We start from the raw sequence: 113986 nt of genomic DNA, 5'->3' as shown, positions 1-113986 counted from the left end.
ACAGCCCGTTTCGTCCTTCTGCTGGCTTGCCTCTCTTTTATTTCCGCATGCTCAGCTTCTGAAAATGGTCGATCGGTCAAAGACGAGACTACGCCATCAACGCCTGTAGAAGTGGATGTCGTGGGCGGCATGTTCGTGATCGAACATCGATCCGACAGCATGGATCGGGGGAATCATGAGTATGATTCCGCGATCGTAGGAGGCCTGGTGGTAGATCCGAAGGATGAGGCCGACGGATCTCTGTCCCGCGGGGATGTCGTTTACTTCAAGACGCCTGAGTTCAATCATGACTTCAATCCAAACTTGAAGCCGGCCGAATTCAACCTGGCTCGAGTCGTCGGCCTTCCCGAAGAAAAAGATTGAAAAGGGCCGGATCTACATTGACGGCAAAAAGCTGGATGCTTTTTACGGCCAAGAGCAATCCAGAGGGCAGGAGCTCGAGACGGCGAACCTGGACGAGATCGAGGTCCCGCCCGATCACGTTTTCGTATTGGGCGATACATGGTGGAGAAGCATCGACAGCCAGCTGTTCGGACCGCTTCCCATTTCGGCCGTGCGAGGAAAAGTAATCGGATATGAAGAATAGACAAGGCGCGCTCTTCCCTTCTCGGGAGGAAGCGCGTTTTTTTGAGCAAAGTCCTCGTCGGAAGCGCTTCGTTTGAAACCCGGAGACGGCCGACTGACTTGCGCATGCATGGAAAATGGATCGGCGCTACGCCGGTTTAGGGTCGGTTCCTAATCCTGAATCTCTCCTTTTGGCAACGAACGCCAATGACCGCTCTCTCTTCATGTTATATAATGTGACATAACCTAGAAAAGCAAGAGAGGACAAGGTGATTTTCGATGACGATCCAAGCGAAACCTTACGCTTACCCTTACGACGGCGACCTGCGGGCGGACAATACGGCGCTGCTGGTCATCGACATGCAGACCGACTTCTGCGGACCGGGAGGCTACGTGGACCGGATGGGCTACGACCTGTCGCTCACCCGCCGCGCGATCGGTCCGATCCGCGCCCTGCTGGATGCGGCGCGCGCGCTGCCCGGCTTCACGGTCATCCATACGCGGGAGGGGCATCGCCCCGATCTGTCGGACCTGCCGGCGAACAAGCGCTGGCGCAGCGCGGCGATCGGAGCCGAGATCGGCTCCGAGGGACCGGCGGGACGCATCCTCATCCGCGGCGAGAAGGGCTGGGACATCATCGACGAGCTGCGTCCGGAGCCGGGCGAGATCGTGATCGACAAGCCGGGCAAGGGCAGCTTTTATGCGACGGACCTCGACCTGCTGCTGCGCGTCCGCGGCATCCGCAACCTGATCCTGACCGGCATCACGACTGACGTCTGCGTGCATACGACGATGCGCGAGGCGAACGACCGCGGCTACGAATGCCTGATTCTCGAGGATGCGACGGGAGCGACCGACAGCGGCAACCACGAGGCGGCGCTGCGGATGGTGCAGATGCAGGGAGGCGTGTTCGGCGCCGTATCGGACTCGGCGGCAGTCGTCGCGGAGCTGCGGCGTCTGGCGGAGACGGCGCGATGAGCCGGGCGTGGACGATCGCGTCGCTGCGCGAGGCGTATCGGAGCGGGAGGACGACGCCGGAGGAAGTGATGCGCGAGCTGTGCGAAAAAGCGGCGGCCGAGGCATCCTGGAACATCTGGATCACGCCGCCGACGATGGAGAGGCTGCGCCCTTGCTTGCGCAGGCTGGAGGAGCTCGATCCGGACGCATGCCCGCTGTGGGGCATTCCGTTCGCGGTCAAGGACAACATTGATGTCGCGGGCATGCTCACGACGGCGGCTTGTCCGGACTACGCCTACGCGCCGGTGGAGCATGCGGCCGTCGTCCGGCGGCTCGTGGAGGCGGGAGCGGTGCCGATCGGCAAGACGAATCTGGATCAGTTCGCGACGGGCCTCGTCGGCACGCGCAGCCCGTATGGCGAGACGGCCAACGCGCTGCGCCCGGAGCTGATCAGCGGCGGCTCGAGCTCCGGATCCGCGGTCGCGGTCGCCCGCGGGCATGCCGTTTTCGCGCTGGGCACCGACACGGCGGGATCGGGGCGCGTGCCGGCTGCCCTCAACGGCATCGCCGGCTACAAGGCGGCTCCGGGCGCATGGCCGACGCGCGGCGTCGTGCCGGCCTGCGCGAGCCTGGACTGCGTCAGCGTGTTCGCCGCCGACTGGACCGAGACGGCGGAGATCGACCGCATCGCGCGCGGCCTCGAGCCCGGCGATCCGTGGAGCGCCGCGCGACCTGCGCCGGAGCCGGCGCTGCCCAGCGAGCTGCTGCTGCCGGACGATCCGCTGGCGTTTTTCGGTCCTTTTGCAGCCGAGTACGAGGAGGCCTGGAAGGTCGCGGAGCGCAGGCTGGGGAGCCTCGGGCTGCCCGTGCGCCGCATCCGCCTGCAGCCGCTGGAGGAAGCGGCGGCGCTGCTGTACGAAGGGCCGTACGTGGAGGAGCGGCGAGCGTCGCTCGGCGGCTTCCTCGACCGTCATCCCGGCAGCGCGCTGCCGGTGACCGAATCGGTGCTGCGCTCCGGCGAGGAGCGCGGCTACGACGCGGCGGCGCTGTTCCGGGCGCTGCACCGGCTGCAGGAGCTGCGCCTGGAATCGTCGCAGCTCCTGCGCGGGGCGGTGCTGGCGCTGCCGACCGCAGGCGGCACCTGGACGCGCGAGCAGGTCGGAGCGGATCCGCTCGGCGCCAATTCGGCGATGGGACGCTGGACGAACCACTGCAATCTGCTCGGGCTCGGAGCGCTGGCGCTGCCGGCCGGGGCGGCGGCGAGGGAGCTGCCGTTCGGCATCACGCTGTTCGCCGCGGCGGACGAGGAGGGGCTGCTGTTCGGCGCAGCCGCGGCATTCGACGAACGCGAGTCAACGGCGACAGTCCCCGACGCTGCCGGCTCGCAGAAGCTGGCGCAGGCCGCGGCATTCGCCGGCATCTCGCCGCCAGCGAGCCCCGACGCTGCCGGCTCGTTCCAGCCGGCCGCTCCGTCCGCGGAGGAACCGGCATCCGCTCCCGAAGCGGTCATCGCCGTCTGCGGCCTGCATATGCGCGGGATGCCGCTGGAGCCGCAGATGCTCGGCCATGGAGCGCGCTTCCTGCGCGAGGCGCGGACGGCTCCATGCTACCGGCTGCTGCGGCTGCCGGGCGAGCCGGCCAAGCCCGGGCTCGTGCGCGTCGAAGCGGGCGGATCGCCGATCGCCCTGGAGCTGTGGAGCATGCCTCTGTCCCGGCTTGGCGCCTTCGTCGAGGCGATCCCGCAGCCGCTCGGCTTCGGAAAGGTGAGGCTGGAGGACGGCTCGCTTGTTTCCGGCTTCCTTTGCGAAGGCGTCCTGCTGGAGCGGGCGGAGGACATCTCGGCGAGCGGAGGCTGGAGGACGGCGCTGGAGCAGGCCGCCCGCTGAGGCGGCCGCCGCGCCCCACCGACCCGCACGGGCGCGATCGATCTGTCGAGGCGAGAGCCCCGGCAGCCGCCTCGGCTCAGCCCTAAGATGTCATATTTATGATAGATATAGAGCCTTCTGACAAATCAACGACCTTTCTTTTGGAAGGTTCTGATAAAGATTTTTTCGGGAACGTGCGCTATAATCAAACCAATTCGATTTATGTTAGATAACCTCACTTAACGAACAAGGGGGGAAGGCCGGATGGAGAGAGAGAACCTGCTGACAGAACCGCTGCTGAGCGTGCGCGGCTTGACCAAGCGCTTCGGCTCGCTGACCGCCAACCGTTCCATCGACCTTGACGTCCGGAAAGGGAGCATCCACGCCATCCTCGGCGAGAACGGGGCCGGCAAGAGCACGCTGATGAAGATGCTGTACGGCGTCTACAAGCCCGACGAGGGAAGCGTCGAGATCGACGGCCGGCCGGCCGAGCTTCATCCGCCTGCGAAGGCAAGGGCGCAGGGAGTCGGGATGGTGTTCCAGGACTTCCGCGTCGTGCCGGCGCTGACGGTGCTCGACAACATCGCGCTCGCGGTGGAGAAGGGATGGGGGCTGCGGCGCAGGCAGCTGCGGCGCCGCATCGTCGACGTATCCGCCAAATACGGACTGGCCGTCGATCCCGACGCGTCCGTCTGGGAGCTCGACCTCGGGCAGCGGCAGCGGCTCGAGATCGTCAAGGTGCTGCTCATGCCGGGCACGCGGATCATCATCTTCGACGAGCCGACGAGCGTGCTCGTGCCGCAGGAGGTCGGGGCGTTCCTGGACATGCTGCGGCGGCTGCGGGAGGACGGCTACGGCATCCTGCTCATCACGCACAAGATCAACGAGGTGCTCGCCGTCGCCGACGAGGCGACGGTGCTGCGGTCGGGCGAGATCGTCTTCCGCGCCGGACAGGGCGAGGAGCTGGCCGGCGAGCGGCTGATCGCCGCGATGATGGGGGACAAGACGCTGAAGGCGGTGTCCCGGACCGCCGGCGGTCCGGACGAAGCGCCTGCCGCGATGGCCGTGCGCGGCGCCTCGATCCGCGGCGACCACGGCGAGCTGGCGCTGGAAGCGTTCGACCTCGACTTGCCTGCGGGCCGCATCACCGGCGTCGCCGGCATCTCGGGCAGCGGCCAGCGGGAGCTGGCGGAAGCGCTGTTCGGCCTGCGGCCGCTCGCCTCGGGCACGCTCGAGATCGGCGGCAAGCCGATGAAGCCCGGCGTGCGGAGCTTCATCGAGGCGGGAGTGACGCTCGTCTCCGAGGATCCGGTCAAGGAGTCGGTCGTGCCCGGCTTCACGATCCTCGAGCATATGGCGCTGGACGGCTATCCCCTCTATCCAAAAGGGCTCGGCGTCGACTGGAGCCGCCTGCGCGCCGAGCTGACGGCTAGTCCCGAGGCGGCCGCGCTGTCGGTCGCCGCGCCGGACCGCCGCGCCGAGACGCTGTCCGGCGGCAACATCCAGCGGATGGTGCTGGCGCGGGCGCTCATCCGCCGTCCCGGCATCCTCATCGTCAGCTATCCGAGCCGCGGGCTCGACATCGGCACCGCCTACACCGTCCAGCGCCAGCTGCTCGAAGCAGCCGCGCAGGGGGCGGCGGTGCTGCTCCTCTCGGAGGATCTCGACGAGCTGTTCAAGCTGTCCGACCGGCTCGTCGTGCTCGCCGGCAAGCGGCTGCTCGGGCCGTACCGGCCGGAGGAGATCGATCAGGCCGGCATCGGCCGCCTGATGCTGAAAGGAGAATCCGCATGAGCCTGAACCCTTCCCCGAGCGTCGCCGCTCCTGCGGGCGCCAGATCCGCCGCGGCAAAACGCCTCCTCTCCTGGCTGCGCCAGCTGCTCGTGCTGGCCATTCCCTTCGCTTTGTTCGGCCTGTTCCTGCTGGCATACGGCGTCGATCCGCTGGAGCTGTACGGCTCGATGCTCGTGTCGACGTTCGGCGACTTGTACGGCTTCGGCGAGGTGCTGCTGAAGGCGACGCCGTTCGTGCTCACCGGCCTCGCCGCCGCGCTGCCGGCCAAGGCCGGCCTCGTCAACGTCGGCGGCGAGGGCCAGCTGGCGGTCGGCGCGTTGTTCGCCGCCTGGTTCGGCGTCTTTTACCTCGGCGGCCTGCCCGCCTGGATCGGCATTCCGGCGATGCTGCTGGCCGGCGCGCTCGGCGGCGCGCTGTGGGGGCTGGCGATCGCGCTGCTCAAGGTCAAGGGCCGGCTCAACGAGACGATCACGAGCGTGCTGCTAAACTATGTGGCGGTGTTCCTCGTCGGCTTTTTCGTCCACGGTCCGCTCAAGGATCCCGAATCGTTCAACTGGCCGTTCTCCCCGGAGATCGCGCCGACGCTGCGCCTGCCGATCTTCGACGGCACGCGGCTGCATGTCGGCTTCGTCATCGCCGCCGCCATCGCGGCGATCGTCTGGTTCGTCCTGGCCCGCACGCGGCTCGGCTACCGCATCCGCGTGCTCGGCAGCAACCGGCTGGCGGCGGAGAGGGCCGGGATGCGCATCGGCCGCATGTACTTCTGGGTGCTGATCGCAGCCGGCGCGATCGCCGGCATCGCCGGCATGATCGAGATCGCCGGCATCGAGGGCCGGCTGCGCGCGACGACCGGCGCGAACTTCGGCTACCTCGGCTTTCTCGCGGCGATGATGGCGTGGAACCATCCGCTGCGGCTGCTGCTGACGGCGTTCGTGCTCGGCATGATCAGCGTCGCCGGCAATACGCTGGAGATCGGCTCGGGCCTTCCGGCCTCGGCCGTGACGATTCTGATGGGACTCGTGCTGTTCTTCATTCTCGGCGGCAAAAGGAGGAGAGGCTGACATGATCGCGGACATTCTCACCGGGGCGGTCCGCTCCGGAACCTCCGTCATGCTCGCCAGCCAGGGCGAGCTCATCTCCGAACGGGCCGGCGTCATCAATCTCGGCACCGAGGGCTCGATGCTCGCCGGAGCGCTCGGCGGCTTCGCCGTCACCGTCTGGACCGGCAATCCGTGGCTCGGCGCGCTCGCAGGCGGCGGCTGCGGACTGCTGCTCTCGCTCCTGCACGCCGTGCTCGTCGTCGGCTTCGGCGCCAACCAGCTGGCGACCGGCCTGGCGATCATGTTCTTCGGCATCGGACTGACCTCGTTTTTCGGCCGGGACTTCGTCAGCTCGCAGATCGTCGGCTTCAACCCGGTGCCGATCCCGCTGCTGTCCGACATCCCGTTCGTCGGAGGCATCCTGTTCAACCACGATCCGCTCACCTACCTCTCGGTGCTGCTCGTGCCGGCGATCTGGTACCTGCTGTTCCGCACGCGGCTCGGCATCATGGTGCGGACGGCGGGCGAGCGCGAGGACGTGCTGTTCGCCAGCGGCCTGAACCCGCGCCTCATCCGGGCCTGCGCCGTGCTGGCGGGCGGATTCCTCGCCGGACTCGGCGGCGCGCAGCTGTCGATCGCCTATACGCACAGCTGGGTCGAGAACATGACGGCCGGGCGCGGCGTCGTCGCGGTGGCGCTCGTCATCTTCGCCTCCTGGAAGCCGCAGCGGGCGATGCTCGGCGCGTACCTGTTCGGCGCGGCGCAGGCGCTGCAGCTGACGGTGCAGCAGCAGGGCTGGGCGATCTCTCCGTTCTTCCTGTTCATGTTCCCGTATCTGCTCACGCTGGCGGCGCTGCTGCTCGTGGAGCGACGCAAGCTGAGCCGCACGCCGGAGGCGCTCGGCAGAGTGCTGGCCGGCGATCCCGGCGGCTGACATCCGGTTCCGGCCGTTCCGACCAGGGTCCGGCGGCGGCGGCAAGTCGGCAAGTCCCCTTTACAGAGAAAAAATCAGGATAAGCGGAGGGAAATTCCATGAAACTGTCATCCAGCAAGTCAAGCCTCACCGGCATCATCGCCGCCCTGCTGGCAGTCATCGTATTCGTCGCCGGCTGCAGCCAGCCCGGGTCGGGCGGCAGCTCCGGCGGCGCGAACAGCGGCACGGCGGAAGCGGGCGCGGAGGGCTCGGCAGCTCCCGGCAGCGGCGGCAGCGCGGTCGGCTTCATCTTTGTCGGCACGAAGGACGATTACGGCTACAACCAGGCCGCCTATCTCGGCAGCCAGGCGGTGGAGAAGGCCTTCCCTGACCTCAAGGTGCTGCGCTCGGAGAACGTGCCGGAGACGGCGGAAGCCGAGCGCGTCATGGAGCAGATGATCAAGGACGGGGCGAAGATCATCTTCCCGACCTCGTACGGCCATCTGGAGCCGGCGCTGAACGTCGCCAAGCGCCATCCGGACGTCGCCTTCTACCATCAGGGCGGGCTCAAGACCGCCGCCAACCTCGGCACCTACTTCGGCACGATCTGGGAGCCGGTCTACCTCGCCGGCGTGACGGCGGGCAAGATGAGCAAGACTGGCAAGCTCGGCTACATCGTCTCCGTGCCGATCCCGCAGGTGCTGCTCAACGTCAACGCGTTCGAGCTCGGCGCGAAGTCGGTCAATCCCGACGCGACGACGAGCGTCGTGTTCACCGGCAGCTGGTGCGATCCCGGCCAGCAGGCCAATGCGGTCAACTCGCTGCTTGACGGCGGCGCGGACGTCATCAGCCAGCATCAGGACTGCAGCAAGACGATCGTCGAAGCGGCGGAGCGCCGCGGCGCGATGACGGTCGGCTATCATGCGGACTCCTCGGCGCTCGCGCCGAAGGGCTGGCTGACGGGCTCCGAGTGGAACTGGCCGGACCTGTTCGTCGACATGGTGCGGACGGCGGCGGACGGCGGCTTCAAGGGCAGCGTTTATGACGGCAAATACCGCGGCATGTTGAAGGACGACGTCGTGCGGCTGAGCACGTTCGGCTCGGCAGTGCCGGACGAGGTGAAAGCATTCGTGGAGGAAAGGAAGCAGGAGATCGTGGACGGCACGCTGCATCCGTTCGCCGGTCCGGTCAAGGACCAGAGCGGCCAGGAGCGGATCGCCGCCGGACAGGCGCCGACGACCGACGAGCTCGAGGCGATGGACTATCTGGTCGAAGGCGTCGTCGGCAGCATTCCGCAATGAGGAGGGAACGACTATGAACGGACTGGGCGGCTTGAACAAATCGCCGGACGGCGTCGTCATCGGCCTCGCGCAGCTGCAGCTGCCGGCCGTCGAGACGCCGGAGCAGCTGGCGGCGCAGGCGAGGCGCATCGCGGAGATGACGGCCAAGGCGCGGAAGGGCTCGCGCTCGATGGATCTGATCGTATTTCCCGAATATTCGCTGCATGGCCTATCGATGAATACCGATCCGGCGCTCATGTGCCGGGTCGACGGGCCGGAGGTCGAGCTGTGGCGGGAGGCCTGCCGCGAGCATCGCATCTGGGGCTGCTTCAGCATCATGGAGCTCAATCCGGACGGCAATCCGTACAACACGGGGCTCATCATCGACGACGAAGGCGGAATCCGGCTGAAGTACCGCAAGCTGCATCCGTGGGTGCCGGTGGAGCCGTGGGAGCCGGGCGATCTCGGCATCCCGATGTGCGACGGGCCGAACGGCAGCCGGTTGGCGCTCGTCATCTGCCATGACGGCATGTTCCCGGAAATGGCGCGCGAATGCGCCTATCTCGGTGCGGACATCATGCTGCGCACGGCCGGCTATACGGCTCCGATCCGCCATGCATGGCAGGTGACGAACCAGGCGAACGCCTTTTGCAACCTGATGTACACCGCCTCGGTCTGCCTGAGTGGCAGCGACGGCGTCTTCGACTCGATGGGCGAGGCGATGATCGTCGGCTTCGACGGCATGACGCTCGTCCACGGCGGCGGACGGCCCGACGAGATCGTGGCCGGCGAGGTGCGGCCGTCGCTCGTCCGCGAGGCGCGCCGCATCTGGGGCGTGGAGAACAACCTGTACCAGCTCGGCCATCGCGGCTACGTCGCGGTGCAGGGCGGCGCAGGCGACTGTCCGTACACCTACATGCATGATCTCGCCGCCGGCCGCTACCGGCTGCCTTGGGAGGATGAGGTGCTCATCAAGGACGGCACGAGCGAGGGGTTCCCGCCGCCGGAGCGGCGATATGGCGGAGCGAAGGGAGGCGCGGCGCGATGACGGAGCCGACGAGGAGAGCCATGCAGGCGGAGGAGTCCGGGGCGGGCACGGCCGCGGCCGCGGGAGGAAAAGCTGCAGAAGCGGCTGTGCCGGCGGGCACGGTCGTGCTGCGCGAGTCCGGCATGGAGTGGGACCGGATGCCGCATCATCCCGAGCTGTACCACCGGGAGATCTGCTCGGCGGCGGACGCCGACCGGCTCGGCATCCGGGCCAGCTCCGTGCTCTGGGAGAAGATCGGCGTCGGCGGCGCGGTGCTGCCTCATCATCACGATGTCGCGGAGCTGATCCACATCACCAAGGGCCAGGTGAAGCTGCTCTGCAACGGCCAGTGGACCGAATGCCGGGCGGGCGATACGTTCCAGGTGCCCGCGGGCGTCGTGCACTCGGTGTTCAATGCCGGGCACGAGCCTTCCGAGCAGATCAGCGTGTTCCTGCCGGTCGAGCCGTCCCCGCCGCCGAACCGCTTTTTCGGCACGACGCTCGTCGACGTCCCCGGACCTCCGGGGGCGGAGGCAGCGCCGCCTCGGCGCGGAGAGGACGGAGCATGAGCCGCGAGCTGGCCGGAGCGCTTCCGTACCCGTTCCGCTTCGAGCCGGAGCGGACGGCGCTGCTCGTCATCGACATGCAGAACGACTTCTGCGCGCCGGGCGGCTTCGGCGAGCGGCTCGGCAACGACATCGCCCCGGCGAGGGCGATCATCCCGGCGATCGCCCGCCTGCTCGCCGCCGCCAGAGGCACGGGCATGCCGGTCGTCCATACGCGGGAGGGCCATCTGCCGGATCTGAGCGACTGTCCGCCCTCCAAGCTGCAGCGCAGCCGCCGCCAGGGCGCGGGCATCGGCGACGAGGGGCCGATGGGGCGCATCCTGATCCGCGGCGAGCTCGGGCACGGCATCGTGCCCGAGCTCGCTCCGCTGCCGGTTGAGATCGTGATCGACAAGCCCGGCAAAGGCGCGTTTTATGCGACCTCGCTGGAGGCGGAGCTGCGGCGGCTCGGCGTCCGCAGCTTGATCGTCTGCGGCGTCACGACGCATGTATGCGTCCATACGACGGTGCGGGAGGCCAACGACCGCGGGTACGAATGCGTCGTCGTCGCGGATGCGAGCGCCGCGTTCGATCCGGAGGATCACCGCTCCGCGCTGCGCATGCTCGTGCAGCAGGGGGCGATCTTCGGCTGGACGGCAGAGACGGACGAGGTGGAGCGGGTGCTGCGCGCGGGAGGCTGAGCGGACCGGGAGCCCGGTCCGCCGCAGCCCCGTATCGGCTTTCGGGCAAGATGCTGGAAGGAGGGAAGCGCATGGACGGATTGAGGCTGGAGCCGTTCAAGGTCAAGGACGTGTTCGACATTCCGAATCTGCAAGGAGCCGCGCTGCTTGGCGGAGCGGCGGGGCTGGAGCGGGAAGTGACGCGGGTCAACGTGATGGAGGTGCCGGACGTCATCGACTGGGTGCGCCCGGGCGAGCTGCTCATGACGACCGGCTATCCGTTCAAGGATCAGCCCGAGGTGCTGGCCGAGCTGGTCGCGCAGCTGGCGCGCAAGGGCGTGGCCGCGCTCGGGATCAAGACGAAGCGCTTCGTCGACGAGGTGCCGGCCTCGGCGGTCGAGGCGGCGGAGCGGCACGGCATGCCGCTGATCGAGCTGCCGCCGGCGACGACGTTCTCCGATGTCGTGCGCGAGGTGATGGAGCGCGTGCTCGTCTCGGAGTCCAAGGATCTGACGATTTTGCAAGGACGCGTCCAGCGCCTGTCCCAAGTGCTTCTGCACGGGGACGGGCTTCCTGCCTTCTTGCGCCATCTGGAGGCGATGGTGCGGCATCCGGCCGTGCTGGCGGAAGGCTCTTCGCAGCCGGCGCTGCTGTCGCCGGGCGCGGACCGGCTGGGAGGACCGTTCGAGCCCCGCCTCTGGCTGGAGCTGGCGGCAGGCCGGCCGCCGAGCGAGGCGGCGGCTTGGAGCGGGACCGTGCCGCGCGTGCATGCGGTGCCGATCGAGGGTGCGGGAGGAGGGCGCGCCTGGCTGCTCGTGCTGGAGCAGGACGGAGAGCTCGGCGTCGTCGATTCGCTGACGATCAGCTGGGCGGCGAGGCTGCTCGGCTTCGAGCTGGCCAATCGGAGGGCGCGGGAGAGCATCGAGAGCAAGTACCTCGACCAGTTCCTGCAGGACTGGATCGCCGGACGCATCCTGTCCGAGAGCGACCTGCGCCTGCGCGCCGAAGCTTGCGGCTGGAAGCTGCTTGAGCCGGATGCCTACCGTGTCGGGATCGCCGTGCCGCGGGAAACGGGACCGGCCGCGGCCGCCGGCGGCGAAGCGCAGCTGACGGAGCTGGCGCGAGAGCTGAACCGCAGCGCGGGCGGCGGCTCCGGCGCGCTGCGCTGGACTGTGCTGGAAGGAGCGCTCGCCGTGCTGGACGCCTTTGAAGGCGGATTGCCGTCGCCACAGCAGGAGGAGGCTTCGGCGAGCGAGGCGCTCCGCCGGCTGGAGGCGGCCGCGCCCGGCCGCTTCGCGCTATGCTTCGGGCGTCCGGCGAGCAGCCGCTCGGAGGTCGCCCGCAGCTATCGCGAAGCGGGACGGACCGCTCAGGTCCGCCGCGCCTGCGGGCTGGAGTCCGCCGCCGTGTCCTACGGCGAGCTCGGCGTCTACCTCCTGCTGTTCCGCCTGCAGGGGAGCGAGGAGCTGGAGGAATTTTGCCGGCTGTACCTGGAGCCGCTGCTGGCGCTGGACGGCAGGCAGCAGGGCGCGCTGCTGAAGACGCTTCGCGTTTATTTCGCCTGCAACTGCAACGCCAAGGAGACGGCCGACCGCATGTTCGTCCACTACAACACGATCGTCTACCGGCTGGACAAGCTCAAGGCCGAGCTTGGCCTGCGGCTCGACGATCCGGAGACGAAGCTGCTGCTGCAGATGGCGCTGAAGGCTGGCGATCTGCGGGAGGGCGGCGTTTGACGGGCGGCACGGGAGGGGCGTAGGAAGGGCGCGGGAGCTGCAAGGGAGCTGCAAGGAAGCGGCACGAGGACGGGGGTCCGAAATCGCCTTTGCCGAAAAAGCGTCTTGACTTGCCCGCCTCCGAGCGGGTAAGATAGGCTCCAATCTCATTCTTCAGTGAGCCATGACCAGAGACAGGATCCCCTTCGCGGGCCGCCCAGAGAGAGAAGCGCACGCTGCGAGCTTCTTCGGTGCCGGATGCCGGGATTACCCCTCTGATAGCTGCAGCGCTGAACCTGCCGGCAAGTGCCGCGCGGCCGTAAGCCTGCCGGCTCGTCCCCGCTATCGGACGCCAATGAAGGACTTTCCGTGCCGCTCGTGCCGGAGGTCGAATCAGGGTGGAACCACGGGTCCTTAGCGCGCTCGTCCCTTCTCGGGATGAAGCGCGTTTTTTGTTGTTCCCAGACGAAGAAAGGAGGAGAAGCGCATGGAAATCAGAGAGCAGAAAAACGAAGGCGGCCCCGGAATCGATCCAGCCGTCGAGCTGCCCCGCAGCGAGTCCGCCGGCGAATCCGGCGGCAGCGAGATCCGCATCGCTCTGCCGAGCGGCCAGGTCAGGAGGTACCCGGCCGGCACGACCGCCGCGGCCGTGGCGGACACGATCCGGCCGGGGCTGCGCGCCAAGGCGGCGGCCGCGCGGCTGGACGGGCGGCTGGTCGACCTCGACCGGCCGCTCGAGAGCGGCGGCGCGCTGGAGCTGCTCCTGCCGGACGATCCGGCCGCGCTCGAGCTGCTGCGCCGGAGCGCGGCCCATGTGCTGGCGCATGCGCTGAAGCGGCTGTACGGCGATGCCGCTGTGACGATCGGGAGCTGCTTCGCCGGCCAGGACGGCTTCGGCTGCGACGCGCGGCTGGCCGCGCCGGTCGGCGCGGGAGAGCTCGTCCGCATCGAGAAGGAGATGGAGCGCATCGTCGCCGAGGATCTGCCGTTCACGCGCATGTCGCGGAGCCGCTCGGAGGCGGAGGAGCGGCTGGCGGAGGGAGGCGAGGCGCTGCAGCTGGAGCTGCTGCGGGAGCGCCCGGACGACGGCCCCTACGCGTTTTACGGGCACGGCGGCTTCGAGGCGCTCGAGGAGGGTCCGCTGCTGCCGTCGACGGGCCGGCTCAAGGCATTCCGGCTGATGAGCGTCGCAGGCGCCTACTGGCGGGGCGACTCCGGGAGGCCGATGCTGCAGCGGATCCACGGCGCGGCTTTTTGGAAAAAGGCGCAGCTGGGCGAGCATCTGGAGCGGCTGGAGGAAGCGCGCAGGCGCGATCACCGCAAGCTCGGCAAGGAGCTGCAGCTGTTTCTGTTCTTGGAGGAAGCGCCGGGCATGCCGTTCTATCTGCCGCGCGGCATGGCGGTGCGGACGGCGCTCGAGGACTTCGCCCGCAGGCTGCAGCTGCGCCGCGGCTACGAGGAGGTGCGCACGCCGCTGCTGATGAACCGCAGGCTGTGGGAGGAGTCGGGCCACTGGGACCATTACAAGGACCAGATGTACTTCTGCGACGTCGACGGCAGTCCGTACGCGCTCAAGCCGATGAACTGCCCGGGCCATATGCTCATCTTCGGCAGCCGGCTCCGCTCGTACCGCGAGCTGCCGCTGCGGCTGGCGGAGTTCGGCCAGGTCCACCGCCACGAGTTCTCGGGGGCGCTGAGCGGCATGATGCGCGTCCGCTCGTTCTGCCAGGACGATGCCCATCTGTTCGTCCGGCCGGATCAGATCGGCGAGGAGATCGGCCGCGTCATGGATCTGATCGACGAGGTGTACGGCCGGCTCGGCTTCTCGTACCGGATGGAGCTGTCGACGAGGCCGGCGGACAGCATGGGGGCGGCGGAGCTCTGGGAGCAGGCGGAGGGAGCGCTGCGGGACGTGCTGGAGCGGCGCGGGGCGGACTACCGGCTGAACGAAGGCGACGGAGCCTTTTACGGGCCGAAGATCGACTACCATGTGCTCGACGCGCTCGGGCGCAGCTGGCAATGCGGCACGATCCAGCTCGACTTCCAGATACCGGAGAAATTCGATCTCGGCTATGTCGGCGAAGACGGCGCGCGCCATCGGCCGGTCGTCATCCATCGGGCCGTCTACGGCTCGATCGACCGCTTCCTCGGCATCCTGACGGAGCATTTCGCGGGCGCGTTCCCGCTGTGGCTCGCGCCAGTCCAGGCGCGCGTGCTGCCGGTATCGGAGGCGCAGCGCGAAGCCGCCGAGCGGATGCGGGAGCGGCTCGCCGAGGCGGGCCTGCGCGCCGATGCGGACAGCCGCGCCGAGAAGCTCGGCAGCCGCATCCGGGATGCGCAGCTCGCCAAGATTCCCTATATGCTCGTCGTCGGAGAGGCCGAAGCGGATGCGGGCCGGGCGGCGGTGCGCAGCCGGGGCGGAGGCGATCTAGGGACGATGGAGCTGGAGGCGTTCATCCGTCTCGCGGAGAAGGAAATTCAGTCAAAAATAGGATGATAATATATGGAAAAACATCCTGCGCCTGCCGATATATGAAGCAGGAGGGGATAGCCCATGGACCTGAACGTGTCCCGGATATTGGAAGCGGTCGAACAGAAGCGTTCCGAAATGATCAAAGCCGCCGAGCAGTGCGGGTTCCGATCCGAATTGGTGCTGTTCCTGTCTCAAGAGCTTGATGCTCTGCTCAACGATTATGAACGGAGCCGCAAGAGGCGAGGCATAGGCCTGGTCTCATAGCGAGCCCCACTGAAAAATGAAGCCCCCGCAGGAGCGTGCTCCGGCGGGGGCTTCGTTCGTGTCCAGACGAATTCGGCGCTCGGGTCCGGAAGCTGAGCCTGATACAGGCGATCTGCCGCCCCGGCGGTCATTCCGGCAGATTGACGGTCGCAGCGCCGATTTCGAACGGAGAATCGATCCCTTCATTCGCCTTCGGCCATCTCTTTCCTTGACCTGAAACAAAGAATAAGCTAAAATCTGATTAATCGATCAGAATTTAGGTTGATCAATCAGATTGTCTATCCGACCATTGAAAAGGAGGAAGGCATGCATGCAGACTCGACGATCTGGAGCGCAGCGAGGCGCGGGCAGCATCACGGTCGTACACCTGTCGGCGGCTGACCGCTGGATCCTGCTGACCGTTCCGCCCGCTCTAGGCATCGCGCTCGGCTATTTCGTCCCCGCCATCGCCGGCTGGGCCGCTGCTCTTCCCTGGTTTCCTTTGCAGGGGCCGCTGGAGCTCATCGCTTCTATCGAGCAGGAATGGATCGTGCTTCTGACCGCTGCCCTTGGCCTGATCGCAGGCTGCTGGCTCGCGTCCGAAGCGATGAAAGACAGCTTGGCGATCTCGGTTTCCGACGAGGAGGCGACCTTGAAGATCCGCCATTCGGCTCAGAGCTTCCCTCGATCGGAGGTCGCTGCGGCTTTCATCGAAGGCAAGCAGCTCGTGCTGGTCGGCCGCACAGGCGTCGAGCTCGCTCGCGAGCCCTATGATGCGGATCCCGCTCGTGCGGAGCAAGCCTTCATCCGGCATGGATATGCCTGGTCTGCCGCAGGAGACCCGTTCGAAGGGCATTACCGGCTCTGGGTGAGGAATGCGCCCGACTTGACGCCGGCATTGAACGCGCTGCTGGAAGCCCGCGAGCTGGCCTTGCGCGGCAAGGAAGCCGATGCTGCGAGGGAAATGAAGCGGGAAGCCGCGAGGCTCGGCTTGTCGGTCAAGGACAAAGGAACCATGCAGTACTGGAGAAAAGCCTAGTTCGAGCGAAAAGGAGAAGCGGATGAAAGGAAGAGACGCGGAGGAGAAGCAGACGTTCATCGCGGACGCGAGGCGCGCCCAGATTTTCGAGGCGACGATCCGGACGCTGGATGAGATCGGCTATATCCGAGCCAGCATGGCTCAGATCGCCAAGCGGGCGGGCATCAGCGCCGCCCTGATTTCCTATCACTATCGAGACAAGAACGATCTGATGGACTATGCCCTGATGAAGCTGGCGACAGACCTGTCCTCCTCTGTGCTGGAACGGACGGCGGCGGCCTCGGGTCCCCGAGAAAAGCTGCAGGCGTACATCGAGGCCAGCATCGCCTATCAGGCGGAGAATCCCGCTCGCAGCACGGCGCTGATCGAGATCGTCTTTCATGCCCGGACGGCGGACGGCATGCCTTACTACAAGCTGCAGGATGACGAGGACGACCCTCTGGAAAACGAGCTTCGCCGAATCCTGCGGCTCGGGCAAGAGCAAGGGGAGTTCGGCGCTTTCGACCTCGATGCGATGGCGAGCGCGATCCGCGGCGCCCTCGACGAGTACGGCTTCAACGTCAAGCTCAAGGCCAGGATCGACCCGATTCGCTTCAGCCAGGAGCTCGTGGATCTGTTCAGCCGAGCCATCGGCCATAGATGATTCGACCCGCATCCCCGCGTCCGGAAGCCGAGCTTCCAGGCGCGGGGATGTTTGGCTTGCCGCGAGGTCGGTTTTTTATAAAAACGCGACAATTCATTGCAAAGACCCGCTACGCGTCTGTGCTCTACGATAGATCCAGCACGTTCAGCCATCTATCGAAAAGGGGACATGGACATGAAAAAGGCGATCTCTCTGCTCGTCGCATCGATGCTCATCCTGCTGCTGGCCGCTTGCGGCAACGCCGGCGGCAACGGCGGCGCGGACGCCGGCAACGGCGGAAGCTCCGGCGGCGGAGAAAAAGGAATGGTCGGCGTCTCGATGCCGACAAAATCGTCCGAGCGCTGGGTCGCGGACGGAGACAACATGAAGAAGCAGTTCGAGGAGAAAGGGTACAGCGTCGACCTCCAGTACGCGGAGGACGTCATCGAGAACCAGGTGTCCCAGATCGAGAACATGATGACGAAGGGCGTCAAAGTGCTCGTCATCGCCGCGATCGACGGCGAGTCGCTGACGGACGTGCTGCAGAAGGCGGCCGACCAGAGCATCCAGGTCATCGCTTACGACCGCCTGATCAAGAACTCGGAGCATGTGTCCTATTACGCCACGTTCGACAACTTCAAGGTCGGCGTCCTGCAAGCGTCCTACATCGAGCAGAAGCTCGGGCTGAAGGACGGCAAAGGTCCGTTCAACATCGAGCTGTTCGCCGGATCGCCGGACGACAACAACGCCTACTTCTTCTTCGACGGCGCGATGTCGGTGCTGCAGCCGCATATCGACAGCGGCAAGCTCGTCGTCCGCAGCAAGCAGACGAGCATGGAGCAGGTCGCCACGCTCCGCTGGGACGGCGCGACGGCCCAGTCCCGGATGGACAATCTGCTGAGCGCGAGCTATGCCGACGAGACGGTGGACGCGGTGCTCTCGCCGTATGACGGCATCAGCATCGGCATCATCTCCTCCCTCAAGGGGGTCGGCTACGGCACGGCCGACAAGCCGATGCCGGTCATCAGCGGCCAGGATGCCGAGCTGGCCTCGATCAAGTCGATCCTCGCCGGGGAGCAGACGTCGACCGTGTTCAAGGATACGAGGGAGCTGGCCAAGGTGGCGGTGACGATGGCGGAGTCGGTCATCGAGGGCAAGGAAGCCGAAGTGAACGACACCGAGACGTATGACAACGGCGTCAAGGTCGTTCCATCCTATCTGCTGGAGCCGGTCTCGGTCGACAAGGACAACTACAAGCAGGTGCTGGTCGATTCGGGCTACTACACGGAGGATGAGCTGAAGTAAGCCATCCGGGCATGGCGGGCGGAGTGCTGCGGGACTCCGTCCGTCCAATCCTTCGAAAGGCATGGTGAGGGAACGATGGAGGCATTGCTGGAAATGCGCGGGATCACCAAGGCTTTTCCCGGCGTCAAGGCTCTTGAGAATGTCAACCTGAAAGTAGAAGAAGGCGAGATCCACGCCCTGATGGGAGAGAACGGCGCCGGCAAGTCGACGCTGATGAAAGTGCTCTCCGGGGTGTATCCGCATGGCTCGTACGAGGGAGATATTTTGTTTAATGGAAAGGCCTGCGAATTCCGGTCGATCCGCGGCAGCGAGCAGCAGGGCATCGTCATCATCCATCAGGAGCTGGCGCTCATCCCGCAGCTGTCCATTGCAGAAAATATCTTCCTGGGCAACGAGCGGTCGGCCCGGGGCATCATCGACTGGAACGAGACGACGATCCGCACGAAGGAGCTGCTGCAGACGGTCGGCCTCGGCGACTCGCCGCAGACGGAGGCGGGATCGCTCGGCGTCGGCAAGCAGCAGCTCGTGGAGATCGCCAAGGCGCTGTCCAAGGACGTGAAGCTGCTCATCCTCGACGAGCCGACAGCGGCGCTCAACGAGGAGGACAGCGAGAACCTGCTGCGGCTGCTGCTGGAATTCAAGAAAAAGGGCATGACGTCGATCATCATCTCCCACAAGCTGAATGAGATCATGAAGGTGGCCGACTCGATCACGATCCTGCGGGACGGCCGGACGATCGAGACGCTGGACGTCCGCGCCGACGAGATCACCGAGGATCGGATCATCAAGGGGATGGTCGGCCGCGACCTGACGCACCGCTATCCGGAGCGGGAGCCGAGCATCGGCGAGCTGCTGTTCGAGGCGCGAGGCTGGACGGTCAGCCATCCGCTGCAGCCGGACCGCATGGTCGTCGACGGCGTCAGCTTCGAGGTGCGGCGTGGCGAGATCGTCGGCATCGCCGGGCTGATGGGCGCGGGGCGCACGGAGCTGGCGATGAGCATCTTCGGCCAGTCGTACGGCAAGCGGATCAGCGGGCAGCTGTTCAAGGAGGGCAAGGAGCTGAAGCTCCGCGACATCCCCCAGGCGATCGACGCCGGCATCGCCTACGTGACGGAGGACCGCAAGGAGTACGGCTTGATCCTGGACGAGGACATCAAGCGCAATACGACGCTCGCCAGCTTGAAGAGCATCTCGAAATGGTTCGTCGTGGACGACAGCCGGGAGATCGTCGAGGCGGAAGGATTCCGCAAGCGGATGAACATCAAGACGCCGAGCATCCACCAGAAGACGGGCAACCTGAGCGGCGGCAACCAGCAGAAGGTCGTCCTCAGCAAATGGATCTTCACCGGGCCCGACCTGCTCATCCTCGACGAGCCGACGCGGGGAATCGACGTCGGCGCCAAGTATGAAATCTACACCATCATCCACCAGCTGGCGGAGCAGGGCAAAGGCATCCTGATGATCTCCTCCGAGCTGCCCGAGCTGCTCGGCATGTGCGACCGGATCTACGTCATGAACGAGGGACGGTTCACCGGCGTCGTGCCGAGAGCGGAAGCCAGCCAGGAAAGGCTGATGAAATACATGACCGGCAAGGGGGACACTCCATGACAACCGCGCTTCGCGCCCTGCGGGGCAACTTCAGGCAGTACGGCATGTTCATCGCGCTGCTGTTCATCATGCTGCTGTTCCAGCTCCTCTCCGGCGGCATCCTGCTCAAGCCGCTCAACATCACGAACCTGATCCTGCAGAACAGCTACATCCTGATCCTGGCGATCGGCATGCTGCTCGTCATCATCACCGGCCATATCGACCTGTCCGTCGGCTCGATCGCCGCCTTCGTCGGCGCCATATCGGCGATCCTGATGGTGCAGCACCAGATGCCGTATCCGGCCGCGATCGTCATCTCCCTCCTGATCGGAGCGGCGGTCGGAGCCTGGCAAGGATTCTGGGTCGCGTACATGCGCATCCCGTCTTTCATCGTCACCTTGGCGGGCATGCTGCTGTTCCGCGGTCTGACCATGCTCGTGCTGAACGGCAAGTCCGTCGCGCCGTTCCCGAACGAGTTCCGTTCGATCAGCACCGGCTTCGTGCCGGATCTGCCGTTCGGCTGGGAGCTGCACGGAGCGACGATTCTCGCCGGCATCATCGTCTCGATCCTTTACCTGTTCATGGAATGGCGAGCCCGGCTCGTCCAGAAGCGCTACTCGTTCGAGCAGCTGTCCTTGCCGCTGGCAGCGGCCAGAGCGGCCGGCGTCATCCTCATCCTCAACCTGTTCACCTACGTGCTCGCCTCCTACAAAGGACTGCCGAACATCCTCATCCTGCTCATGGTGCTCGTCGTCATCTATACGTTCGTCATGCGCAAGACCGTCATGGGCCGCCATATCTACGCCCTCGGCGGCAACGAGAAGGCCGCGAGGCTGTCGGGCGTGAAGACGAAAAAGGTGACGTTCTGGGTGTTCGTCAACATGGGCGCGATGGCGGCTCTCGCCGGACTCGTGTTCGCGGCGCGCCTCAATGCCGCCACGCCGAAGGCGGGCGTCAACTTCGAGCTGGACGCCATCGCGGCGGCCTTCATCGGCGGCGCTTCGGCCAGCGGCGGCGTCGGCACGGTCGTCGGCGCGATCGTCGGCGGCCTCGTCATGGGCGTCATGAACAACGGCATGTCGCTGATCGGCCTCGGCATCGACTATCAGCAGGGCATCAAGGGGCTCGTGCTGCTGCTTGCGGTCGCTTTCGACCTGTACAACAAGAACAAGGCTTCCTGAGCATGCGCTCGGATGCCGGTCGCGGCTGAAGCCGCACGCGCTGCGTGCCTGCCAGCCGCGTTTTTTTTCCGTCATGCAAGCGTACGCGCTCTTCCGAGCCGATGCTATAATGAGTGGCGGCAGCTTGCCGGATCGGAGGGAATGCCTGATGAAAAAGCTGGTGCTTGTCTATCTCGTCCTGATCGCAGCGTTCGCGGTATTTCTGTACGCGGCGTTCAGCAAGGACGATTCCGACGCCCTCGGCGGCGTCACCGGCCTGCACGGGGAGCGCGGGGAGACGTACGTGATGGTCAACTTCCTCACCGGCATCGATTATTGGAAAAACGCGCTCAAGGGCTTCGAGGACGCGGCGGAAGCGCTCGGCGTCTCCGTCGAATACCGCGGCTCGACCCAATACGACGTGCACGAGGAAGTGAAGGTGCTGGAGCAGGCGATCGCGCGCAAGCCGGCGGGCATCGCGATCAGCGCAATCAACTCCGACGCGTTGCGGGCCGCGATCGACAAGGCCGTCGACGCCGGAATCCCGGTCGTCATGTTCGATTCCGACGCGCCGAGCAGCAAGGCCTATTCGTTCCTCGGGACGGACAACTACGAGGCCGGCGTCACGGCTGCGCGCCAGATGGCCGAGCGGGTAGGGGCGACAGGCAAGGTCGGCATCATCACCCATCCGAACCAGCTCAACCATCAGGAGCGCACGCGAGGCTTCGAGGAGACGCTGCGCAAGGAGTTCCCCGGCCTCGTGCCGGCGAGCGTCGCCGACGGCAAGGGCGACCAGCTCGAGTCGGAGCGGGCGGCGGCGGCGATGATGAAGCGCGATCCCGATCTCGTCGGCATCTTCGTCACCGAAGCGAACGGCGGCGTCGGCGCGGGCAACGCGGTGCTCAAGCAGGGCAAGCTCGGCGAGGTGCGGATCATCAGCTTCGACACGAACAAGGCGACGCTCGACATGGTGAAGAGCGGCACGATCGCCGCGACGCTGGCGCAGGGCACATGGAACATGGGATACTGGTCGCTCATGCAGCTGTTCCATGCCCGCCAGGAGCGGATCGATCCGCTGCCGGACTGGCAGTCGGCGGGCGTATCGCCGCTGCCCGCCTACGTCGACACGGGAATCACGGTCGTCACCCGGGACAATGTCGACCTTTATTACGCCAAGTAGGCTTCTGCGGCGACAAGGAGGAGGGACGCGGACATGCCGCTTCACTGGCTGCGGCTCAACAACTGGCCGATCCGCAACAAGCTGATCGTTCATTTTCTCATCGTCAGCACGCTGCCTGCGCTCGGGATCGGCATCCTCGTCGCGCTCGCCACGAACGGCGCGATCGAGCGCCAGGTCAACAGCCATACGGAGCAGCTGATCGGCAACGTGAACAAGTCGCTCGACCATTACGCGGCCAACGTGCAGAGCATCACCTACTTCATCGCGATGAATCCGGAGATCCAGTCGTTCCTGGAGGGCGGCTCGGCCGCTCTCCAGGACGAGGAGACGGAGTACCGCGCGAGCAAGTTCCTCGAGGGCTTCACGACGCTGTACAGCGAGGTCGCAGGCATCATGGTCGTCAACGCTCGCGGCGAGTACTTGAGCAACGACATGTACGCCCGCAACGATCGGCTGCTGACGGAGGAGGACTGGTACCGGCAGGCGGTGGAGTCGCAAGGGATCTTCCAGATGATCGGCCATCCCGTCAACCGGAACGTCATTACCCACGCCAATTACAAGGACAGCGAGATCGTGTCCGGCGTGCGGGCGATCCTGCAGCCCGAATCGCAGCAGGCCGAGGGCGTCGTGCTGATCGACCTCAAGCTGCGCGTCGTCGCCGAGACGCTGCGCGGCGTGACGCTCGGCAAGTCGGGCTATCTGATGGTGCTCGACGACAGCGGCGACACGGTCTATGCGCCGCGCGAGTCGGTCGCCGGCCGGCTGGACGGCGGACGCTTCGAGTCCGCATCGGGCACGTTCTCGGAGGCGATCGGCGGCAGCCGCTTCCAGTTCATCTACCAGAAGTCGCCGTTCACCGGCTGGACGACGGTCGGCGTCTTTCCGGTCGCCGAGACGCTCAAGGAGAACCAGGAGCTCAACCTGTACCTGGCCTCGTTCGTCTTTCTCGTCTGCCTGCTCGGCATCGCCGCCTCGTACTTTTTGTCGCACTCGATCTCGCGGCCGATCTCCCAGCTGTCGTCCTTCATGCGCAAGGTGGAGGAGGGCAACATGCAGATCCGGATCGCCGGCGCGCGGCAGGACGAGGTCGGCCTGCTCGGCCAGAGCTTCAACAAGATGCTCGTCCGCATCAACCTCCTGATCGTCCAGGTCGGGGAGGAGCAGCGGCAGAAGCGCGAGGCGGAGCTGAGGAGCCTGCAAGCCCATATCCAGCCGCATTTCCTGTACAACACGCTCGACACGATCCAGTGGCTCGCCCGCAAGGACGGCGCCCGGCAGGCGGCCGAGGTCGTGGAGTCGCTCTCCAAGCTGTTCCGCATCGGCCTCAGCAAGGGACGCGAGATGATCCCGCTCGCCCAGGAGCTGGAGCATATCCGCAGCTACCTGAACATCCAGCAGACGCGCTACAAGGAGAAGCTCGATTACCGGATCGAGGTGGACGAGCGGGCGCTCGGCCATCTGCCCGTGCTGAAGGTGTTCCTGCAGCCGATAATCGAGAACGCCATCTACCACGGCATCAAGGAGCGGCGCGGGCCGGGCCTGATCGCGATCCGGGCGGAGCAGGCGGGCGGCGCGATCCGCTTCGCCGTCGAGGACAACGGGGCGGGCATGAGCGAGGAGCGCTGCGCGGAGCTGCGCCGGATGCTGGCCGGCGACATGCCGGCGGACGCCCTGCGCGCGGAGGGACGGAGGCGGCTCGAACAGGCTGCGGGCGGCTACGGGCTGAGGAACGTGCAGGAGCGGTTCCAGCTGTCGTTCGGCGAGGGCTGGGGGCTGTCTGTCGAGAGCCGCCCGCAGCAAGGCACGACCGTGTATATCCTGCATCCTATTCTGCCGCTGAGAGAGGAGGAGCGCCGCCATGGCCTGGAAAGTAATGATCGCGGACGATGAGTCCATCATCCGCGACGGAATCCGCAGCTCGGTGCCGTGGGCGGAGCTCGGGCTGGACGTCGCCTGCGAGGCGGAGGACGGCGAGCAGGCGCTCGAGCTCGCGCTGCTCCATCGCGTCCACATCCTGCTCGTCGACATCCGCATGCCGATCATGGACGGGCTGGAGCTCGTCTCCCGCCTCCGGGAGGAGCTGCCGGAGTGCCGGATCATCATCATCACCGGACATGACGAGTTCGGCTACGCCCATGAAGCGATCAACCTGAACGTGGACGGCTATATCCTGAAGCCGGTCAATCCGGACGCGCTCGGCGACATGCTGGGGCGGGTCGCCGCCAAGCTGGAGGCCGCGACCGACCAGGACGAGCGGCTGCAGATGGCTTCGCGGCAGATCGAGAAGAACGTGCATCTGCTGCGCGAGCGATTCGGCCTGGAGTGGATCGGCGGCGAGCTGGAGCGGGGGGAGATCGAGGAGCAGCTGGCGTTCCTGCGGCTGCCCGTCGAAGCGCCGTCCGCCGTCGGCGCGCTGCGCTGGCCGGACCATTCCAAGGGCAGGTGGTTCTACTCGGAAAGGGACCGCCAGCTGCTGCTGTTCGCCATGGAGAACATCGTCGACGAATGCCTGCAGGACCTGGCCCTGCTGCGCTGCCGGGACCGCTCGGGCTGCATCGTGCTGTTCGTCTGGGGACGGCCGGCGCCGGGGCAGCTCGACTCGATCGCCGCGAGCATCGCCCGCTATCTGGGAATCGAGGTGCAGGCCGGCTTCCGCGAGACGGGCGGCGATGCCGCCCGCGTGCCGGAGCTCTATCTCGAGGCCAAGGCAGCGGTCAGCCGCGGGACGAGCCTGTCCGAGCTCGTCCGCAAGACCAAGGAGCGGATCGAGGCCGGCTACCCGGAGCCGCAGCTGTCGCTGGAGCGCACCGCCTCGGAGCTGAACGTGTCCGCCGCCTACTTGAGCCGCATCTTCAAGCAGGAGACGGGAACGTCCTTCGTCGCCCTGCTCGCGCAGACGCGGATCAAGCAGGCGCTGCGGCTGCTCATCGAGACCGATCTGGCGATGCACGAGATCGCCGAGCAGGTCGGCTACGAGACGCAGCATTATTTCAGCACCGCCTTCAAAAAGGCGGTCGGAATTCCGCCGATCCGCTACCGCAAGGGCGAGCGGGGCCGGTAGGAGCGGGCGATGGCAGCTTTTTAGCTCCTGTCCGAACTTGGACAGAATGCCCCTTGTTCCGATACACTTTAACCGGAGGGGAAGCCTCTTTTTGCCGTTAAGGAAGCGCGAACCGCCGTGCGTTGCGCGTCCTAACGGCATTTTTGCCGTTAGGGAGCGCGGTTCGCCGTGCGTTGCGCGTCCTAACGGCATTTTTGCCGTTAGGGAGCGCGGTTCGCCGTGCGTTGCGCGTCCTAACGGCATTTTTGCCGTTAAGGGAGCGCGAACCGCCGTGCGTTGCGCCCTTAGCACCATGTTCATACAAAATCGTGAGACAGCACGGTTTGGAGCAGATCGGGAGCCTGACTTGATCGGCGTCGATAATGGAAATAAAAGGTTGAAATTTCCCTTTCCTCCCTGTATCCTTATCCCTAGTATATCTATCCCTAGATAATCTAGATATTGGAGGATTGCAGATGAAAATCGGCAAGGAGCTGATGAAGGGGAGCACGGTCATCCTCGTGCTGTCGCTGCTCGACCGCAAGGAAATGTACGGCTACGAGCTGGCCAAGGAGCTGGAGCGCCGCTCGGAGGGGCTGTTCCAGCTGCAGGAGGGGACGCTGTATCCGATCCTGCACGCGCTCGAGGCGGACAAGAGGGTCGAGTCGTACTGGAGCGAGGAGGGCGGGCGGCGGCGCAAGCATTACCGGATCACCGATCTCGGCCGCAGGCAGCTCGGCGAGCGCAAGCAGGAGTGGGCGCTGTTCAGCCGGACGGTCAACCGGGTGCTCGGGGAGGGCGGCGCATGACGGGAATCGGGCAAGACCCGCGGGTGCGGGCGTACCTCGACGCCGTCTGCTCCAAGGTAAGGGCGAAGGATCGGCATGCCGAGATTCGCGAGGAGCTGCTCGGCCATCTGGAGGAGCTGGCGGAGGAGCTGAGGGCGGAGGGCATGGAGGAGCAGGAAGCCGCTCGCGAGGCGCTGCGCCGCATGGGCGATGCGGAGCGGGTGGGCGCCGGACTGCATCTGGCGCATCGGCCGAAGCCGGATCTGTGGCTGGCGGCCATGGCCGGGCTGATGCTGCTGGCGGGGCTCGCGTACGTGTACGGGCTGCAGCAGCTTTACGAGTTGCCAAGCGTGGTGGAGAGTTCGCTTGGCTTGGGTGCGCTAGGACTCTTGCCGCTGGCCGCTTGTTACTATGTTCCGTTGCCGTTGCTGCGTCGCTGGTGCTGGCTCTTTTTCGGAACGGGAGCGTTGCTTTTGGCCGCAACCATCGTGCACGGAGTGCGTGTGAATGGTCAAATGCAGCTTTCCATCGGCGCAGGAATTCTGGATTCGGCTCCGATTGCCATGCTCCTGCTGTTTGCAGGGGCAGCCGGCATAGTGGCTCGTCCACGACCGGCTGCCGCCGACCGGAAAAGCCTCTGGCTGCAAGCGATCGGGGAAGCGGCATTGCTGGGGCTGATTCCTGCCGTTCTGTTTCTAAGCAGCTCTCAGTTGGCCAGGTTGCCCTTGTACGGTGCAGGTCTGATTGTCCTTGTAGCATTGAACCGGCGCTGGAGGCTTGCCCTGTCCGGGGTGGCGATGCTGCCCGTTTTCGCTCTCTTCCTGATCCGAAGGGATTCCTTCTACGCCTGGGAGCGGATAGCAAATTGGAGCAGCGCCGAGGACAGAAGCCGTTTTTTGTATGGCAGGGCCCTCGACGCGATGCAAAGCGCCGGCTGGTTTGGCCAAGGCTTGCCGAACGGACCAGATCCCAAGGCCCCGATCGGCAGCGAATTTCTGTTTCCCTTCCTCGTCTATTCGCTCGGCTGGGCGTTCGGCCTGCTGCTCGGCGCGCTGCTGCTGCTGTTCATCGGCCGCTGCTTCGTGCAGGCGCTGCGCGTGCAGGATCCGCAAGCCCGCGCCTTGGCTGCCGCGCTGGCGGCGGTGTTCGGCGTACAGACCATGTGGAGCCTGCTGCTCAGCTTCGGGCTGCTGCCGGTTGTCGGCTTCTCGTTGCCATTCCTCAGCTGGGGCAGTCCGCTGCTCGGCGAGATGGCGATGCTTGGGATGCTGCTCGGCCTGATCCGGCAGCGGGATCGAAGGCCGGAAGCTTTTTCGTCCGCAGCGGGTTGACAGGCGAGGAGAAGTGCTATACCTTATTATTCAAAGCAAATAACTAGGAATATTGTCCACCCGATCACGGGAGGCCTTTTGTTCCGGCTCGCGAGCGTCCGCTCGTCCTGCCGGGACCAAAGGCCTTTTTTCATTCTATCCGACGAGGAGAGGTAGCGATGAGCGCTGGACCGTGGCCGCACGCCGGCCAAGCCGGGCTGCGGCTGGAAGAGGCGGAGGGCGAGCCGCCGCTGCGGCAGGCCAAGGAGCTTGACGGATTGCGGCAGGAAAGAAGGAAGCTCGCCGACTGGCTGCGCAAGGGCGAGGACCCGTGGGAGCGGTTCCCCGCCGCGCCGCGCTCGCGCGGCGAGCTGGCGGCGCTGAGAGGCGGCTGGCGCGAGGCGGCGGACGGCGGCAGCCTGCTGCAGGGCGGATTCGCGGATTACGCGCTCGCGCTGCTGTCGGCCTGGGACGCCTTCGGCGAGGCGCTGGATATCGGCGGGGACTTCTCCCGCCGTGCCCGGGCGATCGTGCGAGCGCTGCGGGAGGAGCGCCGCCTGCCGGTGTACGCGCCATTTCCGCTGCAGCCCGAAAGAACGGCATCCGGCGACCGCGCGCCGCTGCTTCAGCCGTCGGCGGACGGCCTGCTGCTGACGGGAGTCCAGCCGGTCCCTGCGGAGGCGCTGCTCGCAGCCGAGCTGCTGCTCGCCGTGCCGGAGCAGCCGGACGGTCCGCCGTCGGCGCTGCTGCTCGTGCCGATCGCGAGTCCCGGCGCCGAGCTCGGCCCATGGCAGGAAGGCGACGCCGCGCTGGAGCTGCGGCTGCGGCGGGTGCTCGTGCCGCAGGAGCGGGTGCTGGTCCAAGGCGATGCGGACCGGGTGCGGCTGCTGCTGAGCGAGCCGCCGTTCGCGGGGCTGGCGGACTTCCAGCGCGCGGCGCGGGAGCTGGAGCGGCTCGAGGAGCTAGTCGGGCTCGCGTTCGCGCTGGCCGAGCGCGGCGGCCGGACGCCGGAGCTGGAGCTCGGCAGCCGGCTCGGGCTGCTCGTGCAGCGGCTGGAGACGCAGCGGGCGCTGCTGCTGGCGGCGGAGCGGGAGGCGGCCGCCGCGCCGGGCGGCGTCTGGCTGCCCGCGGAGGTTCCGCTCTACGCCGCGCTCGCCGAGAGCGGCGCGGCGCTTCGCGAGGCGGCGGCGCTGCTGCCGGAAGCGGCGGGCTGGCGAATCGCCGTCCCGGTGCGGAGCGCCGGCCGTTCCGGCGCTGCGGCTTCCGCCGATGCGGCCGCATCCGGGGAAGCGGCGCTGGCGGAGCGGGCGCGCTGCTGGAGCAGCGGCCGGCGCGCGCGGGAGCTGCAGCTCGGGCTGCTCGCCTGGGGCAGCGACGAGCAGCGGGCCGCTGCCAGCTGGAGCCGCTATCCGGCGGAGCGGCTGCGGGGGCTGTACCGGAGCTTTTGGCAAAGCTGGGAAGCGGGGCGGACGGTCGGCTCGGCGCAGCGACGAAAGGGGGAGGACGAATGACGGTCAAAATCGAGGCGCGGGGCATCCGCATGGCCTACGCGTCGGGGAGAGGAGCCGCCCGCGCTTCGCTGGAGGTGCTCCAGGACTTCGGCCTGCAGATCCGCGAGGGCGAGTTCATGAGCGTGCTCGGCCCGAGCGGCTGCGGCAAGTCGACGTTCCTCGGCATGCTGGCGGGCCTGGCCAAGCCGACGGAAGGCGTGATCACGGTGGACGGCCAGCCGCTGACGGGAGTGAGCCGCCGCAACGGCGTCGTGTTCCAGGGCTACGCGCTGTTTCCGTGGCGGACGGTGCTGCACAACGTGGAGACGGGGCTGCAGATCCGCGGCGTGCGCGCCAAGGAGCGGAGGGAGAAGGCTCGGCATTACATCCGGCTCGTCGGGCTGGAGGCGTTCGAGGACCGCTATCCGCATGAGCTGTCCGGCGGCATGAAGCAGCGCGTGGCGATCGCCCGGGCGCTCGCCTACGATCCCGACGTGCTGCTCATGGACGAGCCGTTCGGAGCGCTGGACGCGCAGACGCGGGAAACGATGCAGGCCGAGCTGCTCCGCATCTGGGAGGCGAGCCGCAAGACGATCGTTTTCATCACGCACAGCCTGGACGAAGCGGTCTACCTGTCGGATCGGGTGGCGGTCATGACCGCCCGTCCCGGCCGGGTGAAGGCGATCCTCGACATCCCGCTGGAGCGGCCGCGTCCGGCCTCGATCCGGGGCGAGGAAGCGTTCGTGGCGCTGCGCAGGCAGGCCGCCGCGATCCTGCAGGACGAGGTCGAGCAGACGGACCGGCTGCTGCGCGAGGAGGCGCTGTCCGGAGCCGGGGAGGCGGCGAGAGGGCATGAGGCGGAGGCGGGCGGAAGAGGGAAGGCTGCTCTGGAAGAGAGGGTAGCGGTGCAAGCAGGGGCGGGGGCGGTTGAACCGGACCGGGTCAAGCTCGAGCCCGTACAGGCGCAGCTTTCGGCCAGTACGGAGCCTATCGGGGCGAGTGAAGCGGCTCCGGCCAAGGCCGGACATGGCGAGGCTCCCGCTCTTGTCAGCGCGGCCGCTGCAGGAGAGTCGCGATGAGCGCCGGCAGCCGATATCTCGAGCGGCTGAACGACGGCCGCAACGTCTGGATCGGCGGCAAGCCCGCCGGCGACATCCGCGAGCATGAGGCGCTGCGCGGCACGGCGCGCTCGGTCGCGGCCGTCATGGACCTGCAGGACGATCCGGAGCTCGGGCCGAGGCTGACGTACCGGACCGAGGATACGGGCGCGCGGGCGAACCGCGCGTTCCAGAATCCGCGCAGCCCGCAGGAGCTGGCCGGCCGCCGCGAGGCGTTCTACCTGTGGTCGGCGGCGACGTTCGGCGTCATGAGCCGGATCGGCGGCTTTTACCGCGCGCAGCTGGCGGCATGGCACGAGCGGCGAAGCCTCATCGCGGCCGAGCAGCCGCAGTTTCCGGACAAGCTCGACGCGTATTTCCGCTATGTGCGGGACAACGACCTGCTGCTGACGGCGGCCGGCCACGATCCGCAGGTCGACCGCTCCAAGCTCACCTCCGAGCTGGGAGACGCCTATGCGGCGCTGCGCATCGTGCGCGAGACGGAGGACGGCCTGATCGTGCGCGGCTCCAAGATGATCGCCACCGGCGCGCCGTACATGGACGAGATCATGGTGTCGCCGCACAGCCCCAAGCAGCAGGCGGAGCATCGCTACGCCGTCATGTTCGCGGTGCCGGTGTCCTATCCGGGCCTGCACCTCGTCTGCCGCGAGCCGTTCCATGCCGAGGATACGGAGGACCATCCGCTGTCCGGCCGCTACGACGAGCTGGACGCCGTGCTCGTGTTCGACGATGCGCTCATTCCTTGGGAAAGGGTGTTCATCCACGACGATCCGGCCGCCATCTGGAAAATCCGCTCGGATCGGCTCGCCGCCTCGCTCAGCATCCATGAGAACATCGCGCGGCTGCTGGCCAAGCTGGAATTCACCGCCGCCGTCGGGCAGGAGCTGGCCGAGAGCATCGGCATTGCGCGCTTCGGCCATGTGCAGGCCAAGCTGTCCGAGCTGCAGCGCCAGGCCGAGTCGGTGCGCGCGCTGCTATTGGCGGCGGAGGATGGAGCCGAGCGCCATGAGTCGGGCGTCCGGGAGCCTCGCCTCGCTCCGCTGACGACGGCCAAAAATCTCGGCAACCGCTACTACCCGCGCGCCATCGAGATTCTGCAGCAGCTGTCCGGCGCAGGCATGCTGCAGACACCGGCGACGGCGCGCGAGCTGGACACGCTGGCGGGCGGCGCGCTGGCGCCGCTGCTGCACAGCGCCTACGGCGGAGCGGACCGCGGCGCTCCCGAGCGCGTGCGGCTGCTCAAGCTCGCCTGGGATCTCGTCGGCAGCCCGCTCGGCGCGCGGCATGAGTTGTACGAGCGCTTTTACGCCGGCGATCCCGCGCGCACCTATGCGGCCCAGTACGCCGAATACGACAAGAGCGCGCTGATCGCCCGCACGCTTTCCCGCCTCGGCAGCTGAAGCGGGGCCCGGGTCCGCGCGCGAACAAGGGAAGAAGTTCCCTTGTTTCGGGGCAAAGCCCGGGTCCGCGCGCGAACAAGGGAAGAAGTTCCCTTGTTTCGGGGCAAAGCCCGGGTCCGCGCGCGAACAAGGGAAGAAGTTCCCTTGTATCGGGGCAAAGCCCGGGTCCGCGCGCGAACAAGGGAAGAAGTTCCCTTGTTTCGGGGCAAAGCCCGGGTCCAAGCGCGAACAAGGGAAGAAGTTCCCTTGTTTCGGGGCAAAGCCCGGGTCCGCGCGCGAACAAGGGAAGAAGTTCCCTTGTTTCGGGGCAAAGCCCGGGTCCGCGCGCGAACAAGGGAAGAAGTTCCCTTGTATCGGGGCAAAGCCCGGGTCCGCGCGCGAACAAGGGAAGAAGTTCCCTTGTTTCGGGGCAAAGCCCGGGTCCGCGCGCGAACAAGGGAAGAAGTTCCCTTGTTTCGGGGCAAAGCCCGGGTCCAAGCGCGAACAAGGGAAGAAGTTCCCTTGTTTCGGGGCAAAGCCCGGGCCGACGCATCGCTCAACCGCCCCTCTTTTCCGACAGCCCCTTATCCATAGATTCGAAAGGAGCCTATCTATCAATGAAAGCCATCCGCATCCACGCCATGCGCCGAACGAGCCTGACGGCGCTCGCCGTCATCGCCGCCGCGGCGCTGCTCGCCTCCTGCGGCAAGAACGAGCCGGCCGAGCCGGCGGAAGCCGCGGCCGGAGCCGGCGGCAAAGAAATCGTCGAGTTCAAGTACCCCGACAACCCCGGCTTCGACCTCGTCTATCTGGCGGACGAGCTCGGCTACTTCGACGGCACGTCCACCCGGCCGAAATATGTCGGCAAGATCGCCGCGCCGCAGATCATCCCGCTCGTCGGCACCGGAGACATCGACTTCGGCTCGCGGATGGTGCCTCTCGTCATCTCGGCGATCGCCAGCGGCGCCGACATCAAGGTCGTCTCCGCCGGCGGCAAGACGCTGGAGGACGCTCCGCACATGAAGTATTTCGCCCGGGCGGACTCCGGCATCAAGAAGGCCAAGGACCTCGAGGGCAAGACGATCGGCATCAACAGCTTCGGCGCCTGCGCCGAGTTCGTGTCCAAGAAATACTTCAAGGAGCAGGGCGTCGACGTGAGCAAGATCAAGTTCCTCGTCGTGCCGGACGACAAGCAGGAGCAGACGCTGGAGCAGGGCGGCATCGACCTGGCGATCATCCACGCGCCGTTCTCCGGCCGCGCCGGCAAGAACGAGAAGTTCACGCAGCTGTGGAGCGACTACGACCTCGACGGCGGCCTCGGCGGCATGGCGCCGTACAGCGCCAACGGCGAGTTCGCCCGCAAGCATCCGGAGGCGGTCCGCGACTTCGTCGCGACGATCGCCAAGACGGCCAACTGGGTGAACGACCATCCGGAGGAGGCGAAGGCGATCATCGCGAAGCGGCTGAACATGAACGTGGAGTACATCGACCGCTTCGCCTACGTCGAGGACCTGGTCGTCACCGAGCCGCCGATCCAGTACTATATCGATATTCTCGAAGAGAACGGCAAGATCGACAAGGGCAAGGTGAAGGTGAAGGACGTCTATACGAACGAATTCAACCCGAACGCGTCCGGCTCGGCCTAGCGGCATAACGTCAGAACGGACTAGCATCGCACCGCCATAACGCCATAACGCCATAACGCCATAACGCCATAACGCCATAACGCCATAACGCCATAACGACATAATGCATTGCGGCCAAGCGGTCTGCGCGAAAAGGAGAAGATGCTCATGGCTCGACCCTCGTCCGCCTTCTCGGCGGGACGAATCGTAGAACGGAGCGCGGCGATCGTCGCGTTCCTCGTCCTTTGGGAGCTGCTGCCCCGGCTCGGCGTCATCAGCGAGGCTTATCTCAGCCCGTTTTCCGTCGTGGCGGCCACCGTCTGGGAGCTGCTGAGCAGCGGAGCGGCATGGGAGCATGGGTCGGCCAGCCTGAGCCGCTCGCTGTCGGGCCTGCTGCTGGCGGCCGCGGGCGGCATCGCGCTCGGCCTGCTGATCGGCTGGTTCCGCCGCGTCGAGGCGCTGCTCGATCCGCTGCTGCAGCTGTTCCGGCAAATATCGGCGTTCGCCCTGCTGCCCGTATTCATCCTCTTCCTCGGCATCGGGGAAGCGTCCAAGACGGCGATCATCCTCTGGGCGTCGTTCTGGCCGATCCTGCTGAACACGGTGGGCGGGGTGCGCTCCGCCGACAAGCTGCTGATCGACTCGGCCCGCTCGATGGGCGCGTCGCAGGCGTACTTGTTTTTCCGGGTCATCCTGCCGTCGGCGGCTCCGAGCATCTTCACCGGCATCCGGCTCGGCGGAGCGAACTGCATCACGGCGCTCGTCGCCGCCGAGATGATCGGGGCTTCGGCGGGACTCGGCTTCTACACGCTCAACTCGCAGGAGATCTTCCAGATCCCCGACATGTATGCCGGCATCCTGCTGCTCGCGGCGATGGGCCTGCTGCTCAATTACGTCCTGGCTTGGGTGGAAAGGCGGTTCACGCGCTGGCGGAGAGGTCTGGCCGCTCATGGCTGAGGAAGGCCGGCCCGACCGGCAGCGCTGGAGCGATCCGCTGGCATCGGCTTCGCTGCCGGCCGGACTTCCGTCGTGGCCGGACGGATGCGGCGCCTCGGACCGCGCAGCCGCGGAGGCTGCCGGCGGCGCTTCGCAGCTTGCGGCGGCGGAGGAGAGCGGCGGACGCCGGCGCGGCGCTCGGCTGCGGTCCGGCAAGCGGCCCGGCGGCCGGACTGGACCGGCATCGCCTTGGCGGCTGGCCGCGCTGGTCGCCGCGAGCATCGCGCTGCTGGCGCTCGCAGGCTTCGGCAGACTGCCCGGCCTCGCCGGCGGAAGCGCGGGCGGCGGCCTCGGCAGCAGCTCCGGCAGCGGAGAATCCGCATGGGCGGATCGCAGCCTCGACCCGAAGCGGCTGACGATCGGCTACGTCAAAGACAGCCCGCGCGTGCTGCTGCGCGAGGACGAGGCGCTGCGGCAGGCTGCCGCGGCTGCGGGCGTCAAGCTCGCCTGGCGCGAGTACGTGGACAGCGCCGCTCTCGTGCGGGCCGTGCAGAGCGGCGAGGCCGACTTCGGCGAGGCGGACGATGCGGCGCTGGCGAGCCTGCATGAAGCCGGCGACGGGCTGCGGGCGCTGGCGGCGGAGCCGTCCAACCCGCAGGCCTATGCGATCGTCGCCCGCGAGGGAAGCGAGCCGGGGGACGTCGCCGGGCTGCGCGGGCGGACGATCGGCTACGTGCCGCGCAGCAACAGCCACGCGCTGCTGCTGCAGGCGCTGCGCCAAGCCGGCTTGTCCGAGGCGGAGGTCGAGCTGCGGCCGCTGTCGCCGGTGGAGCTGATCCGCTCTTTTCGCAAAGGAAGCCTCGACGCATGGGCGGCGCAGGAGCCGGAGCTGACGCGGCTGGAGTCGCTGGACGCCCGCGTGCTCGCGGACGGACAGGCGATCGCGGGCGCCGTCGGCCTGCGCGAGCTGCTGCTGACGACGGCCGAGAACGAGGCGAGCCGCGGCGAGCTGCTGGAGGCGGTCGTCTGGGCGTACGGCATGCAGGACGAGTACCTGCTGCGCGACTATCATGACGCGGCGGAGCGGCTCAGCGAGCAGACGGACGTCACGCATCTGCAGTGGCTGCGCCTGTTCGAGCGCAAAAGCTTCGGCACCGCTCCGCTGCTGCCCGGCATCCAGGCGGAGGAGCAGCGGCTCGCCGACGCGCTGGCCGAGCTCGGCCTCCGCGCGAGCCCGATCGACATGACGGAGCTGCTGCGAGCTCCGGAATAAGATTCCCCATGCTTAATATCGAAAGAAGCGTTCCAATCGGCTCGAAAGTGCCGGGCGGAACGCTTCTTTATTTCATGAGCTTCACTCTCGCAGCGCCGGCATCATGTCGAGGCATGCAAGCCTGACAGCGGGATTGCATAGACGCTCTAGCGATACGGAGAAGCCTTATTTTGTCGAATCGGAGGTTTTTGGCAATCTAATGATACTGGCGAGCGCTATTCAGTCGTTTCGGCATGGCAAAAGCTCTTTTTTGGAGCAATAAGCTCGCTGAGTATCGTTACGTTTTTAACGAGCCTCTTTTGAAGGAAATAACGTCTGTGAGTATCGTTGGAGATGCGGGTGGAGGGGGCCGACGGGAGGGCGCTGCTGGGGCGGGCTGCTCTAGAAATCGGGCTGCTTTAGAGATCGGACTATGGTCGATTCCGCGCGATGCAGGCATGCCGCCTTGATCTGGCGTGCCGCGAGGATGCAGGCGTCCGCCTTAATCGGGCGTGCGTCGCGATGCTGGCGTGTCGCCTTGATCTGGCATGCCGCCTTGATGCAGGCATGCCGCTCGACGCTGGCGTCCCGCCTGGGCGCAGGGCGTCGCGTCCCGGTTAGGCTCAGCCTGCTTTCTTATGGTAAAGTAATAAGATACTGCCTCATAAGGCTGTTCATTCGCTGAAGGAGCTTGATGGAATCATGGAGATTTTTCTGCTGACGATGGCGCTGCTGGTCATGATCGGAGCCTCGAACGTCATCCAGCGCCTCATCCCGTTCGTTCCGGTGCCGATCATCCAGATCGGGCTCGGCATCGCGGCGGCGTACATGCCGTTCGTGCATCATGTGCCGTTCGAGCCGGAGCTGTTTTTCGTGCTGTTCATCGCGCCGCTGCTGTTCAATGACGGCAAGATCACCCCGCGCGAGGAGCTGTGGCGGCTGCGCTCGCCGATCCTGCTGCTGGCGCTGGGCCTCGTCTTCGCGACCGTGCTGCTCGTCGGGCCGTTCATCCACTGGCTGATCCCGGCCATTCCGCTGTCGGCCGCGTTCGCGCTCGCCGCGATCCTGTCGCCGACCGACGCGGTCGCGGTCGGCTCGATCTCCGGCCGGGCCAAGCTGCCCGGCGGCATCCTGCGCCTGCTCGAGGGCGAGGCGCTCATGAACGACGCCTCCGGCCTCGTCGCGTTCAACTTTGCGATCGCGGCGACGGTGACGGGGTATTTCTCGATCACGCATGCGGCCGGCAGCTTCATCGTCATCGCGCTCGGCGGACTCGCCGTCGGCGCGGCGCTCGGCTTCGCCGCCGTCTGGCTGCGGGTGTGGCTGCGGCGCTGGGGGATGGAGGACATCACCGTCCACATGCTGATCCTCATCCTGACGCCGTTCCTCATCTTCCTTGCCGCCGAGCATCTGCATGTGTCGGGCATCCTCGCCGTCGTCGCGGCGGGCGTCGTGCATGCCGTCGAGCGCGACCGGATGGGACCGTCGACGATCCGCCTCAACGTCGTGTCCGACAGCACCTGGTCGGTCATCCTGTTCTGCCTGAACGGCCTCGTGTTCATGCTGCTCGGCTTCGAGATTCCGGCCGTCATCACGAAAATATGGGAGGATCCGAATTACCACAACGGCCAGGTCATCGGCTATATCTTCGCGATTACGGCGCTGCTGCTGGCGCTGCGCTTCGTCTGGGTATGGGCGAGCGACCGCCGCTGGAAGCCGGCGCTGCTGACGGCGCTGTCCGGCGTGCGGGGAGCCGTGACGCTGGCGGGCGCGTTCTCGATCCCGCTGCTGCTCGGCGACGGCTCGCCGTTCCCGGAGCGCAGCCTCATCCTGTTCATCTGCGCCGGCGTCATCCTGCTGACGCTCGTCATCGCGAGCGTCTTCCTGCCGCTGCTCACCCGCGAGCCGGGGGCGGCGCCGAAGGTCGGCGCGGAGGCCGCCGCCAAGGAAGCGGAGCGGCGGGCGCGCATCAAGGTGCTGGAAGCCGGCCTGAGCACGGTGCAGGCCGAGATGCGAGAGGACAACCAGGCGGCGGCGCTTGCGATCAAGGCCGATTACGCCCAGCGGCTGCAGGAGCTGCGCATCGGCCTGGCGGCCGACACGGAGTCCCGCTCGGCGGTCGTGCCGCTGCGGCTGGAAGCGCTGGAGGCCGAGCGCCGGCTCGCCCGCGAATGGCTGGCCGACGGGCGCATCACGCCGCAGCTGGAGGAGGCGTTCCAGTCGTCGCTGAACCGCGTCGAGCTGGCGCTGACGAACCGCTTCAAGCTGCTGGCGGCGCTGCTGTACGGCTTGTTCATCCGGCTGTTCACCAAGCGCGGCCGCCTGCGCAAGGCGCGTCTGAAGGCCGAGCGGGTGAAGGAAGAGTACAAGGATCTCAAGCAGGCGGCCATCGGCGCCTCGATCGAGCGCCTGCGCGAGCTTGAGGGCGAGTACAGCCCGGACCTCATCCAGGCGATGCTGGGCCATTATCGCGAGATGGCGCTGCGCCTGCGCGGAGACCGGTTCGGGCGGGGCGAGACGGGCACTGCCGCCGAGCGCCGCGAGCTGGAGCAGAAGGCGGTGCAGGCCGAGCGCAACGAGATCCAGCGGCTGTTCGAGGAAGGCGGCATCGACCGCAAGCTCGCGGCCAAGCTGCGCGTGTACGTCAATTATCGCGAGGCGAGCCTGCACGAGAACGAGCAGCTCGGCACGCACGCGGCCCACTGACGGCCGCCGCCGCATCCGTTCCTTGCAGTCCCGTTCTCGGCCAAGGCCGAGGACGGGACTGCTTTTTGCTTGGACATCCGCAGGGAAGCGGCTCTCGCGGAGAGCATGCTATAATGGCGCCAGGATCTTGAAAAGGAGCATCGTCATGAGACTGGAATTCAGCGAGAACGGATATGCCGTGTCGACGGAAGGGGTGTCGATCGAGCTCCTGCCGAAGGAATATGCCCTGCTTCGATTCCTTAGCCGCAACCAGGGGCAGGCCTTCAGCCGCGAGCAGCTGCTCGACCGCGTATGGCCGCGCGAGTATCCGGTCGAAAGGACGGTCGACGACCATATCTACCGGCTGCGCAAAAAGCTGGCCCCGCTCGACGGAGTCGAAATCCGCACCGTGCGGGGCTTCGGCTATGTCCTGACCATCGGCGGCGGCGGCGGCGATCCGGGCAAGCCCTCCGCGCAGGACGGAGAGCTGCAGGAGCAGATGCGGGAGATTTTCGTCAAATACCATCGCTACGGCCAGGGCAAGTCGATGCTGGCGCTGGCCCGCCAGCAGGATGTGCTCGGGTTCGAGCTGGACCCGTTCTATGCCGTCTACACCCGCTTCGTGCAAGGCGACGTGCAATGGCTGCTGGACGGCGGCGGCCTGAGGCCGCCGGAGCGGCTGTACTGGCTGCTGCTGTTCTTCCTGTTCGCCGGCAAGCCCGAGGAAAGCCTCGCCTACTGCGAGCGGGCGCTCGCCTCCGGACGGCTGCCGGAGAGCCAGCATCGCGAGGTGGAGCTGCTCAACATCCTGGATCTGTATGCGGCGTCGGGCCGGCCGGAGGCCGCGCTGGAGCGGCTCCGGCACACCCGGGAGCGGATCGCCCGCGATCCCGGCTTCAAGAGCTTCGAGACGCCCGCGGCCGTCTCCGAGCTGTACGCCCGGCTCTACATGGAGACGGACGATGAGCGGCTTCAGGCTCTGGAAGCCCGCATCGAAAGGCTGCTGGCCGAACAGCCCTTCCTGAGGGAGATCGGCAGCTTCCAGATCGTCAGCGGGCTGAGGCGCCTGCGCGCCGGCGACCGCAAGGCGGGGGAGGCGAGGATCGACGAGGGGCTCGGCGTCCTGGACATCTCCGGCTTCGTGCCGATCAAGCTGCTCGGACTGTTCCGCATCGTGCAGCTCTGCCGGCAGATGCCGGTCCCCGGCGCGGCGGCCGCCGTCCGCCGGTACGAGGGGCAGTTCGCGGAGGAGTCCGCCCGCTGCGGCCTGCCCGGCCTGCTGAGCCGGATCGGACGGGAGCTCGAGGCCGGACTGCAGGGCTGATTTCAGCGGCGCGCCCCGGACGGATTTTTTGGCGCTCCTCTGATCATCCTCTGACATTCCGCCGCTAAAGTGGATCTCAACCAACGGCTTCCCGCCGGACAGGAGAGATCCGCCATGACCCATCCATCCGCAGCAGGCCGCGGCCTGCTGGCCAACAAGGCGTACAGGCGCGTCTTGGGCGCCTATACGTTCGCCGTCTTCGGCGACTGGTTCGACATGATCGCCATCCAGGTGCTCGTCGCCTACCGCTGGGGAGCGAGCCCGCTCATGCTGGCTCTCATCCCCGTCAGCCTCGCTCTGCCCGGCATCGCGTTCGGCTCCTTTGCCGGCGTCATCGCCGACCGGGTCGACAAGCTCAAGCTGATGCGCCTTTGCGATCTGGCTACGGCGCTGCTGACGGCCTCTTTGCTGCTCGCGCCGAACCTATACGCGCTCTTGCCGCTGCTCGCCCTGCGGTCGGCCGTCTCCTCGCTGAATGTGCCGGCCCAGCAGGCGCTGACCCGCAGCCTCGTCCGCGAGGATCAGCTGCTGCAGGCCTCCTCGCTGAACGGCCTCGTGAACCAAAGCTCCAAGATCGCCGGACCTCTGCTCGGCGGACTGACGCTGAGCGTCCTTTCGCCGGGCTGGTGCATCGCCCTCAATGCCGTCCTGCGGCTGCTCTCCTGCCTGCTGCTGCTCTTCGTCAGGCCGGAGGCCGCGGCGTCCGGCTCCGCCCGCGGCGCTGGGGCGCCGGCGGGCGCCGGCGATGGCGGCCCTCCGCCGATTCCGGCCCGGCAGATGTGGCGGGAGGGCTGGAGCTTCATCCTCCGCTCGCGCCTGCTGCGCAATACGATGCTGTTCGGCCTGGCGGGCACGCTGCTCATCCAGATCGTCGACTTCCAGTTCGCCAGCCTGTTCCTCGCGATCGCCCCTGAGCGGGACGAGCTGCTGGGCTGGCTCATCGCCGCGGCGGGCGCCGGAGCGGTGGGCATGATCGCCCTGATGAACCGCGCCGGAGCGAAGCTCAGCCACGGCGTCCGGCTCGGCGGAGGCTACGCGATGATCGGCGCTGCCATCGCCGGGCTCGGCCTGCTGCAGCCCGGCGTCGACGCGCTGCCGGTCCTGCTGCTCGGCCTGCTGCTCGGCGCCGGCAACGGCATGTTCATGGTCGCCTTCAGCTATTGCCTGCAGAAGGAGACGCCTCCCGCCATGACGGGAAGGGTGTTCGGCATCCAGAGCATGGTGCTGGGCACGGTCATGATCGTGGCGCCGCTGCTCGGCGGGCTGCTCGTCGGCCTGGCCGGACCGCGCCTCATCTTTGCCGGTCTCGGAGCCCTGATCGCGGTCGTCGGCGTCGGAGGCCTGCTGCTCGCAGGCCGGCTGTGGCCGGCCGCGGCGCCCGTCCAGAGCCCGCCTCCCGTCCGCGCGGCCCAAGGCTGAGCGCCGCTGACGGACGCGCGCCGCCGCTCCTGCGTCGTCGACGCCATGCGAAAAAAGACGCCTCATCGAATCGTCATCGGCTCGGCCCCCTGGGGGGCGCCGATGTCCATTCGGCGGGGCGTCTTTCCTTTTCCGCGGCGGTCAGCTCATGTTTTTTCCGTAGAAGATCTCATCCATCTCGGCCTTGAGCTTCTCCGTGATCTCGTCCTGCTCGGCGCGGCTCAGCTTGTCCCGGGTGTAGCCGAACAAGTAGTTGTCGAGGTCGAACTGCTTGAGCTTGCACTTCGTGTGGAAGATGTTCTCCTGATAGACGTTGACGTCGATCATATGGAACAGATCCTGCGCCTCGTCGGGAATGTAGTTCTGGATGGAGCTGATGTCATGGTCGATGAACAGCTTGTGCCCGGTAATGTCGCGCGTGAAGCCGCGCACCCGGTAGTCGATCGTCATGATGTCGGTATCGAACGAGGAGATCAGGTACGTCAGCGCCTTCAGCGGGCTGATCTCGCCGCAGGTGGAGACGTCGATGTCCGCGCGGAACGTGCTGATGCCCTCGTCCGGATGGAACTCGGGATACGTGTGCACGGTGATATGGCTCTTGTCGAGCTGCAGCACGACGTTGGCCGGCATCGGGCCCGGCGACTCGTCGAACGCTTCCTTGGGCACCTGGACGACCGGTCCCTCGGAGACGAGCAGCGTCACGCTCGCGCCCTGGGGCTCGTAGTCCTGCTTGGCCGTATTCAGCACATGCGCGCCGATGATGTCGGCGACATGGCGGAGGATGCCGTCGAGCCGATCCGAGTTGTACTGCTCGTCGATGTAGGCGAGATACGCCTCGCGCTCTTCCTTCGTGCGCGTGTAGCAGATGTCGTACATGTTGAAGCTGAGCGACTTCGTCAGGTTGTTGAAGCCATGCAGCTGAATCACTTGCTCGTGCGTCAGTTTCATCCGGCAGTCCTCTCCTTCGCTGCGATAAGTCCGTCTTCCTTATTACCCGGCCGCGGCAAAATGACCCAAAGGCCCCGAGCGCCGGCGCTCAGCCCTGCGCCTTCGGCACCGGCGGCACGGCCGCATCGGCGCCGTCCTTGCCGGACGCGCCGCCGCCGGCGCGCGGCCGCCGCAAGCGGGCGGCGGCCGGATCGAGCCGGCGCTGGAGCGCTCCGAGGCCGATGTCGGCTACGATCGCGAGCAGCGCGGCCGGCAGCGCGCCGGAGTAGATGCGCAGCGAGTTCTGGCCGTTGATGCCGGCGTACACCTCGCGGCCGAGGCCGTCGCCGCCGACGAGCGGCGCGATCGTGGCGACGCCGATGGCGATGACGGCCGCGACGCGCAGGCCGGTCATCATGTACGGCAGCGCGAGCGGCACGCGCACGCGCCACAGCTGCTGCCAGCGGCTCATGCCGACGCCGCGCGCGGCGTCGATCAGGCTGCCGCTCACCTGCTGCAGCCCGACGTAGGTGTTGCGCACGATCGGGTTGAGCGAGTAGAGGAACAGCCCGGCCATCACGGTCGCGTTGCCGAGTCCCATCCACAGCATGAGCAGCACGAGCATGGCGAGCGAGGGCACGACCTGCAGGATGCCGGTCACGGCGAGGACGAGGCGCGCCGTCCAGCGGCCGCGCATGCACAGGATGCCGAGCGGCACGCCGGCCAGCAGGGCGAGCCCGACGCCGGCGGCGACCATCTGCACATGCTGGAGGAAGTATTCGCCCATGAGCCCGCGGTTGCGCCAGAAATAGTCCGCGAAGTCGGCGAACGTCATGTCCGGTTCCGTCACTTCGGAATCAGCCCTTTCTGCTTCAGGTAGGCGAGGGCGACCTCGCGCTCGCTCTTTTTCTCGATGTCGACCTGGTAGTTGAGCCCGATCATCGTCTCCGCGTCGATCGCGCCGATCAGCGGCCGCAGCGCCTCCTTGACGCCGGGATGGAGCGCCTCCATCTCCTTGCGCATGACCGGCGAGGCGTCATAGGGCGGGAAGAAATGGCGGTCGTCCTGCAGCGTCTGGAGATCGAACGCCTTGAGCCGGGCGTCGGTGGAGTAGGCGAGCACGATGTCGACCTGCTCGTTCTTGACCGCCGTATAGACGAGGCTCAGCTCCATCGGATACGCCTTGGCGAACGAGATGCCGTACTCCTGCCGGAAAGCCGGATAGCCGTCGCTAGCCCGCTCCAGCCAGGACGTGTCGACGCCGAAGCGCATCGAGGCCGCGTCGGGCTTGATGTCGGAGATGCTGCGATAGCCGCTGGCCTCCGCGACCTGGCGGCGCACGGTGAAGGCGTATGTGTTCTCGAAGCCGAGCGGATCCATCCAGTCGAAGCCGTAGTAGCGGTCGAAGCCCTCCTGCGCCTGCCGCAGCACCTCGGCGCGGTCCTTGGTCAGGCTCTCCAGCGGGAAGTGGTTGTTGAAAATCTCGCCCGAATACAGCGTCGCCAGGTCGATGTCGCCGCGGTCGAGCGCGCTGAAGACGAGCGGGCTGGCCGCCAGGTCGGGAATGACCTTGACGTCGAGGCCGGTCTTCTGCTCGATGAGCGCCTTGTACATCTCGGCGAGGATCTTCGTCTCGGTGAACGTCTGCGCCCCGATCCGCAGGTCGGGCCGGGCGCCGCAGCCGGCTCCCGCCAGCGTCAGCAGCAGGACGAGGCAGGCGCTCGCCGCCGTCCTCGCTGCCCGAGGCTTGCCGGCCAGAGCCTTTAGAGCCGTCGCTGCCTTTGGCCAGCGCCAGCCGCAGCGTCCCTTGTCCGTGCCGCGCTCGCCGCATCGCCGTGCCAGGCTCATGCCGCCGCACCTCCCCGCAAGCCGAAGCGGCGTCCGAGCGCGGATTCGAGCCAGCCGAGCAGCAGGTCGGCGGCGAGCGCCAGCACGATCGCGCCGAGCGCGCCGGCGACGATCAGATACGGCTGGTTGACGCCCATGCCGGAGACGATGAGCTGGCCGAGGCCGCCCGCGCCGACGAGCGTGGCGAGCGTCGCCCAGCTGATGACGTACACCGTCGTCAGCCGGATGCCCGACATGATGTACGGCACGGCGAGCGGCAGCTGCACCCGCAGCAGCCGCTGGGCGGTCGAGTAGCCGAGGCCGCGCGCCGCCTCCAGCACATGCGGATCGACGGAGCGGAAGCCCTCGTACGTGTTGCGCAGCACCGGCATGATCGAGTAGAGCAGCAGCGCGAGCACCGCCGGGCGCGCCCCGATGCCCATGAGCGGGATGAGGATGGCGAGCAGCGCCAGGCTCGGGATCGTCTGCAGCAGGTTCGCAAGGAAAAAGACGGCGCTGTTCAGCCAGCCGATCCGGCTGTAGACGAGCAGCACGCCGAGCGGGAGCGAGATCGCCGAGCCGATGAGCACGGCGATCAGCGACAGCGTCAGATGCTCGCGCAGCGCGAGCAGCAGGTCCGGCAGCCGCTCGCCGAGAAACTCAAAAAAAGAGAGGCCGGCGCTCATGAGTGCTCCTCCCGATTGCCGCCTTGCGGGCCGAGACCGGTAGAGGAGCTGGCGGGGGGCTCCTCCCTGGTGCCGCCATGCGGGCCGAGGCCGGTAGAGGAGCCGGTCTCCTCCCCGTTGTCGCCATGCGGCAGCTTCTCCGCCAGATGCCGCACGACGCTGCCGCGCGTGATGAGGCCGATGAAGCGGCTGCCCTCGTCGATGACGGCGACGTTGTGCAGCCGGTGGCTCGCCAGCAGCTCGACCGCCTGCGTCAGCGGCGTGCCGGACTGCACGGAGTAGCGCACCGGCATCATGACGTCGGCGACCGTCTTGTCCTCGTCGCCGTAGCTGTCCATCACGTTGTAGATGGATACGCTGCCGAGCAGCTTGCGCTGGCGGTCGACGACGTAGAGCGAGTCGACCTTGCGCCGCTCCATCGTCGTGATCGCCTCGGCCAGGCCGCGTCCCGGATAGGTGACGGCCGGCTGCGTCACCATGACGTCGTTCACCGTCGGCCCGTCGGCCATCACGAAGCCGCCGAGATCCGGTCCGGCCTCGCGCTCGGCGACGTCCGCCGCTCCGCCGGCCTCGAGCCGCTTCTGCCCGATGAACGTGCGCACGAAGTCGTTCGCCGGACGCCGCAGCATGCGGTCCGGCGTGTCGCTCTGCACGACCTCGCCGTCCTTCATGAGCACGATCCGGTCGGCGATCTTGAGCGCCTCGTCCATGTCGTGGGTGACGAACACGATCGTCTTGTGCAGCTCCTGCTGGAGCCGCGCCACGTCCTCCTGCAGCTGCTCGCGGCTGAGCGGATCGAGCGCGCTGAACGGCTCGTCCATCAGGATGATGTCGGGATCGGCCGCCAGCGCGCGCACGACGCCGACCCGCTGCTGCTGTCCGCCGCTCAGCTCCGACGGATAGCGGTCGCGGTACAGGTCGGGCTTCAGCCCGACCATGTCGAGCAGCTCGTCGACGCGCCGGGCCGTCTTGTCCGCGTCCCAGCGCTTCAGCCTCGGCACGACGGCGACGTTGCGCCCGATCGTCATATGCGGGAACAGGCCGACGCTCTGGATGACGTAGCCGATGCTGCGCCGCAGCTCGACCGGATCGATCGAGCGGATGTCGCGGCCGCCGATCTCGACCGTGCCGCTCGTCGGCGAGACGAGCCGGTTCACGAGCCGCATCGTCGTCGACTTGCCGCAGCCGCTCGGGCCGATCAGCACGGTCATTTCGCCTTGGCGGAATTCGAGATTGATGTTCTTGAGGGCATGAAAGCCGTCGTCATAGCGTTTGTTCACGTCGCGGATCTGGATCATCGTCATCCTCGCTTCACCTCCGGATGCGGCTTCATGCCGCGCATGCGATGGGTAAAGTATGTTCCTGATGCTGGAGCTTCATCCGTCCGCTCCCTGCCTCGCCTCGCCGGCCGCCGAATTGGCGCCGCGGAATCGGAACATGCTACAATTTAGCAATCGGGGAAAGGGGGGACGGAGCATGGAGCAGCAGCTTCCGCCAAAGATGACGGTGTACCATGTCGCGGGCGTCGCGACGTATCCGTCCACCTTTTACGAATGCCGGCGCCGCCTCGAGCGGCTGCTCGGCTTGATCGGCACGGAGGCCGAATTCGAGACGCTGTTCCCCTACGGCGACTATTCGCGGAGCCTCTGGCGGCAAGTGTGGGAGGTCCGCTCCGACCTGGCGCGCCGCGTGCTGCCCTCGCGGATCGGCGGGCGCTCGATGGTCAAGGAGATCGAGCGCACCTACGGCGGGGCTGGCCCGATTCTGTTCATCGGGCATAGCGGAGGAGGGCTGGCCGCCTATCAGGCCGCCCGCCTGCTCCATCAGCGCGGCATGGACGCCGAGCTGCTGCGCGTCGCCCAGGTCGGCTCGCCCAAGACGCCGATCGACGACGCGTTGCAGGCGTCGGTCGCGTATTTCTACGCGGTCGACGCCGCCGGCAAGCCGGACGATCCGATCACGCGCATCGGCGGCTGGGGCGGCTGGCGGTCCGTTCCCGGACGGATGCCGCAGTGGAGCCGCGTCCGCCATGCGCCCGGCCATGTGGAGGGGCTGCCGGTCATCGGCGGGCATACGAACTATTTCCGGCATCAGCTTCCCTATGTGGACGCCAGCTCGCGCAGCAATCTGGAAAAGACCGTCGACGCGATCTATTCCTGGTTGAAAGCCGGCTATTCGTCCGCTACACTTATAAAAGGTTAGCTGATTCAATAAAGAAAGGGGAATCTTCCATGCAGGCCATTATCCGCAACGAGGACCGGTACCACCGCGAGAGCGACTGGCTGAAAAGCAGCTTCAGCTTCAGCTTTGGGGAGTTTTACGACGAGGCGAATCGCAGCTTCGGGCCGCTATGCGTATTCAACGAGGACATCATCGCCGGGGGCAAAGGCTTCGGCGCGCATCCGCACCGCGAGATGGAGATCGTCTCCGTCGTCCTGAGCGGCCGGCTGAAGCATGAGGACAGCGCGGGCAACAGCGCCGTCACGACCTATGGGGGAGTGCAGCGGATGACGGCCGGCACCGGCATCGTGCACTCCGAGGTCAATCCGGATCCGGAGGAGCCGGTCCATCTGCTGCAAATCTGGCTCGCCCCGCAGACGCGGCGGCTCGAGCCGTCCTATGAGACGAGCGTCTTCGATCCCGAGTCGGCGCGCGGCCAGCTGCTGCCGATCGTCTCCCGCGATGCGGCCGGACCGGGAGCGGCCGCCATCCATCAGGACGTGACGTTTTATCTGACCGTGCTGGACGAGGGAATGACGGTCGAGCATTCCACGCGCGAGGAGCGGCTGCTGTATCTGTTCGCCATCGACGGCCAAGCGGAGATCGAGGGCATCGGCGAGCTGTTCAAGGGCGATACGCTGCGGGCGGCCGGCCTGTCGCGGCTCTCCCTCAAGGGCGGCGCGGGCGGCGGCCGGCTGCTGCTGCTCGACATGGGCGCGGGCGCGCCGGCCGGGGGAGGAGAGGGCGCATGAGCGAAAAGCGCAGCGAGAAGCTGCTCATCAAGCTCGTCATCGGCCGCACGCTCATCGACACGGCCGAGCACAAGCTCTCCGCGCATGTCGAGGAAGGCGGCCGCGGCTGGATCATCACCGTCAGCGCGCTGACGCCGCGCGAGGCCGACTATATCGGAGCGAACGTCGGCCAGCTGAACTTTTTCCACTTCATTACGGAGGCGGACGGCGGCGAGGAGCGCATCCGCAAGTTCTGGCTGTACGATCTGGACGAGCCTGCCTATCAGTACGACCCGGCGACGGGCGAGGCGATCTTCGAGGTGAACGCCAGAGTGGCGTATTCCAACGAGCGGGTGTAGACTTTAAGGACGAGCCGCTCGTCTAACGAGCGATGCCGGAACCGCCCAGGCCCAAACGCCATAGGATGGAGCAAGACCGGAAAGGAGGGCCCCATGGCCAACACGCATACGTACACCCGCCGCGAGGAGGTCGCGAACGCGATCACCCACGGCATCGGCACGGCGCTCAGCATCGCGGCGCTCGTCGTGCTCATCGTTTTCGCCGCCTGGAAGGGGACGGCGATGCATGTCGTCACCTTCACGATCTACGGCACGGCGATGCTGCTGCTGTACACGGCTTCGACGCTCGTGCACAGCTTCCGCGACGGACGGATGAAGGACATTCTCGAGGTGCTGGACCATTCGTTCATTTATGTGTTCATCGCCGGCACGTACACGCCGCTCGTGCTGCACACGATCGGCGGATCGCTCGGCTGGACGCTGTTCGGCGTCGTCTGGGGGATCGCCGTCGCCGGCGTCGTGTTCAAGGCGTACTTCACCAAGCGCTTCCTGTTCACGTCGACGCTGCTGTACATCCTGATGGGCTGGATCGTTGTTTTCGCCTGGGGTCCTCTTACCGCGAGCCTCGCTCCGGCGGGCCTGACGCTGCTGATCGCCGGCGGACTGCTGTATACGGTCGGCACGGTGTTCTACGTCTGGCGCAGCTTCCCGTACCATCACGCCGTCTGGCATCTGTTCGTGCTGGCGGGGTCGATCGCGCATTTCTTCACGATCCTGCTGTACGTGCTTCCCCGCTGATCGGGGAGGCTCCCTATCTTAAAAGAGCCCGCCGCTCCAGCTTCCGATCCTCATAGGTCGGAAAGCCGAGCGGCGGGCTGTTTTGGCTGCTGCCGGTCGAAAGCTGTTCAGATCATGTCGAAGTCGATGATCCGCCAGTGATGCTTGATCGCCTGCTCGAGCCGGAGCTTGTCGCGCTCGCGGAACAGCTGCGCGATCAGCCGATGCTCGGCGTTGACCTGGCGGAGCAGCGACGCGAGCCGGCCCTTGTCGTCGCTGGCGTAGCTCTGGCGCATGAAGCCGTTCTTGAGCGAGTGGAGGCTGTCGACGAGCGGCGAGTTGCCGCAGCGGTTCTGGTAAAAGTCGTGGAATTCCGCCTGGCGGGCATAATAGCCGCCGAAATCATGGGCATCGAGATCGTCCTCGATCGCCTCGACGATCCGGTCGAGCTGCTTCCAGTCGCGTTCCTCCAGCCGTTCGCAGGCGAGCGAGGCGGCGAGCGCGTCGAGCGTGCCGAGCAGGAGGGAGTAATCCTCCTTCTTCTTGCGGTCGAACGCCTTCACCGTGAAGCCCCGGCGCGGCAAGTAGTCGAGCAGATTGTCCGAAGACAGCTGGAAAAGCGCCTCCCGCGTCGGCGTGCGGCTGATGTCGAGCCGCTTGCAGATTTCCGCCTCGTTGATCTTGGAGCCGGGCTGCAGGCTGCCGTCCTGAATGCGCTGCGCGATATATTCGTAGACATGGTCCTTCAACGATTGATACTTGAGCTGCATGCCGAAGACTCCTTTGCGGCGTAATGGCGATCATCCTGCTATGTATGGTTATGCAATATAATGTATACAAATGATCTACCGCCATCATATCACTGCCTCCTTGCCTCATCAAGCTTCTTTCCGTCTGAAATGGAAATAATAGGCGGGCTTGGGGGGCCGCCATCGGAAACGTCTGAAAATTCCGTTGATGGTTTTCGAATCCTATGTTATGATCTCTTCCATAACTCTCTCTTTTTTTTGATTCAGACTGAATATTGTATACATAGGGGTGAGCCGGCGGCGACCCGGACGCTGGGACAACCGCCCCATTCGGGCGCAGCAGGAATCGGACAAGCGCTGTCCGAATAGGATAGAGCAGCCCATTCTTTGCTCGAATTCGAGCAGCGGGGATTTTCGCTGGAAGACGCTTTTCCGCCTGGATGCCGAGGGCATGCAGGTTTTTTACCGGCATGATTTGTATACAAAATACAATATGCATATTGATGCAGACGGGAGAGGATTTATGAACTCGGCTCGCACGATTGAACTCTCGGAACGGTATGCGGCGCACAATTACCATCCGCTGCCGGTCGTCATCGAAGAAGCCCAGGGCGTCTGGGTGAAGAGCCCGGAGGGCAAGTCGTACATGGACTTCCTGAGCGCCTACTCCGCGCTCAACCACGGCCATCGCCATCCGAAGCTCGTCGCCGCGCTCAAGGAGCAGGCCGACAAGGTGACGCTGACCTCGCGCGCGTTCCACAGCACCGCCGCCGGCGAATTTTACGAGAAGCTGGCCCGCTATACGGGCAAAAGCCGCCTCATCGCCATGAATACGGGAGCGGAGGCGGTCGAGACGGCGCTGAAGGCGGTCCGCCGCTGGGCGTACCGCGTCAAGGGGGTGCCGGACGGCCAGGCGGACATCATCGTCTGCAGCGGCAATTTCCACGGGCGCACGCTCGCCATCACCTCGTTCTCGTCGCATGAGGAGTACAAGAGCGGCTTCGGCCCGTTCCTGCCGGGCTTTACGATCGTTCCGTACGGCGATCTGGCGGCGATGGAGGCGGAGATCACGCCGCATACGGCGGCGATCCTCGTCGAGCCGATCCAGGGCGAGGCCGGCATCGTGCTCCCGCCGGACGGCTACCTGCGCGGCATCCGCGAGCTGTGCGACCGCCACCGCGTGCTGATGGCCGCGGACGAGATCCAGACCGGCTTCGGCCGCACCGGCTATCCGTTCGCCTGCGACCGCGAGGGGGTCGTGCCGGATCTGTACATCATGGGCAAAGCGCTCGGCGGCGGCATCCTGCCGATCTCGGCCGTCGCTTCCAGCGATGAGGTGCTCGGGCTGTTCGAGCCCGGCTCGCACGGCTCGACGTTCGGCGGCAATCCGCTCGCCTGCGCCGTCTCGGCAGCCGCGCTGGACGTGCTGGAGGAGGAGGATCTCGCCGGCCGCTCGCTCCGTCTGGGCGGCCTCGTTATGGAGCGGCTGCGCGCCATGGGCAGCCCCGCGGTCAAGGAAATCCGCGGCAGCGGCCTGTTCATCGGCATCGAGCTGCAAGGTCCGGCGCGTCCGTACTGCGAGCAGCTCATGCAGCTGGGGCTGCTTTGCAAGGAGACGCATGAGAATACGATCCGGCTGGCGCCGCCGCTGACGATATCGGAGGAGGAGCTGGAGTGGGCGCTGGAGCGCCTGCGGCTCGTGCTCGTCGGCGACGGCCACGGACTGGATTGAAGCGGTTGACGTGAATGAACTGAATCTGACCTCGAGCTGAATTCGATTTCCATTCCATCGATAAAGGGGCAATCCGATATGTTCAGCTATGCCGAATCGTTCCACAGCCGCCCGGAAGCGGCGAAAAAAATCCAGCTGATCCATGCGCCGTTCTGGCTGGGAGGCGGAAGGGCGGGCGCCGAGCTCGGCCCGGAGAGCATCGTCGAGGCGGGCATGAAGCGCCAGCTGAAGCATATGGGCCTCGAGCTGGCGGAGGAGATCGTCGTCGATGTGCCGCGTCTCGCCGCCGAGCCCGCGACCGCCGGGACCAAGATGAAATACTTGGCCGAGGTGAAGGAGATGGCGGGACTGCTCGGCGAGCAGGTGCACCGGGCGGCCGCGGGCGGACGCTTCCCGCTCGTCCTGGGAGGAGACCACAGCATCGCGATCGGCACGCTGGCCGGACTGACGGGGCATCGGGGCAATCTCGGGCTGATCTGGTTCGACGCGCACGGCGACTTGAACACGGAGGAGACGACGCCGTCGGGCAACATCCATGGCATGGCGCTGGCCGCCGCGATCGGGCGGGGCGGCTTCACGCTCGCCGACATCCCGGGCGCGGGTCCGTTCATCCGCAAGGAGAACGTCGTCATCATCGGCGCCCGCGACCTCGATCCGGGCGAAAGGGAATTCATCCGCGCGGAAGGCATCCGCTGCTTCACGATGCATGAGATCGACCGCATGGGCATCCATGCCGTCATGGAGCAGGCGATCGCCATCGCCGGCGACGGCACGGACGGCGTGCATGTCAGCTTCGACCTCGACGTGCTCGATCCGCTCGAAGCATGCGGCGTCGGCACGCCGGTGCCGGGCGGGCTGAACTACCGCGAAGCGCATTATGCGATGGAGCTGCTGGCCGAAAGCGGACTCGCCACGTCGCTGGAGCTGGTCGAGGTGAATCCGCTGCTCGACCCGAGCCGCCGCACGTCGCGGCTGGCCGTCGAGCTGGCCGCCTCGCTGCTCGGCAAGCGGATTCTGTAAGGCGGCGCGCCCGCAGCAGCGGCTGCGGGCGCCGCAGGCCAGCGCGCCAGGCGCCTGAGTGACGCGGGGCACGGCAAAGCGCCAACTAGTTTGCCTCTCGATTGGAGTGCGGGACATCGGCGGATGGAGTGAGGTCCGTTTTTACCCGTTGATTGGTTTACGGAACGCTAGCTGAGCGGATAGCGGCAACTCGCTGCTGGCTCATACGACGCGTGAAGGAAGTTTGAGCTCGCTACGCACAGTATTTCCGCGCGTAGCGGGCCAGACCGAGGGAGCTGAGCTCGCTATGCACAGTATTTCCGCCCGTAGCGAGCCAGGCCGAGGGAGCTGAGTTCGCTACGCACAGTATTTCCGCGCGTAGCGGGCCAGACCGATCGAGCCGAGCTCGCTACGCACGGTTTTTCCGCGCGTAGCGGGCCAGGCCGAGGGAGCCGAGCTCGCTACGCACAGTATTTCCGCGCGTAGCGGGCCAGGCCGAGGGAGCTGAGCTCGCTACGCACGGTTTTTCCGCGCGTAGCGCCCTCGATCTAGCGAGGCAATTCCTCCCGTGGCAGCTAAACCCGTCCATCTCCATCGCCGCCGCCATAGACGCGGCAGTTGCGTTCCGCATCCAACGGCATGCGTTCGGATAAGTTTGGTCTCGGAATCTATGAATAAAGATGCAGATTGATCTCGATTCGCGCCCGATCGCGATTTTTCGCTATTTTCTCGAAAAAGGGCTGGGCAGAAGGCGGGCGGGGTGTTATAATTTCTCCCATACAATATACAATGTTATGAATATTGTATACATAGCATTCAGCGAGCAAGGGGAAGAAGAGAGATTTCATTCGGGGAGGAATGAACGTTGGTCGAACAGAAGCGCAGCAAAAAGGCGAGAAAGCCGTTCCTGGCGGCAGTCGTCGCGCTGTCCGTCGCAGGCACGCTCGTATCTCCGGCTGGTTGGGCGGTCACAGCCTATGCCCAAGAAGCCGCAGTCGTCACGGAGCCGACAGCATTGCCTTACAACGTACTGGCGAGCGCGTCGCTGCAGCCGGGACAAGCCGGCTACGACGCGTATGTGTATCTGAACCATCTGGCAGGCGCGATCGGCACTCGTCCGGCGGGCTCGGCAGAGGAGCAAGCGGCCCGGGATTACATCAAGCTGCAGTTCGAGGACATGGGCTACAGCCCTACGGTCACGGAGTTCACGTATACGACGAAAACGACTCAAGGCAAATCGAGCAACGTCGCCGCCGTCAAGCACGGCAAGTCGCCGCGCACGATCATCGTCGGCGCCCACTACGACAGCGTGAAGGCGCCGAGCAAGGGTGCCGACGACAACGCCTCTGGCGTCGCCGTCATGCTTGAATCCGCTAAAGCGGTATCGCAGCAGCAGGATCTGCCTTATACGATCAAGTTCGTCGCTTTCGGCTCGGAGGAAAACGGCCTGCAGGGCTCCAAAGCCTACGTCGCGGCCATGACCGAGGAAGAGAAGGCGAATACCGTCGCGATGATCAATCTCGACAGCCTCGCCGCCGGCGACAACATGTACGTCTACGGCAACGAAGGCGAGGCCGGCTTCGTCCGCGAGCAGGCGCTCGCCATCGCGCAGCGGCTGAACCTGGACCTGCAGACGCAGCTGGGCGAAAACGCCGAGTATCCGGCCGGAACGACAGGCGACTGGAGCGACCATGCGCCGTTCGAGGACGCGGGCATTCCGTACGGTTATCTGGAAGCGACCAACTGGAGCCTGGGCGACAAGAACGGCTACACCCAGACGGAGAAGGACGGCGAGATCTGGCATACGGGCAAGGATACGCTGGACTATTTGAACACGAACTATCCGGGCCGCATCGAGGAGCGCCTGAGCACGTTCGCGTCCGTGCTGACGCAGCTGCTTCGGGAAATCAAGGAGCCGGGCGCGAAGCTGGAGCTGAGCAGCGACAAGGCATCGCTGACGAAGAAAAGCGAGATCGAAGTCGAATTCACGGTGCCGAGAGGCTTTACCGTATCGGATGACACCTACTTGAACTGGAGCTTCGGCGGCAAGCCGCTGTCCGACTGGAAGCAGCGCGACGCCAGCGCCAAGCCGACGAGCAATGCCTTCATTTATTTGAAGGACAAGCCGGTCGTCGCAAACGGCAAGGTGACGGCGACGGTTGTGTTCGACCAGGCGTACAAGGTCAACAATCAGCCGTACGAGCAGCTGAACGTCTCGCCGTCGACGCTGCGCCGCGACTATCCGAGCCTGCTCGGCACGCATGAGCTGATGGTGACGGACAAGCAGGGCGAACGCATCGGCTCCGCGCCGATCAAGCTGAACGTGTACGACTCGTACCGCACGTACGACGAGATCCGTCCGGAGATCGACCGCATCACGGCCGAGGCCGAGTCCAAGCCGGGCCGCTATATTAAAACGGAGGTGCTCGGCAAGTCCGTGCAAGGCCGCGACATCAACTTCACCGTGCTGGCCAAGGACAAGGCGTCCGTCGACCAGTACGTGAACGAGACGCTGCCGCTCATGATGGACGATCCGGCCGCGCTGCAGGCGAAAATCCGCAGCGGCCAGCTGACCGGCTACAAGGTGCCGATCTGGATCAACAACATCCATCCGGACGAGGCGCCGGGCGTCGACGCGATCCTGAACTTCTTCGAGGAAATGACGAAGAAGGACGAGATTTCCTACGAGACGACCGATGCCAGCGGGCAGAAGCAGCAGGTGACGATCGACATCGACGAGGCGCTCGACAACGTCATCTTCCTGATGAACTTCACGCAGAACCCGGACGGGCGCTTCCTGAACACCCGCGCCAACGCCAACGGGTTCGACCTGAACCGCGACAACTCGTACCAGACGCAGCCGGAGACGCAAATCGTCGCCAGCGAGATCGCGAAATGGTCGCCGCTGTCGTTCCTGGACCTGCACGGCTTCGTGGGCGAGTTCCTGATCGAGCCTTGCACGCCGCCGCATGATCCGAACATCGACTACGACCTGCTCATCGACAGCATGGTCGAGCAGGCGGATGCGATGGGCCGCGCGGCGATCGCCAACACGTACTACGACAAGTACCATATCCCTTACCTTGAGGCGAAGAAGCTGGCCGAAGGCAAGGATGGCGAAGTGATCGCGAACGCGACCGGATGGGATGACGCATCTCCGGCCTACACGGCGGTGTACGCGATGCATCACGGAGCGCTCGGCCATACGATCGAGATTCCGGAGCTCAACGAGGAGTCGACGACGGCGCTGCTGTACACGCTGTTCGCCTCGACGGACTATGTGATCCACAACAAGGAAAAGCTGTTCCTGAACCAGCTTGAGGTATACAAGCGCGGCGTGGACAACGTTGACAGCCCGAACGTCGACAAGTATCTCGTGAACGCCGAGTACAAGCCGATCGGACGTCCGCGTCCGGAAGGCAAGAGCTTCTTCCCGGACTATTATGTGCTTCCTGTAGACGCATCGCTGCAAAAGAACGCGCTCGAAGCGGCCAACATGGCGAACTACCTCATCCGGGGCGGCGTGAAGGTCGAGCGCACGACCCGTCCGGTCCTCGCCGGCGGCGAGCTGTATCCGGCCGGCACGTACATCGTGCCGATGAACCAGGCGAAGCGCAGCTTCGCGAACCTGGTGCTGTACGACGGCATCGACGTCTCCGACTTCGGCGAGATGTACGCGGACATCGTGCAAAGCTTCTCTTATATGAGAGGATTCGACCGCTATGCCGTCTATGACAAAGGCGCATTCGCCGGCGCCACGGAGCGCGCGGCCAAGGCGGCCAAGCCGGCCAGCTCCCTCTCCGGCAGCGGCGACGCCTATGTCATCCGCAGCACGAACAACGACGCGGTCCGCGCGGTGAACGAGCTGACGGCGGCCGGCAAGACGGTCACGCTGCTGACGGCCGGCGGCGCGGGCTACGAGAAGGGCGACTACCTCGTCTCGTACGAGAGCCTGAAGCCGTTGCTCGCGAAGTATACGCTGCAAGCCGTCCGCTACCCGGGCGGAACGATCTACGGCAAGCCGCTGCCTGCGGTGAAGGTCGCCGCCTCCGGCGTGCCGGCGTTCGCCCTCAAGGATCTCGGCTTCAACGTGACGACGGACGCCGCTGCGAGCGACGTGCTCGTCAATACGTGGAACAAGCCGCTCGTCGAAGCGGGCAAGCCGTACATCGGCTACGGCCGCGCGGCGATGAGCACGCTGAAGACCTCCGGCCTGCTGCCGGGCTTCGACTTCAAGACGACGGGCAGCACGCATGAGGGCCTGTTCAAGGCGACGATCAGCCAAGACAGCCTCATCGGCGCTCCTTATGAAGCGGACGACTATCTGTATACGCAATCCGGAACGTTCGTGACGAGCGTGCCGAGCGGCTCGACCGTCGTCGCCAAGGCGAGCGACGCCCCGGACTTCTTCATCGCCGGCTGGTGGCCGGGACATGATGCGGTCAAGGGCCAGACGATCGGCTTCACGTACCACAAGGATCTGACGTATGTGACGGCCTTCTCCAACGAGCTGACGAACAAGGCGCATCCGCAGGCACAATACCGCCTGCTGGCGAACGCCATCTACAACGCGGCGACCAAAGCCGAGTTCGCGGATGCGGGCAGCATCGTCGCGCCGACGCCGACGCCGGATTCGGGCGGCCCGATCTATGTGCCGACGCCGACTCCTACGCCTAGCCCGACGCCGACTCCGTCGGCAGAGCCGACGGCTACGCCTAGCCCGACGCCGACACCGGTCGTCGTGCCGAACTTCAAGGATCTCGGACCTGTCCTGAGCTGGGCGGGAACGGCCATTCAGGAGCTTGCGGCCAAAGGCATCCTGAAGGGACTGACCGAGGACGCCTTCGGTCCGAAAAAGACGCTCACCCGCGCTGAATTCCTGACGATGCTGGCGCGCGCTTACGGGCTGCCTGCCGCCAGCGGCGGGACGAGCTTCAGCGACGTGCCGGCGGGAGCCTGGTACAGCGAGGCGATCGCCAGCGCTGTAGCGGCCGGCATCGTGCAGGGCACCGGCACCGGCAAGTTCGAGCCGAATCGCGCCGTAACCCGCGAGGAGATGGCGATCATGGCCGCGAACGTCTGGAAGCTGAAGGCTCAGCCTGCCGCTCCGGACACCGCTTCGACGCTTGCCGGCTTCGCCGACCAAGCCAAAATCGGCGGCTACGCCAAGGACGCCGTCGCGCTGCTCGCCAGCGCCGGCATCATCCTCGGCACCGGCGACGGCAACTTCACGCCGAAGGGCGACGCGAACCGCGCCCAGGCGGCGGTCATCGTCAGCCGCCTGCTGGCGGTATCCTAGATGCCGAGCGGAACCTAGCATGCGAAGAAAGGACTGCCTGCGGGCAGTTCTTTCTTGCTGCTAAGACAAGCAACGGATGAAGCGATGATGCGGTAATCCGATAAAGCTTATTATTTTGCTTACAGCATCGACATGCAGGGAATAAATGCTAGTATTTTGGGTAATATTGTTAAGTCGACTGCCTAATTATGCCCGGCAGTTGTGCGAGAAGTCCGGCAATGTTATACTGGCTTCCGGTAATTAATTATTACTTTTCATGCATATTTCATCACAACTCATAGAGGCAGGGGAGATGCAGCCAATGAAAAAGGTTTGGACGGTTACGATTGCGGCAGCGCTGCTGCTGACGGCATGCGGACAAAAGACGACGAACGAGGGCGGAGCGGGAGCGACGGCCTCGCCGGCGCCGACGGCGGAGGCATCGGCAGCCCCGGGCGGACTGCAGATGGACAAGCTCGTGCTCGGCACGAGCGCGGACTACGCGCCTTACGAATTCCACAAGAAGATCGACGGCAAGGACCAGATCGTCGGCTTCGACATCGAGATCGCCAAGGAGATCGCCAAGGATCTCGGCGCCGAGCTGGAGATCAGCGACTCGGACTTCGACGGGCTGCTGCTGGCGCTGAACGGCGGCAAGGTCGACCTGGTCATCTCCGGGATGACGCCGACGGAGGAACGCAAGCAGAACGTCGACTTCTCCAAGATCTACTATAAAGCGGAGCAGGGCGTCATCGTGAAGAAGGGCGAGGAAGGCAGCTACGGCTCCCTGGACGATCTGAAAGGCAAGAAGATCGGCGTGCAGAAGGGCTCGATCCAGGAAGGCATCGCCAAGGAAGTCGAAGGCGCGAAGCTGACGTCGCTGGCGAAAATTCCGGAGCTGATCCTGGAGCTGACGAGCGGCCGCGTGGACGCGCTGATCGTGGAGAAGCCGGTTGCGGACCAATACGTCAAGACGCAGGACAGCATCGCGCTGGCGGACGTGAAGATCGAGCAGTCGGAAGAGGAAGCCGGCTCGGCGATCGCGATCAAGAAGGGCAATCAGGAGCTGCTGGACGCCGTGAACAAGACGATCGACCGCTTGCAGGCGAGCGGCGACATCGACCGCTTCGTCGTGGAAGCGAACGAGCTCGTCGGCGAATAAACGACGGACGGAGCGTTCTATAGATGAACTTGAACTTTTCCTTTCTGGATGAGTACGGCTCGTACTTCATCAGCGGCGCGTGGGTGACGCTGCAGCTGTCGTTCTTCGGCGTGCTGCTCGGAACACTGTTCGGCATCGGCTTCGCCCTCATGCGGCTGTCGCGGATCTGGATCGTCAAATTCCTGGCGACCGCCTACATCGAGATCATCCGCGGCACGCCGATGCTCGTGCAGATTCTCATCATCCACTACGGCCTGACGAACTTCGGCGTCAACCTGCCTGCCTTCGCGTCCGGCGTCGTCGCGCTGACGATCAACAGCGCCGCCTACATGGCGGAGGTGTTCCGCGCCGGCATCCAGGCGATCGACAAGGGCCAGATGGAAGCGGCCCGCTCGCTCGGGATGTCGCGCTGGCAGGCGATGCGCCTGATCGTGCTGCCGCAGGCGTTCCGCAACATGCTGCCGGCGATCGGCAACGAGCTGATCGTCATCATCAAGGACTCGTCGCTCGTCTCGACGATCGGCATCGCGGAGCTGCTGTACAACGCCCGCACCGTGCAGGGCAATACGTTCATTCCGCTGGAGCCGCTTATCGTAGCGGCCGGCGTCTACTTCATCATGACCTTCACGCTCTCGCAGCTGCTGGGCGTGCTGGAGAGGAGGCTGGGCAAGCGATGATCGAGATCCAGGGATTGCGCAAGTCGTTCGGCAGCAATGAGGTGCTCAAAGGCATCGACGCCAGCATCCAGAAAGGCGAGGTCGTCGCCGTCATCGGACCGAGCGGCTCGGGCAAGAGCACGTTCCTGCGCTGCCTGAACCGGCTCGAGGAGCCGACTGGCGGCACGATCCGGTTCAAGGACCGCGACGTGACCGCGGCTCAAAAGGAGCTCAACGAGATCCGCCAGAAGATGGGCATGGTGTTCCAGCATTTCAACCTGTTCCCGCATATGTCCGTGCTGGACAACCTGACGATCACTCCGTGCAAGGTCAAAGGCTTGAAAAAGGAGGAGGCCGAGCGGATCGCGCTGGAGCTGCTGCGCTCCGTCGGCCTCGAGGACAAGCGGGACGCGCGTCCCGACAGCCTCTCCGGCGGCCAGAAGCAGCGCATCGCGATCGCGCGGGCGCTGGCGATGCAGCCGGAGGTCATGCTGTTCGACGAGCCGACGTCCGCGCTCGACCCCGAGATGGTCGGCGAGGTGCTCGACGTCATGAAGCGGCTGGCGCAGAACGGCATGACGATGATCATCGTCACGCATGAGATGGGCTTCGCCCGCGAGGTCGCCGACCGGCTGATCTTCATGGATGGCGGCTACATCGTCGAGCAGGGCGACCCGCGCGAGGTCATGGCCGCTCCGCAGCATGCCCGGACCAAGGAGTTCCTGTCCAAGGTGCTGTAAGCAGCCGAGGCTGAGCCGCTTGCAGCAGCCGGTTCTCCGCGGCGGCCGGAGTCGTGATTGACGTTCCCAGGCACAGATGTGCCTGGGATTTTTTGTTTTCTGGATGCCCCCGGCCTCCGCTACAGCACGGTCAGGATGTGCGGACCGTCCTCCGTGATCGCGACGGAATGCTCGTACTGGACGCAGATCGAGCGGTCGGCGGTGCGGGCGGTCCAGCCATCGCTGTCGACGAAGGCGCGCCAGTCGCCGAGCGTGAACATCGGCTCGATCGCCAGCACGAGGCCGTTCTGGAGCAGCGGGCCTTTGCCCGGCAAGCCGTAGTGGGGCACGGACGGCTCCTCCCACAGCTCGCGCCCGAGCCCGTGTCCGCTGAAGTCGCGGACGTTGCCGTAGCCGCGGGCCCGGGCGAGCTGGTCGACGGCTGCGCCGATGTCGCCGACATGCCGTCCCGCGACCGCCTGCGCGATGCCGAGGAAGAGCGCTTCATGGCAGTCGTGCATGAGCCGCCGGATCGGCTGGGAGACGTCGCCGACCGCGTAGGTCCAGGCCGAGTCGCCATGGAAGCCCTGATAAAAGGCGCCGATGTCGATCGAGATGACGTCGCCCTCGGCCAGCGGCCGGTCATCGGGAAAGCCGTGGCAGATGACGTCGTTCGGCGCGGAGCAGATCGAGTAGGCGAAGCCGTGATGCCCTTTGAAGCTTGGAACGGCGCCGCGCTTGCGGATCATTTCTTCGACGAGACGGTCCAGCTCCAGCGTCGTGACGCCGGGCTTCACCCGTTCCTTCAGCAGCTCATGGCACTCCGCCACGATTTGGCCGGCCTTGCGCATGAGGGCCAGCTCTTCCTTCGTTTTCAAGTTCATGGAATCCCTCCTGTTGGAAAAGTTGCGGCGCCAAATGTCTCTGTCATGCAGGCCCTTGCCGGCGTCGGCTGCAGCCGCCAAGGCAGCCGCATCAGAATCCGCGCAATCGCAGCGCGGATCGATAGGCTTCGAGGCTGGCGAGCAGAAACTCGCGCTCGTCGGCGCGGAGGCCCGAGAGCGCGAGCGGTTCGTCGCCCGACCGAGGAAGCGACGGAGGGACGGCAGCCTCGGCCGAGAGGCCGAGCAGGTGGTCGGACGACACCCCGAACAGGCGGCACAGCCGAACCAGCATGTCATAGTCCGGCGCATTGACGCTGTTCTCGTATTGGGAGACGGTCGACTTGGCGACGGACAGCTCGTCTGCCAGCTGCTGCTGCGTCCAGCCGAGCCGCTGCCGCTGCGCGCGCAGACGGCCGCCGAGGCCGATGCGGCCGGGGGCGTTCGAAGTCGTCATGGGTCAAGGCCTCCTTTGGCCGGACAGCCGGCATGGAATCGCCTCATTATAGCGCAGCGCGAGCGCGCGCAAAAGGCGTCCTTCTCCGAGCCGGCGGGAAAGGACGTCTTTGGTCAGGACTAGCTGCCCTCGCCGGGCAGCTTTTGCGCGTTCGGACACCAGCCGATCGGACTGCGGCACATCGCGGCGGCGAACTCGGGCTCCCGTGCCGCCAGCGCGTTGAAGTAGCCGAGCAGCACATGATTGCCGGAGAAGCTGCCGCCGCTGAAGTCGAGCTCGGCCAGCTCGCTCACATGGGCGTAGTAGTAGATCAGCTTCGTTCGCGGATCTTGATAGACGAGCGGCGGCAAATAGGTGACGATGTCGTTGCTGTTCGCCAGCCGGAAGCTGCGCGGGACAGCTTTGGCGTATGCCTCGGCAAAGTCGGAATCGCCGACGCGCGGCGCGGCGAACGTGTAGACGATCGGCTTGCGGACGGGGTCGTTCTTCGCCAGATCGAGAGCGGCCAGCGTCGCGAGCGCGCCGCCGAGGCTGTGTCCGGTCAGGAACAAGGGCTTGCGCGCTCCAGTCCGTCCGAGCAGCTCCCGCAGCTGCGGGCGCAGGCTCTCGTAGAGGGAGGTGAAGCCGCGATGGGTTTTGCCGCCGTCCTTGACGATGGCGTAGTCGACCTGCTCGGCCATGAAGTCGGTCAGCCACTCCGACGTCGAGCTCGTGCCGCGGAACGCGGCGACGACCGCATGCGGCGATTCGGCGACGAAGCCGAACGGCTGGGCTGGGGCTCCGGCATGCCCCCCGGCCTGAAAGACGCCGACCACCTCGTAATCGTCGGGCAGCCGCACCTCTCCCGTTCCTTTCAGCAGCAGATAGGTTTGTCCGCACACGGCCGCAAGAAACAAAGCCGTTCGCTGATCCATGACAGGGGTGGCGCTGCTGAGTTTCACTTTTCTGCTCACGCTGCCCAGCTCCTTTGGCGCTAGAGTGCTTGTAGAGCAGTATATGCAGCAGCGCATCCGGTTGCGCCTAAGCCCAGAGCCGATGCCGGGTTATCCTTCGCTATAAAATAGAAACATCCCGATGCCCTCGTCAAAAGGGATCGGGATGTCTCGTCTGAATTCGCTGCCGCCTGCCTAGCGTCAAGGGGTCGTTCGACGTCCGGTAATGAGGGAGATGACGAACAGCACCAGGAAGACGAAGAACAGGATTTTCGCGATGCCGGCTGCGGCTCCTACGATGCCGCCAAAGCCGAAGATTGCGGCGACGATGGCGATGATCAGAAAAATAATGGCCCATCTCAACATGGGATTCACCATACCTTTCAAAGTGGAGTTGGTTGGCGCGGATCCGGATGATTCGGCTCGCCTCTGCTGGAGGCTTCCGAAGCTTTCGGATTCGCCGGACGGTTGCTTGCCGTCCGCTGATGTAGCTGTATTAACCCTGGCCTTTGAGCCCTAAACAATCGTTCCCTGAATTTGTCCGGCCCTACATCTTATCCGTTTTTTTCGCGCCTCCCGCGTCCCTGCCGACCTGCGGCTATCGGCCGCAAAAGCTTTCCAGCGGCCGATCGGTTGATTGGATCGATGAAGCCCGGGGTATTAACGCTTAAGTCAAAATCGGTCGATAAGAGCCGTCTTAGGAGGATATAGAACATGGACTATTTGATTGGGATCAGCGTGCTGATCATCGCCATTTCGATCGCGGTGCTCGTCGTTTATTTGGCTCAGACGCTCAAGAAAGTGCAGTCGTCGCTCGACGCGGCGAGCGGGGCGATCCGCGAGGTTCAAGGTGCGGTGCAGGAATGGAAGGGCGATGTCGACGAGCTGGTCGTAAGCGTGAAGGATCTGACCAAACAGGTCAATCACCAGATCGATGCCGTCGATCCGCTGATGGCTTCGGTCCGCGAGGTCGGCACGACCGTGCATGAAGTCGCCGCTGCCGCCCGCGAGTTCTCCACCGGCTGGACGAACCGCCTGCGCCGCAAGGCGCATGAATCGGCGGTGACGGCCGAGCTGGAGGAAAAGGGCCTGAAGGCGAGCCTGCCCGCAGCGGAAACGGACGCTCGCAGCGGCAGCGCCGCCGCTTATGCCGGCACGGCCGTGCCGCTGCGCTCCGGCGGCTCCGCTGCCGGCCAGCCGCCGAAGAAAGTTCCGGTGCTGGCCGAGGACGCTTCCGGCTCGCCCGCATGGGTCGGCTGGCTGGACGTCGGCATCCAGGCGGCGCGCCTGATCCGTTCGAGCCGCTCCAAAGCCTGATTCGTACGAGCCGCGCCGCGCGGCGGCGGCTGGACTTTGCCGGCAAGTTGCTTTAGGATAGAACCAAACGTTTGGCTATAAAGGCAGGCAGGGGGGCCGCTTCGGCTGCCTTGCTTTTGCCGCGATTTCGGGGAGAAGGAATCATCATGCGGATAGTAGTTGTCGACGATAACGCGATGAATATAACGGTCGTTCAGGAGATGCTCAAGCGGGCAGGCTACTGGGACGTGAGGGCCGCTGCCTCCGGCATGGAGCTGTTCGCCATGCTCGGTCTGGAGGAGAACGGCGCCGAGCCGGCGGAAGGCATTCCGACGCCGGACGTGGACCTCATCCTGCTGGACATGATGATGCCCCGCATCGACGGCATTGCGGCCTGCCAAGCCATTCAGGCGTCGGAGCGGCTCCGGGACATCCCGGTCATCATGGTCACGGCGATCGGGGATTCCAAAAAGCTGGCCGAGGCGCTCGATGCCGGCGCGATCGACTACGTGACCAAGCCGATCAACCGCATCGAGCTGCTCGCCCGCATCCGCGTAGCGCTGCGGCTCAAGCAGGAGAAGGATTGGCATCGCGAGCGCGATCGGCGCATCCGCGAGGAGCTGCAGCTGGCCAAAGAGGTGCAGTCGGCGGCCTTGCCGCCGAAGCTGGAGGAGAGCGGCATCGTCATCGATGCGATCTACCAGCCTTCCGAGGAGCTGTCCGGCGATCTGTACGCCTGGAACCGGATCGACGAGCATCGCTACGGCATCGCCGTCATCGACGCGATGGGCCACGGCATCTCGTCGTCCCTCGTCTGCATGTTCATCGCTTCGGTGCTGAGGGACGCGATGGTGACCAAGGTCGAGCCGGTGCTCGTCATGGAGGAGCTCAACCGCCGCGCGCTGCAGCTGCAGTTCGCGGATCAGCTCATCCAGTATTATTTCACGGCGCTCTATATGGTCGTAGACCTGCAGCGGGGCACGGTGGAGTACGTCAATGCGGGCCATCCGCCGGGACTGCTCGTGCGCGCGGGCGGACAGGGGACGGAGGAGCCGCTTTCCGGCGGAGGCATGGCGGTCGGATTGTTCGAGGGCGTCACCTTCCAAAAGCAGGTCGTGGAGGTGCAGCCCGGCGACCAGCTGCTGCTGTTCACGGACGGCCTGCTGGAGCTGGTGAGCGGACCGGAGGAGGGCCGGCTCGAGATGCTGATGGAGCGCATGGCCGGAGCCGTGCGGACGAGCGGCTCGCTGCATGAGCTGCTCCTGTCCGAGGACGGGCCTCGGCCGGACGACTGCTGCCTCGTGCAGATCGGCATCCGCTGAGCGGCTGCCCGCCTTGCCATCCGATGGAATTGAAAAAGGCCTCAAGCTCTGAAAAGCAGAGCTTGAGGCCTTTTTTTGCGAGGAGCTGCCGGCTCCTGCGCCAACACGCTCAGGACCGTAAGAACGGCATGAGGTCTCATCGGTTCGTCGAGGCTGGCATTGCCGGGGAGTCGAAAGTACCCTGGCTGGTGGAAATGAGGCGCAACGGCTCCACGAGGGAGTCGAAAGTGCCCTGGCTCGATGAGGCGTGGCAAATCGACTCGATGAGGGAGTCGAGAGTACCCTGGCTGGTGGAAACGCGGCGTATCGGCTCCACGAGGGAGTCGAAAGTGCCTTGGCTGGTGGAAATGAGGCGTATCGGCTCCATGAGGGAGTCGAAAGTGCCTAGGCTGGTGGAAATGAGGCGCATCGGCTTCGTGAGGGAGTCAAAAGTACCCTGGCTGGTGGAAATCCGGCGCATCGGCTCCACGAGGGAGTCGAAAATGCCTGGGCTGGTGGAAACGCGGCGTATCGGCTCCACGAGGGAGTCGAAAGTACCCTGGCTGGTGGAAACGCGGCGTATCGGCTCCACGAGGGAGTCGAAAGTACCCTGGCTGGTGGAAATGAGGCGCAACGGCTCCACGAGGGAGTCGAAAGTGCCTAGGCTGGTGGAAATGAGGCGTATCGGCTCCACGAGGGAGTCGAAAGTGCCCTGGCTCGATGAGGCGTGGCAAATCGACTTGATGAGGGAGTCGAGAGTACCCTGGCTAGTGGAAATGAGGCGCAACGGCTCCATGAGGGAGTCGAAAGTGCCCTGGCTGGTGGAAATGAGGCGTATCGGCTCCACGAGGGAGTCGAAAGTGCCCTGGCTCGATGAGGCGTGGCAAATCGACTCGATGAGGGAGTCGAGAGTACCCTGGACGGTGGAAATGAGGCGCAACGGCTCCATGAGGGAGTCGAAAGTGCCTAGGCTGGTGGAAATGAGGTGCATCGGCTTCGCGAGGGAGTCGAAAGTACCCTGGACGGTGGAAATGAGGCGCATCGGCTCCACGAGGGAGTCGAAAGTGCCCTGGCTGGTGGAAATGAGGCGCATCGGCTCCATGAGGGAGTCGAAAGTGCCTTGGCTCGATGAGCGTGGCAAATCGACTCGATGAGGGAGTCGAAAGTGCCCTGGCTGGTGGAAATGAGGCAAATCGGCTCAATGAGGGAGTCGAAAGTGCCTTGGCTCGATGAGCGTGGCAAATCGACTCGATGAGGGAGTCGAGAGTACCCTGGCTGGTGGAAATGAGGCGCATCGGCTCCACGAGGGAGTCCAAAGTGCCCTGGCTCGATGAGGCGTGGCAAATCGACTTGATGAGGGAGTCGAGAGTACCCTGGCTGGTGGAAATGAGGCGAATCGGCTCCATGAGGGAGTCGAAAGCGCCTGGGCAGAATGGAGCTGGTCATTCGTTCAGGCTCGTTTGTCGCGGCTGCGGCCCCAGGCATGCCAGAGCCAGTAGACGAGCAGCGGCGTCGGCACCTGGATCAGCCCCCATAGTCCCCAGAACCAGCGGTTGCGGCCATGCCGGGTCGCGTGGACGAACAGCCAGGTGCTTTGGGCGAACAAGGCGGCGAATATCAACACCCACCCATACAGCGGAAATGCGGACAATGCCTCCCAATCCGTTCGGTTCATACGCTTCCCCCTCCGTTCCCGGCTGCTTTTTCGTTGCGCCTGCTCTCGAGCGGCCGCCGCAGCAGGCCGGCCAGCGCGACGAGAGCCAGCACAGCGGCTGTCAGCGCGAGCTGCGCCCCGACGTAGTAGGCCGGAGCCGCTCCGGCCGCCCAGATGCCGGCGGCGAGCAGCACGGCTGCCGCCAGCCAGAAGCGCGCCAGGTCGCGCAGCAGCCGGCGGCGCTGAGCGGCCTGGACCTCGCGCACGAGAGCGAGCATCTGCTGCGGATCGGCCTCCTTTTCCGGCAGCGCTTCATCCATCCGCTTCAGCTCGAGAGAGAGGCGGCGCTCGAACGCTTCCTGCGCCCGTTCCTCGGAGCGATGCTCCTCCCGCCGCGCGGCGTCCGATCCCGCCTGCTCCACGCCCGGCGCTTCATCCTGACCATCCGCGGGCCGCGCGGCGTCCGATCCCGACCGCTCCACGCCCGACACTTCATCCTCTCCTTCCTCCGGCCGCGCGGCGTCCGATCCCGCTCGCTCCATGCGAGGCGCTTCATCCTGACCATCCTCCCGCCGCGCGGCGTCCGATCCGTCTCCTCGCCGCCGCTCCTCCCGCCGCGGCGCCTCGTCCCGGGCCGCTTTTGGACGTTCCTTGTCCTTCATTCCTCCGTCAGCTCCTTCCGCAGCTTGGCGAGTCCGTGATGGACCCGCGACTTGGCCGTGCCGGCGGCAACGCCGGACAGCTTTCCGATCTCCTCATACGAATAGCCGTAATAGTGCTTCAGCAGCACGGCGGCCCGCTGCTCGTCCGGCAAGGCGGCGAGCGCCTCCAGCAGCTCGAGCCGCAGCTCCGGATGGCTGTGCGCCAGCTTCATCCGCTCCGCTTCCGCGTAAGCGGACTGCCGCCGATCCCGCCGCGCTTCCCGCCGCTTCTCATCGAGATAGACGCGGGTCGCGATCGCCAGCAGCCATGTCGAGAACGCGGACTCGCCCCGGAACCGCCCGATGCTCTCCACGGCGCGGATCATCGTCTCTTGTGCGAGATCCTCCGCCAGCGGCCCGCTCAGGCATAGCTTGAGCAGGTACTTGCGCAAAAAGCCGTACTGTTCCCGCAGCAGCTCCGCAATCGCCCCGGCATCGCCCCGCACGGCGCGGCGGAGGCGGGGATCCTCCGTCTGACGTTTGCTCCAAGCTCCGATCTTGACCTTCTCCGCCTCCTTCCGCAGCTCCGGCGGTCAGCCGAGCTTTTCGAGAAATTGATGCCGCTGCGCCAATCGCCGCGCCGAGCGCAGCAGCAGCCAGGCGATCAGCGCGAGAGCGGCAGCCATCAGCAGCATCGCGCCGCTGCCGAGCAGCAGCAGTCCCGTCGCCTGTCCGCCGGCGAGCGCGAGCACCGGCAGCACGACGACGCCTCCGAGCTGGTACGCCTCTTGGAATCCTTTGACCTTGGCCGAGATGAGCATCGTCGCCAGCACGATGACGGCCGTCAGCGCAGGCACGACGAGCAGCATCAGCGGGAGCCAGTTCCACGTCGGGAAGATCAGGCCGCCGAACACCGGGTACGCCAGCGAGTTGACGACGATGCCGTAAAGGAGAAAGCTGCCGAACGTCAGCCCGAGCGCGGGCAGGAGGGCTGACAGCGCCTTGCCGAGCAGCAGCTGGTTCATCGAGATCGGTGCATACAGCAGCCCCTCCAGCGTCTTGCGCTCCTTTTCCCCGGCGAAGCTGTTGGCGGTGATGATGCTGGCGGCCATCGCAGGGATGAGCAGGAACATCGGTGCGAGCAGGTAGGTCAGGGCGAAATACAGCACCCGCTCGATGTCGCCCGGCAGCGGCGCGAGCTGCGCCTGCAGCGCAGGCGGGGCGGACGTGGTCACGAGCTCGAGCAGGAAATCCAAGTTGCCCATGCGGCTCACTCCTTCGGCTCCGGCCGGCAGCGCGGAGAAGCGGACGACGGAGATGAGGATCGCCGGCAGCACGCCTCCGAAGACCAGCGGCACGATCAGCATCGGCAGCCATAGCTGCACGCTTGCCTTGAGCGCGCGCATGTCCTTGAGGGCGATCGCCCAGACGGGACCGAAGCGGCTTTGACCCACGAGTTTTTCATGCCGGCTCATCAAGACTCCTCCTTCCGGATCTGGAAATAGACCGACTCGAGATCGTCGTTCAGGATGCGCGCCTCATACAGGCGGCTTTCCGCGGCCGCCCGGGCGATGAGCGCCGGCAGCTCGCCGTACGACGGCGCCTCGACGACGAAGCGGCCGCTTCGTCCCTCCCAGCCGTCCGCGCGCAGCTCGACCCGCAGGCTGCGAATGTAGCGGGAGCGCAGCTCGTCCAGCGTGCCCTCGGTCTTTTTGACGCCCTGCTCGAGAAAGATATACCGGCTGCAGACGGTTTCCAGCTGGGCGAGCACATGCGAGCAGATGAGCACCGTGACGCCTTCGCGCTCGTTCAGACGGCGCAGATAGCCGAGCACGTCCCGCGTGCCGTCGGGATCGAGCCCGTTCGTCGGCTCGTCGAGCAGCAGCACTGACGGACGGTGCAGCATCGCGCGCGCCAGGCCGAGCCTCTTTTTCATGCCGGTGCTGTACGTCCCGGTCGCCCGATCGAGAAAAGCGTGCAGAGACAGCACGTCGGCCAGCTCCTCGATGCGCTCCTCGGCCGGAATGCCGTACAGGTCCGCATAGAAGCGCAGATTGGCCCGCCCCGTCATGTCCTCGTAAAGGCCCGGCTGCTCCGTAAGCGTCCCGCAGCGACGCCGCACCTCGTCTCCATTCTGCAGCGGACTGAGCCCGTCAACGGAGATCGTGCCTTCTTCCGGCCGCAGCAGGCCGTTCAGTAGCCGGATGAGCGTCGTTTTGCCGGCGCCGTTCGGCCCGATCAGGCCGGTGATCGCTCCGGGCTCGATCTGCGCGCTGAAGTCTTTCAGCGCTGTCTTGTCTCCGAATCGTTTCGTCACCTTGTCGAACCGGATCATAGTCTATCGCCCCCTGTCTTTATTCTGCCTATAAGTCGTCTGCGGGAGCCGATTCGTTCAAGGGGAGGGAGGTTTTTTTTAGAGGGGCTGCCGGTAGAGAAGCCGACTTGGATCCGATTGGAGAAGGGGGAGCGATGGGAGCGGGAACGAGCTTGCAGCCGGCCTGCGAAGTTGGTGGGAAGGCAGGCGGACCTATCGGCAGGGCGAGCGGCGCCGAATCAGACTTTGAGGGGAGCTTCTTGGCCAGCGCGTGCGTCGGATTATCAGCGTCGATTTTACTTGCGATGTAGGCGTTCATGCAAGAGGGAAGACGGAGGGAGTGCAGGAGGAGACGGACGGAGTGCAGAAATGGGGGGGCCGGGAGCTGGCGGCAGCGATTGCGGCCAGCCGGAAGGGGAAGGCGACGGGGCGCTGAGCTTGGCGCGACCCGTTCGTGACGGTCCCGGCTTTGGGGACGCGCCTGGACCTGGGAGAAGCGCCGATATTCGGGGAATCGCCGCTGCCATGAACCAGTCCGCCGCCGCACCGCGGCCCGAACCGGGCGAATCGAAGGCACAATTGTGCCTTGGTGCCCGCTCCGCAGCCCGAACCGGGCGAATCCAAGGCAGAAAAGTGCCTTGGATCCCGCTGCGCGGCTCGAACCGGGCGAGTCCAAGGCACAAATGTGCCTTGGTGCCCGCTGCGCGGCCCGAACCGGGCGAATCCAAGGCAGAAATGTGCCTTGGTGCCCGCTGCGCGGCCCGAACCGGGCGAATCCAAGGCACAAAAGTGCCTTGGTGCCCGCTGCGCGGCCCGAACCGGGCGAATCCAAGGAACAAAAGTGCCTTGGTGCCCGCTCCGCAGCCCGAACCGGGCGAATCCAAGGCATAAATATGCCTTGGTGCCCGCTGCGCGGCCCGAACCGGGCAAATCCAAGGCACAAAAGTGCCTTGGAGCCCGCTCCGCAGCCCGAGCCCGGCGTCTAGTCCCGCTTCTCCCCGTCATCGCCGGGGTACGGGCGCCGGCTGCGGCTGCCGCCGGAAGCGGCGGCTTGCGGGCGCTTGGCCTTGGCCGGCCGCGAGCGCTTCGGCATCGGCGCGGCTGCGGACGGCTCCGCGGCGGCCTGCTCCTTGCCCCGCCGGGCGCGCCTGCGCGATTCGGCGCGGTCGGTGAGCAGGTCGCCCGTCCAGCCTTTGAACCAGAGCCAGGCGTACAGGCCGGCGGCGAACAGCACGATCGAGGCGCACAGGATCGGGAAGCCCCAGCGGCTGTCGATTCCCGGCAAGTAGCGAAAGTTCACGCCCCACAGCGTGCCGGCGATCGTCGGCGGCACGAACAGCGCGGTGAAGATCGTCAGCGTCTTCATAATGTCGTTGCCGCGGAAGCTGGCGATCGCATCGTCCATCGCGATGAGCGTGTCGATCTCCGACGTGTAGCGGGTGAGCAGCGAGTCGATGCGTTCAAGCTTGTAGCCGAGGCGCTGGAATTCCGGCGTATCCAGAATGGCGTCCACATACGCTTCCTTGACGGAATCCTGCACCTCGCGGATCGGCAGGAACAGATGCGTCCAGTGCAGCAGCTCGTGGCGGCGCTCGAAAATGACGGGCAGCAGGGCGGTGCGGTTGCGGCTGTGCACGGCACGCTCCAGCTCCGTCAGCTTCCGCTCGTAATCGTCGAGGCCGCCGTGGAACGCCTCCAGCAGCGCTCCGAGCAGCACGAGGAACGCCTCGCGCGCGCCTGGGCAGCCTTCCATCCATTCGGCCCAGGACCCCGCCTGCAGCTTGAGCGGCAGGCGCGGGTCCTCGTGCCAGGTGACGAGGCGGGAGCCGCACAGCCAGTAGTGCAGCGGCTGCGGCTCGCTCTCGGCGGCGTCCGGCTGCACCATGAGGGTGCCGGAGAGCAGCGGCTGCTGCCGCTCGTCGAGGCTGAAATGGACCTCGTTGCGGCGGCGGCCCTCCGTCTCGCGGAGCCATGAAGAGCAGAAGGGCAGCTCCGACGCGAGCGCGCGGAGCTGCTCGGCCCGCTGCGCGGCGATCTGCTCAGCCAGGCGTCCGGCCTGCTCCATGGCCGGATCGGCGGGCCGGCGCCGGCCCGCCGAGCGCGACCGGACAAGCGGAGCTTGCCCGTCCGGGAGGAAGGAGCGGGCATGGCGATCGTCCTGGATGACATGCCATTCCCATCCGGCCTTATAGTTGAGCTGGCGATGAATCATGGGCTCCGTCCCCCTCCCGCGCTTGGCGTCGATCTTTCCATCATACCCCGAAGCCGCCGCGCTTAACAACCGGCTCCGTTCCTGCGCAGGCCGCGCCAAAAGGCCGCATCCGACGTTCGGATGCGGCCTTTTGGCGCGGCATGAGGTCGCTACGCCTCGTCGTACGGCTGGCCGTCCTCGGAGAGCAGCCGCTTGAGCTTCTCGATGGCGCGGCGCTGGATGCGCGAGATGCTCATCTGCGAGACGCCGAGCCGATCGGCGATCAGCCTCTGCGGGATGCCTTCCTCGAAGGCGAGCTGCAGCACTTGCTGCTCCTCGGGCTTGAGCTGCTCGAGGGCGGCCTTCAGATCCATCTTTTTGTCCACGGTATCGAAGTCGTCCGCCTGGGAGCCGATCAGCTCCCCGAGCGTCGTCGTGCTCTCGTCCTCCGAAATCGGAGTATCGAGCGAGATATAATGATATAAGTCCCGGCCGCCGAGAATTTCCAGCGTCTCCTCGACGGATAGATCCATGCGCAGGGCGATCTCCTCGATGCGGGGCGAGCGCTCCAGCTGGACGGTCAGCTCGTCGATCGCCTGCTGCACGGCGATGCCTTTTTCCTTGATGCGCCGCGGAACCTGGATATACCAGGATTTGTCCCGCAGGTAGTTTTTCATATGGCCAATGATGCTCTTCATCGCGTACGGCTCGAACTGCACGCCCATCGAGGCGTCGAACTGGGCGAACAGCCGCAGCAGCGCCATCTGGCCGACCTGGTACAGATCCTCGTACAGATCGGGGCGGTTGCGCGCGATCTTGCCGGCCGCCATCTTCACCATCGGCTCGTAATGCGTGATGAGCTGCGTCGCCAGATCGTTGTTCGGGTTGTTCTGATATTCCAGAATAAGGGCTGTTCCTGCCTGGGGAGAAGGGCTGGCCGGTTGCATGCTCATGCCATCTCCCCACTTTTTACCAGACGTTTGGTAAGTACGACCTCCGTCCCTTTTTCGCTCCGCACTTCGACTTCGTCCATGAGAGCTTGCATCAGATAAAGGCCGAGGCCTCCTGCCTGGATGTCGTGAATGGACTTGCCATGGAGCGGCTCGGCTCTCTGGGCGACGGAGGCGGCGTCGAAGCTGTCCCCCTCGTCCCGTACGACGATCGACAGCGCTTCGCCGGCCCGGAGGAAGCTGACTTCCATCTCGCCGGCCGGCTCGCTGTCGGCGCGTCCGGCATAAGCGTACAGGACGGCGTTGTTGCAGGCTTCCGACACGGCGACTTTCATATCCTCGATCTCCTCGTAGGTAAAGCCGACCTTGGTGGCCACTCCGTACAGAGTCAGCCGGATCAGGTCCAGATAGTCGGATTTGGCCGGCAGGCGCAGCGTGATTTTTTCTTCAGCAGTCATGGTTGATTCGGTCCTTTCTGGGCGCCGTAGGCTTCAGGATTTGGTGAGGAAGGAAGTGATTCCGGTCATGTCGAACAGCTTGCGGATGCCGGGCGGAATCGCCTCGACTTCGAACGGGGCGTTTTTGGCGTGCCGGGCTTTCAGGACGGAAACGAAAATGCCGATTCCCGTGCTGTCGATGTATTTAAGGTCGCGCAGGTTGAGGATCAGCTCGCGGTCCGTCAGCTCCATGAGGGGCGCCATCGCGGCGCGCAGCTGGGACGCGGAGTCGAGGTCGAGCTCTCCGCTCAGGTAGACGATGCAGCGGCCTTCCTGAGTTTCGGTGCGTAGTTGGAACTTCTCATTCTGGTTCATAGATCCCTCTCCTGGTTCTGATTGATGATACTTCGGCTTCATTAATAGCTCATAGCAAGATAATAACCCTTCCGAGACGGAATGAAACGGGCGCGGCCTGGGAAAACCGTCCTTTTTTTTGCGTGGAAAGCGGTTTTTCTCCGGCGGCCCCGGGTTAATAGTGCAATAAGCAGGGCGAAACCAAAAGGAGGTCCTATCCATGGACAATCGGAACGTGCAAGTCGAGGAAAGGCATGTGGAGCACAAATCGGACTCGAGCATGGTCGCATCGACGTTCATCAAGTACGCCGCTTATCTCATCATCTTTTTCGGCGTCCTGTACTTCCTGATCCAATACATCATCCCCATGTTCTAGCGCCGGCATCCGGGAGGCCGCCTGACCGCCAGCAGCGGATGGAGGAGCGGCGCCCGGGGAAGCCTATCTTTCACAAGGAGGAGAACGATATGAGCAGAACGATCGGAATTTTCGACAACCAGGAGCAGGCCGTCAAGGCCGTGCAGGCGCTGCGCGACGGAGGCTACGCCGCAGACGAGATCAAGGTCGTCGGGCGGGACCGCGACGCGGTACGCTTCGTCGAAGCGGATACGGACGTGCATGCCGACGAGCTGCAGGAAATTCGGGACGCGCGTGGCGGCGACGGCACCGGCATGCCCGGGACGTTCGTCGTAGGCGCGGCTCCGCTTGGCGGAGGGACGATGTCCGGCACCGGCGTCGCGCCTTATCTCGGCGGAGCCTATCCGGCCGTTGCCGGCGGCTTGATCGACAGCGGCGACACGCCGTTCGAGAACATCTTCAAAGACTTCGGCCTCGGCGAAAGCGATGCGGAAGCTTGCCGCGACGCCGTATCGGAGGGCCGAATCGTCATCATCGCGGACCGCGATGACGGCTCGGACGGCGGTTATGAGGCCGACGGACCGACGGAGGCCGCCCTCGGCGAGGCCGAGACGCTGCTCCGGGCGAACGGAGCGGTCAAGATCCTTTAAGGCACGAGCAGCACGGCATGGCGAAGAGCCTGCGCAGAAGCCATTCTGCCGCGGGCTTTTTGGACTTAGCGGAAACATCCATTGACTGTCCAATCCCTTTAGAAGTAAGATATACATCTGTCAAGAACATCAGAAGGAAAGAGGGGATAGTCCTTGAGCAAGTCCATGCCGGCTGCCGGCGTGCCAGACGCCGCCGCGGCCTCCATCCGCAAAGGACCGATCGTCGCTGCGCTCATCATCGGAGCGTTTGTCTCGCTCCTCAATCAGACGCTCATCAACGTCGCGCTGCCGACGATTTCGGCCGATCTCTCGATCGAGCCGAGCACTGCCCAATGGCTGACGACAGGCTTCATGCTCGTCAACGGCATCCTCGTGCCGCTCAGCGCCTATCTGGTCGGCCGCTTCACGACGCGCCTGCTGTTCCTCGTGTCGATGATCCTGTTCTCCATCGGCACCGTCATCTGCGCGCTCTCCGGACAGTTCCCCGTCCTCATGGCCGGCCGGATCGTCCAGGCTGCGGGAGCGGGCGTGCTCATGCCGCTGATGAACGTCATCTTCCTCTCGATCTTCCCGGTCGAGAAGCGCGGCCAGGCGATGGGGCTCATGGGCATCGCGATGATCTTCGCGCCGGCGGTCGGTCCGACGCTGTCCGGCTGGGTCGTCCAGCATTACGACTGGCAGGTGCTGTTCTATATCGTGCTGCCGATCGCGATCGCGTCGCTGCTGCTCGGAGCCTTTACGATGAAAAACGTGCTGCCGCGCCGCGAGGTGAAGCTCGATTATCTCGGCGTCGTGCTGTCCACGCTCGGCTTCGGCGGCCTGCTGTACGGCTTCAGCGAAGCCGGCACGAAGGGCTGGGACAGCTCGCTCGTGCTGGCGATGCTGGCGATCGGCGCCGTCAGCCTGGTCCTGCTCGTCTTGCGCCAGCTGTCCATCAAAACGCCGATCCTGGAGTTCCGCGTCTTCAAGTTCAACATGTACGCCCTGACGACGGTCATCAACATCCTCGTCACGATGTCGATGTTCGGCGCGATGATCCTGCTGCCGCTCTACCTGCAGAACATTCTCGGCTTCACGCCGATCAAGGCGGGGCTGCTGCTGCTGCCCGGCGCGATCCTGATGGGCATCATGAGTCCGATCACGGGCATGATCTTCGACCGTGTCGGCGCCCGCTGGCTCGCCGTCACCGGCCTTGTCATCACCGTCGTCACGACATTCGAATTCAGCCAGCTGACGGACTCGACGTCCTATCAAGTGCTGATCCTGCTGTATACGGCGCGCATGTTCGGCATGTCGCTGCTCATGATGCCGATCATGACGGCGGGACTCAACCAGCTGCCGCGCGAGCTGCTCGCCCACGGCACGGCGATGTCCAACACGCTGCGCACCGTCGGCGGCGCGCTCGGCACGGCGCTGCTCGTCTCGATCATGAGCAGCCAGGCCAAGCAGCAGGGAGCGGACATGATCCGCCAGGCGGGCATCGATCCGAGCGACGCCGCGAACAAGGCGGCGGTCGCTCATATTACCCAGGAAGCCTATATCCACGGCATCAATTCGGCTTTCCTGCTGGCCACGTGGATTTCGGCCGCGGCGCTCGTGCTGGCGTTTTTCATCCGCAAGACTTCGCCGCAGGAAGCGGTCGTGCAGTCGGTGCCGGCCGCCGCGGTTGCCGGCCACGCTCCGACGGAAGGCAAGCTGGAGGGATAAGGTCCATGCTGGGAAAAGGAAAGGCTCGCGCGATGCGCGGGCCTTTTTGATGGGTAAAAATGGATGAACAGGCCGCTGCGCCAGCTCGAGCCGAATGGGACGAATAGGCCGCTGCGCGATCCGAGCCGAATGGGACGAACAGGCCGCTGCGCGATCCGAGCCGAATGGGACGAACAGGCCGCTGCGCGTGCCGAGCCGAATGGGACGAACAGGCCGCTACGCGAGCCGAGCCTTTCTCCGATTCCACTGGAAGCCGGATGCCCTGATTTCCTGACCTCCTAGGCGGAGGCCATCCGTCTTCCAAGAGGACCGCTGCCGCTTCTCCGAAAGGCATCGTCTCGCTCCGCTTCCTTCGTCCCGGCGCCCGCCTTCACCCCCTTTTTATAGGGGGTGGACCACGTCTCCCGCAGACCCGGGAGACGGCAGTCTCCATTGCGCCCAACGCTTACTAGCCAAGCGAGTTGGCGTGCTCTTACCAATCACCTGCTCGTGCCTGCATAGCTGCCACTCGCTTGTTGCCAACTCACCTTTGGTCTCGGAGGCGCGAAATCGAGCCCGTAAGTCGAAAAAATCGAGTTAGCCGGCGCTTGGGGCGCGAAGTCGAGTCAGTAAGTCGAAAAAATCGAGTTAGCAGGCTCTTGGGGCGTGAAGTCGAGTCAGTAAGTCGAAAAAATCGAGTTAGTTGGAATGCGGGTCGGAGGAAGGGAGCGCAGTTACGCGGAAAAACCGAGCAACTCGGGTAGGAGAAGGCCCAAGCGGTCGGAGTTACACGGAAAAACCGAGCAACTCGGGTGAGAGGAGGCCCAAGCGGTCGGAGTTACGCGGAAAAACCGAGCAACTCGGGTGGGAGGAGGCCCAAACGGACGCAGTTACGCGGAAAAACCGAGCAACTCGGGTAGGAGGAGGCCCAAACGGTCGCAGTTACGCGGAAAAACCGAGCAACTCGGTCGTGCAGACGGACAGGGGCGGTAGCAATTAGTCAGCGGAGCGGGTTGGATGAGCTTTTGCTTGCAAGGGCGGAGGCCTCCTCGCGAAGAAGCAACGTAGGCTCAAGGACCAGCAGTGAAGCGAACGGGGAGCTCGTGGAGAAGCGGCAGCGGTTCCCTTGGAGGCCGGATTCCACCCCAGCTGGGGAATGGGATCAAAGGAATCTGGGCTCCAGGGAGATCGGAACGAGCCCCCGTCCCGCGAAGCGAATACGGTCCTGGCCTGCGTTCGCGAAGCGATTACGGTCCTGGCCTGCCCCCGCGAAGCGAATACGGTCCTGGCCTGCCTTCGCGAAGCGAATACGGTCCTGGCCTGCCTCCGCGAAGCGAATACGGTCCTGGCTCCGCCCCCGCGAAGGGATCGCGGTCCTGGCTCCGCCCCCGCGAAGGGATCCCGGTCCTCCCCCGCCTCCGCGAAGGGATCGCGGTCCTGCCTCCGTCCCGCGAAGGGATCGCGGCCTGCCCCCGTCCCGATCCGCCGATCCGTGAAAGCGGGCCGGGCCTTCCGCCGATTTTGCTCTTTTCGTCTTGCAGCCCCCGTCCCGCTCGGTTGCACCGCTGAGCAGCTACTGAAGGGAGGGGCGGGAAAGCCCGACAATGGCCTCCATCGGATGCGACTCGCCCCGGATCAGATCGCGAAGCAGATGCGCCGCCATCATGCTGTAGACGGTGCCGTTGCCGCCGTAGCCGAGGCAGTAATAGACGCCGTCGCGCTCCGGATCGCGGCCGATGAACGGCAGGTTGTCCCGCGACTCGCCGAAGGCCGCGCTCCACTCGTAGTCGAGCGTGCTGTCGAGCATGGGGAACAGCTCCGCCAGCTGCCGAGACAGCTTGGCGATCCGCTTCTGGCGGGCCGCCTCGCCCTGCACCGGGTCGGGACGCTCCTCGTCGAGGCCGCCGATGACGATCCGGCCGTCGACGGTCGTGCGCAGGTACAGGTACGGCCGCGCCGTTTCCCACAGCATCATCCCTTGATGCCAGGGCTCCAGCGACTGCTGGACCGGCGTCACGCCGGCAAAGGAGCGGTTGATCGCGGCCTTGATCAGCTGCCCGCGCAGCTCCTCCGGCTCGTAGCCGACCGCATAGATGACATGCTTCGCCTCGATGCTCGCGCCGTCGGCCGTCTCGAGCACCTGCTTGCCGCCGTTCAAGCGGTGGAGCGCGATCTCCGTCCGCTCGCAGATGAGCAGTCCCGCATTCACCGCGGCGTTCGCCATCGCTTGCACGAACTGGAACGGATTCACCTCCGCGTCGCCGGCTGTGACGATCGCGCCCGGCTTGGAGAACGGGAAGCGGGAAGCGATGTCCTGCGGCTCCCAAAAATGGACCGGGAAGCCGTGTTCCCGCAGCGCCTCGTATTCCTTGCGCAGCTTGGGCAGATCCTGCTCGCTGCTGGCATAGTAAAGGCTGCTCCGGCGGCGGAAGCCGATGTCTCCCGGCAGCGTGGAGGCGGTCAGAGCCAGCTGCTCGACGGCATGCAGGCATTCCCGGTAGAAGCGCACGGCGTCGGTGCGGCCGATCTGCTCGATCAGCTCCGTCAGCATGACGTCATTGGAAAATTGCAGCAGCCCCGTATTCGCCGACGTGCTCGCTCCAGCTACGGCATCCCGCTCCAGCACGCAGGCGGAAATGCCGCTGCGCGCGAGCACGAGGCCGCAGCAGATGCCGGACATCCCGCCGCCGATGATGGCGACTTCGACTTGCTGCTTGCCCGCCAGAGGCGGATAGGACTCGACATGGGTCATCGTCAGCGGCCAAAACAGCTTGCCGGCATGGTGGTCGTTCATGGACAGATCATCTCCTGGTCATAATATAGCCCATCCGGCGAATCGGCTATGCGCGGTTATCGCGAGCGCCCGCTCCCGACATCGGGACCGGGCAAGCGGCAAAAGCCCCGCCCTCATCCATGAATAGATGGATGAGGGCGGGGCTTCGCAGAGCGCGGCTTTACTCCTGGACGGGATCGGGCACGAGTCCATCCTGCTCGAGCTCGGCATTGGTGCGCACGCGCTCCATGTCGTTGCCGAGCCGCTTCATGTCATCCACGTCCTGTACCATCGACCCGTTCTCGGCCTCGTCGACGTCCCGGTGGGGAGCGCCGGCCTGTCCGTCGCGGATCGGACCATTGTCCTTGGATTCAGGGCTGCTCATCGGAATCGCTCCTTTAGTTGGAGAAGCCGGCTCCGCTGCTGTCGTTCTTGAACACGTTGGCGGAAGCCTGCGCGTCCTTCTTGTTCGCCTCGGCCTCTTCCTTGATGTTGTCGACGTGGCGGCTCGCTTCGGAAGACACCTGCTGGGCATGATCCTTCACGTCCGCGATCGCTTCCTTCGTCTCGGAGACTGCCGTCGCCGCCGTCTCCTTGATGGCGTCCTGATGGACGAGAGCCGCTTCCTTCGCCTTGGCGGCGAGCTCCTGCACCTTGGTGCCGATAGCGGAAGCCTTTTCGCCGGCTACGGCGGCCGTCGACTTGGCCTGCTCGGCGAGCAGCGCGCCTTGCTTCTTGGCGTAATCCGCCGCGTCCGAGGACTTGCGGGCCAGATCCGTACGGAGCTCCTTGCCCGATTTAGGGGCGAACAGGAGGGCTGCCGCCGCGCCGATCGCGCCTCCGATCAGAATGCCTTTCGTTACGCCTCCGCCTTTAACGGTTTCGTTTGCCATGACCGTTCATCTCCTTTAATTCGTCGTTGAAGATAGATAACCGCTATTCGTTTCGTTGAAACGAGTACGGTGGTGCTTGGACGAATCGGACTGGTATAATGGATTGCCGGCTGCTCGGACGTCACCCGTCCGAGGAATCGGGAATACATCGGTAGAAGATCATCGGCACGATCAAAGAAAGGAAGCCTGACGCAGATGGACTACACGCAACAGCATCATCCCGGCGTGCCTCTCTCCGGCACGACGCGAGGACAATGGGCTGAAAACATCCATACCGGCCGCATCGCGGTCGTCGACGCCTCGGGCCGCCTGCTGGCAGCCGCAGGCGATCCCTACGCCGAGGCGTTCATGCGCTCGACCGCCAAGCCGGTGCAGGCGGCTCCGTCCATCGCGGCCGGCCTCATGGAGCGCTTCGGGCTCCCGGAGGAGGCGATCGCCCTCATGTCGGCCTCGCATCGCGGAGCGCCGGAGCATATCGCGCTGCTGGAGCGCATGCTGGAGCTGACGGGAGTGCGGGAGGAGCAGCTCGCCTTCCACGACGACCTGCCGCTCGGACGGCATGAGCGCGACGAGGCGATGCGGGCCGGAGCCGCGCCGCGCAAGCTGTATCATACCTGCTCGGGCAAGCATGTCGGCCTGCTCGCTTACTGCCGGATGATGGACTGGCCGCTCGAAGGCTACACGAACCCGGAGCATCCGCTGCAGCAGCGGATGCTGGAGGCCGTCGCAGCGTTTGCGGATCTGGAGCCGGAAGAGATCGGCCGCGCGGTCGACGGCTGCGGCTTGCCGGTATTCCGGCTGCCGCTCGAGGCGATTGCGCTGACGTACGCGCGGCTCGCGCTGCCGGAAGCCGCGATGGCGGACGACGAGGCGCTGCCCGCCGCCAGGCGCGTCGCGGAGGCGATGCTGGCGCATCCCGCCCTCGTCGAGGGCGAGGGCAGGCTCGCGAGCGTGCTGCTGGAGCATGGCATTCTCGCAAAAAGCGGCGCCCAGGGGATGTTCGCGCTGGCGATTCCGCAAGCCGGAATCGGCGCGGCGATTCAAGTCGACGACGGCGGAGAATCCGCCTGGCCGGTCATCGCGGCGGAGCTGCTCGACCAGCTGCGCGGCAGCCTGGACCTCGCCGGGGTGCTCCCGGAGGATCGGATCGACTTGGAGCGGCTGCTGTCCGCTGCGGCCGAAGGCGTGCGGGCCCAGTTCCCGGAAGTGATGGTCAGCTCGACGGGCGTCGAGACCGGCCGGCTGCGGCCGGCCTTCGAGCTCGAATGGAGCAGCGGCTTGTAAAGGAAGAAGCTGTCCCGGGCGGGACAGCTTCTTTTTGCGGACTGCAATCCAAAGCGGGATGGAGGTCAGGAGCCCCATACCGACTGCCTGTACTCGCTCGGCGATTCGCCGTAGAAGCGGCGGAACTGCCGCGAGAAATAAAGCGCGTCCTGCAGGCCGACGGAGGAGGCGATCTGCTCGACCGTCAGATCCTTGCGCTCGCGCAGCATGAGCCGGCCTTTGTCGATGCGCAGCCGCAGCAGGTACGAGACCGGCGTCGCGCCGGTATGGCGCTTGAACACGCGGGACAGGTACGCGCGGCTGTAGCCGAGCGACTCGGCGATGCCTTCCATCGTAACGGGCTCGGCATACTGCGTCGACAGCAGCCGCAGCAGCGCGCGCACGAGCGCGTTGTCCTCCTCCGCGCCGCCCGGCGCATCGCCGGGCTCGTCGCGGCGCGCGCAGGCGCGGGCGATCTCGCCGAGCGCCAGCTGCAGGCCGCCCGCCGCGGCGAGCTGCGCTCCCGCCGGCTGGCGCAGGGCGTCCATCGCCAGCCGCAGGGCGGCGGCCGGCCGGCGGCTGCGCCCCGTATCGGCGACCGTCCGGCCCGCGCCGAAGGCGGCGGCCGCCTCGGCCGCCCAAGGCCCGCGAAAGGCGATCCAGCGGTACGCCCACGGATCGGCGCGGTCGGCCTCGTAGGAGACGAGCTGCTCCGGCTCGATCAGGAACGACTGGCCGGCGCCGAGCTCATGCTCGGCGCCGCCGCCCGTGAAGCGGCCGCGGCCGGACAGCACATGATGGAGCAGGTAAAAGTCGTACACCTTCGGGCCGATCCGATGGCCGGGCCGCGTCTGGCCCTCGCCGGCAAACAGGATCTCCAGCGGCTGTCCGGCGCCCGTCTCCGCGCTGGACGCGACGCGATAGTAGAATTCCTTCACTCGCAAGCGCCTCCTTTATAAGCTAGATTGTATCCGCGACGGGCCTGATTGAACAGAAGAAGTCACATATATCCATATTCAGTTCACATGCTGCCATTCCGTGCGAGCTTTGCCGGACGTATACTGAGACTGTAACGAGCGCGGCGGCAAGCGTGGAAGCGACGGCTCAGACCCTTTGATGAGAGGCTGACCGGGCCCGATTTGTCTATAATGACCAATTCCGAGAAAAGGATGATTGAACATGGCGGATTTGAAACAGCTGACGGATTCGTTCCTGACTTTGTTTGGCGGAGAGGCGGAGAACATCCGCTTCTACCAGGCTCCGGGCCGGGTCAATCTGATCGGCGAGCATACCGACTACAACGGCGGCTACGTGTTCCCGGCCGCGCTCACGTTCGGCACGACGCTGCTGCTGCGGCCGCGGGAGGACCGCCTGCTGCGGTTCGCCTCGACGAATTTCCCGGACAAGCGGTTCGACGTGGCGCTGGACGGAATCGCGCATCGCGAGGAGGACGGCTGGAGCAACTATCCGAAGGGCATCGTCCATGAGCTGCAAAAAAGCGGACGGGGACCGGAGAAAGGCTTCGACCTGCTCTACCATGGCGAGATTCCGAACGGCTCGGGCTTGTCCTCCTCCGCTTCGATCGAGGTCGTCACCGGCTACGCGCTGCTGACCGAAGGCGGGCATCCGGTCGACCTCGCCGAGCTGGCGCTGCTGGCGCAGCGGTCCGAGAACGAGTTCAACGGCGTGCAGTGCGGCATCATGGACCAGTTCGCCGTCGCGAACGGCCGCGAAGGCCAGGCGATGCTGCTGATGTGCGACACGCTCGAGTTCCGCCACGTTCCGTTCGAGTCGGGCGACCATGTGCTCGTCATCGGCAACACCAACAAACGGCGGGGACTCGTCGACTCCAAGTACAACGAGCGGCGCGCCGAATGCGAGCAGGCCGTGCAGGAGCTGCGCTCCGCCTATCCGGAGCTGACGCTGCTCGGCCAGCTGACGCCGGAGCAGCTGCGCGCCGAGGAGAGCCGCATCGCCAGCGAGACGGTGCGGCGCCGCGCGCGGCATGTCGTCGAAGAGATCGACCGCGTGCTGCAGTCGGTCGACGTGCTGGAGCAGGGCGATCTGGCGGCTTTCGGCCGGCTGATGAACGCCTCGCATGACTCGCTGCGCGATCTGTACGAGGTGACGGGCCGCGAGCTCGACGCGATGGTCGACGCCGCGCGCAAGGTGCCGGGCGTGCTCGGCTCGCGCATGACGGGCGCCGGCTTCGGCGGCTGCACCGTCTCGCTCGTCCATAAGGACAGCGTGGACCGCTTCCGCGAGCAGGTCGGAGCCGAGTACGCCGCGGCGACGGGGCTGCAGGCGGACTTCTACGTCTGCTCGATCGGCGACGGCGTGTCCCGGATCGACGTCTAGCCTTCGCGGACCATATGCCGGAGGCGGGGTTTGTCGTATGATCGTAGAGGCGGCAAGCCTGGCAGAGACCGCATGAGCTTGGGAGAGGAGAGATCAGCATGGCAGTTCTGGTAACGGGAGGCGCGGGCTATATCGGCTCGCATGCCGTAGCCGCGCTTTTGGAAAAGGGAGAAGAGGTCGTCGTCGTCGACAACCTCCAGCAGGGCCACCGCGAGGCCGTCACAGGAGGACGCCTGTACGAGGGGGATCTTCGCGACGAGGAGCTGCTGGACCGCATCTTCCGCGAGAATGAGATCGACGCGGTCATCCACTTCGCGGCGAACTCGCTCGTCGGCGAGAGCATGAAGCTGCCCGGCAAGTACTACCACAACAACGTATACGGCACGCTCTGCCTGCTGGAGGCGATGAACCGCGCCGGCGTGAAGCGCATCGTGTTCTCCAGCACGGCCGCGACGTACGGAGAGCCGGAGAGCGTCCCGATCCGCGAGAGTGACCGGACCGAGCCGACCAACGCCTACGGCGAGACGAAGCTCGCGATGGAGAAGATGATCCGCTGGTTCGAGACGGCCCATGAGTTCCGCTACGTCTCGCTGCGGTACTTCAATGCGGCCGGCGCGCACGAGAGCGGCAAGATCGGCGAGGACCACGATCCGGAGACGCATCTCATTCCGATCGTGCTGCAGACGGCGCTTGGCCAGCGGCCGCATATCTCGGTATTCGGCGAAGACTATCCGACCGAGGACGGCAGCTGCGTGCGCGACTACATCCATGTCAGCGACCTGGCGGACGCGCATATCCTTGCGGTCGAGCGGCTGCGCAGAGGCGAGGCGAGCGCCGTCTACAACCTCGGCAACGGGCACGGCTTCTCGGTCAAGCAAGTGATCGACATCGCCCGCCGCGTGACCGGACGCGAGATTCCGGCCGTCATCGAGCCGCGCCGCTCCGGCGACCCGGCGGTGCTGATCGCCTCCTCGGAAAAGGCTCGCGCCGAGCTGGGCTGGAATCCGCATCGCAGCGATCTGGAGGCGATCATCGCCTCCGCCTGGGCCTGGCACCAGTCCCGTCCGCAAGGGTACCGCGGCTAAGGCGTGCAGGCAAGCACGCCCTAGTCCGGCCCGTTCCATCTAGAAAGGAGCTGCATCCCATGACAACGCATCAACCCGCTTCGTCCGCCGAGCAGGCGCTGCAGGCGGTCGAGGCACTGATCGCCGGCGCGCTGAGGCGCGGCCTGCTCGAGCCGCTCGACGCCGGCGCGGCCCGCAACGCCGTGCTCGACCTGCTCGGCTTCGACGCGCCGCTGCCCGGCGAGGAAGAACGGCCGGCCTGGAGCCAAGGCCTGCTCGAGCCGCCCGCCTGGGCGTCCGGCACAGCCGACGCCTCCCCGTCCGCCGACGGCCCGGGCATGCCGGTGCTGCTCGCTCCGCTGCTCGATTATGCGGCGGAAGCCGGCATCGTGCCGGACCGGACCGTGACGCAGCGGGATCTGCTCGATGCGCGCATCATGGGGCTGCTCCTGCCGAGGCCGTCGGAGACGCAGGCGCGCTTCGCCCTGACCGCGGCGAGCCAGGGCGTGGCGGCGGCGACCGACTGGTTCTACCGGCTCAACGTCGACAGCAACTACATCCGCATGGACCGCGTCGAGCTGAACCGGAGCTGGACGCATCCGACGGAGTACGGCGAGCTGGAGATTACGGTGAACCTGTCCAAGCCCGAAAAGGACCCCGCCGAGATCGCCCTGCTCAAGACGCTGCCTCCGTCGAGCTACCCGAAATGCCTGCTCTGCAAGGAGAACATGGGCTACGCGGGACGCGCGGACCATCCGGCCCGCCAAAACCACCGCATCCTGCCGCTCCAGCTGAGCGGCGAGGCATGGTTCCTGCAGTATTCGCCTTATGTGTACTACAAGGAGCACTGCATCGTGTTCCGCGCCGAGCATGTGCCGATGGCGATCAGCGAGGAGAGCTTCGGACGGCTGCTCGACTTCGTCCGGCAGCTGCCGCATTATTTCGTCGGCTCCAACGCCGACCTGCCGATCGTCGGCGGCTCGATTCTGAGCCATGACCATTTCCAGGGAGGCCATCATGCGTTCCCGATGCAGACGGCGCCGATCGAGGCGAGCTTCCGCCATCCCGGCTACGAGGATCTCCGCTTCGGCATCGTCCGTTGGCCGATGAGCGTGCTGCGCGTCAGCGGCAGCGATCCGGACCGGCTGCGGCGGGCCGCGGGCGAACTGCTCGCGGCCTGGCGAGGGTACAGCGATCCCGAGGCGGAGGTGCTGGCGTCCAGCGTCCAGAACGGCGAGCGGGTGCCGCACAACACGATCACCCCGGTCGCCCGCAGAGGAGCGGACGGCTCCTACGAGCTCGACCTCGTGCTGCGCAACAATCGCACGAGCGAGCGGCATCCGGAGGGCATTTTCCATCCTCATCGCGAGCTGCATCATCTCAAAAAGGAGAACATCGGCCTGATCGAGGTGATGGGACTGGCCGTGCTGCCCGGCCGGCTGAAGCAGGAGATGGAGCTGCTCGCCTCCTGCCTGGACGGCTCGGCCTCGTGGGAGCAGGCGCTGGCGGAAGGACCGCCGACGATGGAGCAGCATCGGCTCTGGCTGGAGGAGCTGCAGGCTTCGGCCGGCGGCGCGGCGCTGGAGCGCGGAGAGGCGCTGCGGCTCGTGGAGGCTTCGGCTGGCGACAAGTTCCTGCAGGTGCTGCGGGATGCGGGAGTGTACAAGCAGACCGGAGAAGGACGGGAAGCGTTCGGACGCTTCCTGGCCTCGGCCGGCCTCGTGCCGGCTGGTTGACCGAAGCGGCGGCGCAGGGTCGGAGCCGGAGCAAAAGCATCAGGACGAAGCCCGGGGGCGGGAGAGCCTCCGGGCTTCGTCTTTTTTGCATTCCGATCGAGGCGCATTCTGTCGAATCTGCATGAATGTGAACAAAATTTCTGGTCGAAATTTACCGATGTTCATAGATTGATCAAAAATGGCGTCATCAAGAGGTCAATTGTAAAAATAAATTAAAAAATCAATTGTAGAACGTTCGTTTCTATGGTATTTTTTTATATATAAACGTTAATAAATTGACTATTATCACGTTCGACATGTTAATGTGGAGGGGAAACGAAAACGATGCAAATTATGCCGCTTGAGGATTTTCTGAAATTGGACTCGGACGAACAGGTCGAGAAGCTGAAGCGCTGGAAGGCGGACTACACGCTCAAGGATATCCGCGAAGCCTGGAACTTCAAGCATTCCGCCCAGTACTACATGCTGCTCAAGAAGCTGCGCATCTACGAGCGCGTCGTCAACAAATCGGACAAGTTCTACCCGGACCAGCTGAACGGCAGCCAGGCTCCGGCGGGAGAGCGGACGAGCTTCTCCTACCCGGCCCGCGAGCAGAAGCTGCCGGCCGATCAGTTCGGCTACCAGCTGAACGTGACGCTGACGGGACCGGAGCTCGCCGACAAGCTGGAGCGCCTCGCGGCCTTCCTGCGCGGCGAGCAGAAGAGCGTATCCGTACGCCTCTCCGTGGAAGCGGCTGCCGAGGAGGCCGGCGCCTCCGAAGAGGGCCAGGAAGAAGAGCAGACGGCCGTCTAAGCCGGATCGCATCGCGCCATCAAACGCCAAACAAGGTACCCGCTGCTGCGCGCGGGTACCTTGTTTTGATGTCGGGCCTTTCCGGCGCGGGGCCGGATGAAGGGCGGGGACGGCGCTGCCGGCGCCGGCCGTCAGCCGACTCTGCGGAGCTTGCCGAGCTCGGAGACGAGCGCCTCCACCTCGGAGATGCTGAACGACGGCTTGGAGGCGACGACCTCGTACAGGTCGCGGATGTCCTCGTAGCGGTCGATGGAGAAGGAAGAGGCCTGCATCGCGGCGGCCGTCGCCATGCGGAGCTTCTCCTTGATCGCCTCGATCATGAATTCGACGTTTTGCTGGGTAGGCTCGTTGAGATCTGGCATAGGTTCCTCCTGTGGACTTGCTCTGCTTTCGGTCCATTGTATCATGAATGCCGGCCGCTCGCCGAGAGCTCGTTGAATCTGCTCCCGCACATCCGTTACAATGAAGCGAGACGGGCGGGTCAGGGAGCGGACGGCGGCATCAGGCGGCGCTCACCCCGCGTTAATGAGGGTGCGGATAATGAATCGTGAACCAAAAACGAACCGGATGGAAGATTCGGCCAAATGGGCTCGCGTGGACAAGGCCGGGCTGCAGACGTTTTTCGAGGCGGTGGCGGCCAAGTTCCCGGCTCGGGAGGACGTCGTTTTCCTCTGCATCGGCAGCGACCGCTCCACGGGAGATTCGCTCGGGCCGCTGGCCGGCTCGCTGCTGGCGGAGCTCGGCTTTCCGCGCGTGCTGGGCACGCTGGAGCATCCTTGCGACTCGGAGCAGGTCGGGCCGATCCTCGCGACGCTGCAGGAGGCGAGCTGCGTCGTAGCGATCGACGCCTGCCTCGGGAGGGCCGAGTCGACCGGACTGTATCTGGTGCGCAGCGGGCCGCTGCAGCCGGGCCAGGCGATCGGCCAGCATCTGCCGCCGGTCGGCGATTACAGCGTGGCGGCGGTCGTCAACACGCAGGGACATAAGCCGTATTGGATCATTCAGACGACGAGCCTGTACCGGGTGCTCGGCATGGCCCGCACGATCGCGGATGCGGCGGCGGCGGCCTGGCCGGGGGAGGACCGCGCGCCGGCAGGTTTGATGCCCGGCTCGCCGCGGCAATAAGGACGACTACATGCACGACGAAAGGATGAGGATGTCGATGTCGAACCGAACGCTCGCCAACCGCAGGCTTACGCTTCAAGGAGGCGCCGATCTGGCCTACCGCGACAACGGAAGAGGCGGCGAGGCCGGAACCGCGCTTGTGCTGCTGCACGGATTTTGCGGCAGCTCCGCCTATTGGGAGCCGCTGCTGCCGCTGCTCGAGCCGCATGGAAGGGTCATCGCGCTCGATCTGCGCGGGCATGGCCAGTCATCCGCCGCCGGCGAGGACATCATCGGCATGGAGACGCTCGCCGACGATGTCGCGGAGCTGCTCGAGTCGCTCGAGGTTGGCCCGGCGGTCGTGCTCGGCCATTCGATGGGGGGCTACGCCGCGCTCGCGCTGGCCGAGCGGCATCCGCAGCTGCTCGCAGGACTCGGCCTGATCCACTCGACGCCGCTGCCGGACAGCCCCGAAGCCCGCGAGGGCCGGGACAAGGCCGCGGCCGCGCTGGCTGCGGACGGCATCGTGCCGTTCGTGGACGGGCTCGTGCCGAAGCTGTTCGCGCCCGGAGCGGACGGCAGCCTGCTGGACAAGGCCAAGGAGATCGGCTACGGCACGGCCGCGTCCGCAGCCGCCGCGGCGGCGCGCGGCATGAAGGCTCGCCCTGACCGCAGCTCCGTGCTGCAGTCGCTGGAAGCGCCGCTGCTGCTCGTCGCGGGCAGCGAGGACGGCGTCGTGCCGCCGGCCAAGGCATTCGCCGCCGAGGCGCCCCGGACGCGCAAGGAAACGCTGGACGGAGCGGGACATATGAGCATGATGGAGCAGCCGGAGCGGCTGGCCGGACTTATCCGGGACTGGCTCGGCTTCTTGCCGGGGCAGAGCCGCTAGCGGGCGGTCCGGCCGGCAGTCGTCGCGAGGCATCATCGGAGGAGGGATCGCATGTTCCAGAGGGATTACATCATGCGGATGATCGAGGGCATGGCGCAAGTATCGGCGACGATCCTCGGCCTGCGCAAGGCCGGCAAGCAGGAGGAGGCGCTGCAGGTCGTCGAGGAGCTGCTCGACCGGCAGTTCGGCATGAACGGCAGGCTGCTCAAAAGCTTGTCCGAGGACGATCTCGTCCGCATGCTGTCCCGTTCCGGCGATCCGGACCCGTCCCTGCTGCTCGGACTCGGGCTGCTGCTGCGGGAAGAAGCGTCCGTACAGGACGACCTCGGCCGCGAAAGCGCCGCGTTCCATACGCGGCTGAGGGCGCTGCATCTGCTGCTGCGAGCCTCTTCGTACGGCGCGGAGCCGAGCCCGGACGGCGACGCCGAGCGGCTGCTCGGGGAGCTGTCCGCCTATGAGCTGCCCCCGGACAGCAAGCGCCGGATCGCCGCTTGGCGCGAGGAGCAGGGGCGGTACGATCGCGCCGAGGATTTGTGGTACGAGCTGCACGAGGACGGCCGGCTGGAGCCGGGCGAGCTCGGTCGTTTTTACGGCCGGCTGCAGCATCTGACGGATGAGAGCCTGGAGCGGGGCGGACTGAGCCGCCAGGAGCTGCTGGAGGCGGCGAAGCCTTGGCTCGCCGAGACCGGCAAGGAATAGAATGCGACCGAGCGCCGGCAAGCGGCGCGGACGGCGGAAGCGGCCCCAGCCGGCAGATGCGGCTCGGGGCCTTGCTTTTCGCTGCGGGAACGAAAGGAGCCGAATGCAGGGATGATGAGAGAAGAGTGGGAACAGGCGCTGGAGAAGGCGGTCGGACAGGAGGCGCTGCTGCAGGCGACGTTCAGCGGAGCGAAGGGCTCGGCCGAGGAAGAAGGCGGCCTGCCTCCTCGCACGGTCGTGCGGCCGGTGCGGCTGAAGTCGGGACTGCGCTACCAGTTCGAAAAGCACTACCCGACGAAGGTGCTGCATGAGAACGTCGAGCCCGGCGACGCCGCCGGCCGCATGGCCGGACTGCTGCGCGCCGGCTACCGGCAGGCGCTCGTCAAGACCAAGGAGGCCGATCTGCAGGTCTTGATCTCCAAAAAAGGAAAAGCCGCGCTGCTGCGCAAGCCGCCGACCGGCAAGGCGGCGGCCGACGCTCCGTCGCATGACCGGATGAAGAAGCGGGTGCTGACGGAGGGCGAGGCGCCGGCGTTCCTGCAGGAGCTGGGCATCCTGACCCGCGAGGGCAAGGTGAAGGCGGACAAGCAGGACAAGTACCGCCAGATCAACCGTTTCCTCGAGATGGTGCAGGACGTGGCGGCAGAGCTGCCGACGGGGCGCGAGCTGACGATCGTCGACTTCGGCTGCGGCAAATCGTATCTCACGTTCGCCCTCTACCATCTGCTGGCCGTCGAGCAGAAGCGGCCGCTGCGCGTCATCGGGCTCGATCTGAAGGAGGATGTCATCTCGTTCTGCTCGGCGCTGGCGGAGCGGCTCGGCTACGACAGGCTGTCGTTCCAGGTCGGCGACATCGGCCAGTTCGGAGGGCTCGAGCAAGCCGACATGGTCGTCACGCTGCATGCCTGCGATACGGCGACCGACGCCGCCTTGGCCAAAGCGGTCGGCTGGGACGCCTCGGTCATCCTCTCGGTGCCCTGCTGCCAGCATGAGGCGTTCCGCCAGATCCGGAGCGAGCCGCTCGCGCCGCTGCTCGACCACGGCCTGCTCAAGGAGCGCTTCGCCGCGCTCGCCACCGACGCGGCTCGCGCCTCGCTGCTGGAGGCGGCCGGCTACCGGACCCAGGTGCTCGAGTTCATCGATCCGGAGCATACGCCCAAAAACCTGCTCATCCGCGCCGTCCGCCGCCGGGAGTCGGGCGCTGCCGCCGAGCATCGCCTCCGGAAGTGGGAGGAGTACCGTCGCTACCGCGACTCGCTGAGCCTCGATCCCGCTCTCGAGAGGATGCTCCGCAGCGCCGGAAGGCTCCCGGAATAAACGGCCGGACGTTGCCCGGCACCTGGAATCGGCCCTTCTCCCAAGCGTCAATCCGTGCTGGAATTGCCTCGATCCTGTGCTATAATGGAAGACAATGGAACGATGCAGGGATGGGTGAAGGGCTTGGAATCATGGATTTGGATTGATTTCAGTGTGTCTGTCTTCATGCTCGGCCTGTTTTTTTATATTTTTATTCATAATCCAATAACACGCCTGCATAAGGCGTATTTGGTTTTTCACTTTTTCATGCTCCTCTGGCCTCTCTCCCAGTTTCTCCTCCAAACGACGACGATCGTCCAATACCAATTGCTTTTCCGTTCGATCTCTTACGCGGGGCTGTCGCTGCAAGGGCTCGGCTGGCTCGTCTTCGTCTGCTTCCTGACGGGACGCTCCTATCTCCTGACCCGGCTGACGCTTGCGCTGCTGGCCGGTCCGACCGCGCTGCTCGCAGCGCTCGTGCTGGCCGAGCCTCGGCAGTTCTTCCTCCTCTCCGGGGACGGCGCGGGCGCGGTGCAGCGGTTCGGTCCGCTGTCCTGGGCGCTGCTGGCCCAGCTCATGCTGATGGCGGGACTGTCGATTGCCTGCATCCTCTCGGCGCTGCGCGCAGGAACGACGCTTCGCCATCGCAAGCAGGTCGGGATGGCTCTCAAGGGGCTGCTGCTGTTCCTGCTTTTCGGCTGGCTGGACCTGCTCGTCAACGTCGTCTACGACAGCCGCTTTCCCGATATCTCCGGCATCTCCTCGGTCGGGCTCGCGCTGACCGCCCTCTATTTCTGCGTCTCCATCGACCGCTACCGCGTGTTCGACATCGTGCGCATCGCCCAGCAGGACATCGCCGATTCGATGTCGGCCGGCCTGCTCGTGCTCGACGCGGAAGGCACGGTGCTGGAGGCCAACCGCTCGCTGCAGCGTTATCTGTCCGTGCAGAGCGGGGACCGCTTCGATCTGGGCGCTTTTTTGCGCTCGCAAAAAAGGTCTTCCGGAGAAACGGCCGCGGAGCTCGGCCGAGCCGGCGAGGCGGTGGCGGAGCCGATCCTGCAGGAGCTGGTGCTGAGCGCCTCCGACCTGCCCGGCGCGCCTTTGCTCCACGTCCAGGTGCACGCTTCTCCGATTGTGTCGGGGGAGCGCGAGCTGCTGGGGCGGGTCGTCACGTTCCAGGACGTCTCGGAGATCCGCCAGCTCGTCGAGGAGAAGCATCGGCAGAACGAGATGCTGCAGCTCCGCAACCGCGAGCTGGTCCAGATCCAGGAGGAGCTGTTCCGGGCCAATCTCAAGCTGGAGGAGATGGCGACGACGGACAGCCTGACCGGCTGCTACAACCGCCGCTTTCTCATGCAGCGGCTGGAGCAGGAGGTGGTGGCGAACGTCCGGTACCGGATTCCGTTCGCGATCATCCTGTTCGACATCGACCATTTCAAAGGCATCAACGACCGTCACGGGCATCTCGTCGGGGACGAGGTGCTGCTGGAGACGGCGACGGCCGTCAAGGGCATGCTGCGTCGCTCCGACGTGCTCGCCCGTTATGGCGGAGAGGAATTCGCGGTTTATCTCCCCCACACGACCCGCCTGCAGGCCGAGCGCCTCGCCGAACGGCTCAAGATCGGGGTAGAGGCGAACCGGGTCGCTACGGGACGGCCGGGACTGACGCTGTCGATTACGATCAGCCTCGGCGTCTTGTCGGTCGAAAACGAGAGTCCGCTCGGAATCAAGGACCCGAAGGCCTATTTGCGGGAATTGTTCGAGGAAGCGGACGCCGCGCTATACGAGGCGAAGGGCAACGGGCGCAACTGCATGGTCGGAAGGAGAAGGGCCTAGGTATACTTCGGGACGTTCGACCCCCTCAAAGGAATGACAACTCTTCGAACCATTTGGTAGAATAGAAGGAAAATCCCGTATGTCAGCTCAATTCCGGCTGGACCAAAAGAAAGTGGAGCCCAAGCATGAGAAAAGTACAACTCGACCGCATCCAGCCCGGCGCGACGCTGGCCAAGCCGATCTTCCGCGAGGACGGCAACGTGCTGCTGGGGGCGGGCATGCCGCTGAGCGAGCGGTTCATCCAGCGGCTGCGCGATCTTGGCGTCGACATCGTCTATATCGAGGACGAGCTTACCGCAGGCATCGAGCCGAACGAGACGCTGCGCGAGGAGACCCGCCGCAAGGCGGCCGCGGCGATGCACAAGCTGGTCGCCGACCAGATGAGCCAGTCCGCCGTCAAGGGGCGGGCGGCGCGGCCGGAGCTAGGCCGCGTCTTCCGGTCGGTATTCAGCGAGATCCTGAACGATGTCATGCGCCGAGAGGACGTGTTCGCCGGGCTGAGCGAGATCAACACCCACGACTCCTATCTATTCCAGCATTCGATCAACGTGGCGGTGCTGGCCGGCATCATCGGCATCGCCAAGGGCTACAACCGCAATCAGCTGGAGGAGCTCGGCATCGGCGCGCTGCTGTTCGACATCGGCATGACCAAGGTTCCCCGCGCCATCCTGGACAAAAAGGGACCGCTCACGGCCGAGGAGCGCAAGGTCATGGAGCGCCATGCGGTCGACGGCTACGATCTGCTCCGGAAGGAGCATGATCTGTCCCTGCTGTCGGCTCATTGCGCCCTGCAGCATCACGAGCGCTACGACGGCAGCGGCTATCCCCGCGGCCTGCGCGGCGGCGAGATCCACGAATACGCGCAGATCGTCGCCATCGCCGACGTGTTCGACGCGCTCACCTCGTCGCGGTCGTACCGCAAGCGCTATACCCCGTCGGAGGCGATCGAGTTCCTGTTCGCGGCCGGCAACACGTATTTCGACCTGGAGCTGGTGCGGCTGTTCTGCAGCCATATTTCCATGTACCCGGTGTCGACGACCGTGCTGCTCAGCACAGGCCAGATCGGAGTCGTCGCGCGCAATTTCCAGGTGGCTGTCCATCGTCCGGTCATCCGGATCATCCGCGAGGCTGGAGGCAGAGTGCCGGCCGAGCCTTACGAGATCGATCTGCGGGACCAGCTTCATGTGACGATCGTTCGCGAGATTTAGCTTGGCCACTAAGGATTGGGGAGGATCAAGATGATGCAGCCTGATTCAACGGCTCCCGCTCAAGCAGCAGAAGAGCCGGCAGCCGTACTTGCCGGAGACAGCCTGGAGACGACGCTCATACCCGCGCTGCTCCTCGGCAGCCGTACTTGCCGGAGACAGCCTGGAGACGACGCTCATACCCGCGCTGCTCCTCGGCAGCCGCACGCTCGTCGAGCAGCGGCAGCTGTCGGCGGTCGGCACGCTTACTCTGCTCGAAGGGGACTTGATCGAGATCGAGGCGGAAGGGCCCGAGCGGTTCCGTCTCGGCGAATCCGTCTGGCTGACGGTGGAGTCGCCGTCCGGCAGCTACCGCATGGCTACGCGCGTGATCGGCCGGCGCGCCAAGTCGCTCGCGCTGCTGTTCCCCTACGAGCGCTATCGGATCATGGACGAGAAGCGCATCCATCCGCGGGTCGAGGTGAACTGTCCCGGCCGCCTGCTCCTGGACGACGAGCGGCTGAAGCGCGAGCCGACGAGAGCGGATCTGCTCCGCTACAGATGGTCCGACGAGCTGCGGCATGAAGGTCTCGACGAGGCGCTGCTGGAGAAGCTCGTGCGCCTCATGGACGAGGAGGATCTGCATCTGCTCGAGGAGGAGGAGCGGTGCCGGCGGGAAAAGGCCGCGCGCGCCGAGATCGTCGTCTCCAACATCAGCCTGGAGGGCGTCGGCTTCCGCGCTGCGGGAGGCATGGAGCTGGAATGCCACGGCACCGTAGGCGCCGTGCTGGATCTCGGCTTCGAGCTGAGCTGCACGCTCGAGATTCTGTGGCGGCAGGACGCCGCAGGCGTGCTCAGCTACGGCGCGCGGATGAGCGGCTTCACCGCCGAGGGAGCGCGCCAGCTGAGGGCGTTCGTGCTTCACGAGCAGATGAAGCAGTATTATCAGGTGCGCCGAGGACTGGCGGCGGACGATGGCGCAGCCGCCGGCCTCGAAGCCGCGCCGGGCGAGGACGCGGAGCACTGATCCGGTTCGGCCGAGCGAATGGCGCGGCGGAGAGCGGCAGGCCAGGCGGGAAGCGCGGGCTTGCCCTGATGAGCGTGTTGGTTTTAATGCCGAAATAGCGAAGCCGGAGAGCGTGCTCTCCGGCTTCGCTATTTCGCAATGGGACTGCTCCGCGCGCCGAAGCAAGGGAAGAAGTTCCCTTGCTCGCTCGTCGGCGGGATGATTCCTTTCATGTGCGAGCCATCCTTCATCGCTTGTTCGGCCGTCCCCTTGGCCAAGTGCGGCCGTCTAAGCCGCGCTCCGGCAGGCTAGAATGCTACCAAAGGCCGCGGCGATCGCCTGTTGGTTCAATTAGGCGGCATGGGCCGACTGAGCGGCGGAGGAGGGGCGGCAATTGGCGGATGGCATGAAGGCAGGAGAAGCGAATTCGAAGAGGGCGGGGGCGACGCTTCTCTTGGCTAGAGGCCCCCTTGCTCGTGCGAGGAATATAGGTCGTAGAGCGGGAGCCAGAATGTTAGCAGGGAGAGCGGATACGGGACTTCGGCTCGCGCGCGCGGCGGGACTGGCGCTGCTGCTGAGCGCGGCTTTTCGCCGCTCCGGCTGGTTTTTCGATCGCGACGGGCATGGCTTCGTGGCGCTGCTGGCGGCATTCGGGCTTGCCGCTTTTTTACGAGGAGACCCGGGAGGATGGCGCTTGGCGCAAGGGAGCAGGGGCGGCAGGCTGCCGCTCGCCGCGGCTTGCTGCATCGGACTCGCGCTGCTCTATGCGGCGCGTAGCCTCGGATCGCCGGTCTCCGTCCAAGGCAGCGTGGAAGAAGCGCTGCGCTGGCTTTCTTTCGGCTCGTTGGCCCTCGTGCTGGCAGCATGGCAACGGAAAGAGCGTCGGCCCGAATCGGCCGTATCCGCCGCGGCCTGGGCGCTGCAAGGCTTTTCCGCCTTCGCGGCGGCAAGCTCGCTGGCCGCCTGGTGCGGCTGGATCGTCGGCCCTGACTTCATGCTGCGCACCGCCGACGGACGCTTGAGCGCCACGGGCGCCAGGCTCGCCGGCTACCTGCAGTACAGCAATGCGCTCGGCGCCTTCGCCGCCGCGCTGCTGGCGTGGCAATGGCTCGTTCTCGCGCGGAGCGGCTCGCCCCGGCTTCGCCGCAGCGCCGCTTGGCTGGCTCCGCCCTGCCTCGCCGTGCTGCTGCTGAGCGAGTCGAGAGGAGCGCTGCTGGCGCTGCTGGCGGCGGCGGTTCCGGGCTTGCTGCTGGCGCGCCGCTTGTCCAGCCGTGCGGAGCCGGGACCCGGCCGTCCCGCGCTCCGCGCGGAGCGGCTGCGCTGGCTTCTCGCGGCCTGGAGCAGCTTGCCGGGAGCAGTTGCGCTGGTCGCGATCGCCCGCTTCCGCGAGCGGGCGACGGAGGCGGCGCTCGCCCAGGACGCGGCCGTCTGGCTCGCCCTGCTGGCGGCTTCGGCAGCGGGCGCCGTTTGGATCGAGCATACGATGGCGCCCTCAAGCGAGCGCTTGTCCCAGCCCGCTACGGCTTCGGCAGCTGGGCCCGCGGCTGTCCTGCACGCCGGCATCCGTTCCGCCGCCGTCCTGCTGCTCGGCGCCGCCGCGGCGCTCAGCCTGAGCCGCGGCGGCGGCTGGGACCGGTTCGATCCCGCCGAACCGACCTCGGCGGCGACCGGAGCGTCGCGTCTGCTGCTCTATCGCGACGGCTGGGCCGCCGCCCGCGAATCCTGGCTGTTCGGCTACGGCGCCCGGGCGTGGGAGCTGCTGCGGGGCTCGTTCCAGTCGGCGCCGTATGCGGCCGGGGAAGTGCATAGCGGCTACCTCGACATGCTGCTGACCGCCGGGGCTCCCGGCCTCGCGCTGCTGCTGGCGCTCGGCGCTGCGCTGCTCGCGGCCGCAGGCGCGAAAGGCGCGCTTGGCGCCGTGCCGGCGGCCTCGCTGCTGCTGCATGCGGCGATCGACGTGGACATGTGCTACGGCGCCTACTGGCTGCTGCTGCTTGTCCTGTCGGCCGCAGGCGCGTCCCTCGCTCCGCCCGCGTCCGCTGCCCGGACAGAAGGCGGAGACGGCTAGGAGGCGCCGGCGTGGACGGGAGCGGGCCGCCGCGCAGGGCGGCGGCGCTCAGCCGCCGAAAGCATCCCGGAACGCCAAGCGCAGCCGCTCCGGCTCGACCTCCCACAGCTCGGCGATGTCGCCGCAGACGTTCTCGTCCCACCAATCGCACAGCTTTTTGCGGTTGTCGTGATTTTCGTGGACGAAGATCAGGTTGAGGCCCACTTTTTTCGTGTACAGCTTCTCCGCCTGCTCCATCTTCTCCTTGGGGATGAACGTCTTGAGCCGCTTGGCGGTCCGGTACAGCTCGTTGCTGCAGGCGCGCCGGATCTTGCGGGCCGTCGGCAGCTCGGCCGCGTGCTTCGTCTTGTGGCTGTTCATGGAGCCCACTCCTTTCGTTCTCCATCTATATGCCGGGACGGCTGCCCCGGTGCGGGGAAGGACGGGAGGCGCGCGCGCCTTCAAGCCGCAAGGAAAAGAGCCTTTCTTCTCGCTTCGGGAGAAGGAAGGCTCTTTCGTTTTTTTTCGCTTACTGGACGTGAATGTAGCCGACCATCGGGCCGCTGTGCTTGAGATCGGTGTGGATCTGGCATTCGATCGGGTACACGCCGGCCTTGGAGGCGACGAAGCTCACCTCGGTCGTCTCGCCTTTCTTGACCTCTCCGCTGACGCCGAGCCCCTTGATGGTGAAAGGATGGGAGGCTCCGTTCACGCCGCTGATGCGCAGCGTGACCTTCTCGCCCTTGGGCACGATGATCGTGGCCGGGCTCCATTGGTACACCTCGAGCTCCTCGCCGCCGCGCGTCGTCGTCTTGAATTCTCCCGTCACCATCTCATAGACATGTCCCGTATCCGGCTGCTGCGCGGCGGCCGAGGCGGGGAGCGGATCCCCCTGCTTCGGGTAGAGCTGCCAGCAGGCGAGCGCCAGGACGGCGATGGCGAGCGCGAGACCGGCCGTCCTTAGTTGGCGTTTCGTAATGATGATCGCTTTCATGCTTCGTCTCCCTTCTTGTCCGGTGCTGTCCTATTTTTATGCGGGGGACGGTCTGTCCATGCCAGCGGAAACGGGCCGATCCATCTATGGCATCTCTTGACAGCCCTATGATAGAATACCGATGACAGAAGCGGCTCGGACGAAAGCCGCGAGAGATGGAAATGAAGGAGTGGAGCGCATGCATCTGCTGCATGATCTGGTGGACAAGCTGCTCGGCATCGTCGAGCAGCTCGGTTATTTCGGCATCATCCTCGGCCTGGCGATGGAGGTCATCCCGAGCGAGATCGTGCTCGGCTACGCCGGCTACATGGTCTCGACCGGCAGCATGACGTTTTGGCTGGCGGTGCTGTGCGGCACGGTCGGCGCGGTCGTCCAGCAGTGGATCCTCTATGCGATCGGCCTGTACGGAGGACGGCCCTTCCTCGACAAGTACGGCAAGTACATCAAGATCAAGCCGAAGCATATCGACGCGGCGGAGCGCTGGTTCGACCGCTACGGTCCGGGCATGGTGTTCACCGCCCGTTTCGTGCCCGTCATGCGCCAGGTGATCTCGATTCCGGCCGGCATGGCCCGGATGTCGCTGACCCGGTTCACCGTGCTGACGGCGATCGCCTCGCTGCCGTGGGCGATCCTGTTCGTGACGATCGGGCGCAGCCTCGGCAGCAACTGGGGCCAGATCAAGGAAAAGGCGGCCCCGTACACGATTCCGGCGATCCTCGTCGCGCTCGCGGTCATGATCGTTTATGCGCTTTTCAAGTACCAGCGCTCGCGCGGACGGACCGTCTGATTGAGCAGGCGAGCCGCCATTTGATACAATGAATGCAATCGATCCATAACCCAAGGAGTGATTCCGATGGCACGCAGCGTAGCCAGCAAGCTGAACCAAGGCATCAGCCCCCGGCAGTTCCGGGACGGCATGACGAAAAACAAGGATGCTTTCGACGACTGGTACGACAAGTTCGAATGGCCGAGCGAGGACGATCGGGAATTTTTCGAGCAGCTGAACAACCGCGACGACCTGCGCGTGCTCATCCTGATGGCCGAATGGTGCGGCGACGTCGTGCGCAACATCCCGGTCGTGTTCCGCGCGCTCGAGAATAGCGGCGTTCCGGTGGAGGTGCTCGTCATGGAGGAGCATCTGGACACGATGGACGAGTTCCTGACGATGGGCGGACGCTCCGTGCCGGTCGTCATCGTGGCGGATACCGGCGGCCATGTGCTCGGCACGTGGGGACCGCGTCCGGAGCATGTGCAGGAGGCGATGAGGGCGTTCAAGCGGGACAATCCGGACCGCGAGGCGCCCGACTACCAGGAGAAGCTGTCGCTGACGCGGCAGGAGATGGGACGCCGGTACGGAGAAGGAACCGGCTATCAGGCGGTCATCGTCCGGGAGCTGCGCGAGCTCCTCTCCTCGTTCTGATGGCGGCGATGAAGATCGTCCCGTTCGTGCTCGGACCGATCCAGACGAACGGCTATCTGCTCGTCAACGAGGAAACGAACCGGGCCGTCGTCATCGACCCCGGCATGAACCCGAAGCCGCTCTTGAACCGCATCGCGCAGGATTCCATCCAGCTCGATGCGATCCTGCTCACCCATGCCCATCTCGACCATATGGGCGGGGTGGACGAGGTGCGCAAGGCTTGCGGCTGTCCGGTCTACATCCATGACCTGGAGGCGGACTGGCTGACCGATCCGGCGCTCAACGGCTCCTTGCGCTGGAGCCATATGACGCCGCCGCTGACGACCGATCCGGCCGAATATGCGCTCGAAGAAGGCATGCGGCTGAAGCTCGCGGGCTTCGAGTTCCGCGTGCTGCACACGCCGGGCCACAGCCCGGGCAGCGTCAGCTTCCTGCACGGCAAGAACCTGTTCTCGGGCGACGTGCTGTTCCGCGAGTCGGTCGGCCGCACCGATCTGCCCGGCGGACGCGAGGCGGATCTGTTCAACTCGATCCGGGGCAAGCTGTACCGGCTCGACCCGGACGTGACCGTCTACAACGGCCACGGGCCGAAGACGACGATCGGCCACGAGATGGCCCATAATCCGTACGTACGGCTGGGATGACCGGCCATCCGCTCCCGTCCTGCGGCGCCCGCCGCCGGCGGGAGCGGTTCATTTTTGGACAGGAGGAATCGGCATGGCGGAGCAACAAGCAGGCGTGAAGGAAGCCGAGGGCGAGCGGACGGCGGCGCAGGCGGCGGAGGAGCAGGAGCGGATCGTGCGCGGCATCGCCCAGGAGCTGGGCTTGCCGCTCGGCAAGGTCAAGTCGGCGGTGTCGCTGCTGGACGAGGGCAATACGATTCCGTTCATCGCGCGCTACCGCAAGGAAATGACCGGCGAGCTCGACGAGAACGAGCTGCGCGGCATCGAGGAGAAGCTGGCCTACCGGCGCAATCTGGAGGACCGCAAGCGCGAGGTGCTGCGGCTGATCGGCGAGCAGGACAAGCTGACGCCGGAGCTGGCGCAGGCGATCTCCGCCGCGTCCAAGCTGCAGGAGGTCGAGGATCTGTACCGGCCGTACCGGCAAAAGCGCAAGACGCGCGCTTCCGTCGCGCGGGAGCGGGGGCTGCAGCCGCTGGCCGACTGGCTGCTCTCGCAGCCGCGCCAGGGCGAGCCGCTCGCCGAGGCGCGCAAGTACGTCACGGGCGAGGCCGGCGCGCAGACGCCGGAGGAAGCGCTCCAAGGCGCGATGGACATCGTCGCCGAGAGCATCGCCGACGACGCCCGCATCCGCGCCTGGGCGCGCAAGTTCACCGCGGAGCAGGGCGTCATCCGCTCCGAGGTCCGGCAAGCGGGAGCGGAATCGGTGTACGAGATGTACTACGACTATCAGGAGCCGCTGCGCAAGCTGCCGCCTCACCGCACGCTCGCGATCAACCGCGGCGAGCGCGAGGAGGTGCTGCGCGTCTGGCTGGACGTTCCGGCAGCGCGCATCCATGACCATATCCTCCGCCATACGCTCCGCCAGGGCGTCGCGCCGGCGATTCGGGACGTGCTGGCCGCCGTCGTCGAGGACGCGTACAAGCGGCTCATCGCGCCGTCGATCGAGCGCGAGGTGCGCGCGGAGCTGACGGAGCGGGCGGAGGAGCACGCGATCGGCATCTTCTCCGCCAATCTGCGCAGCCTGCTGCTGCAGCCGCCGGTGCGCGGCCATGTCGTGCTCGGCGTCGATCCGGCGTACCGCACCGGCTGCAAGCTGGCGGTCGTCGACGCCACCGGCAAGCTGCTGGAGGTGGCGGTCGCCTATCCGACGCCGCCGAACAACAAGGTCGCCGAGGCGGAGCGGCTCATCGGCTCGCTGATCGACCGCCACGGCGTCACGCTCCTCGTCATCGGCAACGGCACCGCCTCGCGCGAGACGGAGAGCTTCATCGCCGCGCTCATCCGCGGCCGCGTCGCTGCCGGCAAGCCGGGCGCCGAGGCGCTCCGCTACATCATCGTCAACGAGGCCGGAGCGAGCGTCTACTCCGCCTCCAAGCTCGCCGCCGAGGAATTCCCCAAGCTCGATGTCGCGGAGCGCAGCGCGGTATCGATCGCACGCCGGCTCCAGGATCCGCTGGCGGAGCTCGTCAAGATCGAGCCCAAGGCGATCGGCGTCGGCCAGTATCAGCACGACGTCAGCCAGAAGCGGCTCGGCGAGACGCTCGGCGGCGTCGTCGAATCGGCGGTCAACCACGTCGGCGTCGACGTCAACACCGCCTCGGCGTCGCTGCTCTCCTATGTGGCGGGCATCAATGCGACGACGGCCAAAAACATCGTCAAGCATCGGGAAGAGACCGGGGTCTTCTCCTCCCGCAAGGAGCTGCAGAAGGTGCCGCGGCTCGGCGCGAAGACGTACGAGCAGTGCATCGGCTTCATCCGCATCCCCGAGGCGGAAAACCCGCTTGACCGCACGCCGATCCATCCGGAGTCGTACGGCGTCGTCGACCGGCTGTTCAAGCAGCTCGGCCTGTCGCTCGGCGAGGTCGGCGGCGAGACGGCCCGGCAGCGGCTGGCGGCTGCCGACATCCCGGCGCTCGCGTCGGCGATCGGCGTCGGCGAGCCGACGCTGCGCGACATTGTAGACAGCCTCATGCGGCCGGGGCGCGATCCGCGCGAGGAGCTCGCGGCGCCGGTGTTCCATCAGGACGTGCTGGCGATCGAGGACCTGCAGCCCGGCATGGAGCTGCAGGGCACGGTGCGCAACGTGATCGACTTCGGCGCTTTTGTCGACATCGGCATCAAGAACGACGGCCTCGTGCACATCTCTCAGCTGAGCCGCAAGTTCGTCAAGCATCCGATGGACGTCGTGTCGGTCGGCGACGTCGTCACCGTCTGGGTGCTGAACGTCGATCTCAAAAAAGGCCGCGTCGGCCTGACGATGCGCGGTCCGAACCCTTCCTGAAAAGCCGAAAGGCCTCTCCTCCGACTCGGGCAGTCGGGGGAGAGGCCTTTGGCTTGCTTGCAGGCGGTGAACCGCGTCCGGGCCGGCGCGTCAGCCGTCCTGGCGGACCGCTTCCTCGTCCGGCTTGGCGGCCTGCTTCGTCCGATAATAGAACCAGCAATCGTTCAGCAGGCGCACCTGCCGGAGATCCTTCTTCTGGAAGGCGCGCATCAGTTGGCTGCTCAGCCATTGCGGCATCCGCATCGTCCTCCTTCTGCCGTTCGTGATCTACACAGCATATGGAGGAAAAGGCGAACAGGTGCAGGTCCAATCAGTCTTCGTACTCTTCCTCGTACCATTGCTCCAGCTGCGCGAGCAGCGCGCGGATCTCGGTCAGCAGCGAGATGAGCGGGTAGGACTTCTCCGGAATTTCCTTGAAGGAGCGCTCGAGCTGCTCCAGATGCTCGAGCCCGCTCTGCGTCGGCAAGCCGCGCTCATGCAGCTCGGATGGGGAGAACTCGGCGATGCAGCGTGCGAGCGGCGGCACCTCGGCTGCCGTCAGCTTGTCGAGCTCCTTGTGCAGCCGCAGATTGAGCGCGGACAGCTGATAGGCGTGCGTATCGGGCATTTCCACCAGGGAGAGCTGGCCTCCAAGCTGGAACAGAACATACTTCATCGTAGGCATGGCGAAACATCGGGCTCCTCTCGCGGTCGATCATTCGTCTACTTGACAGTGTAGCCCAGGATCCCTTTACAATTCAAGGGGAAGGAGGGGACGGGCATGGACGATCGGGAGCTGCAGGCATGGGTGGAGCGCGTCTCGCTGGAGACGTTCGGACTTCCGTTCCGCCACCGGGCCGCCTTCAACCGGAGGCTGTCCTCTACCGGGGGACGCTACTTCATGAAGTCGCATCATATCGAGATCAGCGCGAGGCAGCTCGAGGCTTACGGGGCGGAGGAGACGGAGAAGATCATCAAGCATGAGCTGTGCCACTATCATCTGCATCTGCTCGGACGCGGCTATCGTCATCGCGATCCCGAGTTCAAGGCCTGGCTGGAGCGCTCCGGCGGGTCCCGCTACTGCAAGCCGCTGCCGGACAAAGCCCGCAAGGCGCTGCCCTATCGGTACAAGCTCGTCTGCGGAGCCTGCCGCATGGAATATCTCCGCAAGCGCAAGGTCGACCCGGCCCGCTATGTCTGCGGACGATGCCGAGGCCGGCTATCCCTTTACGCGCTTGACACAGCCGGAAGGCCATGATAAATTATGGTCAGGCTTGTTATGTAAACGTTCCCTGATAGCTCAGTTGGTAGAGCACTCGACTGTTAATCGAGTTGTCACAGGTTCGAGTCCTGTTCGGGGAGCCATTCATGGAGAGATACCCAAGTGGCTCAAGGGGACCCTCTGCTAAGGGGTTAGACTGCGTAAGTGGTGCGAGGGTTCGAATCCCTCTCTCTCCGCCATCTGTTTCATCCAGGAAGGACCGGCAGCGGTCTTTTTTCTTTGTTGTTTTTCGGCAGTGGAGCGCTAAAATGGTTTTATAAAAAAAGCTTGCGTTATCCTGCGGCTTGTGATAAGATCATTCATGTTGCTTCGAGGAACTGGGTTCCGGACAAGCCATCGCGGCCCGTTGGTCAAGGGGTTAAGACACCTCCCTTTCACGGAGGTAACAGGGGTTCGAATCCCCTACGGGTCACCATCTTTTTTAGAGCCATTAGCTCAGTTGGTAGAGCACCTGACTTTTAATCAGGGTGTCGAAGGTTCGAGTCCTTCATGGCTCACCAGTTTTGTTTTCCCTCGTTTTACCTAACGTGCGGTAGTGGTGGAATGGCAGACACGCTATCTTGAGGGGGTAGTGGGCGTACGCCCGTGGAGGTTCGAGTCCTCTCTACCGCACCATACTTCGTCAATCCAACCCTTACTTCGTAAGGGTTTTTTGTTTTCCCGCGATCCGCGGCAAAGAGGCCCCCGTCTCCTAAAGGAAACGAGGGCCTCTTCGGCTTGTCTGGGCGCGCAGCGCGGAGCGGCTTCAGCTCGTGATCGTCGAATTGACGATGAGCGAAGGCACCGACGTGCTGGTGGAGGTCGTGCCGTCGTAGGAATGGAATTCCAGAATGACCGGAGTGCCGGGGACGATGTCGGCGGATGCGATCACGACCGTCGTCGGCGACGTCGTCGTGAGCGCTCCTTGCTGCAGCATGCCGTTGACATACACATTGACATAACCGCCGGCAGAGACGACGGGAAGGCTGCCCGTCGGCACGGCATCGCCAGCATCGTCGAAGAAGCTTTCGGCCGGGATCGTCACCGTGCCGGCTCCGGCGTCGATCATCGCTGAGGTCACCGTCGCGCTGAAGCGGGTCACCGCATCGTCGACGGCCGTGACGGTCGTCGTATCGACGGTGCCGCTCACCGTGCTCGTCACGACCAGAAAATGCTTGATCAGGGAGGGAGGCATGAGAGGATCCTCTCCTTTCCGAGTTGATTCTATAAGATATGAATCCTGCCAGGGGAAAGTGATAGATTCGGGCCCGTTGCGAGCGGATCGGGAAGCTCTGCGGCGCGCTGCGGCCAGCGAGAGCCGGCAGCTTTCCAGCTGGATCGGCGTTCCGGGCGACGGCAGGTCGCGGACGAGCAGCGTGAGGCGGCCCGGCTCGACCGAATAGGCGCGCGGCGGCTGCGGCATGCCGTTGATGTACAGCTGCTGCCAGGTGACCGCGCTCGGAGCGGGGATGTCGCCGATGCCGCCCGCTCCTGGCCCGTATCGCCGGCTGACGCCGTCCGAGCGGGCCAGGAACCCGAAGCGCTCGGCTACGATCGTACGCCGTGCGGCCGCCCGGGACCGGCTCGGCTTGCGCCTGACGGCTCGCGGCTCGCTCCGCCTTTTCCCGGCCTCTCGGCAGCGGCAGGCTCTGCGTCCGGGCTGATCCGTTCGAAGGGGCCGGCCTCTAGTTTTGCGCAGCGCCTCGCTTCCGCCTCTGCGGCGCTTCTTCAGCCTGCTGCACGGCGCCGATCGCGTGGCTCGCAGCAAGGGCTCGCTTTTCCTCGTTTCGTCATATCTGCTCTCCGCCTTTGCCAAAAGTATATGAGGCGCGGAGCCGGATCGAAACGGCGCTGCCTCCGCTTTGGGCGTTTTCGAAGTAGACTCCGGTGGAATGGAAGATCGGCATGTGAGGTATTTTAACCTTTTGGCCAGCTTCTCGAAAGGCGATGTCAGGTGTAAGCGAAATCAAAATGGTTGGATAACGCATACATTTTTTGTAAGGGTTCACAAATTGCGATCATCCCGATCAAATATGTGATGGAAACTAACATTTCTTTGATTTCTATCATTTTTCGTTGAATGGGCCAGTAGAAGCGCTGTCACGCCCATCCTACAATTAGAAGCGGGGGGAGGAACAATCAACATGGCTCAACTACAAACGGAATTGAACCCGGCGCAACGGCCGAAAAAGAAAACGGTCCTGACCCGCTTCTTCGGACAATGGGACCTGCAGCTGATGGTCATTCCCGCGCTGCTGCTCATTTTCGTCTTCAGCTACATCCCGATGTACGGCGTTATCACGGCCTTTCAGGACTACAACATCTTCAAGGGCATCACAGGCAGCCCGTTCGTCGGTTGGAAGCATTTCGAGCGCTTCTTCAACGATCCGAACTTCACGCGCGTCATGCGCAACACGCTTGTCATCAGCGGGCTTAAGCTCGCCGTCGGCTTCCCGGCCCCGATCCTGCTCGCGCTGCTCCTCAACGAGGTGCGCAACCGCTTCTTCAAGCGTATCGTGCAGACGGTCAGCTACTTGCCGCATTTCCTTTCCTGGGTCATCGTATCCGGCCTCGCCATCTCCATCCTGTCCACGGAGAACGGCAGCCTCAATATGCTCCTGCAATCGCTCAACCTGATTGACGAGCCGCTCAGCTGGCTGAGCATGCCGGAATACTTCTGGACAATCCTCGTCACGACGGGCGTCTGGAAAGAAATCGGCTTCGGCTCCATCGTCTACCTGGCCGCCATCGCCGGTGTCGATCCAAGCCTGTACGAAGCCGCCTCGATGGACGGGGCCAGCCGCTTCAAGCAGATTTTCCTGGTCACGCTCCCGTCGATCATGCCGGTTGTCGTCATCTTCTTCATCCTGGCGGTCGGCAACCTGCTCAGCGCAGGCTTCGAGGATATCCTCCTGCTCGGCAAGGACCCGATTCTGCGGAATGTGTCCGATGTTCTGGATACGTACGTGTACCGGATGGGCATCGAGTCCCAGCGGTTCTCCTATGCGACTGCCGTCGGCCTGTTCAAGGCGATCATCAGCGTAGGGCTGCTGACGCTGGCCAATCTGTTCGCGAGGCGTTCCGGCAACAGCCTCTGGTAATCGACACCAAGAATCAGGCCCTTTTAAGGAGGAAGCTGCGTTGAAAATCAGGATGAGCAGCGGCGACCGCGTGTTGACCGCCTTCGTCTATCTCTTTCTGGCCTTGCTGGCCCTATCGACCTTCTATCCGTTCTGGAACGCGCTCGTCGTCTCCTTGAACAAAGGCATGGATACCGCGCTCGGCGGAATCACCGTCTGGCCGCGTTCCTTCACCTTGGAAAACTACGAAATCGTCTTCCAGGACAAGCGCATCATCCACGCCTTCGGCGTCTCCGTGCTGCGTACGATCATCGGCACCGCTTCCGCGATTTTGTGCACGGCGATCTTCGCCTACGGCATGACCCGAAGCGAGCTGATGGGCCGCAAGTTCTACATGGTCGCCTGCCTGATCACCATGTACTTCAGCGGCGGACTGATCCCGTCCTTCCTGCTGATCCGCGAGCTCGGCCTGTTCGACTCCTTCTGGGTGTTCATCATCCCGTCGCTCATCAGCGTCTGGAACATGATTGTCTTCCGCACCTTCTTCCTCGGTCTCCCGGCCGGTCTGGACGAGTCGGCGAAGATCGACGGCTGCGGCTATTGGGGCACCTTCTTCCGCATCGTGCTGCCGCTCTCGGGACCCGTCATCGCGACACTGTCGCTGTTCACGGCGGTCGCCCATTGGAACGACTGGTTCATGCCAAGCATCTACATCAACAACGAGAACCTGATTCCGATCCAAACGAAGCTGCAGCAGATCCTCAACTCCAACATCATGACCGAGCAGATGCAGCAGCTCGACTCGGCGGCGCAGGCCCGCCTGTCGGCGATGAAGAGCATCACGAGCAAGTCGCTCTCGATGGCGACGATGATGGTGGCGACGCTGCCGATCATCATGGTCTATCCGTTCGTGCAGCGCTACTTCGTCAAGGGCGTTCTGGTCGGCTCCGTCAAGGGCTGATTCGTTCGGAGACTTCAGCCCGCATCGGCCGCAAGCACGTACTCTTGGTTTTTAGGCGCGGCGGTCCGCCGAGCGGATGGCCGCGCGTTCAAACATAGCAATCCTTTTATTATTAGAGCTGAGAAAAGGGGATGAACGAGTTGGGCAAATGGAACAAAAACGCGTTCAAAGGCATGGCTCTGGCATTGGCGGCAGCGACTGCGCTGGCCGGCTGTTCGGGCGGAAACAACGGCAACAACGGTGCGGGCAACAGCGGCGCGGCCGAAAATGCAGGCACGCCGAGCGCCTCTCCGGCAGCCTCCGCCGCGCCTGAGGCCGGCGCGGCCTGGACGGTCGGGAGCGAGCCGCTCGAGTACAGCATGTACGGCCATTATGATTGGTACACGATGCCGACATGGGGCGCAGACGAGTCGTCCAAGTGGATCAAGGACAACATGAAGGTCAACGTGACAGCGATCCAGTCGGGCGGCAATGCGGCCCAGAAGCTCAACACGATGATCGCCTCCGGAACGCTTCCCGACGTCATCTGGATGGACCGCGGCGCGGATGTCGAGAAGCTGCGCGCGGCCGACATGCTCGTACCGTTCGACGACTACCTCGACAAATACCCGAACTTCAAAAAATGGGTCGGCGAAGAAGCGATCAACATGCTCCGCTCCAGCGACGGCAAAATCTATCAGTTCCCGAACTGGTACACGTCGCAGCCGATCGGCAACGCCGGCTACGTCGTCAACAAAAAATACTACGAGGCGCTCGGCTCGCCGAAGCTGGAGACGACGGACGACTTCTACAACTATCTGAAAGCCGTCAAGGAGAAATTCCCGAACGTGACGCCGTTCAACCCGGACCTGGCGGTCGACGGACAAGGGCTGGACGTTCTGTACAGCGCCTTCAAAGAAGATGCCAACCTCGCCTCCATCTCCAACCGGGCGGCGATCAGCGGCGACAAGCTGACATCGATTTTTAAGGACGACGTCTTCCGCGAGTCCATGCTGTATGCCTCCAAGCTGTTCCGTGAGAAGCTGATGAGCGCGGATTCCATGACCCAGACGAAGGATCAGGTCAAGGAGAAGGCCTACACGGGAGGAGCGGCCGTCTTCGCCGGCGCAAGCCCGACCGAGTATGGATCCGTTGGCGATGCCGAGCTGAAGAAGAAGGACCCGAACGACGGCTACTTCATGGTCTGGCCGATCCACAAGGAAGGCCTCGACAAGAACAAGATCTTCCCGGGCACGTTCACGCGTCTTGGCTGGAACGTCAGCGTCATCACGAAATCCGCCAAGGATCCGGAAAAGATCTTCGCGTTCCTCGACTGGCTGACCGGTCCGGAAGGTACCCGTACGCTGATCTGGGGACCAGAGGGCAAATACTGGGACGGCTATGACGAAGCGGACGGCGCTCCTAAGTTCACGGAAGCTTACCTGAGCGACGTAGAAGGCCGCACCAAAACGATGGACGCTACCGTCAACCTGCAATGGGTCGGCAATTCCGTCTTCATCGACAAGTCCAAGATGAAATTCGAGTCGACGCTGCCGGCAGCCGAGCAGACTTGGGAGTCGAAGTACCAAAGCACGATTACGTGGCCGACGCAGAAGGACGCGACGGAGTTCATCAACCTCGCGCCTGCGGCCGACTCCGAGGAGGGCATCATCCAGACGAGCGTAGAAGAGATCTGGGATGAGGCTCGCGCCAAGGCGCTGTATGCGAAGAGCGACGAAGAAGTGCTGTCGATCCTCGATAAAGCCGACAAGGACGCCATGGCGATCGGTTATCAGCAGCTGCTTGACTTCAAGACGCAAAAATGGCAAGAAAACAAAACGAAAATGGCGGGCAACTAAGAAGCGACTGTATTCGGGATCCGCTCGCGCTATACTAGAGGAAAGTCCGCCGTCCCGGCCGGGACGGCGGTTTTTCTTTCATAGAACAGGACCGAAACGCGAAGGAGGGGGCTCCGTGAAGTATAAGGTTCTTCTCGTCGACGACGAGGAGCTGGACTTGAAGGGGATGCTCGCATTCATTCCGTGGGAGCAGCTCGGGCTGGAGGTCGTAGGCGCCGTGCACAACGGTTATGACGCTTATGCGATTCTGGAGCGGGAGCGGATCGACATCTTGGTGACCGATGTCCATATGCCGAGAATGAATGGGCTGGAGCTGGCGGAGAAGGCGCTTTCTTTATATGCCTCCCTGCGGGTCGTCTTCGTGAGCGGCTACCAGGATTTCCATTATGTGAAGCAGGCGCTGCAGCTCCGCGCCTGGGGGTATGTGCTCAAGCCGATGGACGACTCGGAGCTCGAAGCGGCGCTGCTGAGACTCGTGCAGCAGCTCGACGGGGAGAAGGAGGCGCTGCCAGCCGCTTCTGCGGCGGCGCACGACGTCAAGGAAGAGGCTCGTCCTTCCGGAGCGGCCGGCAAGGGAAGCTCCAAAAACGCCAAGCTCATCATCGAGATGACGGCGTTCATCGAGAAGCATCTGCATGAGAATCTGACGCTGAAGCTACTGGCGGACGAATTTTCCTTTTCGCCCAATTATCTCGGCGCGCTGTTCAAGGAAGAGACCGGAGTGAACTTCAGCGAGCATCTCATCGATCGGCGCATGCGCAAGGCCGGGGAGCTGCTGCGCGAGACGAGGCTGCGCATCTACGAGATTGCCGACAAGGTCGGCTATCGGTACATGCCGTATTTCAGCCGCCAGTTCAAGGAAACGTTCGGGGTCACGCCCAACGAATATCGAAGAATGGGATGAGCGGCGCTATGGATCGGAAAAAGAACTACATCCCGTTCGGCATCAAGCTCTTCGCATCCTATATGCTGCTGACGATCGTGCCGCTGGCGATTCTCGGCTATGTCGCCAACATGGTCCTGTCGGAATCGGTTCGCTCCCAGACGGAGAGCAGCCTGCGCGGCACGCTGCGGCAGATGGAGGACAACATTCAGTACAAGGTCGGAGATACGAAGCGGCTGAGCGACGCGCTGTATTACGACACGACGCTCGCCCGGTCGATCCGTCATGCGGAAGCCGGCTGGGTCAGCTATGAAGCGACCAAAAAAGTGCTGATGCCCAAGTTTTGGGCGACGCTCGACTCGACGAACCGCAAAATGCGGCTCAGCGTCTATTTGAAGAACGAATCGATCTCGGAGGTGTATTATACCGCCGATCCGGGGACGGATATCGTCGCGGTCAAGAACCGCTTTTTCGAGATGCTGCATCTGAGCCGCATCGAGAACGAATCCTGGTATCGCATGTTCCCGGAGGAGAAGTACGGCTCCACGCTCGTCTGGATGCAGGTCGGCGACGACGCCGAGCATGGCCGTATCTCGCTGCTTCGACGGCTCGTCGATACGAGCCAGGCGACCGGCTTGCGGGATGTCGGCATGATTCGCATCAGCGTCTTTCTGAGCGATCTGTTCGAAAGCGTGGATGCGAGCAAGCTGATCCGCGGCAGCGCCTTGCAGATCGAGACGAAGGACAAGCAGATTATGTTCGCCTCTGGGCCGCGAGAAGAAGCTCCAGCCAACTGGAAGGGCATGCCGGTGGATCGTCATCTGATCATTCAGGATCATCTGCCGGATCTGGGCTACAATCTCGTGGCGGCGATCCCGATCGACGTGCTGGAATCGGGCTCCCGAAAAATCACCTGGATTACGATGCTTGTCTGCGTGCTGAGCGCGATCGTCATCGCTGCGGTCGCGCTGACTGTGACGCGAGCGTTCATGAAGCGGATCAACAAGATCATCCATATTCTGCAAGCGTTCAGCCAAGGCAGCTACAGCAAGCGCATCCGCTACCGCGGCCAGGACGAGTTCGCGCAGATCGCGGACTCGCTCAATGCGCTCGGGGCGCGGACCGACAATTTGATCCAGGAGGTCTATCTGACCAACCTGCGCAAGAAGGAGGCGGAGCTCGAGTCGCTGCAGGCGCAGATCAATCCGCATTTTCTATATAATACGCTGTCCTCGATCAGCCGGCTGGCCAAGTTCGGCGAGGTGGAGAAGCAGCATCGGATGATCATGAACCTGGCGAAGTTCTACCGCATGTCGCTCAACGAAGGCAAGACGATCATCCCCGCGGGCAACGAGCTTGAGCAGATCCAGGCGTACCTGGCCATTCAGCAGGTCAAGTACGGCGACCGGGTAAGCGTGGCGTACGAGTGGGACGCGGAGGTGAACCGCTTCATGATGACGAAGCTGCTGCTGCAGCCGTTCGTCGAGAACGCGCTGGAGCATGCGTGGAAGGGCGACCGGATCGAGCTGGCGATCGGCGCCATGCTGCTCCGCGAGGATAGCGGCTTATGTCTCGAATTCTGGGTACGCGACGACGGGATCGGCATGCCTCGGGAGCGGGTGGAGGAGCTGTTCTCCGACCGCCAGCCCGTGCGGCGCGGCTACGGCATCCGCAACGTCCACGAGCGCATCCAGCTGTATTATGGAGCTCCTTACGGCGTGCGCATCGAGAGCGATCCGGCTTGCGGCGGCACTCTCGTCCGCATCCGCATCCCGGCGCGCCGAGGCATGGAAGGGGCGTCCGCCTCGGTGGACGAGCTGCTTGAGGGACAGGCGGGCGGCTGAGCGGACCCGCTCGAACGGTTTTGGCATCCATCCTGGCATGCGCTATACTGGAATCATTCGGGTAGCAGGAGGTCAAGCAGGATGAATCAGGAAACGATGGAGCTATTCCGCACGATTACCGAGATGAGGGCCGTGCCGGGACAGGAGCTGGAGCTGCGCCGGTTCGTGGAGGCTGAGCTCAAGCGGCATACGGACGAGCTCGTCCACGACCGCCTCGGAAGCGTCTTCGGCGTCTTTCGCGGCGACGAGCAGGGGCCGCGCATCATGGTGGCCGGCCATATGGACGAGGTCGGCCTGATGGTGACGGCGATCACCGAGAGCGGCATGCTGAAGTTCGTGACGCTCGGCGGCTGGAACGCCCAGACGATGCTGGCGCAGCGCATGGAGGTCGTCACGGACGACGGGCCGGTCATCGGCGTCATCGGCTCGACGCCGCCGCATCTGCTCGACGATGCCGCGCGCAGCAAGGTCGTCGACATCAAGTCGATGTACCTCGATGTCGGCGCGGACAACCGCGAGGACGCGATGTCCATGGGCATCCGTCCCGGCCAGGCGATCGTGCCGGTATGTCCGTTCACGCCGATGGCCAATCCGAAGAAGATCATGGCCAAGGCCTGGGACAACCGCTATGGCGTCGGGCTGGCGCTGGAGCTGGCTCAGGAGCTCAAGGGCGCCGAGCATCCCAATGTAATCTATACGGGCGCCACCGTCCAGGAGGAGGTCGGCCTGCGCGGAGCGCGGACCGCGGCCAATCTCGTGCAGCCGGACCTGTTCCTGGCGCTTGACGCGAGCCCGGCGGCCGACTCCACCGGCGACCGCACGGCTATGGGGCAGCTCGGCAAAGGCGCGCTGCTGCGCGTCCAGGATCCGGGCATGATCACCCACCGCGGCTTGGTCGAGCTCATCCGGGATACGGCGGAGACGGAGGGCATCCGGTACCAGTACTACTTCTCGCAGGGCGGCACGGATGCCGGGCAGGTGCATCTGTCGGGCATCGGCGTTCCGTCCGCGGTCATAGGCTTGCCGGCCCGCTATATCCATACCGCCGCCGCCATCATGCATGTCGACGACTACGACGCGGCCAAGCAGCTGCTGTTCCGGCTGGTCCGCAAGCTCGACCGAAGCACGTTCGAGACGATTCTGTCCCGGTAAGGGAGAGGCGTCGGGCTAGCGCGAAAGACCCCTGAAGAGGGGTCTTTTTTCATGGAACGGGTCCGCTTTTTGTCCTAAAAGGAGAAGCCCGGCGAGGGACGGACTTCACCTTAATGGGATATGGTGGCAATTATAGAGGGATAATTACAACATCAAGTTAACGTATTGCTTTTATATTGCGTTAAAGCGTTGCATTAAAAAACAACAAAATTATACGAAAAATAATGGCTTTTTGCTTCAATTTGTACTGTGTCCAGCATTCGTTTCAAATCGAAATAAAAGCGTCAGATTTCCTGACATTTTGTTTGAATATCCCGAAAATCGAATACTTATCTCACATTCTCACTCCATTGATAATGGCCTCTAAACCTAACAGCGGTCTAACTGAAAGCGCTGCCCGATGAAAAAAGATTCTATGCATATTTATGCGATTAATAAAATTTTAATTATTTTCAGACATATCTATATTCTAACGTTAAAAAAGGTGCTACAATGAGACCGGAAAAACACAGTTTTGGCTAGAGCCAAGGAGGAATGTGGAGTGGCAGCTTCATCGTTTAAGTGGAAAGCCATGATTGCCAGCTTGTCCGTTATGGGGGTCATCGCCGCAGGCTGCGGCAACAATGACAACGGCACGAACACCGCCGGAAACACAAATACACCGGCGACGAACACCGCGAACGAGGGAGCGGCGTCCCCGGCTCCGACGGCTGAGCCTTCCGGCCCGGTCAAGGGCGGCACGCTGACAATCGGTACCTTCTCCGACATCGTCAACGCGAACCCGATTTACATCGCAGACACGTCTTCCGGCGATGCGGCGTACTTCATGTTCTCCAACCTGCTCGACTATGATGCGGGCGGCAACGTTGTCGCCGAGCCTTGGTCCCTGCTGGAGGCGCTTCCGGAAATTTCGGCAGACGGCCTGACGTACACGCTGAAGCTGAAGGCGAACGCCAAGTGGAGCGACGGCCAGCCGGTGACGGCGGACGACATCGCGTTCACGTTCAACACGATCAAGGATCCGGCCGCGGCATCCCCAGGCATCAGCACGTTCGACAAAGTGGACAAGATTAAAGTGATCGATCCGCAAACGGCGAAAATCACGATGAAGACCGTTTACGCTCCATTCCTGAACTCGCTTGTCACTTCCGTCGTTCCTGCCCATGTTATGAAGGACGTGCCGCTGGCCGAGCTGCAGAAGAGCCCGTACGGTATCGATCCGGCCAAGACCGTGACGAACGGACCTTGGAAATGGACGGAGTGGAATCAGAAGCAATACTTGTCGTTCGAAAAAGACCCGAACTATTGGGCGAAGGACGTCAACGATGTCAACATCGACAAGATCATCTACAAGATCTATGCCGATCAAAACACGAACGTGCAGGCTATTATCAAAGGCGATGTCGACATGGTCGGCGCCGTGCCGGTCACCCAGGTCGAAGCCGTCAAGACAA

Annotated in this window: 104 protein-coding genes and 5 tRNA genes (2 of these 109 running past the window's edge); 80 read left to right on the top strand and 29 right to left on the bottom strand. The window is 64.9% G+C overall.

The window, feature by feature from the left end:
- From B8V81_RS08155 to B8V81_RS07995, 33 genes are all read left to right on the top strand, one after another.
- Positions 1-363, top strand: the 3' portion of a protein-coding gene (locus B8V81_RS08155; protein ID WP_146000464.1) for a hypothetical protein. The gene continues 6 nt to the left of window position 1, outside the view; 363 of the gene's 369 nt are visible here — the last part of the coding sequence; its start codon lies beyond the left edge, outside the window; its stop codon occupies positions 361-363.
- The gene (locus tag B8V81_RS26250) at positions 359-586 is read left to right on the top strand and encodes a S26 family signal peptidase (RefSeq protein ID WP_101808105.1); all 228 of its coding nucleotides are present in this window, start codon (positions 359-361) and stop codon (positions 584-586) included. The genes B8V81_RS08155 and B8V81_RS26250 overlap by 5 nt, the downstream gene beginning before the upstream one ends.
- A gap of 257 nt (positions 587-843) precedes the next feature.
- Complete coding sequence (biuH, locus tag B8V81_RS08145) at positions 844-1542, top strand: biuret amidohydrolase (protein WP_028598376.1); 699 nt, start codon at positions 844-846, stop codon at positions 1540-1542.
- Complete coding sequence (gene atzF, locus B8V81_RS08140) at positions 1539-3407, top strand: allophanate hydrolase (RefSeq protein ID WP_028598377.1); 1869 nt, start codon at positions 1539-1541, stop codon at positions 3405-3407. Before biuH ends, atzF begins: the two co-directional genes overlap by 4 nt.
- 243 nt (positions 3408-3650) lie before the next feature.
- The gene (locus B8V81_RS08135; RefSeq protein WP_052333113.1) at positions 3651-5180 is read left to right on the top strand and encodes an ABC transporter ATP-binding protein; all 1530 of its coding nucleotides are present in this window, start codon (positions 3651-3653) and stop codon (positions 5178-5180) included.
- Entirely contained in the window at positions 5177-6241 is a 1065-nt protein-coding gene (locus tag B8V81_RS08130; protein WP_084136975.1) for an ABC transporter permease, read from the top strand. Before B8V81_RS08135 ends, B8V81_RS08130 begins: the two co-directional genes overlap by 4 nt.
- Position 6242: 1 nt before the next feature.
- Positions 6243-7154: an ABC transporter permease gene (locus B8V81_RS08125; protein WP_028598379.1), complete on the top strand. Its 912-nt coding sequence runs from the start codon at positions 6243-6245 to the stop codon at positions 7152-7154.
- 98 nt (positions 7155-7252) lie between these two features.
- On the top strand, positions 7253-8434 hold the full coding sequence (locus tag B8V81_RS08120) for a BMP family ABC transporter substrate-binding protein (protein WP_028598380.1): 1182 nt from the start codon (positions 7253-7255) through the stop codon (positions 8432-8434).
- 13 nt (positions 8435-8447) lie between these two features.
- Positions 8448-9461, top strand: a complete 1014-nt coding sequence (locus tag B8V81_RS08115) for a formamidase (protein ID WP_028598381.1) — start codon at positions 8448-8450, stop codon at positions 9459-9461.
- Positions 9458-10009, top strand: a complete 552-nt coding sequence (locus B8V81_RS08110; RefSeq protein WP_240478985.1) for a cupin domain-containing protein — start codon at positions 9458-9460, stop codon at positions 10007-10009. Before B8V81_RS08115 ends, B8V81_RS08110 begins: the two co-directional genes overlap by 4 nt.
- Positions 10006-10686 carry a cysteine hydrolase family protein gene (locus tag B8V81_RS08105; protein WP_028598382.1) on the top strand — a complete coding sequence of 227 codons (681 nt, stop codon included), beginning with the start codon at positions 10006-10008 and terminating at the stop codon, positions 10684-10686. The genes B8V81_RS08110 and B8V81_RS08105 overlap by 4 nt, the downstream gene beginning before the upstream one ends.
- A gap of 71 nt (positions 10687-10757) precedes the next feature.
- Complete coding sequence (locus tag B8V81_RS08100) at positions 10758-12401, top strand: PucR family transcriptional regulator (protein ID WP_052333114.1); 1644 nt, start codon at positions 10758-10760, stop codon at positions 12399-12401.
- Between the two features lie 466 nt (positions 12402-12867).
- On the top strand, positions 12868-14877 hold the full coding sequence (gene thrS, locus B8V81_RS08095) for a threonine--tRNA ligase (RefSeq protein WP_084136980.1): 2010 nt from the start codon (positions 12868-12870) through the stop codon (positions 14875-14877).
- A gap of 57 nt (positions 14878-14934) precedes the next feature.
- Positions 14935-15117 (top strand): aspartyl-phosphate phosphatase Spo0E family protein, encoded by a 183-nt coding sequence (locus B8V81_RS08090; RefSeq protein ID WP_043111158.1) that lies wholly within the window; start codon positions 14935-14937, stop codon positions 15115-15117.
- Positions 15118-15427: 310 nt separating this feature from the next.
- Positions 15428-16135: a YqeB family protein gene (locus tag B8V81_RS08085; protein WP_052333115.1), complete on the top strand. Its 708-nt coding sequence runs from the start codon at positions 15428-15430 to the stop codon at positions 16133-16135.
- A 22-nt stretch (positions 16136-16157) separates the two neighbouring features.
- Positions 16158-16778, top strand: a complete 621-nt coding sequence (locus B8V81_RS08080) for a TetR family transcriptional regulator (RefSeq protein ID WP_028598386.1) — start codon at positions 16158-16160, stop codon at positions 16776-16778.
- Between the two features lie 174 nt (positions 16779-16952).
- Positions 16953-18062, top strand: a complete 1110-nt coding sequence (chvE, locus tag B8V81_RS08075; RefSeq protein ID WP_028598387.1) for a multiple monosaccharide ABC transporter substrate-binding protein — start codon at positions 16953-16955, stop codon at positions 18060-18062.
- 75 nt (positions 18063-18137) lie between these two features.
- Positions 18138-19670 (top strand): multiple monosaccharide ABC transporter ATP-binding protein, encoded by a 1533-nt coding sequence (gene mmsA, locus B8V81_RS08070; protein ID WP_028598388.1) that lies wholly within the window; start codon positions 18138-18140, stop codon positions 19668-19670.
- Entirely contained in the window at positions 19667-20830 is a 1164-nt protein-coding gene (mmsB, locus tag B8V81_RS08065) for a multiple monosaccharide ABC transporter permease (RefSeq protein ID WP_028598389.1), read from the top strand. Before mmsA ends, mmsB begins: the two co-directional genes overlap by 4 nt.
- A 148-nt stretch (positions 20831-20978) precedes the next feature.
- Entirely contained in the window at positions 20979-21989 is a 1011-nt protein-coding gene (locus tag B8V81_RS08060; protein WP_028598390.1) for a substrate-binding domain-containing protein, read from the top strand.
- 33 nt (positions 21990-22022) lie between these two features.
- Positions 22023-23879, top strand: coding sequence for a cache domain-containing sensor histidine kinase (locus B8V81_RS08055; protein ID WP_043111159.1), 1857 nt, complete (start codon positions 22023-22025; stop codon positions 23877-23879).
- Entirely contained in the window at positions 23848-25050 is a 1203-nt protein-coding gene (locus B8V81_RS08050) for a response regulator (RefSeq protein WP_028598395.1), read from the top strand. Before B8V81_RS08055 ends, B8V81_RS08050 begins: the two co-directional genes overlap by 32 nt.
- A gap of 455 nt (positions 25051-25505) precedes the next feature.
- Positions 25506-25838: a PadR family transcriptional regulator gene (locus B8V81_RS08045; RefSeq protein WP_101808104.1), complete on the top strand. Its 333-nt coding sequence runs from the start codon at positions 25506-25508 to the stop codon at positions 25836-25838.
- Positions 25835-27148: an FtsW/RodA/SpoVE family cell cycle protein gene (locus B8V81_RS08040; protein ID WP_028598392.1), complete on the top strand. Its 1314-nt coding sequence runs from the start codon at positions 25835-25837 to the stop codon at positions 27146-27148. Before B8V81_RS08045 ends, B8V81_RS08040 begins: the two co-directional genes overlap by 4 nt.
- 158 nt (positions 27149-27306) lie before the next feature.
- Positions 27307-28638 (top strand): 4-hydroxyphenylacetate 3-hydroxylase C-terminal domain-containing protein, encoded by a 1332-nt coding sequence (locus B8V81_RS08035; protein WP_028598393.1) that lies wholly within the window; start codon positions 27307-27309, stop codon positions 28636-28638.
- The gene (locus tag B8V81_RS08030) at positions 28635-29696 is read left to right on the top strand and encodes an ABC transporter ATP-binding protein (protein WP_084136983.1); all 1062 of its coding nucleotides are present in this window, start codon (positions 28635-28637) and stop codon (positions 29694-29696) included. Before B8V81_RS08035 ends, B8V81_RS08030 begins: the two co-directional genes overlap by 4 nt.
- Positions 29693-31135, top strand: a complete 1443-nt coding sequence (locus B8V81_RS08025) for a 4-hydroxyphenylacetate 3-hydroxylase family protein (protein ID WP_028598394.1) — start codon at positions 29693-29695, stop codon at positions 31133-31135. The genes B8V81_RS08030 and B8V81_RS08025 overlap by 4 nt, the downstream gene beginning before the upstream one ends.
- A gap of 596 nt (positions 31136-31731) precedes the next feature.
- Positions 31732-32760, top strand: a complete 1029-nt coding sequence (locus B8V81_RS08020; RefSeq protein WP_101808103.1) for an ABC transporter substrate-binding protein — start codon at positions 31732-31734, stop codon at positions 32758-32760.
- Between the two features lie 147 nt (positions 32761-32907).
- A complete protein-coding gene (locus tag B8V81_RS08015) occupies positions 32908-33696 on the top strand; it encodes an ABC transporter permease (RefSeq protein ID WP_101808102.1) in 789 nt (262 codons plus the stop codon).
- A complete protein-coding gene (locus B8V81_RS08010; protein ID WP_180968396.1) occupies positions 33689-34948 on the top strand; it encodes an ABC transporter substrate-binding protein in 1260 nt (419 codons plus the stop codon). The genes B8V81_RS08015 and B8V81_RS08010 overlap by 8 nt, the downstream gene beginning before the upstream one ends.
- A gap of 681 nt (positions 34949-35629) precedes the next feature.
- Entirely contained in the window at positions 35630-37633 is a 2004-nt protein-coding gene (locus B8V81_RS08005) for a Na+/H+ antiporter (RefSeq protein ID WP_101808100.1), read from the top strand.
- A 145-nt stretch (positions 37634-37778) separates the two neighbouring features.
- The gene (locus B8V81_RS25975; protein ID WP_101808099.1) at positions 37779-38936 is read left to right on the top strand and encodes a winged helix-turn-helix domain-containing protein; all 1158 of its coding nucleotides are present in this window, start codon (positions 37779-37781) and stop codon (positions 38934-38936) included.
- A gap of 114 nt (positions 38937-39050) precedes the next feature.
- Positions 39051-40355: an MFS transporter gene (locus B8V81_RS07995; RefSeq protein WP_101808098.1), complete on the top strand. Its 1305-nt coding sequence runs from the start codon at positions 39051-39053 to the stop codon at positions 40353-40355.
- A gap of 141 nt (positions 40356-40496) precedes the next feature.
- Here the strand turns inward: B8V81_RS07995 and speD are convergent, their stop codons facing one another.
- The 5 genes from speD to B8V81_RS07970 form a co-directional block, all read right to left on the bottom strand.
- Entirely contained in the window at positions 40497-41303 is an 807-nt protein-coding gene (gene speD, locus B8V81_RS07990) for an adenosylmethionine decarboxylase (RefSeq protein ID WP_028600743.1), read from the bottom strand.
- Between the two features lie 88 nt (positions 41304-41391).
- Positions 41392-42132: an ABC transporter permease gene (locus tag B8V81_RS07985; RefSeq protein ID WP_425320485.1), complete on the bottom strand. Its 741-nt coding sequence runs from the start codon at positions 42130-42132 to the stop codon at positions 41392-41394.
- A complete protein-coding gene (locus B8V81_RS07980) occupies positions 42129-43130 on the bottom strand; it encodes a glycine betaine ABC transporter substrate-binding protein (protein WP_101808096.1) in 1002 nt (333 codons plus the stop codon). Before B8V81_RS07980 ends, B8V81_RS07985 begins: the two co-directional genes overlap by 4 nt.
- Positions 43127-43795: an ABC transporter permease gene (locus tag B8V81_RS07975; RefSeq protein ID WP_101808095.1), complete on the bottom strand. Its 669-nt coding sequence runs from the start codon at positions 43793-43795 to the stop codon at positions 43127-43129. The genes B8V81_RS07980 and B8V81_RS07975 overlap by 4 nt, the downstream gene beginning before the upstream one ends.
- Entirely contained in the window at positions 43792-45093 is a 1302-nt protein-coding gene (locus tag B8V81_RS07970; RefSeq protein WP_101808248.1) for an ABC transporter ATP-binding protein, read from the bottom strand. Before B8V81_RS07970 ends, B8V81_RS07975 begins: the two co-directional genes overlap by 4 nt.
- Positions 45094-45271: 178 nt before the next feature.
- Here B8V81_RS07970 and B8V81_RS07965 point away from each other — a divergent pair, with 178 nt between their 5' ends.
- The 4 genes from B8V81_RS07965 to trhA all read left to right on the top strand — a co-directional run bounded on the left by B8V81_RS07965 (position 45272) and on the right by trhA (position 47843).
- Positions 45272-45997, top strand: a complete 726-nt coding sequence (locus B8V81_RS07965; protein ID WP_101808094.1) for a hypothetical protein — start codon at positions 45272-45274, stop codon at positions 45995-45997.
- 29 nt (positions 45998-46026) lie between these two features.
- On the top strand, positions 46027-46767 hold the full coding sequence (locus B8V81_RS07960; protein ID WP_101808093.1) for a pirin family protein: 741 nt from the start codon (positions 46027-46029) through the stop codon (positions 46765-46767).
- Positions 46764-47105: a hypothetical protein gene (locus B8V81_RS07955; protein WP_028600747.1), complete on the top strand. Its 342-nt coding sequence runs from the start codon at positions 46764-46766 to the stop codon at positions 47103-47105. The genes B8V81_RS07960 and B8V81_RS07955 overlap by 4 nt, the downstream gene beginning before the upstream one ends.
- A gap of 93 nt (positions 47106-47198) precedes the next feature.
- Complete coding sequence (trhA, locus tag B8V81_RS07950) at positions 47199-47843, top strand: PAQR family membrane homeostasis protein TrhA (protein ID WP_101808092.1); 645 nt, start codon at positions 47199-47201, stop codon at positions 47841-47843.
- A gap of 107 nt (positions 47844-47950) precedes the next feature.
- Here trhA and B8V81_RS07945 read toward each other — a convergent pair whose 3' ends face one another.
- Positions 47951-48592, bottom strand: coding sequence for a GntR family transcriptional regulator (locus B8V81_RS07945; protein ID WP_028600749.1), 642 nt, complete (start codon positions 48590-48592; stop codon positions 47951-47953).
- 502 nt (positions 48593-49094) lie between these two features.
- On the opposite strand from B8V81_RS07945, the gene rocD reads away from it, so the two are divergent.
- The 6 genes from rocD (at position 49095) to B8V81_RS07915 (ending at position 59138) form a co-directional block, all read left to right on the top strand.
- Entirely contained in the window at positions 49095-50303 is a 1209-nt protein-coding gene (rocD, locus tag B8V81_RS07940) for an ornithine--oxo-acid transaminase (RefSeq protein WP_101808091.1), read from the top strand.
- 78 nt (positions 50304-50381) lie between these two features.
- On the top strand, positions 50382-51323 hold the full coding sequence (rocF, locus tag B8V81_RS07935) for an arginase (RefSeq protein ID WP_052333667.1): 942 nt from the start codon (positions 50382-50384) through the stop codon (positions 51321-51323).
- An 844-nt stretch (positions 51324-52167) separates the two neighbouring features.
- Complete coding sequence (locus B8V81_RS07930; protein WP_101808090.1) at positions 52168-56601, top strand: M20/M25/M40 family metallo-hydrolase; 4434 nt, start codon at positions 52168-52170, stop codon at positions 56599-56601.
- Between the two features lie 301 nt (positions 56602-56902).
- A complete protein-coding gene (locus B8V81_RS07925) occupies positions 56903-57742 on the top strand; it encodes an ABC transporter substrate-binding protein (protein WP_028600753.1) in 840 nt (279 codons plus the stop codon).
- A 23-nt stretch (positions 57743-57765) separates the two neighbouring features.
- Positions 57766-58419, top strand: a complete 654-nt coding sequence (locus B8V81_RS07920; RefSeq protein WP_307719995.1) for an amino acid ABC transporter permease — start codon at positions 57766-57768, stop codon at positions 58417-58419.
- A complete protein-coding gene (locus B8V81_RS07915; protein ID WP_028600755.1) occupies positions 58416-59138 on the top strand; it encodes an amino acid ABC transporter ATP-binding protein in 723 nt (240 codons plus the stop codon). Before B8V81_RS07920 ends, B8V81_RS07915 begins: the two co-directional genes overlap by 4 nt.
- A gap of 119 nt (positions 59139-59257) precedes the next feature.
- Here B8V81_RS07915 and map read toward each other — a convergent pair whose 3' ends face one another.
- From map to B8V81_RS07895, 4 genes are all read right to left on the bottom strand, one after another.
- A complete protein-coding gene (gene map / locus B8V81_RS07910; protein WP_101808089.1) occupies positions 59258-60001 on the bottom strand; it encodes a type I methionyl aminopeptidase in 744 nt (247 codons plus the stop codon).
- Between the two features lie 91 nt (positions 60002-60092).
- Positions 60093-60455, bottom strand: coding sequence for a helix-turn-helix domain-containing protein (locus B8V81_RS07905; RefSeq protein ID WP_101808088.1), 363 nt, complete (start codon positions 60453-60455; stop codon positions 60093-60095).
- Positions 60456-60574: 119 nt separating this feature from the next.
- Positions 60575-61408 carry a lipase family protein gene (locus tag B8V81_RS07900; RefSeq protein WP_244912729.1) on the bottom strand — a complete coding sequence of 278 codons (834 nt, stop codon included), beginning with the start codon at positions 61406-61408 and terminating at the stop codon, positions 60575-60577.
- A gap of 180 nt (positions 61409-61588) precedes the next feature.
- Complete coding sequence (locus B8V81_RS07895) at positions 61589-61753, bottom strand: DUF1328 domain-containing protein (protein ID WP_101808086.1); 165 nt, start codon at positions 61751-61753, stop codon at positions 61589-61591.
- Between the two features lie 348 nt (positions 61754-62101).
- Between B8V81_RS07895 and B8V81_RS07890 the strand changes: the two genes are divergently transcribed.
- The 3 genes from B8V81_RS07890 to B8V81_RS24725 all read left to right on the top strand — a co-directional run bounded on the left by B8V81_RS07890 (position 62102) and on the right by B8V81_RS24725 (position 65138).
- On the top strand, positions 62102-62704 hold the full coding sequence (locus B8V81_RS07890; protein ID WP_101808085.1) for a DUF948 domain-containing protein: 603 nt from the start codon (positions 62102-62104) through the stop codon (positions 62702-62704).
- Between the two features lie 146 nt (positions 62705-62850).
- A complete protein-coding gene (locus B8V81_RS07885) occupies positions 62851-64005 on the top strand; it encodes a PP2C family protein-serine/threonine phosphatase (RefSeq protein WP_028600760.1) in 1155 nt (384 codons plus the stop codon).
- A gap of 128 nt (positions 64006-64133) precedes the next feature.
- Positions 64134-65138 carry a hypothetical protein gene (locus tag B8V81_RS24725; RefSeq protein WP_146000463.1) on the top strand — a complete coding sequence of 335 codons (1005 nt, stop codon included), beginning with the start codon at positions 64134-64136 and terminating at the stop codon, positions 65136-65138.
- A 296-nt stretch (positions 65139-65434) separates the two neighbouring features.
- Here B8V81_RS24725 and B8V81_RS07875 read toward each other — a convergent pair whose 3' ends face one another.
- From B8V81_RS07875 to B8V81_RS07835, 9 genes are all read right to left on the bottom strand, one after another.
- Positions 65435-65659 (bottom strand): hypothetical protein, encoded by a 225-nt coding sequence (locus B8V81_RS07875; protein WP_043112096.1) that lies wholly within the window; start codon positions 65657-65659, stop codon positions 65435-65437.
- A complete protein-coding gene (locus B8V81_RS07870; RefSeq protein WP_028600763.1) occupies positions 65656-66300 on the bottom strand; it encodes a DUF5345 family protein in 645 nt (214 codons plus the stop codon). The genes B8V81_RS07875 and B8V81_RS07870 overlap by 4 nt, the downstream gene beginning before the upstream one ends.
- Entirely contained in the window at positions 66297-66785 is a 489-nt protein-coding gene (locus B8V81_RS07865) for a sigma-70 family RNA polymerase sigma factor (protein WP_255309803.1), read from the bottom strand. Before B8V81_RS07865 ends, B8V81_RS07870 begins: the two co-directional genes overlap by 4 nt.
- Before the next feature lie 87 nt (positions 66786-66872).
- Entirely contained in the window at positions 66873-67754 is an 882-nt protein-coding gene (locus B8V81_RS07860) for an ABC transporter permease (protein WP_028600765.1), read from the bottom strand.
- Entirely contained in the window at positions 67754-68614 is an 861-nt protein-coding gene (locus B8V81_RS07855; RefSeq protein ID WP_028600766.1) for an ABC transporter ATP-binding protein, read from the bottom strand. The genes B8V81_RS07860 and B8V81_RS07855 overlap by 1 nt, the downstream gene beginning before the upstream one ends.
- Before the next feature lie 961 nt (positions 68615-69575).
- Complete coding sequence (locus B8V81_RS07850; RefSeq protein ID WP_052333669.1) at positions 69576-70805, bottom strand: magnesium transporter CorA family protein; 1230 nt, start codon at positions 70803-70805, stop codon at positions 69576-69578.
- A 149-nt stretch (positions 70806-70954) separates the two neighbouring features.
- Positions 70955-71737, bottom strand: coding sequence for a sigma-70 family RNA polymerase sigma factor (locus B8V81_RS07845; protein ID WP_028600767.1), 783 nt, complete (start codon positions 71735-71737; stop codon positions 70955-70957).
- Positions 71734-72192, bottom strand: a complete 459-nt coding sequence (gene rsbW / locus B8V81_RS07840) for an anti-sigma B factor RsbW (protein ID WP_028600768.1) — start codon at positions 72190-72192, stop codon at positions 71734-71736. The genes B8V81_RS07845 and rsbW overlap by 4 nt, the downstream gene beginning before the upstream one ends.
- A gap of 33 nt (positions 72193-72225) precedes the next feature.
- Positions 72226-72546, bottom strand: coding sequence for an STAS domain-containing protein (locus tag B8V81_RS07835; protein ID WP_028600769.1), 321 nt, complete (start codon positions 72544-72546; stop codon positions 72226-72228).
- 199 nt (positions 72547-72745) lie between these two features.
- Between B8V81_RS07835 and B8V81_RS25155 the strand changes: the two genes are divergently transcribed.
- The 3 genes from B8V81_RS25155 to B8V81_RS07825 all read left to right on the top strand — a co-directional run bounded on the left by B8V81_RS25155 (position 72746) and on the right by B8V81_RS07825 (position 75237).
- A complete protein-coding gene (locus B8V81_RS25155) occupies positions 72746-72901 on the top strand; it encodes a hypothetical protein (RefSeq protein ID WP_164820196.1) in 156 nt (51 codons plus the stop codon).
- A gap of 89 nt (positions 72902-72990) precedes the next feature.
- Positions 72991-73530: a general stress protein gene (locus B8V81_RS07830; RefSeq protein ID WP_028600770.1), complete on the top strand. Its 540-nt coding sequence runs from the start codon at positions 72991-72993 to the stop codon at positions 73528-73530.
- 165 nt (positions 73531-73695) lie between these two features.
- The gene (locus tag B8V81_RS07825) at positions 73696-75237 is read left to right on the top strand and encodes a DHA2 family efflux MFS transporter permease subunit (RefSeq protein ID WP_052333671.1); all 1542 of its coding nucleotides are present in this window, start codon (positions 73696-73698) and stop codon (positions 75235-75237) included.
- A gap of 1552 nt (positions 75238-76789) precedes the next feature.
- Here B8V81_RS07825 and B8V81_RS07820 read toward each other — a convergent pair.
- From B8V81_RS07820 to B8V81_RS07810, 3 genes are all read right to left on the bottom strand, one after another.
- The gene (locus B8V81_RS07820) at positions 76790-78010 is read right to left on the bottom strand and encodes an NAD(P)/FAD-dependent oxidoreductase (RefSeq protein ID WP_028599476.1); all 1221 of its coding nucleotides are present in this window, start codon (positions 78008-78010) and stop codon (positions 76790-76792) included.
- Positions 78011-78170: 160 nt separating this feature from the next.
- Positions 78171-78374, bottom strand: coding sequence for a hypothetical protein (locus B8V81_RS07815; RefSeq protein ID WP_043111523.1), 204 nt, complete (start codon positions 78372-78374; stop codon positions 78171-78173).
- Positions 78375-78387: 13 nt separating this feature from the next.
- Positions 78388-78882, bottom strand: a complete 495-nt coding sequence (locus tag B8V81_RS07810; RefSeq protein ID WP_052333375.1) for a YtxH domain-containing protein — start codon at positions 78880-78882, stop codon at positions 78388-78390.
- Positions 78883-79077: 195 nt separating this feature from the next.
- Between B8V81_RS07810 and B8V81_RS07805 the strand changes: the two genes are divergently transcribed.
- Positions 79078-80166: an asparaginase gene (locus tag B8V81_RS07805; RefSeq protein WP_052333376.1), complete on the top strand. Its 1089-nt coding sequence runs from the start codon at positions 79078-79080 to the stop codon at positions 80164-80166.
- Between the two features lie 65 nt (positions 80167-80231).
- Here the strand turns inward: B8V81_RS07805 and B8V81_RS07800 are convergent, their stop codons facing one another.
- A complete protein-coding gene (locus B8V81_RS07800; RefSeq protein WP_101808083.1) occupies positions 80232-81083 on the bottom strand; it encodes an AraC family transcriptional regulator in 852 nt (283 codons plus the stop codon).
- Between the two features lie 241 nt (positions 81084-81324).
- On the opposite strand from B8V81_RS07800, the gene B8V81_RS07795 reads away from it, so the two are divergent.
- The 4 genes from B8V81_RS07795 (at position 81325) to B8V81_RS07780 (ending at position 86095) form a co-directional block, all read left to right on the top strand.
- Positions 81325-82503: a galactokinase gene (locus tag B8V81_RS07795; protein ID WP_101808082.1), complete on the top strand. Its 1179-nt coding sequence runs from the start codon at positions 81325-81327 to the stop codon at positions 82501-82503.
- Positions 82504-82601: 98 nt separating this feature from the next.
- Positions 82602-83588, top strand: coding sequence for a UDP-glucose 4-epimerase GalE (gene galE, locus B8V81_RS07790; RefSeq protein WP_028598520.1), 987 nt, complete (start codon positions 82602-82604; stop codon positions 83586-83588).
- Between the two features lie 59 nt (positions 83589-83647).
- Complete coding sequence (locus B8V81_RS07785) at positions 83648-85303, top strand: UDP-glucose--hexose-1-phosphate uridylyltransferase (RefSeq protein WP_028598519.1); 1656 nt, start codon at positions 83648-83650, stop codon at positions 85301-85303.
- Between the two features lie 357 nt (positions 85304-85660).
- A complete protein-coding gene (locus tag B8V81_RS07780; protein WP_228551670.1) occupies positions 85661-86095 on the top strand; it encodes a hypothetical protein in 435 nt (144 codons plus the stop codon).
- A gap of 131 nt (positions 86096-86226) precedes the next feature.
- On the opposite strand, the gene B8V81_RS07775 is transcribed toward B8V81_RS07780, so the two are convergent.
- Positions 86227-86457 (bottom strand): DUF1128 domain-containing protein, encoded by a 231-nt coding sequence (locus B8V81_RS07775; protein ID WP_028598517.1) that lies wholly within the window; start codon positions 86455-86457, stop codon positions 86227-86229.
- A gap of 178 nt (positions 86458-86635) precedes the next feature.
- Here B8V81_RS07775 and yyaC point away from each other — a divergent pair, with 178 nt between their 5' ends.
- From yyaC to B8V81_RS07735, 8 genes are all read left to right on the top strand, one after another.
- Positions 86636-87220, top strand: a complete 585-nt coding sequence (gene yyaC, locus B8V81_RS07770; RefSeq protein ID WP_052333134.1) for a spore protease YyaC — start codon at positions 86636-86638, stop codon at positions 87218-87220.
- Positions 87221-87257: 37 nt separating this feature from the next.
- Positions 87258-88088, top strand: a complete 831-nt coding sequence (locus tag B8V81_RS07765) for an alpha/beta fold hydrolase (RefSeq protein ID WP_028598516.1) — start codon at positions 87258-87260, stop codon at positions 88086-88088.
- 51 nt (positions 88089-88139) lie between these two features.
- Entirely contained in the window at positions 88140-88787 is a 648-nt protein-coding gene (locus B8V81_RS07760) for a DUF6483 family protein (RefSeq protein ID WP_101808081.1), read from the top strand.
- A gap of 111 nt (positions 88788-88898) precedes the next feature.
- On the top strand, positions 88899-90104 hold the full coding sequence (locus B8V81_RS07755; RefSeq protein WP_425320484.1) for a class I SAM-dependent methyltransferase: 1206 nt from the start codon (positions 88899-88901) through the stop codon (positions 90102-90104).
- A gap of 84 nt (positions 90105-90188) precedes the next feature.
- A complete protein-coding gene (locus tag B8V81_RS07750; protein ID WP_101808080.1) occupies positions 90189-91919 on the top strand; it encodes a histidine kinase N-terminal 7TM domain-containing diguanylate cyclase in 1731 nt (576 codons plus the stop codon).
- A 125-nt stretch (positions 91920-92044) separates the two neighbouring features.
- Positions 92045-93127 carry an HD-GYP domain-containing protein gene (locus B8V81_RS07745; protein ID WP_028598512.1) on the top strand — a complete coding sequence of 361 codons (1083 nt, stop codon included), beginning with the start codon at positions 92045-92047 and terminating at the stop codon, positions 93125-93127.
- A gap of 88 nt (positions 93128-93215) precedes the next feature.
- Positions 93216-94130, top strand: a complete 915-nt coding sequence (locus B8V81_RS07740; RefSeq protein WP_101808079.1) for a hypothetical protein — start codon at positions 93216-93218, stop codon at positions 94128-94130.
- Positions 94131-94620: 490 nt separating this feature from the next.
- A complete protein-coding gene (locus tag B8V81_RS07735; RefSeq protein ID WP_180968394.1) occupies positions 94621-96177 on the top strand; it encodes an O-antigen ligase family protein in 1557 nt (518 codons plus the stop codon).
- Positions 96178-96225: 48 nt separating this feature from the next.
- On the opposite strand, the gene B8V81_RS07730 is transcribed toward B8V81_RS07735, so the two are convergent.
- Positions 96226-96537, bottom strand: coding sequence for a hypothetical protein (locus B8V81_RS07730; RefSeq protein WP_028598509.1), 312 nt, complete (start codon positions 96535-96537; stop codon positions 96226-96228).
- A 148-nt stretch (positions 96538-96685) separates the two neighbouring features.
- The gene (locus tag B8V81_RS07725; protein WP_028598508.1) at positions 96686-97150 is read right to left on the bottom strand and encodes a cupredoxin domain-containing protein; all 465 of its coding nucleotides are present in this window, start codon (positions 97148-97150) and stop codon (positions 96686-96688) included.
- 178 nt (positions 97151-97328) lie between these two features.
- Between B8V81_RS07725 and uptA the strand changes: the two genes are divergently transcribed.
- The 4 genes from uptA (at position 97329) to B8V81_RS07705 (ending at position 101534) form a co-directional block, all read left to right on the top strand.
- Entirely contained in the window at positions 97329-97937 is a 609-nt protein-coding gene (gene uptA, locus B8V81_RS07720) for an undecaprenyl phosphate transporter UptA (protein WP_028598507.1), read from the top strand.
- A gap of 66 nt (positions 97938-98003) precedes the next feature.
- Entirely contained in the window at positions 98004-98570 is a 567-nt protein-coding gene (locus B8V81_RS07715) for a thioredoxin family protein (protein WP_028598506.1), read from the top strand.
- 8 nt (positions 98571-98578) lie between these two features.
- Positions 98579-99214 carry an MBL fold metallo-hydrolase gene (locus B8V81_RS07710; RefSeq protein ID WP_101808246.1) on the top strand — a complete coding sequence of 212 codons (636 nt, stop codon included), beginning with the start codon at positions 98579-98581 and terminating at the stop codon, positions 99212-99214.
- A 73-nt stretch (positions 99215-99287) separates the two neighbouring features.
- Positions 99288-101534: a Tex family protein gene (locus B8V81_RS07705; RefSeq protein ID WP_101808077.1), complete on the top strand. Its 2247-nt coding sequence runs from the start codon at positions 99288-99290 to the stop codon at positions 101532-101534.
- Positions 101535-101624: 90 nt separating this feature from the next.
- On the opposite strand, the gene cmpA is transcribed toward B8V81_RS07705, so the two are convergent.
- On the bottom strand, positions 101625-101771 hold the full coding sequence (cmpA, locus tag B8V81_RS07700; RefSeq protein ID WP_101808076.1) for a cortex morphogenetic protein CmpA: 147 nt from the start codon (positions 101769-101771) through the stop codon (positions 101625-101627).
- A 73-nt stretch (positions 101772-101844) separates the two neighbouring features.
- Positions 101845-102198, bottom strand: coding sequence for a hypothetical protein (locus B8V81_RS07695; RefSeq protein ID WP_028598503.1), 354 nt, complete (start codon positions 102196-102198; stop codon positions 101845-101847).
- A 96-nt stretch (positions 102199-102294) separates the two neighbouring features.
- Between B8V81_RS07695 and B8V81_RS07690 the strand changes: the two genes are divergently transcribed.
- The 6 genes from B8V81_RS07690 (at position 102295) to B8V81_RS07665 (ending at position 103410) form a co-directional block, all read left to right on the top strand.
- Positions 102295-102771: a SprT family protein gene (locus B8V81_RS07690; RefSeq protein WP_101808075.1), complete on the top strand. Its 477-nt coding sequence runs from the start codon at positions 102295-102297 to the stop codon at positions 102769-102771.
- A 31-nt stretch (positions 102772-102802) separates the two neighbouring features.
- Positions 102803-102878, top strand: a tRNA-Asn gene (locus B8V81_RS07685).
- A 5-nt stretch (positions 102879-102883) separates the two neighbouring features.
- Positions 102884-102974, top strand: a tRNA-Ser gene (locus tag B8V81_RS07680).
- Between the two features lie 161 nt (positions 102975-103135).
- Positions 103136-103210 (top strand) — tRNA-Glu (locus B8V81_RS07675).
- 9 nt (positions 103211-103219) lie between these two features.
- Positions 103220-103295: transfer RNA gene (locus tag B8V81_RS07670), tRNA-Lys, on the top strand.
- A 29-nt stretch (positions 103296-103324) separates the two neighbouring features.
- Positions 103325-103410: transfer RNA gene (locus tag B8V81_RS07665), tRNA-Leu, on the top strand.
- A 130-nt stretch (positions 103411-103540) separates the two neighbouring features.
- On the opposite strand, the gene B8V81_RS25710 is transcribed toward B8V81_RS07665, so the two are convergent.
- Positions 103541-103969 carry a DUF4183 domain-containing protein gene (locus tag B8V81_RS25710; protein ID WP_101808245.1) on the bottom strand — a complete coding sequence of 143 codons (429 nt, stop codon included), beginning with the start codon at positions 103967-103969 and terminating at the stop codon, positions 103541-103543.
- A gap of 226 nt (positions 103970-104195) precedes the next feature.
- Between B8V81_RS25710 and B8V81_RS25705 the strand changes: the two genes are divergently transcribed.
- The 8 genes from B8V81_RS25705 to B8V81_RS07625 all read left to right on the top strand — a co-directional run.
- Positions 104196-104438: a hypothetical protein gene (locus tag B8V81_RS25705; RefSeq protein WP_244912728.1), complete on the top strand. Its 243-nt coding sequence runs from the start codon at positions 104196-104198 to the stop codon at positions 104436-104438.
- Positions 104439-104918: 480 nt separating this feature from the next.
- Positions 104919-105875, top strand: a complete 957-nt coding sequence (locus tag B8V81_RS07655) for an ABC transporter permease (RefSeq protein ID WP_028600466.1) — start codon at positions 104919-104921, stop codon at positions 105873-105875.
- 52 nt (positions 105876-105927) lie between these two features.
- Positions 105928-106815 (top strand): carbohydrate ABC transporter permease, encoded by an 888-nt coding sequence (locus tag B8V81_RS07650; protein ID WP_101808244.1) that lies wholly within the window; start codon positions 105928-105930, stop codon positions 106813-106815.
- A 173-nt stretch (positions 106816-106988) separates the two neighbouring features.
- Positions 106989-108653 carry an extracellular solute-binding protein gene (locus B8V81_RS07645; RefSeq protein WP_101808243.1) on the top strand — a complete coding sequence of 555 codons (1665 nt, stop codon included), beginning with the start codon at positions 106989-106991 and terminating at the stop codon, positions 108651-108653.
- 115 nt (positions 108654-108768) lie between these two features.
- On the top strand, positions 108769-109557 hold the full coding sequence (locus B8V81_RS07640) for a response regulator transcription factor (RefSeq protein ID WP_028600469.1): 789 nt from the start codon (positions 108769-108771) through the stop codon (positions 109555-109557).
- 8 nt (positions 109558-109565) lie between these two features.
- Positions 109566-111380, top strand: a complete 1815-nt coding sequence (locus B8V81_RS07635) for a sensor histidine kinase (protein WP_240479070.1) — start codon at positions 109566-109568, stop codon at positions 111378-111380.
- A gap of 81 nt (positions 111381-111461) precedes the next feature.
- A complete protein-coding gene (locus tag B8V81_RS07630) occupies positions 111462-112532 on the top strand; it encodes a M42 family metallopeptidase (protein WP_028600470.1) in 1071 nt (356 codons plus the stop codon).
- A 541-nt stretch (positions 112533-113073) separates the two neighbouring features.
- Positions 113074-113986, top strand: the 5' portion of a protein-coding gene (locus B8V81_RS07625; RefSeq protein WP_342352562.1) for an ABC transporter substrate-binding protein. It continues 851 nt past the right edge of the window; 913 of the gene's 1764 nt are visible here — the first part of the coding sequence; it begins with the start codon at positions 113074-113076; its stop codon lies beyond the right edge, outside the window.

The organism is Paenibacillus pasadenensis, assembly GCF_002864175.1.
GTDB classification, from domain to species: domain Bacteria; phylum Bacillota; class Bacilli; order Paenibacillales; family Paenibacillaceae; genus Paenibacillus_O; species Paenibacillus_O pasadenensis.
The sequence above is the reverse complement of the archived record's forward strand: the minus strand, read 5'-3'. Positions and strand labels throughout refer to the sequence as shown.

Coding starts and splice junctions, on each gene's coding strand:
- biuH (WP_028598376.1), top strand. CDS start 844: ATGACGATCCAAGCGAAACCTTACGCTTACCCTTACGACGGCGACCTG.
- atzF (WP_028598377.1), top strand. CDS start 1,539: ATGAGCCGGGCGTGGACGATCGCGTCGCTGCGCGAGGCGTATCGGAGC.
- B8V81_RS08135 (WP_052333113.1), top strand. CDS start 3,651: ATGGAGAGAGAGAACCTGCTGACAGAACCGCTGCTGAGCGTGCGCGGC.
- B8V81_RS08130 (WP_084136975.1), top strand. CDS start 5,177: ATGAGCCTGAACCCTTCCCCGAGCGTCGCCGCTCCTGCGGGCGCCAGA.
- B8V81_RS08125 (WP_028598379.1), top strand. CDS start 6,243: ATGATCGCGGACATTCTCACCGGGGCGGTCCGCTCCGGAACCTCCGTC.
- B8V81_RS08120 (WP_028598380.1), top strand. CDS start 7,253: ATGAAACTGTCATCCAGCAAGTCAAGCCTCACCGGCATCATCGCCGCC.
- B8V81_RS08115 (WP_028598381.1), top strand. CDS start 8,448: ATGAACGGACTGGGCGGCTTGAACAAATCGCCGGACGGCGTCGTCATC.
- B8V81_RS08110 (WP_240478985.1), top strand. CDS start 9,458: ATGACGGAGCCGACGAGGAGAGCCATGCAGGCGGAGGAGTCCGGGGCG.
- B8V81_RS08105 (WP_028598382.1), top strand. CDS start 10,006: ATGAGCCGCGAGCTGGCCGGAGCGCTTCCGTACCCGTTCCGCTTCGAG.
- B8V81_RS08100 (WP_052333114.1), top strand. CDS start 10,758: ATGGACGGATTGAGGCTGGAGCCGTTCAAGGTCAAGGACGTGTTCGAC.
- thrS (WP_084136980.1), top strand. CDS start 12,868: ATGGAAATCAGAGAGCAGAAAAACGAAGGCGGCCCCGGAATCGATCCA.
- B8V81_RS08090 (WP_043111158.1), top strand. CDS start 14,935: ATGGACCTGAACGTGTCCCGGATATTGGAAGCGGTCGAACAGAAGCGT.
- B8V81_RS08085 (WP_052333115.1), top strand. CDS start 15,428: ATGCAGACTCGACGATCTGGAGCGCAGCGAGGCGCGGGCAGCATCACG.
- B8V81_RS08080 (WP_028598386.1), top strand. CDS start 16,158: ATGAAAGGAAGAGACGCGGAGGAGAAGCAGACGTTCATCGCGGACGCG.
- chvE (WP_028598387.1), top strand. CDS start 16,953: ATGAAAAAGGCGATCTCTCTGCTCGTCGCATCGATGCTCATCCTGCTG.
- mmsA (WP_028598388.1), top strand. CDS start 18,138: ATGGAGGCATTGCTGGAAATGCGCGGGATCACCAAGGCTTTTCCCGGC.
- mmsB (WP_028598389.1), top strand. CDS start 19,667: ATGACAACCGCGCTTCGCGCCCTGCGGGGCAACTTCAGGCAGTACGGC.
- B8V81_RS08060 (WP_028598390.1), top strand. CDS start 20,979: ATGAAAAAGCTGGTGCTTGTCTATCTCGTCCTGATCGCAGCGTTCGCG.
- B8V81_RS08055 (WP_043111159.1), top strand. CDS start 22,023: ATGCCGCTTCACTGGCTGCGGCTCAACAACTGGCCGATCCGCAACAAG.
- B8V81_RS08050 (WP_028598395.1), top strand. CDS start 23,848: ATGGCCTGGAAAGTAATGATCGCGGACGATGAGTCCATCATCCGCGAC.
- B8V81_RS08045 (WP_101808104.1), top strand. CDS start 25,506: ATGAAAATCGGCAAGGAGCTGATGAAGGGGAGCACGGTCATCCTCGTG.
- B8V81_RS08040 (WP_028598392.1), top strand. CDS start 25,835: ATGACGGGAATCGGGCAAGACCCGCGGGTGCGGGCGTACCTCGACGCC.
- B8V81_RS08035 (WP_028598393.1), top strand. CDS start 27,307: ATGAGCGCTGGACCGTGGCCGCACGCCGGCCAAGCCGGGCTGCGGCTG.
- B8V81_RS08030 (WP_084136983.1), top strand. CDS start 28,635: ATGACGGTCAAAATCGAGGCGCGGGGCATCCGCATGGCCTACGCGTCG.
- B8V81_RS08025 (WP_028598394.1), top strand. CDS start 29,693: ATGAGCGCCGGCAGCCGATATCTCGAGCGGCTGAACGACGGCCGCAAC.
- B8V81_RS08020 (WP_101808103.1), top strand. CDS start 31,732: ATGAAAGCCATCCGCATCCACGCCATGCGCCGAACGAGCCTGACGGCG.
- B8V81_RS08015 (WP_101808102.1), top strand. CDS start 32,908: ATGGCTCGACCCTCGTCCGCCTTCTCGGCGGGACGAATCGTAGAACGG.
- B8V81_RS08010 (WP_180968396.1), top strand. CDS start 33,689: ATGGCTGAGGAAGGCCGGCCCGACCGGCAGCGCTGGAGCGATCCGCTG.
- B8V81_RS08005 (WP_101808100.1), top strand. CDS start 35,630: ATGGAGATTTTTCTGCTGACGATGGCGCTGCTGGTCATGATCGGAGCC.
- B8V81_RS25975 (WP_101808099.1), top strand. CDS start 37,779: ATGAGACTGGAATTCAGCGAGAACGGATATGCCGTGTCGACGGAAGGG.
- B8V81_RS07995 (WP_101808098.1), top strand. CDS start 39,051: ATGACCCATCCATCCGCAGCAGGCCGCGGCCTGCTGGCCAACAAGGCG.
- speD (WP_028600743.1), bottom strand. CDS start 41,303: ATGAAACTGACGCACGAGCAAGTGATTCAGCTGCATGGCTTCAACAAC.
- B8V81_RS07980 (WP_101808096.1), bottom strand. CDS start 43,130: ATGAGCCTGGCACGGCGATGCGGCGAGCGCGGCACGGACAAGGGACGC.
- B8V81_RS07975 (WP_101808095.1), bottom strand. CDS start 43,795: ATGAGCGCCGGCCTCTCTTTTTTTGAGTTTCTCGGCGAGCGGCTGCCG.
- B8V81_RS07970 (WP_101808248.1), bottom strand. CDS start 45,093: ATGATCCAGATCCGCGACGTGAACAAACGCTATGACGACGGCTTTCAT.
- B8V81_RS07965 (WP_101808094.1), top strand. CDS start 45,272: ATGGAGCAGCAGCTTCCGCCAAAGATGACGGTGTACCATGTCGCGGGC.
- B8V81_RS07960 (WP_101808093.1), top strand. CDS start 46,027: ATGCAGGCCATTATCCGCAACGAGGACCGGTACCACCGCGAGAGCGAC.
- B8V81_RS07955 (WP_028600747.1), top strand. CDS start 46,764: ATGAGCGAAAAGCGCAGCGAGAAGCTGCTCATCAAGCTCGTCATCGGC.
- trhA (WP_101808092.1), top strand. CDS start 47,199: ATGGCCAACACGCATACGTACACCCGCCGCGAGGAGGTCGCGAACGCG.
- B8V81_RS07945 (WP_028600749.1), bottom strand. CDS start 48,592: ATGCAGCTCAAGTATCAATCGTTGAAGGACCATGTCTACGAATATATC.
- rocD (WP_101808091.1), top strand. CDS start 49,095: ATGAACTCGGCTCGCACGATTGAACTCTCGGAACGGTATGCGGCGCAC.
- rocF (WP_052333667.1), top strand. CDS start 50,382: ATGTTCAGCTATGCCGAATCGTTCCACAGCCGCCCGGAAGCGGCGAAA.
- B8V81_RS07925 (WP_028600753.1), top strand. CDS start 56,903: ATGAAAAAGGTTTGGACGGTTACGATTGCGGCAGCGCTGCTGCTGACG.
- B8V81_RS07920 (WP_307719995.1), top strand. CDS start 57,766: ATGAACTTGAACTTTTCCTTTCTGGATGAGTACGGCTCGTACTTCATC.
- B8V81_RS07915 (WP_028600755.1), top strand. CDS start 58,416: ATGATCGAGATCCAGGGATTGCGCAAGTCGTTCGGCAGCAATGAGGTG.
- map (WP_101808089.1), bottom strand. CDS start 60,001: ATGAACTTGAAAACGAAGGAAGAGCTGGCCCTCATGCGCAAGGCCGGC.
- B8V81_RS07905 (WP_101808088.1), bottom strand. CDS start 60,455: ATGACGACTTCGAACGCCCCCGGCCGCATCGGCCTCGGCGGCCGTCTG.
- B8V81_RS07895 (WP_101808086.1), bottom strand. CDS start 61,753: ATGTTGAGATGGGCCATTATTTTTCTGATCATCGCCATCGTCGCCGCA.
- B8V81_RS07890 (WP_101808085.1), top strand. CDS start 62,102: ATGGACTATTTGATTGGGATCAGCGTGCTGATCATCGCCATTTCGATC.
- B8V81_RS07885 (WP_028600760.1), top strand. CDS start 62,851: ATGCGGATAGTAGTTGTCGACGATAACGCGATGAATATAACGGTCGTT.
- B8V81_RS24725 (WP_146000463.1), top strand. CDS start 64,134: ATGAGGTCTCATCGGTTCGTCGAGGCTGGCATTGCCGGGGAGTCGAAA.
- B8V81_RS07875 (WP_043112096.1), bottom strand. CDS start 65,659: ATGAACCGAACGGATTGGGAGGCATTGTCCGCATTTCCGCTGTATGGG.
- B8V81_RS07870 (WP_028600763.1), bottom strand. CDS start 66,300: ATGAAGGACAAGGAACGTCCAAAAGCGGCCCGGGACGAGGCGCCGCGG.
- B8V81_RS07860 (WP_028600765.1), bottom strand. CDS start 67,754: ATGAGCCGGCATGAAAAACTCGTGGGTCAAAGCCGCTTCGGTCCCGTC.
- B8V81_RS07855 (WP_028600766.1), bottom strand. CDS start 68,614: ATGATCCGGTTCGACAAGGTGACGAAACGATTCGGAGACAAGACAGCG.
- B8V81_RS07850 (WP_052333669.1), bottom strand. CDS start 70,805: ATGATTCATCGCCAGCTCAACTATAAGGCCGGATGGGAATGGCATGTC.
- B8V81_RS07845 (WP_028600767.1), bottom strand. CDS start 71,737: ATGAGCATGCAACCGGCCAGCCCTTCTCCCCAGGCAGGAACAGCCCTT.
- rsbW (WP_028600768.1), bottom strand. CDS start 72,192: ATGACTGCTGAAGAAAAAATCACGCTGCGCCTGCCGGCCAAATCCGAC.
- B8V81_RS07835 (WP_028600769.1), bottom strand. CDS start 72,546: ATGAACCAGAATGAGAAGTTCCAACTACGCACCGAAACTCAGGAAGGC.
- B8V81_RS25155 (WP_164820196.1), top strand. CDS start 72,746: ATGGACAATCGGAACGTGCAAGTCGAGGAAAGGCATGTGGAGCACAAA.
- B8V81_RS07830 (WP_028600770.1), top strand. CDS start 72,991: ATGAGCAGAACGATCGGAATTTTCGACAACCAGGAGCAGGCCGTCAAG.
- B8V81_RS07825 (WP_052333671.1), top strand. CDS start 73,696: ATGCCGGCTGCCGGCGTGCCAGACGCCGCCGCGGCCTCCATCCGCAAA.
- B8V81_RS07820 (WP_028599476.1), bottom strand. CDS start 78,010: ATGAACGACCACCATGCCGGCAAGCTGTTTTGGCCGCTGACGATGACC.
- B8V81_RS07815 (WP_043111523.1), bottom strand. CDS start 78,374: ATGAGCAGCCCTGAATCCAAGGACAATGGTCCGATCCGCGACGGACAG.
- B8V81_RS07810 (WP_052333375.1), bottom strand. CDS start 78,882: ATGGCAAACGAAACCGTTAAAGGCGGAGGCGTAACGAAAGGCATTCTG.
- B8V81_RS07805 (WP_052333376.1), top strand. CDS start 79,078: ATGGACTACACGCAACAGCATCATCCCGGCGTGCCTCTCTCCGGCACG.
- B8V81_RS07795 (WP_101808082.1), top strand. CDS start 81,325: ATGGCGGATTTGAAACAGCTGACGGATTCGTTCCTGACTTTGTTTGGC.
- galE (WP_028598520.1), top strand. CDS start 82,602: ATGGCAGTTCTGGTAACGGGAGGCGCGGGCTATATCGGCTCGCATGCC.
- B8V81_RS07785 (WP_028598519.1), top strand. CDS start 83,648: ATGACAACGCATCAACCCGCTTCGTCCGCCGAGCAGGCGCTGCAGGCG.
- B8V81_RS07775 (WP_028598517.1), bottom strand. CDS start 86,457: ATGCCAGATCTCAACGAGCCTACCCAGCAAAACGTCGAATTCATGATC.
- yyaC (WP_052333134.1), top strand. CDS start 86,636: ATGAATCGTGAACCAAAAACGAACCGGATGGAAGATTCGGCCAAATGG.
- B8V81_RS07765 (WP_028598516.1), top strand. CDS start 87,258: ATGTCGAACCGAACGCTCGCCAACCGCAGGCTTACGCTTCAAGGAGGC.
- B8V81_RS07760 (WP_101808081.1), top strand. CDS start 88,140: ATGTTCCAGAGGGATTACATCATGCGGATGATCGAGGGCATGGCGCAA.
- B8V81_RS07755 (WP_425320484.1), top strand. CDS start 88,899: ATGATGAGAGAAGAGTGGGAACAGGCGCTGGAGAAGGCGGTCGGACAG.
- B8V81_RS07750 (WP_101808080.1), top strand. CDS start 90,189: ATGGAAGACAATGGAACGATGCAGGGATGGGTGAAGGGCTTGGAATCA.
- B8V81_RS07745 (WP_028598512.1), top strand. CDS start 92,045: ATGAGAAAAGTACAACTCGACCGCATCCAGCCCGGCGCGACGCTGGCC.
- B8V81_RS07735 (WP_180968394.1), top strand. CDS start 94,621: ATGTTAGCAGGGAGAGCGGATACGGGACTTCGGCTCGCGCGCGCGGCG.
- B8V81_RS07730 (WP_028598509.1), bottom strand. CDS start 96,537: ATGAACAGCCACAAGACGAAGCACGCGGCCGAGCTGCCGACGGCCCGC.
- B8V81_RS07725 (WP_028598508.1), bottom strand. CDS start 97,150: ATGAAAGCGATCATCATTACGAAACGCCAACTAAGGACGGCCGGTCTC.
- uptA (WP_028598507.1), top strand. CDS start 97,329: ATGCATCTGCTGCATGATCTGGTGGACAAGCTGCTCGGCATCGTCGAG.
- B8V81_RS07715 (WP_028598506.1), top strand. CDS start 98,004: ATGGCACGCAGCGTAGCCAGCAAGCTGAACCAAGGCATCAGCCCCCGG.
- B8V81_RS07710 (WP_101808246.1), top strand. CDS start 98,579: ATGAAGATCGTCCCGTTCGTGCTCGGACCGATCCAGACGAACGGCTAT.
- B8V81_RS07705 (WP_101808077.1), top strand. CDS start 99,288: ATGGCGGAGCAACAAGCAGGCGTGAAGGAAGCCGAGGGCGAGCGGACG.
- cmpA (WP_101808076.1), bottom strand. CDS start 101,771: ATGCCGCAATGGCTGAGCAGCCAACTGATGCGCGCCTTCCAGAAGAAG.
- B8V81_RS07695 (WP_028598503.1), bottom strand. CDS start 102,198: ATGCCTACGATGAAGTATGTTCTGTTCCAGCTTGGAGGCCAGCTCTCC.
- B8V81_RS07690 (WP_101808075.1), top strand. CDS start 102,295: ATGGACGATCGGGAGCTGCAGGCATGGGTGGAGCGCGTCTCGCTGGAG.
- B8V81_RS25710 (WP_101808245.1), bottom strand. CDS start 103,969: ATGCCTCCCTCCCTGATCAAGCATTTTCTGGTCGTGACGAGCACGGTG.
- B8V81_RS25705 (WP_244912728.1), top strand. CDS start 104,196: ATGCCGTTGATGTACAGCTGCTGCCAGGTGACCGCGCTCGGAGCGGGG.
- B8V81_RS07655 (WP_028600466.1), top strand. CDS start 104,919: ATGGCTCAACTACAAACGGAATTGAACCCGGCGCAACGGCCGAAAAAG.
- B8V81_RS07650 (WP_101808244.1), top strand. CDS start 105,928: ATGAGCAGCGGCGACCGCGTGTTGACCGCCTTCGTCTATCTCTTTCTG.
- B8V81_RS07645 (WP_101808243.1), top strand. CDS start 106,989: ATGGCTCTGGCATTGGCGGCAGCGACTGCGCTGGCCGGCTGTTCGGGC.
- B8V81_RS07635 (WP_240479070.1), top strand. CDS start 109,566: ATGGATCGGAAAAAGAACTACATCCCGTTCGGCATCAAGCTCTTCGCA.
- B8V81_RS07630 (WP_028600470.1), top strand. CDS start 111,462: ATGAATCAGGAAACGATGGAGCTATTCCGCACGATTACCGAGATGAGG.